Source organism: Roseibium sp. RKSG952 (genome assembly GCF_009711355.1).
This window is the reverse complement of record NZ_SMMF01000958.1, coordinates 91895-173871: the sequence shown is the minus strand read 5'-3', so window position 1 is coordinate 173871 and position 81977 is coordinate 91895. Positions and strand designations below refer to the sequence as shown.

At 55.2% G+C, this 81977-nt stretch carries 65 protein-coding genes and 1 tRNA gene; 38 read left to right on the top strand and 28 right to left on the bottom strand.

The genetic code is table 11. The annotated features are described in order from the left end of the window. Positions 1–28: 28 nt before the first annotated feature. The 4 genes from E1297_RS39870 to E1297_RS39855 all read right to left on the bottom strand — a co-directional run bounded on the left by E1297_RS39870 (position 29) and on the right by E1297_RS39855 (position 4125). A complete protein-coding gene (locus E1297_RS39870; protein ID WP_155148138.1) occupies positions 29–1759 on the bottom strand; it encodes an ATP-binding protein in 1731 nt (576 codons plus the stop codon). 322 nt (positions 1760–2081) lie between these two features. Then, positions 2082–2717, bottom strand: coding sequence for a glutathione S-transferase N-terminal domain-containing protein (locus E1297_RS39865; protein WP_155148136.1), 636 nt, complete (start codon positions 2715–2717; stop codon positions 2082–2084). A 19-nt stretch (positions 2718–2736) separates the two neighbouring features. Beyond that, positions 2737–3198: a cupin domain-containing protein gene (locus E1297_RS39860; protein WP_155148134.1), complete on the bottom strand. Its 462-nt coding sequence runs from the start codon at positions 3196–3198 to the stop codon at positions 2737–2739. A 69-nt stretch (positions 3199–3267) separates the two neighbouring features. After that, entirely contained in the window at positions 3268–4125 is an 858-nt protein-coding gene (locus tag E1297_RS39855) for an MBL fold metallo-hydrolase (protein ID WP_155148132.1), read from the bottom strand. A 96-nt stretch (positions 4126–4221) separates the two neighbouring features. On the opposite strand from E1297_RS39855, the gene E1297_RS39850 reads away from it, so the two are divergent. The 3 genes from E1297_RS39850 to E1297_RS51450 all read left to right on the top strand — a co-directional run bounded on the left by E1297_RS39850 (position 4222) and on the right by E1297_RS51450 (position 6285). Further along, positions 4222–5112, top strand: coding sequence for a LysR family transcriptional regulator (locus E1297_RS39850; RefSeq protein ID WP_155148130.1), 891 nt, complete (start codon positions 4222–4224; stop codon positions 5110–5112). 144 nt (positions 5113–5256) lie between these two features. After that, entirely contained in the window at positions 5257–5715 is a 459-nt protein-coding gene (locus E1297_RS39845; RefSeq protein WP_155148127.1) for a GNAT family N-acetyltransferase, read from the top strand. Between the two features lie 93 nt (positions 5716–5808). Beyond that, a complete protein-coding gene (locus E1297_RS51450; RefSeq protein WP_155148125.1) occupies positions 5809–6285 on the top strand; it encodes a GNAT family N-acetyltransferase in 477 nt (158 codons plus the stop codon). Positions 6286–6511: 226 nt separating this feature from the next. Here the strand turns inward: E1297_RS51450 and E1297_RS39835 are convergent, their stop codons facing one another. Then, positions 6512–7198: a GntR family transcriptional regulator gene (locus E1297_RS39835; RefSeq protein ID WP_155148123.1), complete on the bottom strand. Its 687-nt coding sequence runs from the start codon at positions 7196–7198 to the stop codon at positions 6512–6514. 137 nt (positions 7199–7335) lie between these two features. Between E1297_RS39835 and E1297_RS39830 the strand changes: the two genes are divergently transcribed. From E1297_RS39830 to E1297_RS39820, 3 genes are all read left to right on the top strand, one after another. Beyond that, the gene (locus tag E1297_RS39830) at positions 7336–8493 is read left to right on the top strand and encodes a Xaa-Pro peptidase family protein (protein ID WP_155148121.1); all 1158 of its coding nucleotides are present in this window, start codon (positions 7336–7338) and stop codon (positions 8491–8493) included. Between the two features lie 2 nt (positions 8494–8495). Next, positions 8496–9290: a carbon-nitrogen hydrolase family protein gene (locus E1297_RS39825; protein ID WP_155148119.1), complete on the top strand. Its 795-nt coding sequence runs from the start codon at positions 8496–8498 to the stop codon at positions 9288–9290. A 406-nt stretch (positions 9291–9696) separates the two neighbouring features. Further along, positions 9697–10185, top strand: coding sequence for a nuclear transport factor 2 family protein (locus E1297_RS39820; RefSeq protein WP_155148117.1), 489 nt, complete (start codon positions 9697–9699; stop codon positions 10183–10185). Between the two features lie 488 nt (positions 10186–10673). Here E1297_RS39820 and E1297_RS39815 read toward each other — a convergent pair whose 3' ends face one another. Then, positions 10674–11258 carry a TetR/AcrR family transcriptional regulator gene (locus tag E1297_RS39815; RefSeq protein ID WP_155148115.1) on the bottom strand — a complete coding sequence of 195 codons (585 nt, stop codon included), beginning with the start codon at positions 11256–11258 and terminating at the stop codon, positions 10674–10676. A 99-nt stretch (positions 11259–11357) separates the two neighbouring features. Between E1297_RS39815 and E1297_RS39810 the strand changes: the two genes are divergently transcribed. The 4 genes from E1297_RS39810 to E1297_RS39795 all read left to right on the top strand — a co-directional run bounded on the left by E1297_RS39810 (position 11358) and on the right by E1297_RS39795 (position 15171). Continuing rightward, positions 11358–12197, top strand: coding sequence for an SDR family oxidoreductase (locus E1297_RS39810; protein WP_155148113.1), 840 nt, complete (start codon positions 11358–11360; stop codon positions 12195–12197). Positions 12198–12217: 20 nt separating this feature from the next. Beyond that, positions 12218–13087, top strand: coding sequence for an alpha/beta hydrolase (locus E1297_RS39805; protein WP_155148111.1), 870 nt, complete (start codon positions 12218–12220; stop codon positions 13085–13087). Continuing rightward, the gene (locus E1297_RS39800; RefSeq protein ID WP_155148109.1) at positions 13087–13581 is read left to right on the top strand and encodes an SRPBCC domain-containing protein; all 495 of its coding nucleotides are present in this window, start codon (positions 13087–13089) and stop codon (positions 13579–13581) included. Before E1297_RS39805 ends, E1297_RS39800 begins: the two co-directional genes overlap by 1 nt. A gap of 306 nt (positions 13582–13887) precedes the next feature. Then, positions 13888–15171, top strand: coding sequence for a serine hydrolase (locus E1297_RS39795; protein WP_196223520.1), 1284 nt, complete (start codon positions 13888–13890; stop codon positions 15169–15171). A gap of 865 nt (positions 15172–16036) precedes the next feature. Here the strand turns inward: E1297_RS39795 and E1297_RS39790 are convergent. Together E1297_RS39790 and E1297_RS39785 are read right to left on the bottom strand one after the other, a co-directional pair. Beyond that, entirely contained in the window at positions 16037–17671 is a 1635-nt protein-coding gene (locus E1297_RS39790) for a putative ABC exporter domain-containing protein (protein WP_155148104.1), read from the bottom strand. A gap of 4 nt (positions 17672–17675) precedes the next feature. Beyond that, complete coding sequence (locus E1297_RS39785; protein ID WP_155148101.1) at positions 17676–18416, bottom strand: ABC transporter ATP-binding protein; 741 nt, start codon at positions 18414–18416, stop codon at positions 17676–17678. Positions 18417–19060: 644 nt separating this feature from the next. Here E1297_RS39785 and E1297_RS39780 point away from each other — a divergent pair. From E1297_RS39780 to E1297_RS39770, 3 genes are all read left to right on the top strand, one after another. Next, positions 19061–21559, top strand: coding sequence for an arylsulfatase (locus E1297_RS39780; RefSeq protein ID WP_155148099.1), 2499 nt, complete (start codon positions 19061–19063; stop codon positions 21557–21559). A gap of 29 nt (positions 21560–21588) precedes the next feature. Further along, on the top strand, positions 21589–21918 hold the full coding sequence (locus E1297_RS39775) for a hypothetical protein (RefSeq protein WP_196223519.1): 330 nt from the start codon (positions 21589–21591) through the stop codon (positions 21916–21918). A 124-nt stretch (positions 21919–22042) separates the two neighbouring features. Further along, positions 22043–22543: a hypothetical protein gene (locus E1297_RS39770; RefSeq protein WP_155148097.1), complete on the top strand. Its 501-nt coding sequence runs from the start codon at positions 22043–22045 to the stop codon at positions 22541–22543. 11 nt (positions 22544–22554) lie between these two features. Here the strand turns inward: E1297_RS39770 and E1297_RS39765 are convergent, their stop codons facing one another. Together E1297_RS39765 and E1297_RS39760 are read right to left on the bottom strand one after the other, a co-directional pair. Continuing rightward, the gene (locus tag E1297_RS39765) at positions 22555–25299 is read right to left on the bottom strand and encodes an AsmA-like C-terminal region-containing protein (RefSeq protein WP_155148095.1); all 2745 of its coding nucleotides are present in this window, start codon (positions 25297–25299) and stop codon (positions 22555–22557) included. An 871-nt stretch (positions 25300–26170) separates the two neighbouring features. Next, the gene (locus E1297_RS39760) at positions 26171–28453 is read right to left on the bottom strand and encodes an adenosylcobalamin-dependent ribonucleoside-diphosphate reductase (protein ID WP_155148093.1); all 2283 of its coding nucleotides are present in this window, start codon (positions 28451–28453) and stop codon (positions 26171–26173) included. 129 nt (positions 28454–28582) lie between these two features. Between E1297_RS39760 and E1297_RS39755 the strand changes: the two genes are divergently transcribed. Further along, the gene (locus E1297_RS39755) at positions 28583–29014 is read left to right on the top strand and encodes a DUF1489 domain-containing protein (RefSeq protein WP_170335446.1); all 432 of its coding nucleotides are present in this window, start codon (positions 28583–28585) and stop codon (positions 29012–29014) included. 2 nt (positions 29015–29016) lie between these two features. Here E1297_RS39755 and hisG read toward each other — a convergent pair whose 3' ends face one another. The 3 genes from hisG to hisS are packed head-to-tail and all read right to left on the bottom strand — an operon-like array spanning position 29017 to position 32282. Next, on the bottom strand, positions 29017–29706 hold the full coding sequence (hisG, locus tag E1297_RS39750) for an ATP phosphoribosyltransferase (protein ID WP_155148091.1): 690 nt from the start codon (positions 29704–29706) through the stop codon (positions 29017–29019). Beyond that, a complete protein-coding gene (locus E1297_RS39745; protein WP_155148089.1) occupies positions 29703–30791 on the bottom strand; it encodes an ATP phosphoribosyltransferase regulatory subunit in 1089 nt (362 codons plus the stop codon). Before E1297_RS39745 ends, hisG begins: the two co-directional genes overlap by 4 nt. A 3-nt stretch (positions 30792–30794) precedes the next feature. Then, on the bottom strand, positions 30795–32282 hold the full coding sequence (gene hisS, locus E1297_RS39740) for a histidine--tRNA ligase (RefSeq protein WP_155148087.1): 1488 nt from the start codon (positions 32280–32282) through the stop codon (positions 30795–30797). 148 nt (positions 32283–32430) lie between these two features. Here hisS and E1297_RS39735 point away from each other — a divergent pair, with 148 nt between their 5' ends. Next, positions 32431–32625, top strand: coding sequence for a SlyX family protein (locus E1297_RS39735; RefSeq protein ID WP_155148085.1), 195 nt, complete (start codon positions 32431–32433; stop codon positions 32623–32625). Positions 32626–32629: 4 nt separating this feature from the next. On the opposite strand, the gene E1297_RS39730 is transcribed toward E1297_RS39735, so the two are convergent. The 3 genes from E1297_RS39730 to dnaE all read right to left on the bottom strand — a co-directional run bounded on the left by E1297_RS39730 (position 32630) and on the right by dnaE (position 36813). Further along, a complete protein-coding gene (locus E1297_RS39730; RefSeq protein ID WP_209016279.1) occupies positions 32630–32977 on the bottom strand; it encodes a hypothetical protein in 348 nt (115 codons plus the stop codon). A 26-nt stretch (positions 32978–33003) separates the two neighbouring features. Beyond that, positions 33004–33222, bottom strand: coding sequence for a hypothetical protein (locus E1297_RS39725; protein WP_155148081.1), 219 nt, complete (start codon positions 33220–33222; stop codon positions 33004–33006). Between the two features lie 90 nt (positions 33223–33312). Beyond that, positions 33313–36813 carry a DNA polymerase III subunit alpha gene (gene dnaE / locus E1297_RS39720; RefSeq protein ID WP_155148080.1) on the bottom strand — a complete coding sequence of 1167 codons (3501 nt, stop codon included), beginning with the start codon at positions 36811–36813 and terminating at the stop codon, positions 33313–33315. A 344-nt stretch (positions 36814–37157) separates the two neighbouring features. On the opposite strand from dnaE, the gene xdhA reads away from it, so the two are divergent. From xdhA to E1297_RS39680, 8 genes are all read left to right on the top strand, one after another. Next, positions 37158–38519, top strand: a complete 1362-nt coding sequence (gene xdhA / locus E1297_RS39715; RefSeq protein ID WP_155148077.1) for a xanthine dehydrogenase small subunit — start codon at positions 37158–37160, stop codon at positions 38517–38519. Next, a complete protein-coding gene (gene xdhB, locus E1297_RS39710; protein WP_155148074.1) occupies positions 38516–40918 on the top strand; it encodes a xanthine dehydrogenase molybdopterin binding subunit in 2403 nt (800 codons plus the stop codon). The genes xdhA and xdhB overlap by 4 nt, the downstream gene beginning before the upstream one ends. Then, positions 40918–41853 (top strand): xanthine dehydrogenase accessory protein XdhC, encoded by a 936-nt coding sequence (gene xdhC / locus E1297_RS39705; protein ID WP_155148072.1) that lies wholly within the window; start codon positions 40918–40920, stop codon positions 41851–41853. Before xdhB ends, xdhC begins: the two co-directional genes overlap by 1 nt. Next, the gene (locus tag E1297_RS39700) at positions 41850–43367 is read left to right on the top strand and encodes an ABC transporter ATP-binding protein (protein ID WP_368669821.1); all 1518 of its coding nucleotides are present in this window, start codon (positions 41850–41852) and stop codon (positions 43365–43367) included. The genes xdhC and E1297_RS39700 overlap by 4 nt, the downstream gene beginning before the upstream one ends. A 47-nt stretch (positions 43368–43414) precedes the next feature. Beyond that, on the top strand, positions 43415–44497 hold the full coding sequence (locus tag E1297_RS39695; protein WP_155148070.1) for an ABC transporter permease: 1083 nt from the start codon (positions 43415–43417) through the stop codon (positions 44495–44497). Between the two features lie 3 nt (positions 44498–44500). Beyond that, positions 44501–45421 carry an ABC transporter permease gene (locus E1297_RS39690; protein WP_155148068.1) on the top strand — a complete coding sequence of 307 codons (921 nt, stop codon included), beginning with the start codon at positions 44501–44503 and terminating at the stop codon, positions 45419–45421. A gap of 35 nt (positions 45422–45456) precedes the next feature. Then, the gene (locus tag E1297_RS39685; protein ID WP_155148066.1) at positions 45457–46530 is read left to right on the top strand and encodes a BMP family ABC transporter substrate-binding protein; all 1074 of its coding nucleotides are present in this window, start codon (positions 45457–45459) and stop codon (positions 46528–46530) included. 158 nt (positions 46531–46688) lie between these two features. Then, positions 46689–48059, top strand: a complete 1371-nt coding sequence (locus E1297_RS39680) for an MFS transporter (RefSeq protein ID WP_196223518.1) — start codon at positions 46689–46691, stop codon at positions 48057–48059. Positions 48060–48092: 33 nt separating this feature from the next. Here the strand turns inward: E1297_RS39680 and E1297_RS39675 are convergent, their stop codons facing one another. Further along, a complete protein-coding gene (locus E1297_RS39675) occupies positions 48093–49325 on the bottom strand; it encodes an HlyD family secretion protein (RefSeq protein WP_155148061.1) in 1233 nt (410 codons plus the stop codon). A 3-nt stretch (positions 49326–49328) separates the two neighbouring features. After that, positions 49329–49751 (bottom strand): hypothetical protein, encoded by a 423-nt coding sequence (locus tag E1297_RS39670; RefSeq protein WP_209016278.1) that lies wholly within the window; start codon positions 49749–49751, stop codon positions 49329–49331. Positions 49752–49877: 126 nt separating this feature from the next. Here E1297_RS39670 and E1297_RS39665 point away from each other — a divergent pair, with 126 nt between their 5' ends. From E1297_RS39665 to E1297_RS39650, 4 genes are all read left to right on the top strand, one after another. Next, entirely contained in the window at positions 49878–50816 is a 939-nt protein-coding gene (locus tag E1297_RS39665) for an aldo/keto reductase (RefSeq protein ID WP_155148059.1), read from the top strand. Continuing rightward, the gene (locus E1297_RS39660; protein ID WP_155148057.1) at positions 50813–51880 is read left to right on the top strand and encodes an FAD-binding oxidoreductase; all 1068 of its coding nucleotides are present in this window, start codon (positions 50813–50815) and stop codon (positions 51878–51880) included. Before E1297_RS39665 ends, E1297_RS39660 begins: the two co-directional genes overlap by 4 nt. After that, a complete protein-coding gene (locus E1297_RS39655; RefSeq protein WP_155148056.1) occupies positions 51877–52530 on the top strand; it encodes a DUF938 domain-containing protein in 654 nt (217 codons plus the stop codon). Before E1297_RS39660 ends, E1297_RS39655 begins: the two co-directional genes overlap by 4 nt. A gap of 70 nt (positions 52531–52600) precedes the next feature. Further along, entirely contained in the window at positions 52601–52936 is a 336-nt protein-coding gene (locus tag E1297_RS39650) for a carboxymuconolactone decarboxylase family protein (RefSeq protein ID WP_155148054.1), read from the top strand. Positions 52937–52984: 48 nt separating this feature from the next. Here E1297_RS39650 and E1297_RS39645 read toward each other — a convergent pair whose 3' ends face one another. The 4 genes from E1297_RS39645 to E1297_RS39630 all read right to left on the bottom strand — a co-directional run bounded on the left by E1297_RS39645 (position 52985) and on the right by E1297_RS39630 (position 60076). Beyond that, complete coding sequence (locus tag E1297_RS39645) at positions 52985–55492, bottom strand: FAD-dependent oxidoreductase (protein ID WP_155148052.1); 2508 nt, start codon at positions 55490–55492, stop codon at positions 52985–52987. Positions 55493–55662: 170 nt separating this feature from the next. Continuing rightward, a complete protein-coding gene (locus E1297_RS39640) occupies positions 55663–57060 on the bottom strand; it encodes an FAD-binding oxidoreductase (protein WP_155148050.1) in 1398 nt (465 codons plus the stop codon). A gap of 89 nt (positions 57061–57149) precedes the next feature. Continuing rightward, positions 57150–58943 (bottom strand): gamma-glutamyltransferase, encoded by a 1794-nt coding sequence (gene ggt / locus E1297_RS39635; RefSeq protein ID WP_155148048.1) that lies wholly within the window; start codon positions 58941–58943, stop codon positions 57150–57152. A gap of 146 nt (positions 58944–59089) precedes the next feature. After that, positions 59090–60076 carry a D-glycerate dehydrogenase gene (locus E1297_RS39630; protein ID WP_170335475.1) on the bottom strand — a complete coding sequence of 329 codons (987 nt, stop codon included), beginning with the start codon at positions 60074–60076 and terminating at the stop codon, positions 59090–59092. Between the two features lie 138 nt (positions 60077–60214). Between E1297_RS39630 and E1297_RS39625 the strand changes: the two genes are divergently transcribed. Then, entirely contained in the window at positions 60215–60736 is a 522-nt protein-coding gene (locus E1297_RS39625) for an SH3 domain-containing protein (RefSeq protein WP_209016277.1), read from the top strand. A 34-nt stretch (positions 60737–60770) separates the two neighbouring features. Here E1297_RS39625 and E1297_RS39620 read toward each other — a convergent pair whose 3' ends face one another. Together E1297_RS39620 and E1297_RS39615 are read right to left on the bottom strand one after the other, a co-directional pair. Beyond that, positions 60771–61271: a ferritin gene (locus E1297_RS39620; RefSeq protein ID WP_155148046.1), complete on the bottom strand. Its 501-nt coding sequence runs from the start codon at positions 61269–61271 to the stop codon at positions 60771–60773. Between the two features lie 147 nt (positions 61272–61418). Beyond that, complete coding sequence (locus tag E1297_RS39615) at positions 61419–62327, bottom strand: haloalkane dehalogenase (protein WP_155148043.1); 909 nt, start codon at positions 62325–62327, stop codon at positions 61419–61421. A gap of 86 nt (positions 62328–62413) precedes the next feature. Here E1297_RS39615 and E1297_RS39610 point away from each other — a divergent pair, with 86 nt between their 5' ends. The 4 genes from E1297_RS39610 (at position 62414) to dgt (ending at position 65447) form a co-directional block, all read left to right on the top strand. Next, positions 62414–63403, top strand: a complete 990-nt coding sequence (locus E1297_RS39610) for an NADPH:quinone reductase (protein WP_155148041.1) — start codon at positions 62414–62416, stop codon at positions 63401–63403. A gap of 91 nt (positions 63404–63494) precedes the next feature. Continuing rightward, positions 63495–63569 (top strand) — tRNA-Gln (locus tag E1297_RS39605). 36 nt (positions 63570–63605) lie between these two features. Continuing rightward, positions 63606–63971: a hypothetical protein gene (locus E1297_RS49330; RefSeq protein WP_196223517.1), complete on the top strand. Its 366-nt coding sequence runs from the start codon at positions 63606–63608 to the stop codon at positions 63969–63971. A gap of 126 nt (positions 63972–64097) precedes the next feature. Beyond that, positions 64098–65447 (top strand): dGTP triphosphohydrolase, encoded by a 1350-nt coding sequence (dgt, locus tag E1297_RS39595; RefSeq protein WP_155148038.1) that lies wholly within the window; start codon positions 64098–64100, stop codon positions 65445–65447. A gap of 501 nt (positions 65448–65948) precedes the next feature. Here dgt and E1297_RS51445 read toward each other — a convergent pair. The 3 genes from E1297_RS51445 to E1297_RS39585 form a co-directional block, all read right to left on the bottom strand. Further along, positions 65949–66128: a DUF6527 family protein gene (locus E1297_RS51445; RefSeq protein WP_244328062.1), complete on the bottom strand. Its 180-nt coding sequence runs from the start codon at positions 66126–66128 to the stop codon at positions 65949–65951. Positions 66129–66274: 146 nt separating this feature from the next. Continuing rightward, positions 66275–67666, bottom strand: coding sequence for a ThiF family adenylyltransferase (locus E1297_RS39590; protein WP_155148037.1), 1392 nt, complete (start codon positions 67664–67666; stop codon positions 66275–66277). Then, positions 67663–68805 carry a multiubiquitin domain-containing protein gene (locus E1297_RS39585; RefSeq protein ID WP_155148035.1) on the bottom strand — a complete coding sequence of 381 codons (1143 nt, stop codon included), beginning with the start codon at positions 68803–68805 and terminating at the stop codon, positions 67663–67665. Before E1297_RS39585 ends, E1297_RS39590 begins: the two co-directional genes overlap by 4 nt. Before the next feature lie 155 nt (positions 68806–68960). On the opposite strand from E1297_RS39585, the gene E1297_RS39580 reads away from it, so the two are divergent. From E1297_RS39580 to E1297_RS39550, 6 genes are all read left to right on the top strand, one after another. After that, the gene (locus E1297_RS39580) at positions 68961–69350 is read left to right on the top strand and encodes an MbcA/ParS/Xre antitoxin family protein (RefSeq protein ID WP_209016276.1); all 390 of its coding nucleotides are present in this window, start codon (positions 68961–68963) and stop codon (positions 69348–69350) included. After that, positions 69331–70077 carry an RES family NAD+ phosphorylase gene (locus E1297_RS39575; RefSeq protein WP_196223516.1) on the top strand — a complete coding sequence of 249 codons (747 nt, stop codon included), beginning with the start codon at positions 69331–69333 and terminating at the stop codon, positions 70075–70077. The genes E1297_RS39580 and E1297_RS39575 overlap by 20 nt, the downstream gene beginning before the upstream one ends. A 205-nt stretch (positions 70078–70282) precedes the next feature. Continuing rightward, positions 70283–72901, top strand: coding sequence for a PD-(D/E)XK nuclease family protein (locus E1297_RS39570; protein WP_155148033.1), 2619 nt, complete (start codon positions 70283–70285; stop codon positions 72899–72901). Further along, positions 72898–76044: an exodeoxyribonuclease V subunit beta gene (locus E1297_RS39565; RefSeq protein ID WP_155148031.1), complete on the top strand. Its 3147-nt coding sequence runs from the start codon at positions 72898–72900 to the stop codon at positions 76042–76044. The genes E1297_RS39570 and E1297_RS39565 overlap by 4 nt, the downstream gene beginning before the upstream one ends. 246 nt (positions 76045–76290) lie before the next feature. Further along, positions 76291–78609 carry an AAA family ATPase gene (locus E1297_RS39555; RefSeq protein WP_244328061.1) on the top strand — a complete coding sequence of 773 codons (2319 nt, stop codon included), beginning with the start codon at positions 76291–76293 and terminating at the stop codon, positions 78607–78609. Further along, positions 78606–79910: an McrC family protein gene (locus E1297_RS39550; RefSeq protein WP_155148029.1), complete on the top strand. Its 1305-nt coding sequence runs from the start codon at positions 78606–78608 to the stop codon at positions 79908–79910. Before E1297_RS39555 ends, E1297_RS39550 begins: the two co-directional genes overlap by 4 nt. A 179-nt stretch (positions 79911–80089) precedes the next feature. Here E1297_RS39550 and E1297_RS39545 read toward each other — a convergent pair. After that, positions 80090–81977, bottom strand: a 1888-nt coding sequence (locus tag E1297_RS39545) for a hypothetical protein (RefSeq protein WP_209016275.1), incomplete at its 5' end; no start/stop codon positions are given.

Here is an 81977-nt window from a genome sequence, read left to right as displayed (position 1 = left end):
ACCAGAACTTTGAAAGGTTGCTGCTGGGTCATTCGTTCATTTCTTCAGTCATCGAGGCCATCGGGAAGGTGACACGAAAAACTGTTCCGCCGCCATCACGATTTCGGGCCGTCATCTTGCCATCGTGATCTTTGACAATGCTGGTGGAAATGGCCAGTCCCAAGCCCATGCCTTTCCCGCTCTCTCTTGTGGTTACAAATGGCTCTTGCAACTCAGCCAACGTTGCCTCACCCAACCCGTGACCGTTGTCCTGAATTTCCAACACTGCTTCATCATCAGAAGCTGTGACAGCGATATGGATTTCAGGTGCATCCACTTCGTCCATCGCGTCAATCGCATTGCGCAAAAGATTAGTGATGACCTGTTCGATACGCAGTGCACTGCCCCGGATAAAGACCGGACTGGTCGGCGCATCAACTGAGATTTTCACCTTGCCCTGCTCGATGTTTGGCGCAACCAGAGCCAATACGGCGTTGACCGAAGTGCATAAGTCTACGTCGTCGAACGCCTCGCTCTCTGAGCGCGCGAAGAACCGCAATTGGCGCGTGATCCCTTCCATCCTGTCGACCAAACCTCCAATTTTTTGCGGTAGCTTGGACTCACCGGAAGATGAGATCTCTTCTGCCACCAGGTGATTGCGCATCGCTGCGATCGGCTGGCCCAGTTCATGCGTGACCGACGCGGATAGTTGCCCCAGAGCCGCCAGTCGGCTTGCGCGTTCCAACTCGCTTTGTGTGCGTTTGAGGCTCCGCTCGGCTGTCTTGCGGTCGTCGATTTCGATAGCGAGCCTTTCATTTGCCTCCCGCAGCTTTGCTTCTTCTTCTTCGGACCGCTCCAAGGCCGCGCTTACGCGCCTCGCGCGTTGTATCTGGAGAAAGATAAATGCGAGCCCCGCCAAAAGGACAAAAACTGCTGTTACAAGCCAACTGCGCGCAACGGCCTGATCGTCGCTTGCAAAATAGTGAAGCGACCAGCCATCGGGTAAATCCGTAGCTGCAAGATGCAGGCGCTTCGTTCCCGCAATTCTGGCCTGATCTCCCGGCAACTCAACCCAATCCAACGCATCTAAGTCTTGCCCCGGAAACTGCCTGGCATCTCGAATCCGTTCTTGCTGTGGTTCTGACAATGGCGTCAACGCGCGATATTGCCAATCCGAGTTCGAAGAAAGCAATACGACGCCGTCTTCATTGGCCAAAAGAACCTGTTCGCCCGAGTTTTTCCAACTATCCTGAAGATTAGAGAAATCGATCTTAATCGCTATGACGCCAGTTGAAGCTCCCTGGTCGTCAAGCACAGCGTTGGCGATGAAGTAGCCCGGCAGACCAGTTGTTGCCCCGATGGCATAGAAGCGGCCTTGTTTACCAGAAATGGCAGTTTGAAAATACGGGCGGAAAGCATAGTTCTGGCCAACAAAGCTCCCAGTGTCGCGGTAATTCGATGAGGAAATCGTGATCCCGTCTTCGTCCATCAGGTAGATCGCATCCAGCCCCGCCTGCGCCGCAAAATCCTCGAGGCGTCGGTTTAAAGTTCCGGTGCCGTCCCCTTCGGCTGTTCCAATTACAAAGGAATCCTGAGACAGCACATATGTGAGGTGGGAAAATCGTTCGAGTTCGCTGTTTACCGAGCTTTTGTAGAGAGAGAGCCGGCCCTGAGCTTTCGAAAGCTCCTCCGAAACGAAGTACTGGTAAGAAACCAAATAAAGGCCAATGCTGGCGGCAATGGCTACCAAAACACCTACGATATACGAAGCTGATCGCATTGAATGCCCATGAACTGCGACAGCATAGGATCACAGTAGGTTTTAACCGTCCATCCCAAGAATTCTAATTCGACATTTGGATGTTGAGGCCAAACAAGAATGACCGAGTAGTTTGAGAACGCGATGCCATGAACGAACATACCGAAACAACTATGTGAATTCCGCAAGCAGATTTCGGCCCGAAGCTGTCATTTGCTGCTCGGCTCTCCACCGCATTGCAACTTACCGTAAGCGGACGCTTGTCAGTTTTTCGGTTCCGATGCCACTAAGCTGCCAATCGCAATCCTCACAAGGGACCTCATCGGGTTCTACAAGAGCTATCTTAAGCCGCCACGATGGTGAACGGTGCGACGCCCGCTCGGGCCATTAACACACAAAACGGCACTGAAACCTGTTCGGGAAAATCGATTTCCGCGACCATGGTCAGGCTTCGCAGTTCAGCCAGTGCAGCCAATGTGTCGAAGCTGATATCGTCGGAGGCCAAAAACTGAACGACCCGTGGAAGTGCGGCTTCAACTTCAACAGCAAGCTGCGGAGTTTGCGCAAGTGCGTCGACAAATGTCATGCCGATCCGCTCTGGCATTGCATTTTCGAAGAAGGCCAAGGCCTCAGAAGATGCCAGTTCGGGAACATTCAAGCGCGGCATACGCGGATAGCACAGGGCCTTCAGTGCCGAGGATATCGTCTCGCGCCATTCCTCCAGTTCCGGGCCGGTGCCATACGACCGCAGCAATTGTGTGCCAATTGAGTCGAAATGACGAATGATTTCTGTGCTGTCCTGAATCAGTCTCTCACCATCCACCATAATCGGAACGGTCAATCTGTCGACCCTGCCCTCAAGCTCGGCTGGAGTCTGCCCCGGCGCCACATAGACGAGTTCGGGCGACAGACCCTTCAGGCCAGCCATTATGCGGGCACGCACGCAAAATGGACAGGTTTCAAAGACAAAGAGTTTCATTGAAGTCACTCCGCCACCCTCAAAGGTAGACAACGCCAAAACGTTCCTCTATCAGCTTCAGATCTCGCACGCCGGTTTCATTCTGGCGAGACGTTTCGGCCATGAAGTCCTCGGCCCAATCGCCGGGGAAGATGTAGCTGATCAGCTTGGCGGTCGTATCGCCCACGTTTTTCATGTAGTGGGAGACACCGCGCGGGCATTGGATGCTGGCACCAGGCCCGGCCCTGAAAACCTCATCGCCGATTTTGACCTCAAGGTCACCTTCGATGATGTGAAAGGTCTGGTCTTCCCACTTGTGGTAGTGATTGGGGATGCAACTGCCGGGCGCGATTTCGCCCGCGCCGAAGACATACTCGGACTGGGTGTCCTCTTTGCCAGCCGCGACCGAGGTGTATTCGTTTTCGGCCATGAAATACTTGCGGCCTTCATGCCAGCCGCTGATGACTGTCTTCTTGCCAGTAGTTTCGGTTTTCTTGGGCATGTCATGCTCCGTTTTCGGGTCATTTGGGTGAGGCAGGACCAGGCAGTGAACCTGCCCGGTCTGTTCAGGTCAGTGGCCATGCCAGATCGAATAGGCCATGCGCTCCACATGGGCAGACAGGTTCTGGTCATACATGAACCAGTGGCTGAACTCAGGCAGCTTGACCGTTTCTTTCAATTCCTCGACCGTCTTGCCCGCGGCAAGACCTTCGGACACGGCTTTGAACAGCGCCTCGTTGAAAGCCAAATCCTCGGCCAGCTGCTCGGGTGAGGACGTTGGCATGTGGCCTGATACGACTGTGTCGAAGTCCAGTTCGGTCGTCACGCGACGTAGTGTGTTCAGCGAGCCCACATAGTCGTGCGTGTTCAGGCGGCTGGGAAGGTTCACAAACCCCTGAAGGTGCCAATCGACCGCCATAAGAACCTTGTCTTCTGGCATGTAGATGGCGCTGTTGCACTGACCATCATTTGAGCCGTAGTAGCGCATTTCGACCACCTTGCCGCCAAGCTCGATCCGGTATTCGTCCCCTTCGTAGGTCACGTCTGGTTGCACGACCCGGTTTTCCAGATCACGGCCCAGCAACTCGGCACATCCTGCATGCGTGATGAACTCGGCACCTTCGTCCTTGAATATCTGTCCCCCGCGGGAATGGTCGAAATGGGGATGGGAATAGAGCACCGTAACCACGGGCTGATCCGTTAGCTTTGCAATTTCGGAGCGCATTGCTTCGGCGCGGAATTCTTGGTTGGGATCCACGACGACGACGCCGTCACCGGTGATCACGATCAGACTGGAATAATGCGCCATGTGGAACTGATAGACACCGTCTTTCAGCTCGGTCATGACAGGTTTCATCTCGTCATCAGCGGCGGTCGCGGCGCTCGCAAAAGTGGTTGCGGCCGCAAGGGCTGTGAGAATGCGTTTCATGGCAGAGGCCTCCTATTGTCTTGGAGGCAATATATCCTTGACGAAAGCAGATATAATTAGAGCAATATGCAACAGAGAACTTACCGAAAGTATCGAATGGATAAGCTCAGGAAGATGGCTGTTTTCGCCCGCGTGGTTGAACTGGGCAACTTCGCAGCCGCTGCCGCGGACCAGAACGTTACCCCTGCAATCGTAGGTCGGCATGTGGCCGATCTTGAGGCGATGCTGGGTCTGAGGCTTATCAACCGCACCACACGGTCGATGGAGGTGACCGACGCTGGGCAGCGCTACTATCATGGCTGCAAAACCATGCTGGACCAGATGGAGGAACTGGAACAGGATATAGCGGATCAAAAAGGCGTCGGTCTTTCGGGCATAGTCCGCGTGGCAGCGCCCGAAGGCTTGGGCACTCTGCTGATGGATGCCGTTGAAAGCTTCCAAAAGCTCTATCCGCAAGTGTTGTTCGATCTGGTGTTTGAGAATGATCAGACTGATTTTGTCAGTGGAAATGTCGATCTTGCGATCCGGTTGGCGATCTCGCTTGAAGACAGCTCTCTGATTGTCACCAAACTGACCGATACCCGGCTGAGTTTGTTTGCTGCCCCATCCTATCTTGAAAGATATGGCGTGCCGGTCACCGTTCAGGAGCTCGACAATCATGCCTGTCTGGCGTTCGGCGGCTCGCGCTTTGGCGACAGCTGGCCGCTGTTAACAAAGACCGGCCTGCGCAAATTGCGGCAACCCTGGCGTATGGTGATAAACCAGACCCACATCTACCGAGATGCACTGGTCCGGGGAACCGGGATCGGACTATTGCCGGAGATCATGGCCTTGGACCTGGTTGAGGCCCGGCAACTGTCTCCAGTTTATCTGGATGACAGATTTCCAGACGTCGGCGTTTTTGGCGTTTATCCCGACAAAGCGTTCCAACCACACCGGGTCCGTTTGTTTCTCGAGCATTTGAGGAAGCACTTCAGTGAGCCTTAAAGAGGTTTCCGATTTCTCCCCTTCATTCGCTCTCATCTGCCACAGCTCTTAGTCGGCCCAAAGTGGCCATTTGCGTAAACCGCATCTAAGGTCTGGTTCGAGCCCCAAGGTGACATTGATCGCAACGGACTCTAAGGTCCGTGCATGAGCGACTACTATACACTAAAATCAGCGACAACCGAGCACGCCGAGGGCGTCGGCAGAATCATCCGCGACGCTATTGAACGGGTCAACGCAAAGGACTATCCGCCAGCCGTAATTGATCGCCTTTTGCAAAACTTCGCGACGGAGAAAGTTGCGGCTCTGCTACAGCAGCGGCAGACGTTGGTTGCCCTCGTCGGAGAGGAAATTGTCGGCACTGGAGCCATGCAAGGCGCTGAAGTAAAATCAGTTTTCGTATCGCCCGATTGGCACAGGAAGGGAATTGGTTCTGCTATTGTCGGCGAGCTTGAGAAGATCGCCGTGAGACACGGAATAGAAACCCTGAAGGTTTCTTCTTCATTGTCTGCCACTCAGTTCTACGTGGCCTTGGGATATGTCGAAAAGTCACGAATTTACTTTGGTGCCGAAGAAACCGTGTTGATGACGAAAGCCGTCAGCTAAACTAGGTCTCGATAAATGCTGAAGGTGCACTTTGTCCGCATAGCAGACCTTCATACCGTCTGAACCGACCCGATGACCTACTGAAATCGTCAGATGACTGGTCTGGAGCCCATAGCAACCGCTCGACAATTGGTTCGCGAGCCATATTGTGGGTGGATGTCTAAACTGAATTTGAACTACGATCCTTGCGCAATAGATGCAGCAGCACTCTGTAGAGTCATCCAAGCCGAATATTGGGGGAAAGGTCTTTCGGAAAGCCAGATACTCAAGTCCATTCAGCATTCGTATTGTGTCAGTGGCTGGATAGAGAAAAATCAAATTGGTTTTGCACGTGCAGTATCGGATCGCTCAACATGTGCTCATATCAAGGACTTCGTCGTGTTTCCCGGTTATAGGAAGTGCGGCTTCGGCAAACGCCTGATGACTGGTTTACTCGCGCACCCGTCCCTTTCAGAGGTTGAAAGCTGGTATCTTGGGACTCGAAATGCCCATTCATTTTATGCGCGGTTTGGATTTAAGGCTTCGTCGAATGGTATCCATATGTATCTTCACATCTCAGAGTCAGGATGACTTCGCGATACTGAATGCGTTTCTAACCGTGAAAGACAGCTTTCGTCTTCTGAATCGACCTTGATGCCGTCTGAACCGGCCCATGACCTTCTGAGACCGACAGATGACCGCTCTGAGCCCAATGCACCGGATGCAGCACTCCGAGCATTTGACCGCTATACGCTGTAAGCGACTAAGCCGTCTTTTGTTCGCTGGATAATGACATAGACTATGCAACATGGGCTCTTCACTCTGATTTGGTCGCCAGTAAGTGGGTTTTGATCCGTTGAAAACCGTATCCGATATGGGTTCGCTGGATAAACCCAATGGCAGTGACATCGCCTAGTTCAAGCGCGGCGTTGATCTCATTAAGTTCCGCGACCAGCGCCAGTGCCATTTCCGAGTCTCTTTGTTTGCTGACCAGGTACCAGGTACTGGCTGCCTGACAATAAGTCTGCCACCAAAATGACCTTAACGCACCATTGCCGATCAGGCCGGTGATCAGCACGTGCAGGCGATGATTGATCTCGATGTATTTCCGGAAATCGAATGCATTGCACAACGCTTTCGCCTCCTGCAGCAATGTCTGTCCGATCTCGCAATCAGACTCGGTGATGCTGCGGGGGGACATGGTGCCAATCAGCGGCGCAAGCTCCAGCCGCATGTCATAGACATGACGGATTTGCGCGGCTGACAGTGCGACCACGACCGTGCCCACACCATTACGGGTATCCACCAGTCCCAGATGACTGATCCGGCTGATCGCATCGCGTATCGGAGTTCTGCTGACGCCAAATTCAGCAGCCAATTCAGCCTCTTTCAGTTGTTTGCCTGGGGGGTAGTCTAGAAAACAAATCCGCTGCAAAATTTCGGTCTGGATGGCTTCGGCCGTACTTTTGGTTTCTGTTGCGGTGGCTTTCTGAGAGAGAGGCATGCAGATCTCCTTTACTTAAGATGCATACATCAGTGCAAATTGAGGAGCAATAATTGGTAAAAAATTGGATTTGACTCATTACCTGTGTACAGCTTAAGCGTTTGAGATGTCTCCAGCCCCCAATCCAGGAAGTACACATGCTCAACGAAGCCAAAACCCGCACTTTCACCCTTCAGGCCCAGATGAAGGATTTGGGTATCCAGCGCGCGGTTTTCACGGACGAAAGCTCCATCGCTTATCTCTCGGGATTTTGGGGTTATTTGGGTATCGAATTTGGCCGCCCAACCATGTTGGTCGTACATGCAGATGAGGCGCCCATTGTAATCACGCCTCTGATGGAAAGCGAAATGGTCACTGCGATGACCTGGGTCGAAGATATACGCACATGGGAAGACATGGGGCAACGCACTTGGGGACGGGCCCTTGAGAGTGCCTTGGGCGACAAGCCAGAAGAGATCTGGGTGGAGCGGAACAGCATCCCAGCAATTGTGCGCAATCACTTGGAGGAGACCTATCCGGGGTCGCCGATCAAAGATATCTCACCGGTGCTCGGAGCCATGCGAATGATCAAAACTCCGTTTGAAATTCAGGTGATGAAAGAAGCTGGCCAGATCGCTGGTGCAATGATGAAAGCCGCTCATGGCAGTTTGCAGGAGGGTGCTCTGGAATATGAGAGTGCATTGGCCGTTATCGAGGCTGGATCGCGCAAGGCTGCCACGTTTTTGACGGACAAAGGCTGGGACAGATTTGTCTCGCCGATGATCCACAACCTGCAAATCCTTCAAAGCGGCAGGGACACGTCAATGGTGCACCGCCGTGCCTCGGTCCGCCAATATCAGCGGGCTGATCCGGTTTATTTCTGCTTCTGCAACATGGCACAATTCAAGCAATACAAACTGGGCTTTGACCGGATGTTCCACATTGGCGAAGTGCGCGACGATGCTGCTCGCGTGCAACAAGCCGCCATCGATGCCCAACAGGCAGCAATCGCGGCCATTCGTCCCGGGATAGAAGCACAAGATGTGGCTGCAGCAGCAAACGAGGTTTATGCCGAACGTGGGTATGAAACTGGCTATCGAACCGGGCGGTCGATTGGCGTGGCCTATCTTGAGGCGCCAGAGTTGAAAACCGGTGACACCACCATCCTGCAGCCCGGCATGACCTTTGCGGTGGACGGGGGTATTTCAATTGACGGGGTGACTGCCGGGCGCATCGGCGATTCCGTCGTGGTGACCGAGACGGGATTCGACTACATCACGGAATACCCCCGCACATTGCTGGTCACGGACAGCTAAAGATGAGCCGCTCGTTTCGACTTGCTGTTGGGCAATCGCCAGCAGAATTGGCCACGGTGAAGGATCGTCTGGATTGGTTGTCGGGCGTGATGCCCGCGGTCGCCGCCGAAGATGCCGACCTTTTGGTACTGCCCGAGCTATTTGCCAGTGGCTACAAGATTGGTGAGCAAGTCGCCACGCGCGCCGAACCTGCTGACGGTCCTATTGCCCAAGCCATCGCAGCACTTTCCAAAACCCATGGCGTAGCAATCCACTATGGGTTCCCCGAAGTTGATGGAGAGGTGATCTTCAACGCGGCGCAATGTATCGGGCCGGACGGCGCGCGTTTGGGCGGTCACCGCAAACTAGCCATTCCGCCGGGTTTCGAGGGGGATCATTTCACACCCGGTAGAGGGTGCACGCTTTTCTCATATCGCGGTGTGCGAATAGCAACACTGATTTGTTATGACGCCGAATTCCCGGAAACCGCGCGGCATGTGGCTTCAATGGGGGCTGAGCTTGTCCTTGTGCCTACCGCCCTTGGCGCTCAGTGGGAATGGGTAGCACAACGCATGATCCCGACGCGCGCTTATGAAAACGGCGTCTTTCTTGCGTATGCGAACAGTGCTGGCAGCGAACATGGCATGACCTTTCTGGGTCAAAGCTTTATCGCAACCCCGGACGGCCGGGAACTGGCGCGCGCAAATACGCAGGCCCAGATAATCTATGGCACGTTGCAACTAGACAAAGTATCAGCTGCCCAAGCGCGGCTTCCCTATTTAACTGATCGTAAAGCGCTGAAAGTGGACATCCGATAGGCTGCACCAAATAGCTGCTTTGTTCCGCTCACCAGCCATCTGAAACTTGGTTTTGAACGTCCGGAATGAGCAGTTCGCGACTTGCTGCACTCGCGATAGACCGAAGCGTGATCAAAGGCGGCTTTGGGCTCTTACCACCAATCGAAGCGCACTGCAGAGAGTGGCCGCAGTGTGCCCAAAGAGACAGATTATGCGCATCGCTCGAGTGTCAGCTCTTTTGAGCGCGTTCAAAAACGTATCAAGACCAAAGGGGTTTATGTCTTGGCAATCCGCAAAGCAAATTCGTTACAGTTGCACTAGTGCGTCGAGTACTTCCGACTGGTTGCAATCATCGCCTAGACAAAGATATTGACAAAATAAACGAACCAGAACCCGGTTCACAATATTGGCTGCTTAGGAATACCGCATGACCCTATTCAAGAAGTGGCTCGCCACCGCGATTTTTTCGATCTTTGCACAATCGGTGGGAGCACAAGAAATTTCACAGATCGATCTCGCCTCCCGATATTATTTAGCGCTGTATGCAGGCGATCATGAAACAGTCAGAAGCCTGGCCTCTTCAGATATGACATTTGAGGACCCGTCAGCCCCTGCTGAATTTGGTCTTCCGGCAAAGATAGATGACTTGAACACTTTCTTAGAGTTTATGAAATCCAGCCTGCCTGTTGGAGTTGAGATTGAAATAACAAACAGCTTTGCTTCGAATGATCTGGTCGTTCTCAATGTGGCGACACAAGGCACTGTGCCAGCGTCATATTTTGAGATGGGCGAAGGTTCTGTTTCGTACTCTGTTGCTGGTGTTTCGGTATTGAGCATTGAGAATGGGCTGGTTGTCCGACACACTGACTACTTTGACTATCCTGGATTGACCGAGAGTTTGAAACCGGTGAACTAGAAGACAGTGACTGGCGGAACCAAACCGTTTTCCTCACGCGGGGCGTGCCGGAGCTCTCACGTTTTATCGGCAGCGCAACTAACCGCCTTTTGACACTACCCGTTTCTTCAAAAGCTGACTTCTGCGTAGCTGCAGCGAACGTTCTTTTTGTCCGCTCACCAACCATCTGAAACTTGATTTTGAACGTCTGGAATGAGCGGTTCGCGACTTGCTGCACGAGCGAGAATTTGGGGGTTGCCGAAGGTCAGGTAAGGGCTCTTAGTCGACATTCGCCGCGGCAAGCTTAGACGGGTAGTACGAGCCCCGAGCCGACATTGCCGCTCAGCTTAGGCGCTGCGGGTGCATTCGGCGGCTTTCGGTCGATTGCAGACCATGTTCCTCAGGGTGATGAAACCGAATACTGCGGACTTTGGTCCAGTGGTTCCTAATGTCGGCAAACATCCCAAACCGGTGTTCTCAGCCTTCAAGCATGCGGCAGTTGTTTCGTTTTAGCCTTTTATTCCAAATAGGCAGTGCACCTTAAGAGCCATGAGCAGAGTGTCCAAGTCCTCACGGCTTTTTGCTCCATACTTCAAACCCATTATGACCGTGACGACAAAGTGGGCTTGTTGCGATACCGACAGCCCCCTTTGCTCGAGCGACATTGAGTAGGGTTCCAGTAAGTCTTGGACAAGGGCTTCATGGCGCTTGTGCGAACGCTCGATTTCATCTTTGCCCGCCGCGTTGTGGCCGGTGATCAGATCCTCGGCATCTCCGGCTGTTTGAAGCAATTCAAAGCTCTTGATCACCGTTTCTTCGAAATAGACGTCGAGCTTTTCAGACAAGGTGTTGCACTCCGCCAGGCGCTGCCTGACCAATGCGAGATTCTGGTCGGTGATGGTGCGGATCGACGCGCGGATCATCTCATCCTTGCCGCCGAATAGATCGTACAGTGTTTGGCGTGAAACTCCGGCTTCGGCTGCAATGTCGTTCATGGATGTCTTGCGTGCCCCGAAACGCACGAAGCAGCGGATCGCTGCCGCGATGGATTTTTCTTCAGTCTCTGTGAGAGGTTTAGCGGTCATATCAGTCATGCCAACCAAATAATTCACGCCCTACCACTTGACAAGATGTGTTTAGATGTAAAATACAATTCGACAACAATGATAAACTTGTAAAGCTTGGAGACTGCAATGCCTAGAACCGTTCTGATCACCGGCTGCTCAAGTGGCTTTGGCAGATTAATTGCTCGCACATTCCTTGATGCAGGTTGGAACGTGGTCGCCACCATGCGCAGCCCGGAAATGGAAACTGAACTGAAGTCAAATGATCGTCTGCTTCTAGCCCAGTTAGACGTAACCGATTCAGACAGCATTCAAAGGGCCTTCACCAAAGCCCGTGAGGTATTCGGTCAGGTAGATGTTGTCATCAACAATGCAGGCTACGGCGGTAGCGGCTTGTTCGAACAGTTCAGTCCAGACGACATCCACGCAATGTATGAAACAAACGTCTTTGGCCCGATGAATGTCATGCGAGAGGCACTGCCGGACATGCGGGCGGCTGGAAGTGGCGTCATCGTCAATGTGACCTCGATGGCTGGCCATCTCGGTTTGCCCGGCAATTCGGTCTATTCCTCCAGCAAGCATGCTCTGGTCGGTTTGACCGAAGCCATGGCGCAGGAATACGCGCCCCTTGGAGTCAGGATATTCAACGTCGCACCCGGCGCTTATCCGACGACCGGATTTGATGCAGCGGTAGACAAACGCCTGAACAGCGGAGATGCGCAACTGGTGGCCTTCTCTCACAAACTACGAGCGCAAATTAGTGCCGTAGGCGCGCAGATGGCCAACAAGGGGGGCGCACTTGCCGATCCTCAAGAGGTGGCAGATCACGTGTTTGCTTGCGTAACCGAGGATCGCCCGATCCATAACCCCAGCGGTTCCGATGCAGAAATGCTGACGGAAATGGCGGGCCAGGCAAACCGACAAGGTTTTATCGACCAGCTGTCCGCCATGCTGGTTCCCGCAGCCTGATCAACAAATAGGAGAAGCCGATGTTTGGAACGATGATATCGAACATGATGGTCAAGCCGGGCCAATCACCTTTGTTCGACAACCCCGAAGATCACGGGCTGGAGTACGAAAACGTCGAATTCAAAACCGAGGATGGCGTTACGTTGCGCGGGTGGTTGATAAACGGCGGAAGCGACAAAGTGATCGTGCAAACCCATTTCGGCGTACAATGCAATCGCGGTGGCTGGACTCCCAAGGGGCACGGACCAATCACGCCTTGGAAGCAGGACATCCAATTTCTGCGTCAGGCAAAATACCTGGTGGGTCAGGGGTATTCGGTGCTGATGTATGACATGCGCGGTCATGGCGAAAGCGATCTTGGTCCGATCCCATGGGTCAGTTGGGGTCCGGAGGAGGCAAAGGACGTCATCGCTGCTGTGGACTTTGTAACTGCTCGGTTCCCCGATGCTTCGATAGGGCTTCTGAGCATCTGTATGGGCGCAGCCTCAACGACCTATGCCTATGGTCGCGACAACGGTTTGGCGACCCGTCCGAATATCAAGGCCATCGTTGCGGTACAGCCCTTGCTTTACACCTGTTTTGTGGAGGCCCTTGGTATGCCCGGGTTCATGACGCGAGCAGGCGAAAAAGTCAGTGAAAAGCGGCTTGGCTTCGACATGGGCGCACCCAATTTCATTGACGATGCCCCCAAAATCTCGGTGCCAACATTGGTTGTTCAGAACAGCAATGACCCATGGACGAAGATGGGCATGGTCGAAGATTACTTCCAAGCGCTCGGCGTCGAAAAGGAGCTGAAACTGCTCGACCTCGAGAAAAGCCGTTTTGCGGCTTATGACTATATTGGGGCTCACCCCGACGACGTGATGGGCTGGTTTGACAAGTTTGTGTGATGCTCTGGACCTTGATGAAATGGGGATTGCCCGCGCTTGGATTGGTGGTCGTCGCGGGCCTTCTCACCCAGAAAACCTTTCGTGCTGAAATTGTGATTGCCGCCTCGGCCGATGAAGTGTGGCGCGTTTTGATGGCTACGGACAAGTACCCTGATTGGAATCCGATTTTCGTCGAAGTGACTGGTGTTTACGCCGAGGGTGCGAAGCTTCGAAACAAAGTTCTGGACCCTTCTAACAAATCCCTTGAGATGACCTCGACAGTCGTAACGTTGGCCCCCGAAAGACAGCTTCGTCAAAAAGGTGGCGTTCCCGGTATCCTGACCTTTGATCACCGATGGCAGTTGGAGCCGGTCTCAGGCGGCACGAAAGTTACCCAATACGAGGTCGACCGAGGAATCGGGCTGTGGTTTTGGGACTCCAGCTGGATCGAACCAGCTTACTCGAAGGTTAACGATGCGCTGAAGGCTCGGGCCGAAACTGCTATTGAAGAATGAATGCCGCTCTCGGGACAATGGCGGCTTTATGGAACACATGCACAGTTCGTGCACTGCGCAGCATCGGTCAACTTGGGCTCTCTCCCACCTTTCTCTGCGGCTCGTACCGACTGGCGGTCAGAGCCCTTACCAGACCTTCACCGCACTTTGAGGCTTCGCCCGTGCAGAAAGTTCTGAACCGTGCAAACCGGACGTTCCCGATCGCTTTGCCGATGGAAGGACTGCGGACAAAGCAGACCGCCACATCCGCACAATTTGGTGGTTTTGGGTTCTCGTTATAAATTCGAAGAAATGGGGGAGGGAACGATGAAAACACTATGCTATTTCTGCGCCTTAGCATTTGCCAGTGCGGCGTTTGCGCAAGACAACATTGTCGAAGGACGGCCGATGACCGCGGCCGAGATGGGGATCATGCAAGGGAATCCTCCAACACGTACCATCGATATTTCTGCTTGGGACAAGGGCCCGGACAATCGTTGGGCGTTTCAGCATATCAGCGAGTTCCTGCACGTTGCAAATATCAGCCGTGGTTCAGGACCGACCGCGCCTCTCAATCTCGCGCCGCAAGACCTCTCAGGGCTTCAGTTTGACGACTTGGGCGGTCAACCGATGACAGTCGCGGACATGCTGGTCCGGACGTATACCGATGGCTTCATCGTTCTGCACAACGGCGATATCGTCTTTGAAAAGTACTTCAATGGAATGACTCCAGACACGAGGCACCTTCTGATGTCCGTGTCAAAGTCCGTTACAGGCACTCTGGCTGGGATACTCGTGAATGACGGACGACTGAACCCGACAGCGATGGTCACGGACTATATCCCGGAGATGGATGGCGCGCCAGGTTTTGGTGATGCGACGGTTCGGCAAGTTCTTGATATGACAACCTCTATAGTCTTCAGCGAGGACTACGCCGACCCTGAAGCAGAAGTTGTCGCACACGAGGCCTCAACAGCTTGGCGCGGCGAAAATGCACCCATGGCCGAGGAAGGGGTCTATGCCTTTGCCACTACCATTGAAAAAGACACGTCGCGACCGCACGGTCAGCAGTTTCAATATGCATCGATCAACACTGACGTTCTTGGCTGGTTAATCGAAAGAGCTTCGGGACAGCGGTTTGCGGACTACATGAGCACCGCGATCTGGTCGCAGCTCGGAGCCGACCACGATGGCCAAATCACGGTCGACTACAAGGGCGCCGCCGCCGCAAACGGTGGATTCGTTCTGACTTTGCGCGACCTTGCCAGGTTCTCGCAAATGGTCCTGAACGATGGTTTCTTCAATGATCGACAGATCATACCGTCTGGGTGGATCGATGATATCCGCTTTAACGGGGACAACGCGGCTTGGCAGCCGACAATCTACTCTAAGACTTGGCCCGACGGCTTCTACCGAAATCAGTGGTATGTGACCAAGGACGACCACGGTTCGTTCTTCGCCGTCGGGGTCAACGGTCAGCACATTTGGATTAACCCCACAACCCGGACAGTAATCGTTAAATTCTCATCGCTTCCAGTGAGTGCAGACAAGGAGAATATCGCGTTGGGGTGGGCTGCAATGAACGCGATCTCACGCTCATTCGAGGAGTAGTCGGGAAACCTAGCCATTCCCCTTTTGAAGGCACAGAAAAAGGCACTTCGAACGTCTGCTCCGTGCTCAGGGCAGACATAAGTCGACTTTTTTTTCTGACTTCGAATGTCTGCAACGAGCCCAAAGCCGCCTTTGATCACGCTTCAGTCTTTCGCGAGTGCGGCAAGTTGCAAACCGCTCATTCCGAACGTTCAGAACCAGGTAACAAATAGCAGGCAAACGGACTAAATGAACTTCGCTCACAAGGGGGGCATTTCAACCTTGCTAGCTTCATTAGGCGTTCCTGTGGAAGATTGTCTCGACGAAAAAGTAACCTCCTGGCGACGCCACTCACGTCATCTCCAGGAGGTTAACCAGACAGGTCTGGCAAATGCGCGAGCAACAGAGGTAATACAGACTTGCCACGCATTCGAATACTTGAACTTAAAATGCAACAATTCAAGTATTTTTACGCGCGACAACAATTTTGTTCTCGCGTGCTTGATATTTATGCGGGGACACAAACCTGAAATCCTGCGCCAAAAAGATAAGGCGACTTAGGGTTTCCGAATAGTGAATGTGCCAACTCCTTTTCAGGGTGCTTAACCTATATTGGTCCGCTTACGCTGCTAGCAGGTATTTCCAGTACTACCACTCACGTTGGTCCTCGTTGTCGGCCCATACCTTTGATCATCGGCAGTGCGGTTTTAGATACGCCTATTCGATGGTGTGCCAGGAACGGAACTTAGGTGAACTGCAATTCTTGACAGGGCTAGTTTCAATGAGTCCGCACCATGTTTACAGATAATAGGCCCTAACCCGCCATTCCGACGGCTGGGGCCTCAAGTAGGTTGAAGGCCTCGGCCGGCGGTCACCACTCTTCGCTTTAGTCGACGTTTTCTGCCACTGCGAACCGACGAAACGCATATTGCATCGCGACCAACGCCAAAAGCCCGAACAAGGTCAATGTGATCCAGCTGGCCAACCCCAATATAACCCAAGAGGGTCTTATCGTTGTGAATGTGAATAGCCCGACGGCAGCCGATGCCGCCACAGCCGCAAAGATGGCAATCGACTTCGCAATGAACTCGACAAGTGAACGACCAAGAAATTCGAAGTCTGCTCGTCCCATCGGGAGGAGTTTTGTCGGAAACAAGAGATGTATCGTGTTCTCAACGGTATAGAGAAGCATGGTCAACGGGAATACAAAAGCCGCAAGAACCAGTGCGTCGGGTATGCCGAGTCCATCTTGAAAAACGACGATGCTGAGGATCATTGTCACAGCAACGACACAGGCCAGAACTACCTGAGTCACGAGCTGACCTGCGCAGATGCGCCATGGTGGAATGGGCAAGGTCTTGTAGACTTCCATCCGGCTCAGGTCGCCGCGAAAGTCGCAAACCAGTGTTCGAGGCAGGATGAACACAAAAAAGATGTAGAAAAACAACACGGCCCGCGAGTCCGTGACCGATATACCGGCCGCGGAAAGGACTGGCCCGACGCAGGCTGCCATACCAACAAACACAGCAACAACCCTGAATGAACTGCGGGCAACGTTGAGCGCTTGACGCCAGATAATCGGCCCCAAACCACTTATAATTGGCGCACGACGGATCGATGGTATTTCGGTCCGTTCAGTGGCCCAGAATGATCCTCCTTGCTTTATGCGCTCCCATCGGTCGCTCTGTCGGGCGTTTTCCTTTAAGGCACGATCGGTCGTGCGCGCGTCGAGTTTGATTGCAAGATGCAACAGTGCAGCGTTGATGAGGACCGCGATTGAGGCCCAAAAGAACAGATGCGGAAAAGGCGAAGGCGCTACGAAGAGTTCGGCAAACACGATGTAGGGTGACAGGATAATGGTGCCGATCCACGAGTGGCGAAATTCGAACAGCAGGTCGAATAGGCTGCGCTCGGGCGTTGTCCAAGCGTAGACCACGGTGGCGGTCGCAGCGGCGGAAAGCAGCGCAATTGCGGGCCATCGAAGCCGCGCAAACCTGCTGCCTTCCAGTGCTTGCCCAGCCATGCCGATGACGGCGCTGTTCAACTGAACGAAGACGAGCGTCAGGAGCGAGGCGATAAACGCAGTCAGGGCGGACCCCGTTTGCGCCTGTGCAAAGATGGTGATGAGCGCACAGCTTAATGTGGCACCGGCAACGTAGGCGCCGAATTTGTAGATGATCAGGTCGCGCCGACGGAACGGCCCGGTGAAAAGAAAATTGATCTCTGCCGGTGAAAAATGAAACGTAGGACCGACAGACAGCGCGACTGTCAGCAGGGACATCGCAAGCATTCCGATCGGCATGTAAGTGCTGATCTGCGTGTTTAAAGCTTGCCGATCCAAGGCAGCGTCTGCCAGGAACCCCGTTTCCATAGATGAGCCGTTTGCAACCAGCAACAGCCAAACGATCCCGCAAAAAGCAACAGAAAAGAGCAGGCCGCGCAATGTTGTCAATTGGATCAGACGCAGGCGGATGCCGCCACGCAGGCGCATCAAAAGAAGACGAAAAAGCGCGGAATCCATATTTCTAAACTTCAGCCATTTCTTTGTCTTGGGTGATGCTGAAATACGCCTCTTCTAGGGCCGAGTTACTGTCGGTCTCGCCGACCTCGCTCAACACGTCGCTCATCGTGCCAAACCTACGGCACTCACCAAGGTTCAGCACCATAATATGCGTGCACAAGTTCTCGAACAGACTTAAAAGATGCGAGCTGATGATGATGGCGGCACCGGAACGCGCACGTTCTCGGATCGCCTGCTGGATGCCCCGGATCCCCTGCGGATCGAGCCCCGTCAGGGGCTCATCGAACAAGATCACCTTGGGATCGTGCAAAAAGGCACAGGCGATCGCCACCTTCTGGCGCATACCGCGAGACAAGTTATGGACGAGCGTGTCGCGCTTGTGGGTAAGCTCGAAGGACGCAAGAAGTGCTTCGGCGGTTTCCTCAAATTCTACAAGTTGGTAAGCCGCCGCAGTAAAGGCCAGATGTTCCCAGACCGTCATGGTGTCGAAAAGCCGCGGATCATCAGGAATATAGCCGATGTTTTGTTTGGCTTTGATTGGATCTCGCACAATGTCATGGCCCGCAACCAAGAGGTGCCCCGAGGTCGGAGGGACAATCCCGCACAAGGCACGTAGGGTCGTCGTCTTGCCCGCACCATTCGAACCAACCAGCCCGAGGATTTGGCCGGGTTCAACCGAAAAGCTAAGGTTCTTCACGGCCGTGAAGCCTTTGTATTGTTTGCTGAAGTTCGTGACTCTGATCATGTGCTCGTTGCTCGAGATTCTCTGGTTTGCAGCCAGCTTGGCGGGCTGACATGGGCTCCAACACCACTCAAGTCATCGAAATTTTGGACTAATTCATGTCAATTCTAAGTCCAAAACTGTTTTTCAAGTCATTTACTATACCCATAGCTGAGTGAAACAGTGGAAATAAGTAGTTAGCGCACTGAGATGCGCTAAAGGTTGCATCGATTTTCTACCAAAAGAAGTGGTGAATTCTGACTACTGACCATCCAAAGCTGACAGTTAGTTGTCACACCTGAATACCCGCGAAGTCCTGCGTTTTGGGAGTTCGCAAGTACCCCGATGTTACAGATGCAGCGAAGGTCCGGTTTAGCAGGCCGCGCCGCAGCATAGAGACCATGTGGCGAAGGTCCGCATTGGACCGTACTTGCATCGCACAGCGACCCCTACAGCGAACGTGCTGCACCGCATCTAAGGTCAGCCTCGAGCCCAATGCAGACACACACACAAAAATTTCCTTGCCAGGGAAATCTAATGCTACACATAGAATATTCTTGAATATGAATGTCACTTTGGGAATTGGTCTGGCGCGGCGCTAAAACACGAAACCGATGAAAATAAGGTTTACCGCGATCCCATGTGTCGATGTGGAGGGAGAGTTAGAAATGCCTGCAACCAATAGATTGAAGCTGACTGTAGCAGTCTTGGTCTCATTCGTATCATCTACCGAATTGGCGCTATCCCAATCGCAAGTGGGCTCTCCAGATGGAACCACCACAATTGATGGCAGGCAATTGCCTCCTCAACCTCCGGTTTTTGGCGGAAAAATTGAGGAGCAAACGGCCAATTCCATCCCTTGGTGGCCGCCACGTGTAGTGCCGCCTGAGAACGCGCCAAATATCCTCCTCATCATGTTGGACGATGCTGGGTATGGTATTCCTAGTACTTTCGGCGGCGTCATCCCGACCGATACGATGGATGAATTGGCAAAAGAGGGTTTGAGTTTTACGAACATCTATTCGACCGCACTTTGTTCTCCGACCAGGGCAGCCTTGATGACAGGCCGCAATCATCATTCGGTCGGGTTCGGAGTGATTTCGGAATCTTCGACCGGGTATCCCGGCTACAACAGTATTATTCCAGACAACAAAGCCACTATCGGGAGGATACTATCAGACAATGGCTACGCCACTTCATGGTTTGGAAAAAATCATAACACCCCAGCCTTTGCAGCCAGCCAGGCTGGCCCATTTGACAAATGGCCGACTGGCTTAGGTTTCGAGTACTTTTATGGGTTTGTTGGTGGCGACGCGAACCAATGGCAGCCGAACTTGTATCGAAACACCACCCCGATTTACCCGTTTGATGGTGATCCTGAATGGAACTTGATCACCGGAATGGCCGACGATGCGATTGACCACATTTCACGGTTGCACCAAATCGAGCCAAGTAAGCCTTTCTTTGTCAAATATGTGCCCGGTGCAACGCATGCGCCTCACCACCCGACCAAAGAGTGGGTTGAGAAAATCGAGGCGATGAACCTGTTTGATGGCGGGTACGAAGCACTTAGGCAGACAATTTTCGAGAACCAGAAAAAGTTGGGGCTTGTCCCGCAAGATGCAACGCTGTCGCCTTGGCCTGCAGACAAAATCAAGCCATGGGATCAATTGACGGACGACGAGAAAAAACTCTTCGTTCGACAGGTAGAGGTTTTCGCCGCCTATGCAGCCTATACCGACCATGAGATAGGTCGCGTTATCGACGCAATAGAAGACCTTGGAAAACGTGACAACACACTGATCTTCTACATCAACGGTGACAATGGCACCTCGGCTGAGGGCGGACCGATGGGGACACCGAACGAGGTGGCTTGGTTCAACGGTATCGCAGAGATGCCCGCAAAAACGCAGTTGCAGTGGTACGACGTCTGGGGCACCGAAGAGACTTACAACCACATGTCGGCAGGATGGTCCTGGGCTTTTGATACTCCGTTCGACTACTTCAAACAGAATGCAAACAGGCTTGGCGGCATCCGACAGAACATGGTGGTGTCATGGCCTGACGGAATCGCAGACAAAGGCGGTCAGCGAGATCAGTTCATGCATGTAATCGACGTCGTGCCCACTATCCTCGAAGTCACTGGAATTGATGCGCCGTTGGAAGTCGACGGGATTGTTCAATCTCCAATTGAAGGCACCAGCTTTGCCTATACTTTCGATGAGAAAAACAAGGATGCGCCGAGCCGTCACCGAACTCAGTACTTCGAGATGATGGGACAATGGGCTTTGTATCACGAAGGTTGGTTACTAAGCACCAAAGTAAACCGGATGCCATGGGAAACGCCAAAGACGCCAAACCCTGACCCTTTGAACAATCAAGTGCTCGAGCTTTACGATCTAACCACGGATATGAATCAAAGAAATGACCTAGCGGCGCAACACCCAGAAAAGATCGAAGAACTGAAGGCTATATTTATAGAAGAAGCCAATAAGTATCAGGTCTTCCCGATGGATGCCTCGGTCACGTCCAGAATTTCATTGCCGCGACCAAGCATCGCCGCGGGACGAAACGAGTTCGTTTATGTCCGGCCAATGATTGGGGTTCCTCAGGGAGATTCCCCAAGTATACTCAACAGCTCGTACACCATTACAGCAGAGATAGATGTGCCCGAGGGTGGTGCTGAAGGCATGATTTTGACATCAGGCGGCCGCTTTGCCGGTTACGGCTTTTACCTGCTTGATGGCAAGCCAGTCTTCCTCTGGAATATGTTGAATCTCGACCGGATTAAGTGGGAAGGCAAAGAGGCCTTGGCACCCGGAAAGCACACTCTGGAGTTTGACTTCAAATATGACGGCCTCGGAGCCGGAACCCTCGCATACGGAAGTACTACTGGTCTGGGTCAGGGTGGCACCGGGACGCTGAAAGTTGATGGCGAAGTCGTAGCAACTCAAAAGATGAAGAACACCATCCCCACCACCCTTCAATGGGACGAGGCGTTTGATATAGGTTCTGATACTTTGACAGGCGTGAACGACGACGATTACCAGCCTCCGTTCCCATTGAGCGCAAAGCTGGAAAAGCTAACGATAAAAATCGACCGGCCCCAGCTTAGCCAAGCGGACATTCAAAAGCTCGAAGACGCGATGCAAAGAGCAAGCGACTAGTTGGCTCAAGGGGTTGAAAGGTAGCCCACTTGCTGGATTCGGGCAGTGGAAAATGGGATGTTTTAATTGTCTGTTTCGTCCGCAGTGCGGTTGATCAAGATTTTTTCGCAAGCGTCCGCCCAGAGCCATTTTTGCTTTGGGCCCAGTTGGAAGATTACGCGATCAACTATGAAATCAACGCGTACACTTCTCGTGGATCGAGCTTGCCAAAAATCTTGTCGGATCTTCGTGAGAGCATCGTCGATGTTTTGAATGAAAACGAAACTCAAATAATGACTCCGTCTTACATCGCTGATCCGCGGGAACCCAAAATATCTTCAGCTGATTGGGATAGTGAGCTTGCTCACATATCTGACTAACAACTCGTCAGATTCATCTATGAAACTTCAAAAACGCGATACCGCCGTCGTCGGATTGGATTGATTGACACTGGGCAATGGTTAGAATCAAAGAAGAAATCTTCAGAACTCAGCGAGGCTTCGGATGATCAAGTGGGTACTTTCCGCAACTGTAGTACTTTTGCCTGGGTTTGTTCATGCAGCCGGGATGGAACAGTGGGGTGAGTCCGGCGACTGGGCAATTCTCATCGATCCAGAAAAAGGCAACGGTTGTCTTGCGTGGAGAGCCTTTGAAGACGACATGACAGTAGAAATTGGCGCTGCACCAAACCAGGCTGGAGGCTTTTTTGCAGCCTACAATCCGGCCTGGGTTCAAGTCGAAGATGGTGCGACAGGCATAGTAAGATTTGATTTTGGTGATGCGCAGTTCGAAGGTGAGGCCGTAGGTGTCTACAAGAATGGCGTTCCCGGTGGCTACGCCTTTTTCGACAATCCGGCGTTTGTAACCGAGTTTGGAAAACGCCAAAGCGTCACGATCATTGGCGAAAGCGGAACCGAAGTCGAACTCGATTTAAGCGGATCCGCAAAAGCCATTGAGGCCGTTCTGGAGTGCCAGGCCGAACAGCCAGAACCGCTCAAAAACTAGAACGCGACCGACTACTGCAATTGGTTGATGTCTGGCACGCAAGGTTGCCTGTTTACTGGCATTGCACCAGCGCTCTCCGGAGCCTTGTTCCTAGACCCGCCCACATCCAGCTTGAACTTCGGTGATGAAAGCTGACCAGTCACATCAAATGGCCAAGCACTTCGGGATAGAGGTTTGCCGACACGTCGTGGCTCTGCTCGTATCGCTAAAGTATCGTTCACCCAATCTACCTGTCCGCGGGCCACCAACTGAACCGAAGCCGTCTCAATGACGATAGAGTTTGTGCTTACCCGCCCGGCTTCAATGTTAACAGGGGCCACGACGCAAGTGATGTCAGTGTAACCTTGCCGCAGCTCTTCAGAGAACAGCCAAGGGAAAATACCAAGCCCCGCCAACTCCAGCAAACTGGTGCTGATGTAGCCTTGAGACATCGACAAAGACGCATTGCCACGCATGGAGTTGATGAAGGCCCTGCCAGAAGCGGTACTTCCCGAAACGTTGAATTCACCACTCAAACGCCCGTAGGCATCAATTCCAATCCCTAACTCATCAAGGATCTCACCGAATTCCCACCCTGAGGTCGACCCCGACAATGAAAGCCAATCAGGTGAGTCAATCAGATCCATGACCGCCCGCAGGCTGAAGGTTCCGCCGCCATAAGCCATCTGAAGAGGTCCGACATCCACGGTTCCTTCCTTCGCAGACAATTGGCTTGAAACAGATGTTACGCCTTGCTGGCCTACAATCTCTTTGAATTCGATCTGCACCTCGACGTCAGCTTCTCGCAGCACGCGTTGCACATCAAGAAGATCGGCAGGCTTCCCTTTTTCCTTTGGCAACACCAAGGGCTGGACGTCTGGCTCCTTCGGCAAAACCAATGGCTGAACTTCGGCTTCAGGTTCTTTTGGTGTCTCCCCTACTAGGCTTTTCAATTGGTCCAGCACGGCAGTCAGGTTCTTCAGGTCGTTGAGATCGAGCCTCTCGCTGGTAACGTTGCCGCGAACAACAGAAGCGCCATCCGGAAATTTAGCATCCAAAGCCGCTAGAAGCTGCGAAGAGCCAGCTTCGAATTCGATTGCAGCATTAAAGTCCTCGCCCTGCTTGGAGGTTTTAGCATCAATGCCGAGTGCGCCAATTTCGACAGGTTGCAGGTTGAGCGCGGTCAGAAATTGAGCACCATCGCCCACATCCAGGTTCACGTCGAAATCAAGCCCGGCCAGCCCTTTGAGCTCATTGACCGACAACGCAAGGTCGAGCGCCCAAAGATCGGTTTCATAGCTGGTCGCGTTGAACCGATTTAGTGACACCGGGCCTCCCGCATTGGATATGCTAAAGTCCGCCTTAATGCCGCCAAACTGGTCGACAAAACCTTCGTCGAGATCGGGCAAAATCAATTTGGCAGGCCCATTCAGCATGCCATCGAAGCTCGCGTCCTGAAGCTGAAGTAGGTCGAGTATTTCGCCTTCGGCTTTCAGAACCGGCTCCTCGATTGGGCCAGCTTGCAAGGTAATGCCCAACATCGCGAGGCGGCCATCCGGCATGCGGCGAATGCTCTCGATAGAGGCTGGACCGATTACGTCCAGCCCTTGGTCAAAGGCGTTGGTTTCGAACAGTAGTTTCTCGAATTCGAAAGAGGCGAGGGATCCGACCATATGCATTTCAAAGCCCGTAAACTTGAGCTCTTGAATACTCTTTGCCGCTTGTGGCGGTTGTCCCTCAGGGTGAAGTCGCGCATTGAAAAGCAGATCGACACCCTGAGCTGTATAAAGATCATCAATCGAACCTTCAGCTTCAAGTTTTTGTCCATCTTCAAGGCTTACGGTTGTTGTAAATGTTTCGATTGTTAGGGCGTCCTGAGACACAAGTTCAGCTTGCAACTGGCCATTACCTTCCAGAACTCGTTCCAACCCCATGACATCAAGAAAATCACCGAATTCACCAGTGTCCATCTCCAGAACAGCCCGGTAACCGCCACCTTCGTCTTCCGCGAACGGCTCGCCATCGTAGCGGACAGTCATTTCTCCAAAACTGGCCCGTGTCGTAAACGGCGCGTTATGGGGATAGTCGCCCTCGATTTCGAAACCCTGACCGTTGACGGAGCCTGTCCCCGAGACCTTTGTCCTTTGTCCATCATCTACTTGTTCGAGGGCGAGCGACTGAAGATCAAACACAAACGAAAAGCCTGAAACCTGGTCGTCAACGTTCAACCCGATGGATGTGAAGCTGACGTTCTTGTCGCTGAGAAAGGTAAGAATCCCGCTGCTTTCTTTGCCAGCATCTTCGGACGTCTCGATTTCGGCCTCAGCATCCAGATTATCCTCTGCCAGCGACCCGTTGGTTTGAGGCGTTGGCTTTGATCGGCGTTTTCGCCAGCTTGTTGTTCCATCAGAGGCTGTAAGAAAGTTTGCCTGGAGACCGTCCACCAAAAGGTTGTCAAAGTGCAGACGTCCGTTGGCCAAGGCAGCAACGTCCAGTTCCAGTTCAAGGAGCTTTAATTCTGCAAGAGGTGTATCTGGCAGTGTCTCGCTGGGGATTACAACGCCACCAACATAGATGTGGGTAATGCGACCAAGTGCGACGCTCACATCGTCGTTGACCAAAAGCGGCTGCCCAATTTGTTCCGAAAGAACCTGTTCAACGAGGTTGCGTCGCAAATCTGAGAATAGCGGCGCAGCAAGTAGCAACCAAACAAAAGCGATTGTTGCGAAAGCGAGCAGTGCAACAAGTCCAATTATTCTAAACAGCCAAGTTCTCATGCTTTCCCCTGTCGTCGCGTTCATTGTTTAGTTTAACTGCAAATCGGAAATCTCCAATCTTTCTGGCAACTAAGGATATAGTGATTGCTACGTCGCGTTGGTTGCGCAGGTAGGATTGCATCCTATTTTCTGAGATTTAGCCTTTCCCTCGAGGTCCCCGCGTTCACAACGAAAGTCCATGGGTTTGTGCTGTGCTACCAGAAGTGTCCCCGCTCGCGACTAGATTTTCCGCTCTTTGATCACACAGACGGGCTGGATGCGTTTGGCAATTTCATCAGCTCTTTCGGGACGTTGTTTCCGATCGTGCCGCGAGGACTTTTTATTTCGTTGCTGGCGTTCAGTCGTCCTGACAGATGGAGAAGACTTATAGTCCATAGTGCCTTGGAGGCAGAATACTCCGGCACTAGTATTTGCGAATGCAACGAACGGCAGCTTTGAATCGCCGCAGTGCCGCATCAAAGTCGACTTCATAAACTTGAAAAGGGCCGTCCTCGAAACTTTGCAAAGTCCGCGTTCTGCACAAAGCTGCCATTAGCTTATGCCTGGATCGCAACCGCAGCGAACGGCAGCTGTGTGGCCGCTATCCCATGCCCTGCCCAGCAAGTTACAGGAGCAGCGAAGGTCTGTCTTAGTCCGCAATGCAGACCTTCGGCGTTGGCGGGGCCGATGACCGCTAGCCGCCTCTCTTATCAAAGCCTGATAATTTCTTCAGCGCCGCGCCATCTCACTTGTCTTTCCTTGTTAGATTTGCAAACGACCCCGGAAGAAACCCGAGGCCGTTTACTCATATCAACAGCCAAAATGACCTATTGAAACGTTTAGGTCATGTCGCATGAAACGCCACAACACAACATTCAAATCAGGCTGATGGTCAGCCGCACTTGGAGTGACCACAGCTTCGGCAAGTCATGCACCCTTCAATCATGACCATGTCGTATTGTCCGCAGGATGGGCATGCTTTGCCACGCGGAGCATCCATGTTGACCACCTGCGCCTGCGGATCAGATTTCAGCCCCATCCCCTCTCCTTCGAGAAAGCCGATGGCGACCATGTGCTGTTCGATCACGCCACCAATTGCGGCCAGAATTGATGGGATGTACTTGCCCTGAACCCAGGCACCACCACGCGGGTCAAACACCGCTTTCAGTTCCTCAACCACAAATGACACATCACCACCACGACGGAACACAGCCGAGATCATCCGCGTCAGGGCCAGCGTCCAGGCATAGTGCTCCATGTTCTTCGAGTTGATGAAAACCTCGAATGGTCTGCGACGCCCGCCTATCACGATGTCGTTGATGGTCAGATAGATCGCGTGCTCGCTGTCGGGCCATTTCAGCTTATATGTCGACCCCTCAAGCGATTGTGGTCGATCCAGTGGCTCGGACATGTAGATGACATCGCCACCATCAACTTCATGAGGCGCATCCGCGCTCTCGCCGGGCACTTTGTCCGAACTTTCAGAAACCGTCAGGACAGAACCCGTCACATCATTTGGTCGATAGGTGGTGCAACCCTTGCAGCCCAGATCCCATGCTTGCATGTAAACGTCTTTGAACGCGTCAAAGCTGATATCTTCGGGGCAGTTGATGGTCTTGGAGATCGAACTGTCGATCCATTTCTGTGCAGCGGCCTGCATCTTGACGTGATCAGACGGAGACAGCGTTTGCGCGTTGACGAAGTAGTCCGGCAGTTCAACATTCCCAAACTTGTCGCGCCACATCTGTACCGCGTAATCCACAACCTCTTCTTCGGTACGTGAACCATCTTTCTGCAGAACCTTGCGGGTATAGGCATAGGCAAAGACCGGTTCGATCCCAGACGACACGTTCCCGGCATAGAGTGAGATCGTCCCGGTTGGCGCGATTGATGTTAGCAAGGCGTTGCGAATGCCATGCTTGCGGATCGCATCGCGCACGTCGTCATCCATCTGCAGCATCGTGCCGCTGTCCAGATACTTCTCAGCGTCAAACAGGGGGAAGGCGCCCTTTTCCTTGGCCAAATCAACCGACGCCAGATAAGCGGCGCGGGCGATTGCGTGCAGCCAGCGCTCGGTCTGTTGCGCCGCTTCGTCCGAGCCATAGCGCAGGCCCAGCATCAGCAACGCATCCGCCAGCCCGGTGACACCCAGACCGATCCGGCGCTTGGCCTGAGCCTCGGCTGCTTGCTCCGGCAACGGGAACTTCGATGCATCGACCACGTTGTCCATCATCCGAACGGCGGTTGCGACCAACTCTTGCATAGCCGCCTCATCAAGATGGGCGTCTTTTTCGAACGGATCCGCAACCAGACGTGCCAGATTGACCGAACCCAACAGGCAGGCACCATAGGGCGGCAAAGGTTGCTCACCGCAGGGGTTTGTTGCCGCGATTGTCTCGACATAGCTCAGGTTGTTGGCCTGATTGATGCGATCAATGAAGATTACACCCGGCTCAGCATAATCGTAGGTTGCCTGCATGATCTTGTTCCAAAGATCACGTGCCTGAACGGTGTGATAGACCTTGTCGCCGAAAACCAGCTCCCATGGGCCGTCAGCCTTGACTGCCTCCATGAAAGCATCGGTAACCAGCACCGACATGTTAAACATACGCAAGCGTGCAGGGTCGGATTTGGCGGTAATGAAATGTTCGATATCCGGGTGGTCGCAGCGCATGGTCGCCATCATCGCACCTCTGCGCGAACCAGCCGACATGATCGTGCGGCACATGGCGTCCCAGACATCCATGAACGACAGCGGCCCCGAGGCATCAGCGGCCACGCCATGCACATCCGCGCCACGCGGACGAATGGTTGAGAAATCGTAACCGATTCCGCCGCCCTGCTGCATCGTCAGTGCCGCCTCTTTCAACATGTCGAAGATGCCGCCCATACTGTCCGGAACTGTCCCCATCACGAAGCAGTTGAACAGGGTAACGCGCCGCGCGGTCCCCGCTCCGGCGGTAATGCGCCCTGCAGGAAGATATTTGAAATCTTCCAGAGCCTCGAAAAACTTCTGCTCCCAATGTGCGGGGTCATTTTCGACCTGAGCCAGATCGCGCGCGATGCGACGCCACGAATCCTCGACCGTCTGGTCAATGGGTGTGCCATCCGCCTGTTTAAAGCGGTATTTCATGTCCCAGATCTGCTCGGCGATGGGGGCGGCAAAGCGGCTCATTGGTGATTCCCTGTCTTGAAAGAGGCACCCAGATTAGACCATTTCAACGCCCGACCACAACAGCTTGATGACAATCGCGCATGAGCTACAATATAAAGGTGGGCCTAGGGACGACTCTGTGGGAAAGCTGTGGATAAGTACGTTAACCTCATAAAACTATCGGTCGGATCGGAAAGCGTCGACACCCTGATCGCGTGGCAGGATACCTACCGCCAGCGGTTCGAGGACGGCTTGCCCCGCCATGTCACCCGTATGTGGCCCAAGCGCGAGGCAGAAATTCTGAAGGGCGGGTCGATCTATTGGGTGATCAAAGGCGTCGTGCAATGCCGCCAGCGTATCCTGAGGCTGGATGAGGTTATCGGCGACGATGGCATTCGCCGTTGCGCTATCGTGTTGGAACCCGAGGTGCATCGCACCCAAAACGCGCAGAAACGACCGTTTCAGGGTTGGCGTTATCTAAAGCCCGAAGATACCCCCGCAGACCTGCCCAAAGGCAAGTCGCAGGATGATGCTCTGCCCGAAGATCTAAACCGGGCGCTGGCCGAGATCGGCGTCCTTTAAGATCAGCTCAGCCGATCCATCAACTCAGACAGTACCGCTTTATCAGCCGGTCTATAGCTGGCTTCTCGGCTGCGCCACAGGGTCGCCTGCGACTTCAGGATCAAACCATCAGACAGGATCTTCAGGTGATTGGCCCGCAACGTTTCGCCGGTTGAGGTGATGTCAGCGATAGCCTCGGCGGTTTCATTGACCACCGTACCTTCCGTTGCGCCCTGACTATCCACCAATGTGTAGTCGGCCACCCCCGCATCGGTCAGAAACTCCCGCACCAGCCTGTGGTACTTTGTTGCAATGCGCAGCCGGTGCCCGTGGGTTCTGCGAAATGCAGCCGCAGCGCCATCCAGATCGTCCAGCGTATCGACATCCACCCAACAGGCTGGGGTGGCAATGATCAGGTCAGCCTGACCGAAGCCCAAAAGGGATACTTCTTCGACTTGCTGCTCCCATCGGGGCAATTTCTCATGCACAAGGTCAGTACCCGTTACACCCATGTGGATGCGCCCCGCCGCTAGCTCGCGCGGGATTTCACCAGCGGAAAGCAGGATCAGCGAGACGCCGTCTATCCCTTCAACTTTGCCGGCATACTCGCGGTCAGACCCGCTGCGGGACAGAATAATCCCGCGTTTTTCAAACCATGAGAAGGTTTTTTCCATCAACCGGCCCTTCGAGGGCACACCCAGTTTCAGGCTCATTGCGCCGCCTCCTCGATCTCGAGCATCAGGTCCGGTCTCAGCACACCACCAACCGCAGGTATTTCCGCGCCGTTACCCAGTTGCCGGGTCAGGGCGTCATATCGTCCACCTGTGGCGATAGGAGGCAGATCAGGTCGACCCTCGGCGTAGAAGCCAAAGACAAACCCATCATAGTACTCCATCGACGTACGCCCATAGGCAGCCTCGAAATCCAACTTTTCTACATCGACACCGCGCGCCTGCAGCGAAGCGATCCGCGTCTCCAACCGGTCCAGAGCCGGTGTTATCTGGGGAAGATCGACGGCCACATCGCGCAATTGTTCAAGCGCAAAAGGCATTGTCTCGCGCACGGTTAACAGCGACTCAAGACCCGCAAGTTCGTTGTCGGAAATGGGTGGCGTGTCCCGATCTTCGCGCAACGCTTCAATGCGTGCCTCGATCTCTGATGCACGTCGCTTTCCGATCATCGGGGCCTCGAAAGCCATTGGATTAGCCGCCGACAGCAATTCGCTGCGCAATTCCGGTTCAGGCTTACGTCCAGCAAACCGATCCAGCAGAATGCGGAACCGGCGGGGTCGCCACAAGTGCCGCATCAGAGCGGACTTGCGACGGTCAGTCGTGCGCAGGCCCCGTACCGCAGCGATCAGAATACCGATGTCCCCGGTAGCTGCACGCAAAGGCAAGCCGCGCAATTGCAGAGCAAAGAGAGAAAAGACCTCGGCGTCTGCCCCTGCGGGATCATCGCGGTCAAAGACCTCATACCCGACCTGAATGTACTCGTTGGCCCGGTCCGGATCATGCTCCTGACGGCGAAACACTTCACCGGAATAGGTATATCGTGCCGGCTCGGCCCCTTCTGTCATGTGCATCTGCACAACAGGCAGCGTAAAGTCGGGACGCAGCATCTGTTCGCCCCGCAGAGCGTCTGAGGTCACATACGCCCGGGCACGGATATCCTCGCCGTAGAGATCAAGCAGCGTTTCCGCCGGTTGCAGCAAAGGCGTATCGACAACCTGCGCGCCAGCGGCCTCGAACCGGACGCGCATCATCGCGGCGCGGGCCTGAATCTGAGAACGGTTGGCCATGGATCAGTCCTGACTGTCCAGAATTTCACGCACTTTGGTGACTAGATCACCACGCGACACTTCAAACTGGCTGGGGCGTTCTTTCCATTCCTCCAGCGTGGCGCTTTCGGCAATCTTCGCGCCCAGGATCAGATCCTTGATTTGCACGATGCCATTGGCCTTTTCATCACCGCCTTCGATCACCGCAATCGGAGAGTTCCGCTTGTCCGCATATTTCAGCTGATTGCCAAAATTCTTGGGGTTACCCAAGTAGACCTCGGCCCGGATACCCGCGTTACGCAGCTCGGCCACCATCGCCTGATAATCCGCCATTCGATCGCGATCCATTACGGTAACGACCACCGGACCGGTCGCTTGCGCGGCGATCCTACCCTTCTCACGCAGGGCGGCCAGCAGACGGTCGACGCCGATCGAAATACCCGTCGCGGGAACTTCCTGTCCGGTGAACCGCTTGACTAGATCGTCATAACGTCCACCGCCGGAGACTGATCCGAACTGCCGCTTGCGGCCTTTCTCGTCGAAAATCTCAAAGGTCAATTCGGCTTCGTAGACCGGGCCAGTATAGTAGCCCAAACCGCGCACAACCGAAGGATCGATCTCGATCCGTTCCGATCCGTACCCACCTGCATCAAGCAGTGCGCCGATTTGCTCCAACTCGGCAATTCCGTCCACGCCGATCTTGCTATTACCCACAGCGGCACGCAGATTGGCCAGAGTTCCGGCGGTATCCGCCGCCTTCGAGGTCAAGAAAGCAATCACCGGCTCTGCCTGATCGTCGCTGAGACCAACTCCATCAATAAACGCACCCGATGCGTCCAAACGGCCTTTGGTCAGCAACTCACGCACACCCTGCTCACCCACCTTGTCGAACTTGTCGATGGTGCGCAGGACATTGTCACGAGCGGCAAGGTCATCTCCAAGGCCCATCGCCTCAAGCACACCGTTCAGAACTTTGCGGTTATTGACGCGCACCAGATAATCGCCGCGTGGAATGCCGACGGTCTCCAACGTATCAGATAGCATTGCGCAAATCTCGGCGTCCGCGGCCATCGAAGCCGTACCCACCGTATCCGCATCGCACTGATAGAACTGACGGTAGCGACCTGGCCCGGGCTTTTCGTTGCGCCAGACCGGCCCCATCGCATAGCGGCGATAAGGCGTCGGCAGATCGTTGCGGTGCTGCGCATAGACCCGCGCCAGTGGTGCGGTCAGGTCATAACGCAGGGCCATCCAATCGCCCTTGTCGTTTTCGTCAATTTCCTGCCATGCAAAGACCCCTTCATTCGGGCGATCCACGTCTGGCAGGAACTTGCCCAGCGCTTCGACGGTTTCCACAGCGCTGCTTTCCAGCGCATCAAAACCGTATCGATGATAGACGCCAGCAATGGTCCGCAGCATCTCAGTTCGCTGCGAGACTTCCGAGCCGAAATAGTCGCGGAACCCTTTCGGCGTGATTGCCTTGGGGCGGGGCTGTTTCTTGGGCTTGGCCATTTTGGGGCGTCCTTGGGAGGTTTATGTTCCGCGCGCGGTCTATCCCATGGCCCTGATCGGGGCAAGCCAAGCCTCTGTCGCAGGGCATGGTTTCTCTGGTCATGAGATTGCAGGGCCGCTATGACCGGCCCAGATACAGGAGCCCCGAATGCAGCATCTGGAAGAACAGATCGCCCATCTGACCCGCACGGTCGAAGAGCTGAACACGGTCGTCACCCGCCAACAAGACGAAATCGATCGCCTGACCCGTCGCGTCGAAATGCTGCTGCAGCGCGAGGCTGAACGGGCACAGGAAGGGTCAGGTGGCGTTGTCATCGGAGACGAACGCCCGCCTCACTACTGAGGGTTCAAAACCCCAGCGTCGTTTTCACCGCGTTGTCGACCACTCCACCCAATAGGGCGTTCTTGTCCGCGGCGCATCCATCCGACAGAGCGGCTATGAATGCTTCACGCAGCTGTGCTTTTTCTTCATCCGTGGTCGCATGATCTTCGATATTGACCTGACGATTGTAGAGCGACAAAGCCGTCATCTTCTGAACAACCGCCACCACAAATTCTTCGTCACCATCCGCCTCTTCAGCAATCGAGGCGCACGTATAGTGCATCAGGGGCAATGCATCCTGCACCATCTGATCTGCTGCATCATCGGCCATCGCCACACTGGGACCCGCAAAGATCACGGCGTAAGCGGACATTCTGAGTTTACTTAACCGCATCGCAATCACTTCCAGTTATGTCCGATAATGGCCCCAGCGACACCGCCGATCGCTGCACCTTTGCCATCGCCGACCAGCGCCCCAACACCTGCGCCAATCAGGGCGCCTTCAATTGTATTCTTTTTCTTTTTGTTGTCCGCATATCCTGCGGTCGCAGATGCCAAAATCAGCGAGGTTGCCGCAGCGATAGTGAAAAATCTGAATCCAGTACCAGCAATCGTCATCTGGGTGTCCTCCTATGACGTGACCCAATGAATTACTTATACGTTCAGCCTAACCGTGCGCTAACCCTCTGGCAACAAACCAATGACTGTTCAGATTTCCTCGACCGACATAACGCCGTCCAGGGATTTGATGGCACCTTTGATTTGCGGGTTGATGGGAAAGTTCTGCCCCAGATCCATCTCGACATCTCCGGGCAGACCCGGGTCAAGCAGGCAAAGCTGAATCGGCCCCTTTGAAGTCCCTTTGGCGGCATTGGCTGCATCTTCCAAAACCTTGGCAACCGTGGGCAGGACGCCAGCCTCGTCAACAAAGATACGCAATCCGGTGGCACCCGCTTCGGCCACAACCGAGTCCACTGGCCCTACTGACCGACCCAATAGTTTCAGCTGATCAGCTTCCATCGTCGCTTCGGCGGTCAGCACCACCTGCGCGCCAGTTTCCAGAAACTCGCGGCTTTTCTCCAGCGTCTCCGAAAACAAGGTGACCTCATAGGCCCCGGTGGGATCTGAAAGCTGAGCAAAAGCAAACCGGTTACCGCGTGCGGATTTACGCTCCTGCCTTCCGGCCACAACCCCGGCCATCTTGGCGATCAATGGGCCCGAGCGTGCCTTTTCCATCACCTCGTCCAGCGTCAGAACCTGCTTGCGCTTAAGCGCTGGCATATAGTCGTCCAGCGGGTGGCCCGAGAGATAAAAGCCGATAGCTTTGAATTCTTCGCTCAGACGTTCAGCAGGCAGCCAATCTGGTGATGGAGACAGCCGTGGTTCAGGCAGGTCATCGCCAGCTTCACCGAACAAGGATACCTGGTTCGAGTTCTTCTGATCATGGATTGCTGCCGAGTATTGGACGAGCGGATCAAGGCTTTCGAATACGCGGCGACGGTTTTTATCAAGCTCGTCAAAGGCCCCTGCCCGCGCCAACATCTCCAGCGGGCGTTTCCCGACTTTCTTCAAGTCAACCCGACGAGCGAAGTCGAACAGGTTCACAAAGGGCTTGTCACCGCGCCCTTCGACGACAAGGTTCATTGCCTCGACACCCACGTTCTTGAGAGCACCCAGCGCGTAGACCAGACGCCCATCGACCACATCGAATGTTGCAAGAGAGCGATTCACGCAGGGCGGCACATAGGGCAATTCCAGCCCTTTGCGGACTTCTTCGAAATAAACAGCCAGCTTATCGGTCAGGTGAATATCGCAGTTCATGACACCGGCCATGAACTCGACCGGATGGTTCGCCTTCAGCCAGCCGGTTTGATAGCTGACGACCGCGTAAGCCGCTGCGTGGGATTTGTTAAAGCCGTAGTTGGCAAACTTCTCGAGTAGGTCGAAGACCTCAGACGCCTTCTTGGCATCCACACCGTTTTCACCCGCACCCTTTTCGAATTTCGGGCGCTCGGCATCCATCGCCTCTTTGATCTTTTTACCCATCGCACGGCGCAGAAGGTCAGCGCCGCCGAGGCTATAGCCTGCCATGACCTGCGCGATCTGCATCACCTGTTCCTGGTAAACGATGATGCCTTGGGTTTCCTCAAGGATGTAGTCGATCAGCGGGTGGACGGATTCAATTTTCCGCAGCCCGTTCTTGACCTCGCAATAGGTCGGGATGTTTTCCATCGGGCCCGGACGGTACAGCGCCACGAGGGCCACGATATCCTCGATACAGGTAGGCTTCATGCGCTTGAGCGCATCCATCATACCCGAGGATTCCACCTGGAACACAGCTACTGTCTTGGCCGCCGAATAGAGTTTATACGTCGCCTCATCATCCAGTGGGATGGCGTTGATCTGGTTCTCTGCCCCTTCGGCGGGTTCATAAAGTTCAGTACCATCAGCGGCGATATGCAACGGGCGATCAGATTTGAAGATCAGATCCATCGCGTTCTGGATCACGGTCAGCGTCTTCAGGCCCAGAAAGTCGAACTTCACCAGCCCGGCTTGTTCGACCCACTTCATATTGAACTGGGTCGCAGGCATATCCGACCGCGGGTCCTGATACAGCGGCACCAGTGCATCAAGCGGTCGGTCCCCGATCACCACACCCGCCGCGTGGGTCGAGGCGTTCCGCAGCAAGCCTTCGACCTGCTGGCCGTAGGTCAGCAGCCGGTCCACGACCTCTTCGTTCCGGGCCTCTTCACGCAGGCGTGGTTCGTCCTTCAACGCCTTTTCGATGGAGACAGGTTTAACTCCCTCGACCGGGATCATCTTGGACAGGCGGTCGACCTGCCCGTACGGCATCTGCAAAACCCGCCCGATATCGCGCACGGCGGCCTTTGACAGCAACGCACCAAAGGTGATGATCTGCCCTACCTTGTCGCGCCCGTATTTCTGTTGAACATAGCGGATCACTTCTTCCCGGCGGTCCATGCAGAAGTCGATGTCGAAGTCCGGCATCGAGACACGTTCCGGGTTCAGGAAGCGTTCGAACAGCAACGAATACCGCAGCGGATCAAGGTCGGTGATCGTCAGCGCATAGGCCACCAGCGAGCCCGCACCCGAACCGCGCCCCGGCCCGACCGGGATATCCTCGTCCTTGGCCCATTGGATAAAGTCCGCAACGATCAGGAAGTAACCCGGGAACCCCATGCCTTCGATGATGTCGAGCTCGAAATCCAGCCGTTCCTGATACTCTTGGGGCGTCACCGCATGCGGAATAACGGCCAGACGTTTCTGCAGGCCTTCGTTGGCGATACGCCGCAGCTCGGCCACCTCATCATCTGCGAATTTCGGAAGGATCGGATCACGGCGATAAGCCATGAAGGCGCAGCGTTTGGCGATCTCGACCGTGTTCTCAATCGCTTCGGGCAGGTCGGCGAACAGGGTCACCATTTCTTGCTGCGACTTGAAATAGTGCTGCGCAGTCAGGCGACGGCGTCCTTCCTGCTGATCGACATAAGCGCCCTCGGAGATGCAGATCAGCGCATCATGCGCCTCATACATATCGGTGGTCGGAAAATAGACGTCATTGGTGGCAACCAACGGAAGGTTCTTGGCATAGGCCATCTCGACATGGCCACGCTCGGTCAGTCTTTCCGCTTCGGGCTGACCGTCCTCACCGGGATGTCGCTGTAGTTCTATGTACAAACGATCAGGGAACATCGCCGCCAGACGATCCACCAAAGCCTCAGCCGCCGGGCGCTGACCCTGCTGCAACAGCATGCCAACCGGACCATCCGGCCCACCGGTGAGACAGATCAGGCCATCCGATCGTTCTGAAAGCTCATCAAGTGTCACCTGCGGCAACTGCCCGCCCTTATCCACATAAAGGCAAGAGCTGAGCTTCATCAGGTTCTCATATCCAATCTCGGACTGCGCAAGCAGGACCAGCGGCGCTGGCGCTTTGGGCTTTTCCCCCGGTTGCGCCTGCACATAGGTCAGATCGACCTGACAGCCCATGATCGGTTGCACTCCGGCCCCGCTTGCCGTCACCGAAAACTCCAGCGCCGAGAACATACTGTTGGTGTCAGTTACCGCGACGGCGGGCATGTCCATCTTTTCACACAAGCCGGGCAGCTTTTTCAGCCGCACGGCGCCTTCCAAGAGGGAATATTCTGTGTGAACGCGGAGGTGAATGAATCGAGGAGTACTGCTCATAACCGCCACGCTAACTCAGTCGGACACGGGGCAAAAGCAGGAACCGTCGCTTTGGAATGCCTTAAAAATCAGCGTTGATTATTCGGGTTTTCCAGAAGGTGCTTCGGAGTTCAGCAGCAACCAAAGGCAAAAAGCGCTTTAGTTTCAATCATGTGCTTATTAAACGGACAGCACAATCACGCAACGTCAGTGACCAATGGTGTATCACATAGGTAGTTTTTCTTGCCAGACAACCTGCGCTGTTTCTAACATCTGACGGCAAGCTATTCGCCCGCTACTCTTTCTACGTCGCATCGAAGGAGAGCACCCAAGGGCGCAACCGGGTAAGGCGACGGGTTTCACTCATGAATATCACGTTTCTTCTGAACGGAGAGACTGTGGAGCTGGCGGATGTTGATCCGACGGCGACCTTGCTGGATTGGCTGCGCGAAGATCGCGGCCTGACCGGCACCAAGGAAGGCTGCAACGAAGGCGATTGCGGGGCCTGTACCGTCATGGTCACGGACGAGGGCGGACACAAGGCGCTGAATTCCTGTATCCTGTTCCTGCCTCAGCTACACGGCAAAGCGGTGCGCACCGTCGAAGGTGCCAGCGGACCGGATGGCGAGACGCATCCTGTTCAACAGGCCATGGTTGATCTGCACGGATCGCAATGTGGCTTCTGTACCCCCGGCTTCGTCATGTCGATGGTTGCAAGCCACACCAATGGTGCCAAGGATCACGATACGCAGCTTGCCGGAAACCTGTGCCGGTGCACGGGCTACGCACCGATCATCCGGGCGGCCGAGGCCGCCGAGGCCCAACCGGTCCCGGTTTGGGTTAAAGACAAGCCGGTAGCAACACGGGTGACATCGCCGATGCTGCCTGGATCAACGGATGAACTGGCGGCTGTTTATGCCAAGCATCCGGACGCTACACTGGTTGCCGGCGCAACAGATGTTGGGCTTTGGGTCACAAAGCAACTTCGGGATCTCGACCCAGTGATATTCCTGAACCGTTGCGATGATCTGAAAGAGATCACCATCACGGATGACGAAGTCCGCTTTGGTGCCATGGTCGACATGAACCGTATGGGCGAAGCGCTGACCAACCTGCATCCTTCCTACGCTGAAATGATCCGTCGTTACGCCAGTGTACAGGTACGCCACGCGGCCACGGTCGGTGGCAACATCGCTAACGGGTCGCCCATCGGAGACAACCCGCCCGCCCTGATTGCCTTGGGTGCAACGCTGCATCTGCGAAAGGGTGACGCGCGTCGGTCGATCCCGTTGGAAGAGTTCTTCATCGATTACGGCAAGCAAGACCGCGCGCCGGGCGAATTTGTGGAAGCGGTGAGCTTCCCACGCCAGGAGGATCGCCTTAAAGCCTACAAACTCAGCAAACGGTTCGACCAGGACATCTCGGCCGTTTGCGGGTGTTTCTGCATCACAGTAACGGATGGCATGGTCGCTGATGCGCGTATCGCGTTCGGCGGCATGGCCGGCATTCCAAAGCGCGCCTCAAATGTCGAAGCAGCGCTGAAGGGCAAACCCTGGACAAACGAAACCGTTCAATCCGCAATCCCAGCCTTCGGCAACGACTTCACGCCAATGACAGATATGCGCGCCTCGGCCAACTACCGGTTGGAGACCGCAAAAGCGATGCTCGAGAGGTACTTCCTCGAAGATCAGGGTGAAGTCACAAACGTTTTGGAGGTGTCGGCATGAGCGTGACTAAACCCCTCCCCCATGACGCGGCGCCGCTGCATGTCTCCGGCACTGCGCGCTATGTCGATGACATTCCAACACCAAAAGGCTCGCTGCATCTGGCCTTTGGCTTAAGCCCGATTGCCAAAGGCACGATTACGTCGATGGATCTGTCAGCCGTAAAAGCTGCCGATGGGGTCGTCATGGTCATGACCGCCGACGACCTGCCCTTTGCAAACGACGTCTCTCCGTCGATCCATGACGAGCCGCTGCTGTCAGATGGTTCGATTCACTACATCGGACAGCCCGTTTTCCTTGTGATCGCCACCAGCCATCTGGCCGCGCGCAAGGCTGCCCGGTTGGGTAACATCGAGTATGCCGAAGAAACCCCTATCCTGACGGTCGAGGAGGCGCTGGCCGCAGACAGCCGGTTTGAGGATGGCCCTCGCATCTATGCCAAAGGCGATGCTGATGCAGCTATTGCCGGTTCCGCGCGTGTCATCGAAGGCGCGTTCGAGATTGGCGGGCAGGAACATTTCTATCTGGAAGGACAGGCCGCACTGGCTGTGCCGTATGAGGGCGCGGATATGCTGGTGCATAGCTCGACCCAGCACCCGACCGAGATTCAGCACAAAGTGGCGGATGCACTGGGCGTTCCCATGCATGCCGTACGTGTCGAGACTCGTCGCATGGGCGGTGGTTTTGGCGGTAAGGAAAGTCAGGGCAACGCATTGGCTGTATCCTGTGCTGTGGCCGCCCGTGCCACAGGTAAGGCCTGCAAGATGCGCTATGACCGCGACGATGATATGATCATCACCGGCAAACGCCACGCCTTCCGCATCGCGTACAAGGCCGGGTTCGATGAGAACGGCCATATTCAGGGCGTATCCTTCCACCACTACGCGATCTGCGGTTGGGCGCAGGACCTGTCCCTACCCGTCGCGGACCGTGCAATGCTGCATTCGGACAACGCCTATCTGTTGCCGAATGCACGGATTGAAAGCCACCGGCTGAAAACCAACACCCAATCCGCCACCGCCTATCGTGGCTTTGGCGGCCCGCAGGGTATGGTTGGTATCGAACGCGTTATGGACCACGCGGCCTATGAATTGGGCATAGATCCGGTCGAGCTGCGCCGCCGGAATTACTATGAACCGGCACATACGGTTGCGGACAATGTGCCTACGGAAAAACCTCTGGGCCACCCCGATCCGCATGAGGACCTGACCAGCCGGGGCGCGGTCGAGATGGGAGACACGCCCGTACGCCCTCTGCCCGCAGGCGGCAACACCACGCCTTACGGTATGGAAGTTAGTGACTTCGAGCTGCACGGCATGACTGAAAAGCTGCTGAAAACCAGCGACTACGCATCACGCAAGGCAGCCATCGAGAAATGGAACGCCGAGAACAGAGTGATCAAGAAGGGGATCGCCTTTTCTCCGGTCAAGTTCGGAATTTCCTTCACGCTGACCCATCTGAACCAGGCGGGTGCGCTGGTGCATGTGTATCAAGACGGCTCTGTCCACCTGAACCATGGCGGCACTGAAATGGGTCAGGGCCTGTTCCAGAAGGTTGCGCAGGTTGCGGCCTCGCGCTTTGGCATTCCACTGGAGATGGTTAAGATCACCGCCACCGACACCGCCAAGGTGCCCAACACCTCGGCGACGGCGGCGTCTTCCGGCAGTGACCTGAACGGAATGGCGGTAAAAGCAGCCTGCGACACGATCCGCGACCGCATGGCCGATTATCTGGCCGAACGGCATCAGGCCGACCCATCCGCGGTCACCTTCTCGGATGGACATGTCGCGATCGGAGAGGAACGCTATACCTTCGCCGAAGCTGCCGCGCTGGCCTATCAGGGCCGCATCAGCCTGTCGGCTACGGGATTCTACAAAACGCCCAAGATCGAGTGGGACCGAATCAAGGGCCGTGGCCGTCCGTTCTTTTACTTCGCCTATGGTGCATCTGTTACCGAGGTCGCAGTCGATACGCTGACCGGTGAGAACCGCATCCTGCGCACCGACATCCTGCATGATGCAGGCGCGTCGCTGAACCCTGCGTTGGATGTCGGACAAGTTGAAGGTGGATACGTCCAGGGCGCAGGCTGGCTCACGACTGAGGAATTGGTCTGGGACGATAAAGGAAACCTGCGCACCCATGCGCCGTCGACCTACAAGATCCCGGCCTGCTCAGACCGTCCGGACATCTTCAATGTCGCCTTGTGGGACGGTCAAAACCGCGAGGACACAATCTATCGCTCAAAGGCGGTGGGAGAGCCGCCGTTCATGCTGGGTATCTCTGCCTGGCTGGCACTGTCGAATGCGGTGGCAGCTTGCGGAGACAGTTATCCGTCACTGGATGCACCCGCCACGGCCGAAGAGGTCTGGCACGGTGTCCAAAGGATGAAGGGAGGCATCTGATGGGATTTGATCGAGAGGCTTTGAGGGAGGCGGTCAAAACCCACGGCAAAGTGGTCCGGGTGGTCATCGCCGGGATCAAGGGGTCATCCCCTCGCGAAGTCGGTGCCGCGATGCTTGTTTGGGAGGACGGGCAATCAGGTACCATCGGCGGAGGTACCCTGGAGTTTCAGGCGGCCGAAGCGGCACGGTCCCAGACAGCGCCTGCGCGCCAGACACACCACGCGCTTGGCCCGGATATGGGTCAGTGCTGCGGCGGGGCTGTAACCCTGCTTAGCGAAATCTTTGACCTTGAGGCGGTAGAACAGCTGAATGACACGATCATCGCGCGCTCGGCCTCGGGCGGTGAAATGCCACTGTCGGTCAAACGCTTGCTGGCACAGGCCCGCGGTCAGGGTGTAAAACCCGACCCGCAGCTGATTGACGGATGGATGATCGAGCCGGTTCACGAACCCACGCGCAATCTTTGGATCTGGGGCGCGGGTCATGTCGGCCGGGCTCTGGTCGATGTCCTATCGCCCCTGCCCGATCTGGCAATTACCTGGGTTGATACCGGGCCAGAACGCTTTCCGGATGAGGTGCCGAACGGTGTGACCATTGTTCCGGCGGCCAAACCGGCCGAGCTGGTCCGTCATGCACCGCGCGATGCCGAGCATCTTGTGCTTACTTATTCACACAATTTGGACCTGGAACTGTGCAACAGGCTGCTTTTGCATGATTTCCGCTTTGCTGGCCTGATCGGCTCGGCTACGAAATGGGCGCGATTCCGGTCGCGGCTGGCCGCATTGGGGCATACGCCCGAACGGATTGGCCGGATCACCTGCCCAATCGGGGACCCGTCCCTGGGCAAACACCCGCAGATGATCGCAGTTGGTGTCGCGGCGCAAATCCTGCGCCCTGCCCGGCAGATTGAATTGAAGAAGGACCTGAGCGCGTGACCACTCCACTCCTAAGCTTGCAAGGGCTGACCAAAGCCTATCCCGGCGTCGTGGCCAATGATCAGGTGTCTTTTGACATCGGTGAAGGCGAAGTTCACGCCCTGCTGGGCGAAAACGGTGCCGGCAAATCCACACTGGTGAAGATGATCTACGGGCTGGTGAAACCCGACAGCGGTACAATGTTGTTGCGCGGCCAACCTTTTGCGCCCCCCGAACCGCGCGCGGCGCGGGCCGACGGGATTGCGATGGTATTCCAGCACTTCTCGCTGTTCGACGCGCTGAACGTGGCCGAGAACATTGCCTTGGGGATGGAGAACCCTCCGGCCATGGGCGATCTGGCCGCGCGTATCCGCGAAGTTTCGGAAACTTATGGCCTGCCACTGGATCCTTACCGCACCGTCGGTGACCTGTCTGCAGGTGAGCGCCAGCGGGTCGAGATCATTCGCTGTCTGCTGCAGGATCCCAAGCTGCTGATCATGGACGAACCGACCTCGGTTCTGACACCACAAGAGGTCGAAATCCTGTTTGAGACACTGAATAAACTGCGGTCCGAAGGTACGTCGATCCTCTATATTTCGCACAAGCTTGAGGAAATACGTACGCTTTGCGACCACGCCACGATCCTGCGTCTGGGCAAGAACGTTGGCGAATGTGTTCCGAGTGAAACATCGGCCCGTGACATGGCCGAAATGATGGTGGGTTCGACCCTTCAGACCCCCGAGCGTTCAGGGCGCGAGTTTGGCGACGTTGCACTGGATGTCAGTGGGTTGTCGGTTCCTTCGCCTTCTGAGTTCGGGACCGCGCTGAGAAACGTTCACATGACAGTTCGCAAGGGTGAGGTTCTTGGCATCGGTGGTGTCGCCGGCAACGGACAGGATGAGTTGCTGGGCGTATTGTCGGGTGAGATTCAAACCACTGCCGACGCGATCAAGTTCAACGGGCAGGCGATTGGTAAATTGGGGCCCACGGCCCGCCGCAAGCTTGGTGTTCTGACCGCGCCGGAAGAAAGGCTGGGCCACGCTGCTGCGCCGGACATGAGCCTCACTGAAAATGCCTTATTGACGGGCTCAGTGCGGGAAGGGCTGGAAAGCAAAGGGTTTCTGAAATGGGCCGAAACCCAGAATTTTGCTGAGAAAATCATCGAGGCCTTTGACGTTCGGACACCCGGACCTGAGAATGCGGCGAGGTCGCTGTCGGGTGGAAACCTGCAGAAATTCGTGATTGGTCGAGAGGTGCTGCAAGACCCCGATGTGCTTGTTGTGAACCAGCCGACATGGGGCGTGGACGCCGCCGCTGCTGCCGCAATCCGGCAGGCCATTCTGGATCTGGCCGCAAAAGGTACTGCGGTCATCTGCATCTCTCAGGATCTCGACGAGCTTATGGAGATTTCGGACAGCTTTGCTGCCCTGAACGAAGGCCGGCTGAGCGCTCCGCGGCCCACGACCGGCCTGACGGTAGACGAAATCGGCCTGATGATGGGCGGCGCACATGGCATGGAGGTGGCCCATGTGTAAGCCAGGAAAAACACTCAAAAAGAATTTAAAAACGGGGGGATGAGCAGATGATTGTGTTGGAGAAACGGCCTCAGCCGTCCAAGGCGTGGTCCTATGCGACCCCTTTGGTAGCGGTACTGGCGACGATGGTGTTTGGTGGGCTTTTGTTTGCCATTCTGGGTAAAAACCCATTGCAAGCCATCGGAACCATTTTTTGGGAACCTCTCTTTGGTGAGTTTGCCTTTTATTATCGCCCGCAGCTGTTGGTGAAAGGTGCGCCACTGGTGCTTATCGCCATCGGTCTATCGCTGGGCTTTCGTGCGGGCATCTGGAATATCGGGGCCGAGGGCCAGTACATCATGGGCGCCATCTTTGGCGCGGGTGCCGGTCTGGCATTCTACCCTCTGGATGCTTTCTATATCTTCCCGATTATGGTGATAGCCGGTGCGTTTGGCGGCTGGCTTTGGGCGATGATCCCGGCCTTTCTGAAGGTCCGGTTCGGGACCAACGAAATCCTCGTGTCCCTTATGCTGGTTTATGTGGCCGAGCAGATGCTGGCCTCGGTTTCGCTGGGCCTACTTAAGAACCCCGAAGGGTTCGGCTTTCCCGGTTCGCGCAACCTGCAATCCTATGAAAGCGCTTATAATGCTGAGTTGATCGCCGGGTCGGGAATGCACTGGGGCGTCGTGACCGCTCTGATCGCAGTGATCTTTGCCTATGTCCTGTTGAACCGGCACATGCTGGGCTTTCACATCCGACTGACGGGTGAAGCGCCTCGCGCCGCGAAATTCGCCGGTGTGAACCCTGCCCGGCTGATCCTGTTCTGTTTAGGTCTGTCCGGCGCTCTGGCCGGTCTGGCGGGGATGTTCGAAGTCTCCGGCCCCTCGGGCGTCGTCAGCATCGACTTTAATGTCGGCTATGGCTTTACGGCGATCATCGTGGCCTTTCTGGGCCGCTTGCATCCTGTGGGCATTCTGCTGGCCGGTGGCCTGATGGCCCTGACCTATATCGGTGGCGAGATCGCGCAGTCTCAGCTGGGCCTGCCTGCCGCGGCCATTCAGGTGTTTCAGGGAATGCTGCTGTTCTTCCTGCTGGCATTCGATCTTTTGACAAACTACCGCATTCGTGCGGCCCGTAGCGAGGTGGCGTGACCCATGGACCTAGGTGAAATCAATCCCGTACTCTTGGTCGCTTCGCTGATGGTGGCCGCGACCCCCCTGCTGCTGGCCGCGATCGGAGAATTAGTCGTTGAGAAAGCAGGTGTTCTTAACCTCGGCGTCGAAGGCATGATGATTGTAGGTGCAATCAGCGGCTTTGCGATCTCCGTCGAAACAGGCTCACCCTGGCTGGGTTTTGTTGCTGCAGCCATTGGAGGCGCGGTACTGTCCCTGTTGTTTGTACTGCTGACGCAGGTCGCTCTCGCCAACCAAGTGGCAAGTGGACTTGCGCTGACCTTGTTTGGCCTCGGCTTCAGCGCCCTTCTGGGGCAAAGCTATGTGGGCATCAAACCACCCAGCATGGGTGATATCCACATCCCGCTGATCAGCGATATTCCTGTCATAGGCCCGATCCTGTTCCAGCATGATCCTATCCTCTATGTCGGCATTGCTCTGACAGCGGCAGTCTGGGCCGTACTCAAGTACACACGCGTCGGACTGATCCTGCGCGCGGTTGGTGAAAACCACGATGCGGCGCATGCCTTGGGCTACAAGGTCATCAAGATCCGTATCATGGCGATCCTGTTCGGCGGTGCCTGCGCGGGCCTCGGCGGAGCTTACATCAGCCTGATCCGAGTACCGCAGTGGACCGAGGGCATGACCGCCGGGGTTGGCTGGATCGCGTTAGCGTTGGTGGTGTTCGCCAGCTGGAAACCTTGGCGCGCATTGCTTGGTGCTTATTTGTTTGGCGGAATCACGGTGTTGCAGCTTAATCTGCAGGCAGCAGGCGTTGCCATTCCCGTCGAGTATCTGGCAATGTCGCCCTATATCATCACGATCCTTGTGCTTGTGATCCTTTCGGCCGACAAGAGCAGCGCACCTGCCTCACTGGGCCGGACCTTCCATGCCTCGCACTAGATGGGGCCAACTGAACCAACTTGGGGAGTAACTACATGAAATTCACATCACTTCTGACAAGTGCCGCAATGGCGCTGGGTCTGGCGACAGGCGCCATGGCCGAAGACAAAACCAAAGTCGGTTTCGTTTATGTCGGCCCGGTGGGCGACGGCGGCTGGACCTATGAGCACAACAAAGGCCGTCTGGCGGTCGAAGAGCACTTTGGCGACAAGGTCGAAACCGTATTCGTTGAATCTGTGCCTGAAGGGCCGGATGCGGAACGCGTGATGACCCAGATGGCGCTGGAAGGTGCGGATCTGATCTTCACCACCTCGTTCGGCTATATGGACCCGACCATCAACGTGGCCAAGAAATTCCCGGACGTGAAGTTCGAGCACGCCACTGGCTATAAAACTGCCGATAACGTTTCGGTCTACTCGGCACGCTTCTACGAAGGTCGCGCCGTTCAGGGCCACATCGCGGGTAACATGACGAAGTCGAACATCATCGGTTATATCGGTTCCTATCCGATCCCCGAAGTGATCCGCGGCATCAACTCGGCCTATGTTCACGCCAAGAAGGTAAACCCGGATGTCGAGTTCAAGATTGTCTGGGCCTACACTTGGTTCGACCCGGCGAAAGAGGCTGACGCCGCCACCGTTCTGATCGAACAGGGTGCGGACGTGATCCTGCAGCACACTGACTCGACCGCACCGCAAGCGGCTGCGCAAGAGGCAGGAAACGTTGTCACCTTTGGCCAGGCTTCGGACATGAGCGAATACGCGCCGTTCCCGCGCGTATCTTCGATCATTGACGATTGGGCTCCCTACTACATTGCACGGACCCAGGCTGTAATGGACGGAACATGGGAAAGCGCCAACACATGGGATGGTATCCGGGAAGGCATGGTCGCAATCGGTGAGATCTCGGACGCTGTTCCGGCCGATGTTAAAGAAGAAGCTCTGGCCTTGAAGGCTGCCATGGCAGCGGGTGAATACCACCCCTTCACCGGCCCGCTGAAGAAGCAGGACGGAAGCGACTGGCTGGCCGAAGGCGAGACCGCCGATGACGGTACGCTGGCAGGTATGAACTTCTATGTTGAAGGGCTGGAAGGCGAAATCCCGCAGTAAGCTCTAGCAAATAGCAAATGAGGGGCTGGCCATTTGGCTGGCCCTTTTTCGTTTGGCGAGAATATACGCAGTGCCTGCTATCGTTACGATTTCCTTGACGAATGGCCGTGCAATCGAACTGATGTATGAACCAGTGGTTTCATCAAGACGGTATTATAGTGGCTGACACTCAGGGAAACACGCGTTGGTGGTTACTTGCTGCGATGGGGGCCATTCTGGGCGTGATCCTGTTGGACGAAACAGTGATCAGCGTGGCACTGCCGACAATCCAAAAAGATCTGGGCCTGAGTCGGCTTCAATCTCATTGGACCGTCAACATATATCTTCTGGTTCTGGCTTGCTTTGCCGGGGCTGCCGGGCGGCTCGGCGATATTCTCGGTGCACGCTGGTTGCTGAGCGCCGGTCTTTTGATCTTTGGGCTGGCCTCCGCTGCAGGTGGCTTTTCTGAAAGCGGGCTGGATTTACTGCTGGCGCGTGCAATCCAGGGTCTGGGCGCAGCGCTCATATTTCCGTTGTCCCTGCTGATATTGATACGTTCATTCGAAGAACATGAACGCGGTCTTGCACTAGGTCTGTATGGGGCGATTGGAACCATATTCCTGTCGATGGGTCCGCTGATTGGCGGTGTATTGACAGAGTACATTTCGTGGCGATGGATATTCTGGGTCAACCCACCGATCGTTCTGATCGTGGCCGCGATAGCCTTGGCCTGTTGGAGAGATCCTGCACAGTTGCCAGAGCCGGCATTTGATTGGAAAGGTTTCCTTTTATTGGTCGTTGGTCTGGCCTCTATCGTTTTTGGCATAATGGAAGGCCCGGACCGTGGATGGGCGCAACCCGAAGTCATTATTGCGTTAGTCTCGGGGCTTCTTCTCTTAACTCTTTTCGTACCGATCGAGCGCTCGGCGCCTAACCCGTTGATCGCGGTGTCCCTGTTTACCAACCCAAGTTTTGCATCGGCGAACATGATCGTATTCACTGCCCAATTCGTGAAGATCGTGATGTTTGTGTTCGGCGCTCTCTACTTTCAATCAAAGCTTGGGTTTTCGCCACTCGCCGCAGGTGCGGCACTGTTGCCGGTCGCAATTCCGCAGGTGTTCATCGCACCACTGGCGGGAAAGATTGCGGATCGCTTTGGAGCAAGAACACCCTCACTGATCGGCGTCGGCTGCGGAACTATCGGAGTTGCACTGGTCGCCTTAGGTATGCGGGTCGGGAACAGCCAAATGATCATGGCGGCATTTCTGATCTGGGGATGCTGCGCCCCTTTTCTGTTCGTTCCACCCCGGCGGGCTGTCATGATGTCAGTTCCAGTCGCACTGCATGGTCAGGCCAGTGGGATATCCATGACGTTCCAATTGCTCGGCGGAACAGTCGGGATGGCACTGGCAAGCACAACCTTTGCCATCACCAGCTCATTTCCAATGGTGTTTTGGCTGATCGCCATTTTCGCTGGCTGTGTTTTTGCCTACTCTTACGCTTCGTTGGAGAGGAAGCCTGTTAAAGCTTCCTCTGAAAAACCCGAGTAAGTCATAGCGGGTAAACGAATTAAGCTATTCGCATCAGTGGCCGCTCAGAACCAGCGTGTTGACCGGCATCAGGATCAAACGAAGGCGCAATCCGGCAGCGTGAACCACGCCGATCGTGTCGACCACATGCAGGAATGCCTTTTCCCAGAACCCGAGATTCTCATCCTCAAGCTTTTCATGGTTGTCAGTGTAGACGTTGGCCAGACAATTACTTCCGGGTGGAATGTCGTCTGCCATGCCTTTGTAGAGTGGCTCGAGATAGACCAAAATCGATCCAGGATTTTTGTTGACCTGAACATCCCGCAATTCATCACTGGGTCGAATTTGACCAGACGGGATGACATCCTGCACTTCGACCACCACGACCGGAATGACGGTGAACGGTTTGGTCATACAACCCAATTCACCAATCATACCTGGCTTGATAACTTGCGCAGACAGCTGCGTGAATGCAGCCTGAAACCGGTCGTGGCCGGAGGATGACGGCACAAGAATGCCCGCAGGGCGCAGCAGCGGGCTGACATAGTCCCCAACTTGAAGGCCGAACTGCTCAATCCGTCCGGTTACTCCCGCACTGATCACGGTTTTGTCGAGTTCGGTCAGGGCTGCATCCAGCTTTGCATTGGCGCTGGCCAGTTGTGCGGGGATCAGTTCTTCGATCTGTTGAATGACTGCTGCCCTTCGGGATTGTGCTGCTACCACCTGAGCTTCGCGCTCTTCGACCAGATTTTCGAGACGCTCAATCTCGGCCAATCGTACGGCGCTGGAGCCTTCATCTCGCAAAGTCGTATTGCGTTCTAAATCCTCCAGGGACTGATCCAGCGCTGCGCGTGCACCGGCAATCCCGGCCTCAGCCTCTGCCAGATCAGTCTGAGCAACCTTCAGCGATGCCTGAACCTGCGCGATCTGAGCATGTGCGGCTTCGACCTGTGCTGTCTGAGTGAAATCCTCAATGCGGAATATCGGTTGACCTGCAACAACCTGCTCGTTGTTTTGAACATAGATTTCCGAAACGCGGCCACCCAGTTGCGGCAGAATGGTAACCGTGCGGAAGTATGAGGCAGCGGTTTTGCTGGATGGATGGAAGTAGAACAGCGTGGTGATTACGGTCAGCGCGAGGATCGCGCAGGTCGTCAACCCCCAACGCAGCTCGTACCACATAGTAAACAGCGTGATCTCATGCCCGATTCGTTTGCCCTGCACAAACCGGCGGAACAGATAGTCAGGCAGAACCGTGACCAGCGCGCACATCAGTGTTTCAAGCATATCTTACTGCTCCTGCGGTGCGGCTTGGACGGTTTCAGGATTGATTTCGGACGGCTCCTCTGCAACCGGGGGCTGCGTGTTCTCGGGTGCCAGAGAACGGATGGAATCCGCTATTGCACGCAAAGGCGCGGCAAAATCAGGAAATTGGAACCCGGCCACCAGAATGGCCGCCACCCAAAACAGCCCGTTGTGGGTGAACAAAGCCAACAATGCCAGAATACCCACCAACTGAAACTGTGGGTGGTTGGATTCATGCGCGATTTTTTCCGGGATCGAATGGAGAGTGAAGTAGGCGACACCGATCAACACAATCACGACAATTGTAAAAACAACCATGAACGTAAAAAGAAAATCGCTTCCGTCCGCCTGGGTCACATAGGACGGAATATGTCCTGTGGCCATCGGGTGTAATTCCGCGGTATTCACCCTACCCTCCTGTTTCTGTTTGATACTCTTTGGATGGGTTGATGCATAAATTCAAGCCTGCTTAAAGTTTGGCCAGACACTTTGACAAATCCTCAACGGAATCCCCAATCTCATTAAGGCGCGCGAATGACCTCTATTCTTACTTCTCTTGATGGAACCGCAGTAAGCCGATTTGCCTTTGGCACAATGCAATTTGGCGGCCGTGCCGATGCAGCGCAAAGCAACGCGATGTATGATGCATGTCGCACAGCGGGTATCACCCATTTTGATACAGCACATGTCTATACCGACGGCGTATCCGAGACGCTGTTGGGCAGTATGGTTGCCAATGAAAGAGAGGCGCTGCTGATTGCCACCAAAGCAGGCTACAGCGGTGGTGCAGGCGCTGAGAACATCGAGAAGCAGTTCGATATCTCGCGCAAACGGCTGGATCAGGACATGGTCGACCTGCTTTATCTTCATCGGTTCGATCCTGACACTGATCTATCAGAAACCATGTCTTGCTTTGCCCGACTAAAGCAGGAGGGCAAAATCCGTTACGTTGGCCTGTCAAATTTCGCTGCGTGGCAGGTGATGAAAGCTGTCCGAGTTGCGGCCGAGTTTGATCTGACAATTGATGTGCTGCAGCCCATGTACAATCTGGTCAAGCGCCAGGCAGAGGTTGAAATCCTGCCGATGTGTTCAGATCAAAGTATCGCGGTCGCAGCCTATTCGCCCCTTGGCGGCGGTTTGCTGACCGGAAAATATGCAGCTGGTGGTCAAGGGCGGCTGGCCGAGGATAACCGATATGCGGCCCGATACGGGGCCGACTGGATGTCTGAAACTGCTGAAGCATTGCGCGATCTGGCAAGCGAGGTCGGCCAGGACCCCGCGACCTTGGCTGTTGCATGGGTTGCGGCGAGCCCATTTGAGCCAATGCCAATCATTTCGGCGAGAAATACTGAGCAACTCGCTCCATCTCTGGCCGCATTGAACTGGAAAATGCCCGAGGAACTGTACGATCGGATCACAGCCCTCAGCCTTACTCCACCACCTGCAACCGACCGCTTAGAAGAGCAATCATGATTGATTTCCTAGTTATCGGGGGTGGCATCGCCGGCCTAAGTGCTGGCGCACGCTTGTCAGCGCATGGATCAGTTACGGTGCTCGAGGCGGAAGACGCACTTGGGTACCATGCATCCGGACGCTCGGCTGCATTGTTCGAAGAAGGGTATGGACCGCCATCGGTTGTTGAGCTGAACAAAGCCAGTGCAGAGTTCTTTTTCTCCGGCGACTATCTGACACCACGCGGTCTTATGCTGGTCGGAGGGAAAGATCAAAAGGATCAGTTCTCCGACGATGTGGCCAGTTTGCGCATGCGGGAAATCCCCCTTCAGGATGCCTTGTCGCGTATACCCATCCTGAATATGGAAACCGTAGGTTACGCTGCAATCAGCGAAGGTGCCTTTGACATCGACACTGATCGCGTGCTGCAGGATTTTGCACGTACCATTCGCCACAATGGTGGTAGCGTTCTCACGCGTCAAAAGGTCATCGGCATCCAAAAAGATGAGCTGTGGCATGTAGAGGCTCATCAGAGTTTTGAGGCACGGAACATTGTTAATGCCGCTGGTGCGTGGGTCGACGAAATCGCGAACATGGCAGGCATACCGCCGATTGGAATTATCCCCTGTCGCAGGTCAATGGCCCGTATACCCGCGCCCGGTGGGCTCGATGTCGGCGGTTGGCCAATGATGCTGGGTGTCGGGGAAACATGGTACGCCAAACCAGATGCTGGAAAACTGTTGGTGTCCCCTGCCGAGGCGGAACCCGTCGCGCCACAAGATGCATACGCGGATGACATGGTTCTGGCCGAAGGATTGGCCCGCTACGAAGAGATGGTCACAGAACCCGTTACCCGGGTCGAGGTCAATTGGGCCGGCCTGCGCAGCTTTTCCCCGGACGGGACCTTGGTATTGGGGCCAGATCCTGCTGATCCCTCGTTTATCTGGTCTGCAGGTCAGGGCGGGTATGGATTTCAAACAGCCCCTGCCGCGTCGAAGCTAGTAGCTGATCTGACGATCGGAGCGGAACCGGATCTGCCCGCCCAGACTATTGCCGAGCTGAGCCCAGAAAGGTTGCGCCAATGATCAAACGACAGCTTCCACCCAATGCAAGTGTGGCTAGCGAAGACACAGAGGGTCGGCTTGTCGCCCCAGCAGCAAGCCGCAATACCCAAGCAATTTGCGATTTGCTGCAACTCGTTGCGCCACCTTCTGGCACCGCGTTGGAGCTCGCCAGTGGTACTGGCCAACATGTCGCAAGTTTTGCCAGGTGCTTGCCAGACCTGCGGTGGCAACCCAGCGAAATCGACCCCCAACGCCGGGCCAGCATCGATGCCTATACCGCTGCTTTGCCGAACGTTTCGACCGCAGTGGAGCTGAATGCGACCGCATTGGGGTGGCATAGAGATTTTGGTAAAAAGGACCTGATCATTCTGATCAACCTTCTGCACCTTATCAGTCGGCCCGAGACTGAAGCACTGATCGCTGAAGCCGCTCGGTCCCTTAATGTGGCTGGTCGCTTTGTTCTTTACGGGCCGTTTATGCGCTCTGGCGAGTTGAGCAGCGACGGGGACAAACGGTTTCACGAAGCCCTCACTCAGCAAGACCCGGAAATCGGCTACAAAGATGACAGTGAAATTCTTGAGCTACTGCGAGCCAATGGCCTGAAACTGATCCAAATCACTGAAATGCCTGCCAACAATCTGGCATTCGTTTTTGAAAAGCCGGGCATCTGATCGAGATCAAAGTCAGCTCGGTCACCCTAAAACATATTCCATTTACATTATGTTTTGAAAGGGCCGCAGAATGAACTGGCAGGATAAACTCTCGGACACGCGTAAAGGGCTGCGCAATCTCAATGGCGCCATACCCGACACCGCACGTGCGTTTGGGGCGCTCGGCAAATCAGTCAAAGAAGGCGGAGCACTGGATTACAAAACCAAGGAGTTCATTGCTCTGGGCATGTCGATTGCCGTTCGCTGCGAGCCTTGCATTTCACTTCACACTGAAGCGTTGATCAAAGCGGGGGCTGCACGCGATGAATTCTCGGATGTGCTGGCCATGGCCGTTCAAATGGGAGGTGGCCCGTCGATGATGTACGCTGCTAAGGCGCTGGAATGCTACGATGAATTGACCGCTTAGCAGGCTTTTGAAGAAAAGGCCCCGGACTTTTCCGGGGCCTTTAAATGATCAACCGTCCTTGCGGATGGTTTCGTTTTTCGGATCGTAGGGGCTGTCGCAGGTGACGACCGCATCCCACAGCTTGTCCTGAATTTTGACTTGCAGCTTGGTGCCTTCGACCGCCATTTCGGGCTTCACGTAACCCATGCCAATGGATTTCTCGAACGCCACCGAGTAGCCGCCCGAGGTCAAACGACCCACGCGCTCACCTTCCGGTGTGTACAGCGCTTCGCGGCCCCACGGATCGGCATCGTCCGGACCGTCGATCAGCAGGGTACAGCACTTCACGCGCACGCCGGTCTCTTCCAGCTTAGCCTTGCCGTAGAAATCCTTGGACAGGTCGACAAAGCGCGGCAGGTCGGCTTCCAGCGGGGTCGCGTCGCGGCCCAGTTCGGTGCCGAAGGCGCGATAGGATTTCTCCTGACGCAACCAGTTCTGGGCGCGCGCGCCGACCAGCTTCATACCGTGTTTCTCACCGGCTTTTTCCAGCAGGTCGAACAGGTAGTTCTGCATCTCGATCGGGTGGTGCAGTTCCCAACCCAGCTCACCGGTATAGGCCACACGGATCGCGTTGACCGGGCACATGCCGAGTTCGATCTGGCGCGCCGACAGCCACGGAAAGCGCTTGTTGGACAGAGCGGTTTCCGGATCGGCGTCTTTGATGACCTCTTTCAGGACATCACGGGACTTGGGTCCGGCGATGGCAAAGACGCCCCACTGCGTGGTCACGTCCTGGATCTCGATGTAGCCGAACTCCTCCATCTTGTCCTCAGCCGCCTTACGCAGGTAGTCGGCGTCGTACTCGGTCCAGGCACCGGCCGAGACGATGTAGTAGTTGTTCTCGCCGTTGCGAACGATGGTGTATTCGGTGCGGGTGGTGCCGTGCGAAGTCAGCGCGTAGGTCAGGTTGATGCGACCGACCTTGGGCAGCTTGTTGCAGGTGAACCAATCCAGGAACTGGGTCGCACCGGGGCCTTTGACGACGTGCTTGGTGAAGGCCGACGCATCGATCAGGCCAACGCCTTCGCGGATTGCTTTGGCTTCTTCGACGGCATATTGCCACCAGCCACCACGGCGGAACGAGCGTGCGTCATGGTCGAAGTTCTCGGGCGCATCCAGCGGACCGAAGTAGTTCGGGCGCTCCCAGCCGTTAACCCAACCAAACTGGGCACCACGCGCTTTCTGACGGTCATAGGCCGGTACGGTGCGCAGCGGACGGCACGCCTCACGCTCTTCATCCGGGTGGTGCAGGATGTAGACGTGCTCATAGCATTCTTCGTTCTTGCGCGCCGCGAACTCGGTGGTCATCCAGTTGCTGCTGTAACGTTTGGGGTCCAGAGAGGCCATGTCAATCTCGGCTTCGCCATCAACCATCATTTGGGCCAGATAGTAGCCGGTGCCGCCCGCAGCGGTGATACCGAAGCTGAAGCCCTCGGCCAGCCACATGTTGCGCAGACCGGGTGCGGGGCCAACCAGCGGGTTGCCGTCGGGGGTGTAGCAGATCGGGCCGTTGAAATCGTCTTTCAGACCGGATTCGGCGCAGGAAGGCACACGTTCGGCCATCGCCATGTACTGATCTGCAATCCGGTCCAGATCCAGCGGGAACAGATCGGCGCGAAAGCTGTCCGGCACACCATGTTCGAACTGCGCAGGAGCGCCATGTTCGTAGATACCCAGAATCCAGCCGCCACGTTCCTCGCGCGCGTAAGATTCATTGTCGGCATCCCGGACAACAGGGTGTTCGGGGTTGCCAGCTTCGCGCCATTTGACCAGCTCAGGGTCTTTGTCCATGACGATGAAGGTGTGTTCTACCGGGATCGCGGGCATTTTGATGCCCAGCATTTTGGCGGTGCGCTGTGCGTGGTTGCCCGATGCGGTCACGACATGCTCAGCAGTGATTACCACCTGCTCATCTGAAGGGACAAGGTTGCCGCCCTTCTCGACCATCTTGGTGCAGGTGACTTCCCAGTGGGTGCCGTTCCAATGGAACGCATCGGCCTGCATCTTGCGCACGATATCGACACCGCGCTGACGGGCCCCTTTGGCCATCGCCTGTGTCACGTCGGCAGGGTTAATGTAGCCGTCCTCGGTGTGGTAGATCGCGCCCTTCAGGTCCGATGTCTCGATCAGCGGCCAGCGTTCCTTAATCTGCTCAGGCGTCAGCCATTCATAGGCAACGTCGCAGGTCTCGGCGGTGGACGCATAGAGCATGTATTCGTCCATACGCTCTTGCGTCTGCGCCATCCGCAGGTTGCCAACGACGGCGAAGCCCGCGTTCAGACCAGTTTCTTCCTCGAGCGTCTTGTAGAAATCGACCGAGTATTTGTGAATGTGGGTCGTCGCATAGGACATGTTGAACAACGGCAACAGGCCTGCCGCGTGCCAGGTCGAGCCCGAGGTCAGCTCGTCCCGCTCGATCAGCATCACATCGTCCCAGCCAGCCTTGGCCAGATGATACGCAATCGAGGTTCCGACGGCGCCACCGCCAACGACAAGTGCTTTGACTTGGGTTTTCATTTGCCCGCTCTCCGGATTGAGTCTGTTTGGCAAGGTTTATGCCCAAGGACAGGCTTCAGCGCCATGTCCAGCCGACGCAAAAAAGATCAAAACCGACCTGAGGCTATCTCTATTGCGCCACCTTGCCCGATCGCCGGGCGGCTGCCAAATCTGAGGCGGTGCTGTCGAAGCTACAGAATCTTCCCAGGGTTCATTATATTGTTGGGGTCCAGAGCTGCTTTGATGGCGACCATGTAATCAGTGGCGGCTCCCAGCTCTTTGACCAGGTAGGGGCGTTTGCCCTGACCGATACCATGCTCGCCTGTGCAGGTGCCTTCCATCGAAATGGCCAGATCGTTCAGCCAGCCGACGAACTGATCAGCCTTGGCAACCTCGTCCGCGTTGTCCATGTCGATCAGTAGCAAAGTATGAAAATTGCCATCCCCAACATGCCCGACAATTGGTGCAAGCAAACCAAGCTCTGCTGCCTTATCCTGCGCGGCGGTCACGCATTCTGCCAGTTGCGAGATCGGAACACAGACATCCGTGGAAATTCCGCGGGCGCCCGGGCGCAGTTGTAAGCAGGCCCAGTACATGTCGTGACGCGCCTGCCACAGTTTGTTGCGTTCCTCAGTGGTCGTGGTTGAGGCGAAATCTGTACCGCCAAACTCTTCGGCAATTTGACCAAAGGTTGCAGCTTGTTCAGCGGCGCCCGTCTCAGACCCATGAAACTCGAGCAGTAGCAACGGAGTTTCGGGCAGGTCCAGACCAGAATATGCATTCGCTGCACGGACTGACATTTCGTCAAGCAGTTCAATTCTCGCGACCGGAATACCGTATTGGATCGTCATCATCACCGCCTGACAGGCGGTATCGACGGTTGGGAATGAACAACGGGCCGAACTGATCGCTTCTGGAATGCCCTGCAGACGCAAAGTGAGTTCGGTGATGATACCCAGAGTACCTTCGGCCCCGATCAGAAGCCGGGTCAGGTCATATCCTGCCGATGACTTCTTGGCCCTTTGACCCGTCCGTATGATCTGCCCATCCGGCATGACGGCTTCCAGGCTAAGGATGTTGTCTTTCATCGTTCCATAGCGCACCGCATTGGTGCCTGATGCCCGGGTCGCAGCCATTCCACCCAGCGATGCATTCGCTCCGGGATCAATGGGGAAAAACAAGCCCTGATCACGCAAATGCGTATTCAGATCTTCGCGCGTTACGCCGGGCTGGACGACACAATCAAGATCGCTGGCGTTGACGGCCAGCACCTTGTTCATTTGGCTTAAATCAATCGATACGCCACCCGCGGGCGCATTAACATGCCCCTCCAGCGATGTACCTGTCCCGAATGGAATGACCGGCACCTTGTGCGCGGCACAGGTTTTGACGATTTCAGAGACCTCTTCGGTCGAGTGCGGAAACACCACCGCATCCGGGCTTTGATTTTCGATCCATGTTGTGGTGTGGCCATGCTGCTCCCGGATCGCTGCGCCGGTTTGCAAGCGATCCCCAAACCTTTGCTTCAGAATACCAACGGCCGTTTCAATTCCGGACTCGTTGCGTGGCATAGCAGTGGCTTGCACCATGACATCCTCCCCTACCCGGACTTACGGGCCATTCAGCACATGACTAAAAGGCCCGCATGGTTGGGGCAATACCCACAAATCCGGATGCTTTATTCGCCCAGCGCGATACCTTCGCGCCTATGGTCAGCGGCCCCTTTCAGTCCATCTGAGATCTCAATGGCGTGAAGGCCCGAGGTCAGATCGCGTGCGTTGACCTCGAAACCCAGTTCAGTCAGCACATCTGAATAACCTTCGGCCGCAGTTCCCGCTTCGACATCGTAAGTTCCGAAACGATTTACCAGATGTGGGTGCGACAAGGCCTGCTGGACATTCATATCCCAATCCGCCCAGGCGATGATCGACTTGGCGACATAGCCAATTATGCGGCTGCCACCCGGCGATCCAATGGCCAGTACAGGTGCACCATCCTTCATCACAATGGTCGGGCTCATCGAAGATCTTGGGCGCTTACCCGGCTCCAACCGGTTCGCAATTGGAACACCGTCTCTATGTGTCTTGAACGAAAAATCGGTCAGTTCGTTGTTTAACAGAAAACCGTTGGTCATGAGCCGTGAGCCGAATCCGTTTTCAATCGTCGTCGTCATTGAAAGGACGTTGCCATAGGCATCCACGATCGAGATATGCGAGGTTGATGGCAGCTCCAACGAGATATCATCGGCCCAGTTCGACGCATGGTCGAATTCAGGGTTTCCCGGGGCAACCTCGGATAACGCCGCGTTGTCTTTCAACAATGCGGCCCGCTCTGCCAGATACTCCGAATCCACTAAACCTTCTGTCGGCATGGGAACAAAATCACTGTCAGCCATGTATCGGCCACGGTCGGCAAAGGCGAGACGAGAGGCATCTCCGATCAGGCGCCAAGCCTCGTGACTGTCTGGACCCATCGCGGACAAGTCATAGTTGTTGAGCATCCCAAGTATCTGTCCAACGGTCAGGGCGCCTGACGAAGGGGGGCCCATGCCACAGACATCGAACTCACGGTATTCGGCGCAAACGGGCTCGCGTTCGATAACTTGATAAAGCGCCAAATCGACACCAGAAAGCACTCCGGGATTTCCCGGTGCGTTTCGCACAGTGCTTACGATGTCAGACGCGATGTCTCCACCATAGAAACCAGCACTGCCTTCGGCAGCCAAAATGCGAAGGGTCTCGGCGTAGGCCGGGTTCATCAGGCGCTGCCCCTGCGAGAGGGGTTCGCCGCCGGGCAAGAAATACTCAGCGGTCACCGGAAAACGTGACAGGCGCTCGGCATCGTTCTCGACCAGACTTGCCAAACGTGGTGAAACAAGGAAGCCCTCATCCGCTAGCCGAATGCCATCATCGAACAGCGAAGGCCACGGGCTGCGCCCCCATTGGCGATGCGCCGTTTCCATCAAAGCAGGTGTGCCGGGCGTGCCGACCGAGAGCCCGCCAACCACGGCGTCAAAAAATTTCAGCGGCTCACCTTTTTCGTCCTGAAACAAGGTCGGTGTCGCCGCCAGCGGAGCGGTTTCACGTCCATCCAGCGTCGTCAGCTCGCCACTCGTAGCGTCATACCAGACCAGAAATGCGCCACCCCCAAGACCCGAGGATTGTGGCTCAACCAGCCCCAACACGACCTGTACCGCGATCATTGCATCTGCTGCGGTACCACCTGCGCGCAATACCTTTGCCCCGGCTTCGACAGCCAATGGGTTCGCGGCTGCAACCATCCAGTTCTCGGATGTAACTGGTTCACCAGCTGCCTTTGCCTCGAGCGCTGCAATCACTTCTTCGGTCAGGGCCTGAACTTGTCCTTCGGACGCACCTTCGGGCGCGACGGCATCAGCAGTTTCCTGAGCGATTGCAGGTGCGGAAATTACCGCCGCTGAGAGGAGTAGAAATGAAAGTCGACTGAAACGCATGATTTCCTCCAATTCAATGTTTGCTTTCAACAGTGTATGCCTCGGCAAAGCGTCACAACCATAAGGTGCAATGCGCGCGTGCGAAGGCAAATTTCCGCCACATGAAAAAACCCGGCCTCATCGTCGAACGAGACCGGGCGAAAATTTTAAATCATCGAAGGCACAACCTGATCCGGCGGTCGGTGGCCATCTTCGAAGGTTTTGATGTTGATGATGACCTTCTCACCCATCTCAATCCGCCCTTCCAACGTGGCCGAACCCATATGAGGCAGCAGCACGACATTTGGCAGCTGGCGCAGACGTGGGTTCACATTGGTCCCATGCTCGTAGACGTCCAGCCCTGCTCCGGCGATCTCACCCGCGCGGATCATGCGCGTCAGGGCGTTTTCATCCACCACTTCGCCGCGTGACGTATTCACAATGACAGCCGACGGCTTCATCAGCTTGAGCCTGCGTGCGTTCATCAAATGAAAGGTTGATGGCGTAGATGGGCAATTGACTGAGATCACATCCATTCGTGCGACCATCTGATCAAGACTGTCCCAGTAGGTCGCTTCCAGCTCTTCCTCAACCTCGGGGCGCAATCTGCGACGATTGTGGTAATGCACCTGCATGCCAAAAGCCTTGGCACGGCGAGCCACAGCCTGCCCGATCCTTCCCATGCCCAAAATCCCCAGACGACGACCGCCAATTCTGCCGCCAAGCAGAGCAGTAGGCGCCCATCCTGACCAGTCGCCCTTTTGCATAACGCCAAGACCTTCGGGAATGCGGCGCGTCACGGCCAAGATCAACGCCATTGTCATATCAGCAGTATCGTCGGTCAAAACACCCGGGGTGTTCGAAACCAAAATCCCACGTTGGCGCGCAGTTGCGACATCGATATTGTCCACCCCTGCCCCGTAGTTGGCGATCAGCCGCAGGTTTTCACCCGCCTGCCCCAGCAAGCCACCATCGATCGTATCGGTCACTGTCGGAACCAGCACATCCGCTTCCTGCACGGCAGAGACGAGCTCTTCTCGGGTCATGGGGGTGTCATTATCCCGCAACCGAACATCAAAAAGTTCGCTCAGGCGGGTTTCCACCGCTTCCGGCAACCGTCGCGTAACGACAACACTCAGACGTTCTCTTGGCACCTCAGCCCTCCTACTGCTTTGCAAACAGTCGCGCGCCATGGCATCGTGGCGCAGGAACAGGCGGGGCACAAGAACCCCACGTGCATTGACGCAACCTTTTTTCGAAACACAATAAACAGGCATAAGAGCAGGCCAGCAGTGAGTGCTATTTTTTCGGTGAAACGCCAAGGTTTGGCGGCCCTGACCGCATTTATTGTCGCGTTCGGCACATTTGCCGCCAACGCGGAAGAAAAGCGTGGTCCTGTCACCAATCTGCCTTTGCCACGGTTCGTCTCGATGAAAGCCGCAGAAGGCAACGTGCGTCGGGGGCCGTCACTGACCCACAGAATCGATTGGGTTTTCAAACGGCGCGGAATGCCTCTACAGATCACGGCCGAATATGGGAATTGGCGTAAGGTTCAGGACCGTGATGGCGCAGGGGGGTGGGTTCACTATGCGCTGCTGTCCGGCGTCCGCACCGTTCTGATCGAATCCGACATGCTGCCTGTCTATGCCAGCCCGGATACGAAATCCCAGATCAACGCCCATTTCGAGACCGGAGTTGTGGCACGCCTTGGAACCTGTTCAATCGATTGGTGCCGGGTTTCTGCGGGTGGCTATCGCGGCTGGACGCTAAAGGCCAACCTTTGGGGCGTTGATGCGGCTGAAATCCGCGAATGAGGGCGGCGCCTTTGTGACGCCGCCATTTCCGTCGCTATTCTTCGCTGCCGCGCTTTCCCAATTCCTGATCAAGCAAAAGCAGATTCCAACGATCACCATTGGCCGCCTTCACCCGGTCGAGGATTGACGTGAACAGATCTTCTTCTTCGATTTGCTCGGCAAGGAACCAGTTCAGCATGTTCTGAGTGCTGTATTCCTTGACCTCATGCGCCAGTTCAAACAGCGCGTTGATCTGACCGGTCACGGTTATTTCATTCGCCAGCGCATGTTCCAATGCTTCAACCGGAGACGCGTAGTCGGTTTGTGGCTTGGAAATTCCATCCAGTTCGATGCGTCCGCCCCGCTTTGCGATGAAGTCAAAAATCCGCATTGCGTGCTCGCCCTCTTCAGCAGAATGCCCTCTGAACCATTGGGCGAAACCGGGCAAGTCCTGCGCCTCGAAATAGGCTGCCATTGCGAGGTAAGTGTAAGATGCATGAAGCTCGTTGTTGATTTGAATATTCAGCGCTTCTGCGACTTTCGCATTCATTTTCATCTGCCGCTCCTACATGACAGGTTATCGTCTACTAATCAGCTAGGCGCTCCGAACATTAAACACAACAGCAGGAGAGTATTTTATTGTTAATTTACATAATATTACACCCAAATCAATGCAACTGAAAAGCACTCGCAGCTGGGTCGTTCACCGCGTTCTTCGAATAAAATCGCAGGTGAGTTCAGCCAGCTCCGGACCGACATCTTCCTGAAGAAAATGTCCGGCGTTCGGCAATACAACATGTGGCTGTCCTTCGGCCCCCGGGGACAGTTTTTGAAACACCTGGTCAATTCCAGCCATTATCTTGTCGTCTGCTCCAAATGCCGTCAGGATCGGCGTTTGCAAAGATCGAATGACGCTCCAGGCCTGTCGGTTCGGTTCGGCCGAAGGATCATCCGGCCGATCAGGAACCAACATGGGAAACTGCCGTGCACCGGCTTTGTAGGTATCGTCAGGAAATGGTGCATCATATGCAGCAACCTCTGCATCCGTCAGTTTTGATACTGTGCCACCAAACACGATCCGCCCTGCGCGAAAATCCGGTACATCCTGACTGAACTGGCGCCATGCGGCAAAAGCCTCTCCCAAAGGCTGATCGCCGGTTGGTAATGCTGTGTTCGCAACAACCACACGCGCAAATCGTTCTGGCATCTCAGCCCACAGGCGCAGCCCGATCAGGCCGCCCCAATCCTGACAAACCAGAGTTATGCCCTGCAGATCCAGTTTGCGCAGCACCTCGCCCATCCAGAACACGTGGCGCTCATAGGTATAGTCGCTGCGCTGTGTGGGCTTGTCCGACTTACCGAAACCAACCAAATCCGGGGCAATCACGCGATGGCCATCGCTCACGATATGAGGAATCATGTGGCGATATAGATAGGACCAGCTGGGTTCTCCATGCATGAGCAGAACAGGGGCAGCCTCATCAGACCCTTCATCCAGATAGTGCACCCTCAAACTGCCACCTTCGGTGTCATCAATTTGAATGTAGTTCGGGGTAAAATCGTAATCCGGCAAACCTGCAAAACATTCATCTGGTGTGCGCAACGTTTTCATAATTTTCCCTCCCTGATAGCGCAAAGACTAGCATCCAATTGTTCTGACAGTAGAGTGAACGTCACGACACAAGGGATGAGGAATTCATGAAAGCCGTCACATACACCGCATTTGGCCCGGCAGCAGACGTCCTGAACGTTCAGGAGATTGAGGCTCGTCCTCCGGCCCCCGGTGAAGTGACCGTTGATCTTGCATATTCCGGTGTGAATCCCTCGGATGTCAAAGCCCGTGCTGGTGCGCGACCGGGCGTCACCAAGCCTCCTTTTCCGGTTGTTGTCCCTCATAGCGACGGCTCCGGCATAATCTCAGCGGTTGGTGACGGCGTCGACAACTCTCGCATCGGGCAGCGCGTCTGGATCTGGAATGGTCAGTGGCAACGTGCATTCGGAACCGCAGCCACACAAATCACATTGCCCGCTGAACAGGTGGTCGATCTACCTGACCCGGTCTCGCTACAAACAGGTGCGATACTTGGAATCCCGGGGCTGACTGCCAGTCACACAGTGTTTTCAGGAGGTGAAATCGAAGGACAGACCCTACTAATCCACGGCGGCGCAGGCACCGTCGGCTTTCTCGCCGTCCAACTGGCGAAATGGGGCGGCGCACGAGTCATCTCGACCGCCAGTCCGCGCAATTTCGATCGGGTCAAAGATGCCGGTGCGGATATCGTACTTGACTACAATACGCCGGACCTACCCGAGCAAATCATTGCTGCGAATAACAGTCAGCTGGTCAATCGAATCGTCGATGTCGAATTTGGCCAGAATGTTGAAATCGACACAGCGGTCGTTGCCGAAAACGGGCGGATCAATGCCTTTGGCTCAGCTCAGGAAATGTCCCCTACTCTGCCCTTCTATCCCCTGATGTTCAAATCAGTAACGCTGGAAATGGTACTGGTATACTTGTTGACTTCTGAAGTTCGCGCGGCAGCCGCTCTAAGACTGAACAAAGCACTCGTCGCCAATGCACTGCATTGTCCTATTCAGGGTGTATATTCTTTGGAGGATTGCGCCCTGGCTCATCAGGCGGTCGAAGCTGGAAAACGCTCTGGGGCGATACTGATCGAGACAATCTGAACCGTCATAAAAATAATTTCAGATCGCCACACTTTTTTACAGGAAAGCTCTTGCGCCCCTCAGACAACAATCGTAGATAGCCGCTCACCGATGGGGTGTAGCCAAGTGGTAAGGCAGCGGTTTTTGGTACCGTGTATCGTAGGTTCGAATCCTACCACCCCAGCCACTTTCCACGAATGTGTCGTCCGGTAAGAATCGCAACTTGTCCGGCTTGAATCGCAACTTTTGTCGGGTAGGACGACAACTTTTATCAAATTTGGCGGTTTTGGCGGGTGGCTCACAGCTTAGTTCGCTGGTGTCCTTGCTACCAATAACTGCCGCGGCACATAAGGTCTTTAACTCTGGATTCAGCGCCTCAGGCGAATTGCTGACATCCGCTTCAATCTGCACCAACGAAAGCAATGCGCAGAAGTCGGACTTTGCAAAGTCAAACGAGCTGACCAAATACGACATCCTGCAACCCGGGCATTCGCTGCGGGTGTGTTTGCCCTGGTCTATCGAACTGGAACAACGTGGCCAGGCCAAGCGCCACACGGACCCGATCCACGGACCTACGAATTACAAATGACTGGGACTATGGGCTGTCTACTGCTTTGGGGCGTCAGAGCGGAAAGCGGTCCTTCTTTGCTTTAAGAGCAAAACAACTTCAGGTAATCAAGCTGCGATCTGTTTTATTGAGCGAAGGACTATTGAAATGGAATGGAGCACCTTGCTGTCGAACGAACGACTGCACGATCCAAAGTACTCGGAACAAGTGAACAGATCGATTTTTACACAGGACTACGACCGAATTGTTTTCTCGGAGCCTTTTCGGCGTCTGGCGAATAAAACTCAGGTGCAGCCACTCTACGAGCATGACCATGTTCACCACCGTCTGATCCATTCCATTGAAGTCGGCAGCGTCGGAAGATCACTGGCGATGGCAATCGGGCAATGGCTAGTTGAGCATGAGATCATCGACAAGGGTGAGGAAAACAGTCTGGCCAATATCGTTCAAGCTGCTTGCGCTGCGCATGACATCGGCAACCCTCCGTTCGGGCACTCTGGCGAGAACGCAATTGGCGAATGGTTCTTGGAAAAGTTTACGAATGCCAAAGGAATGTTCGCTGACCTGGACCCGATCTTGCAGGAAGAGTTCTGCGCATTTGAGGGAAATGCTCAGGGGTTCCGTATCATCGCCAGAACGGAAATGTATCGCAACGATGGTGGCATGCGACTATCAAAGGCGGTGCTTGGTGCCTTCATGAAGTATCCCCTCAGCGCAGCGACCAAGGAGGGTCTCTCAGACTTGGCCTACAAGGAAGATGGATACTTCGGCGGAAAAAAATTTGGTGTTTTCAACTCTGAGCTGCCTCTTTTTGAAGAAGTCGCTCAAGCGCTCAATCTGACAAAAGTTGAAGTTGGGTCGAATACTTGGTGGCGGCGTCACCCGTTGGTGTTCGTGGTCGAGGCAGCGGACGACATTTGCTACAACATCGTTGATCTCGAAGACGCTTTTACCACCGGCGAACTCCAGTTTGATGTCGTGCGTCGAGCGCTTTTTGACCTTGCTGACAAGCCCAATCGGGACACCTCGGATATGAGCGAAGCCGAACAGATCGCTTATCTACGCGCAGTAGCCATCGGAAAGGGCATCGAAAATTGCCTTGAGGCTTTCAAGGCAAACTACAGTGCGATTATGGCAGGCACTTTTTCTCAATCGTTGGTCGAGGCGGGGAAGCTGAGTAAGCAGTTTGAGGAAATCAAGGATCTCTCCAAGAAGAGGATCTTCACTGCCCGGCGAAAGACTGAATTGGAAGTTTCTGGCCACCGGATTATCGGCAATGTCTTGTCCGGTATCCTGCCCGTTTACGAGCAGCTTGCCACCAATAATTGGGATCGAAAAAGTTTGGATGATCATTCAAAGCAGGTAGAGAGGGCGCTGCTACTCGATCTCAGAGGAATCTCGAATGTTGAGCAGGCCCTGCATAGCATGGCGGATTTTATTTCGGGCATGACTGATCGGTATGCGCTGCGTATTTCAAGGATGCTTTCGGGCACATAATGGGCGTCTTACAAGCATGCTACTATCAAATTGCTCATGAAAGCCGCCATTCTCAGCCGCTGAGGTGAGTGTTCGCTTTGGGCAGGAACCGTCGCTGACACGAGTTGCAGAGAACCGCAGCTTCAAGCCTAAAGACGAATGCTGCACCTTGAATGAACGCCCGCTAAGCCTCTAGCTCTTCTGTTAACTACTCGACTAGATCATCAGTCTTTGAATGCAGGTTGCGCACGTTGCCACGGAAAACCGAAATCTCGGTCGGCCGTTCCACTTTCTCGCGACAGGGTCGGATCAATTTGCCCCCTGCAATCATGCCTTCGGTTTTCCTGCCCCAGCCAAGGGCAATGCCTTGACCGGCAACAGCGGCCTGCAACACAAGCGGGTATGCGCCCCACCTTCACAGTGGTGGTCGCATCGTCGATCTCCAGAATCTCGGGGCTCCGGTCAAATCGGTAGGTCTCGCCCGGATCGAAGATCAGCGGGATAAGGGAAAGGGTAGTTCCTTCAGCACCAGTGGATATGTCCATTACGGAGCCAAAAATGTGAACCACAACCAGACTTTCGCCAAACTGATGGCCGAAGGGTCGGAGCCTCGTTTTCTTTGGTCTTCAGCGACCAGTTGGGCTTCACCTCTTTCAACAGCATGAGCTCGAGGTCATCCCCGCAACCGCAAGGGCACCGCATAGCTACTGACCAATTATCGCCGTCGTCGCGACAGAGATAAACGTGACGCGATGGGATTGGAGCAGGGGGTGTATCTCCTTCGACGACGATAAGTCGTCTCTTGGGACCATGACGCTGCCAAAGGGATCTGAGCCAAAAACCAAAACTCATGCCGCATCCTTTCGGGCGGGCCGCGCCAGGCCCGGTATTCCGAGTAGTGGCTCGACGAGGCCTTGCGCTAAGCCGTGTGCTGAATCGCACACGAAATCACCTTCCGAAAAGAACTCAACTTCGCCCGCAGCGTGAGAGAAGAGCGTGCGCGCAAAGCCAGTACTACCGTCGAGCCGATAGAGATACTGACGCTCTATCCATTCCAAGACAGCATCGGAGGCAGCCCGCATGTTCAATGCCATGACGGAGGGCGCCTCTTCGTGAATCCCCGAGATGTACCCAGCCTCAATCTCCCGTTTGGCTGCTTCAGGCGCGTTGGCAAATAAGTATTCCGCGCGCAATCCCTCCGCAGTCACCACTCCTCGATCAGTCAGACTTGGCCCATCGGGGCTCACGAAATCGATGCGCCCGCAAACGTCTGCAACGTGAGGATGTCCATCTGCATCCCTACGTGTCGGAATCGTGACACCCATATCGATCAATGGGATCAGACAGTGCCGTGAAATTAGTTCAGCGATGCTCCGGCCGACCATGCTGTCCACACAAGAGAACAGAATATCAGCAGATGATGCTGCGACGACCGCTTTTCGCTCATCAATTGGCGCATCGATGATGGTGACTCTGGTATTGGGTGCATATCGCGCAATAGCCTCGACCATCATCTGTATTTTGGATCGGTTCTCATCAGCATCCGCGATGGAGGAATTGACGATACGGTTGAGGTTCTTGTGTTCGATTGTGTCGAAATCGATCAGAATCAAATGGCCGACACCTTTACGCGCCAACAGTTCGGCGACCAAAGATCCAGTACCGGACACACCAATCACGCATGCGGTCTGACGCGCAAAGGAATCGGTCATCTGCTTTCCAAAGGGCATGATATGGCATGCACTGAGCGTAGTGAGGTTCGTAATGTTCCTCCCAACGCGCCAGACTTGGTTAATCTCCTGATGCCCGCCAATTTCGTCATACACGCGGGCTTTCATCGCTCCGTCTGGCGTCATGATTGCGGACCCATGATAGGGACCATCTGCTTCGATTGCCGCGAATAATCCCGGCATAGTTACGCGGTCGCTCGCATCATCGACACGAGAAAATTTGAGCCCGCCGCCAGGATGGCTGTGGGCCAACACGATGGCGTCGGAATCTTGTTCGGCCTTGTCGATAGCCTCTTCGATACTTGAACCTGGCCAGCTAACAAAATCTCGTTTACGTGTAGCGCACGCCCTATCAGGCACGTTCAAGATATCGGCAACGATCAGTCTTTCACGTTTCGGACCGGTGTACCTGCAGATCAGGATTGCCGCTGATTCCAAGCCATCGCCTGGAAACAGCATGCCCCGTAGTTCCTCGTGCTGACGCTCTGTTAAGGTGAGGCTTCTAGTCATTCGCCCACCTCCTTCAAAAGCGCAGCTTCAACAACAGCAATGTGTGTCATCACACTGTCGGTCGCCGGGTTCCAACGCGTCTGACCGTTCAGATGACGGGACCACTGCTGGAAGGTCTGACCTGCAATGGCTGTCCGCCCCGATGTTTCGCCAATGACACGGCCATTGCTGAGCGTCAGGTGGGGAAAGCAATGAAACATGTCTATCTCAGACCGAGGATAGGTTGGCGGCACATCAATTGCGATGTCGACAAACGAGTGATTATAGCCCTCTGGCAGCACGAAGTTGCTAAGCAGCAGCCAACGGCGACCACGATCGACAAAGGTCTCCCAGTGCAAGCTGCGCTCATTCAGATATGCCTCGTCTTTTTCCAACAGTCCGAATTCACGGCGAGGCGCTGTTTGCACCTCGCCATTGTTGATCTGAGCCGGAGTCAGCCGAAGCTTTTCGATCCCCGGTAGGGTCAAATCGATCGTATCGGTCAGCGCTACCTGGAGTTTCGCTTCACCCTTCCGCTTCAGGATCGCAATCCATCCAGCGCTCGGATCGAAACCGGCCTGCGCCAAGGCATCTTTGACCACAACGACAGGAGATGTCAGCGTCAGCAACACACCCTGTACGTTGAGCTTCCAGGACGGCTGGCGAGAAACAAGCCGTTCGAGACCTTTGCCTGACAGACGGACAGCATCGTCATCAGCGAGTTCCTTATCAGGTGCGTCTGCGCGCTCCAGAAAAAGGGTCTCATTGTCAGGAATCCGGGCGATGAGCCGAATAAGAGCGACGGAAATCGTTGACGCCCCCCAGCTGAACCGGTGTCCGTTCACGATGAAGTTCAAGAGACGATCGGTCTTGAATGCGAAGAAGCGCTCTGGGCCCCGCGCTCGCAGATCGATGATGTCATCCAGTTCGATCACCTCCAGCTTTTTGCGACGAGGGAGGTAGAGCAACACATACTCATCGGCCGGCGATTGGTCAAAGGCATCCAGAATCTGCCGACCAGACGGTTTAGCATCGCTCAGCGAGCGTTTTTCGTCAAAGCCATCTCCGTCCCACAAACGCAAACGGTAGCTCTCAGCTTCAGGAATTTGCGCGTTTGGCTGGGCGCGCACCCAGTCTTCAATGTCGATCATACTCTGCATGGCAGCAGTCCTTTGTTCTTTGCCGTCAAACGACAAGTTTCACTTGCATCTCGGGATTCTTGGACTAATACTCCTCACAAGTCCCGATACGGACTTATCTATATCGAGACTTTTGTGAACACAAGTCCATTTTTGGACTATTGGAGGGAAGATGTATGCCACAGCTTAATCCCGCCGTCGGAAGCGACGCGGGAGCAAAAACGATTCCAGCAATGATGGAAGCCTTTTCGAACCTCGCGGATGACTGGAAGCTATCAACTGAGGAGCAAATTAGGCTGCTGGGATCTCCCGGCCGCTCAACGTTCTTCAAGTGGAAGAAAGAAGGAGGAAATCTACCGAATGACACAATTGAACGAATTTCGCACCTACTTGGAATATATAAGTGCCTGCAAATCCTGCTCCCCGATCCCTTGTCGGCGGACAGTTGGATAAAACGCCCAAACAAGTATTTCGGCGACATAAGTGCCCTAGAACACATGATGGGCGGTAGCGTCGTCGATATCTACAAAGTGAGAGAATACCTAGATGCTCAACGAGGCGGATAAACTACCAATCACGAGGCAAAACGGAAACTACTTCGTTTTGATCCCTTCCCGGTTTCCTCCAGTTGCGCTGTACACCAGAATCTCCTCCGGTCGGCACGAAGAAGTGGCGGAAATTGCTGAGTTATACAATCCGCGCCTTCGAGAGAAGCATCGGGCCATTGGGGCAACGCCTGATGCACAATATGAACGATCGCCAAAGCTACAGAATTGGAACCATGCTCCGTTCACTTATTCTAATCCTGAGGGAAGTTGGTTTTTTGACCAATTTACGAAATGCCTTGAGCTTTCGGCAGACAAGCAAACGGCACTTGCTGTGTCTGTGGCAAAGCGCGAGCTATTTCTGAGTCGCACTTCCGAGCCTCCAATTGGGGTGGATATGCGAATGGTAAGTAGACCCGTGGAAGGCGATTTTTTGGATGCTCGCGGTATTAAGTCAGATATGTCATTCGAGACCCGAAGAGCATTCGGGAGATCCATTTTGGAGCGCAGGAGCGAAGATAGATTTGATGGTGTTCTATTCAACTGCCCCGAACGTCCAACAGGTACGAAAGTAGCTATTTTGACGGGTGACGTTCTGGGCCAAGCGGTTCAGTGTGAGCATTTCCGATACAACTGGGATGGTACAAGGATCACAAATCTATACTGCTTCAACAGCAAAGGCAGTGATGAGGACAATAGCATTGATCCAGACGATCTCCGAGGGGAGAGGTTAGTTTTGGCTGCTTGAAGGAACCTAAATAGGACCCCGAACCTTGAGAGCTGAGCTTGATCCCATACGGTGAACCCAAGCCGACGCTGACTCTCATAGCCCTGCCGACGTGAACTTTTCATTTTAAGGGAGCACTGGATTGAGTCTTTTCAACTTAAGGGTAGAGTAGTTAAGATAGTTAAAAAGCATTTTCTCCAACATAATTTCCAAAAGAGTACCACTGATGCGTATTGATCCGTTGTTGACCGCCAACCCAATTACCGGAGCCGTGCGCTATGTGACGGATGACCTGTTACGCGAAACCTATCTCGCTCCTAAACCCTGTGATTTGGACTTGATTGCCACCCTCGAAGGACGGAACGCACCTTGGAGCGCCAGCTTTGAGGCCGCTCCAGCAGAGACAACGCGCGCCATCGAAGCAGCTCTCACAGCTGTGGTTCGATCTACGCAGAGCCTCAGTCCTACTGAACTCGATGTTTCGGCATTGCCGGAATGTCGTGCGAAAACACACCTCGCTGCCTTGAAAGAACTTTGGAAGGACTTGGGCAGTTTGCCTGAGCCATTGGCGGCATGGGCGCGCGTGATCTGTTCTGAAGCGAAAGATGCACTCGAGCCACTGCCGATCCTTGATCCGTCGCCGTGTCCACACGCTGATGCGGCAGAAGCTGCCCTAGTGGAAGCTCTGACCCGCCAACACGGCGCTGCACCCGAAGCAGATCAGACAAGTTGGAGGCAGCGCCAGCCGCGAGGTGATGGGTCGGCAGTTGGTTGCTACGGTATGGTCCAAGAACACTTGGGTACGGCGACGAACCCAGTCGACCGTGATTCCACGGTGTCCTGTTTCGGGCTGCGTGATCCGAGAGACGAAGCACAATTTGCAGCGGCACTTGCCCAACGCATGCTTGATGACGGCTGCGTTGATGGCCCTGGCGAAATAGGGTTCTTGGTGCCCGATGACCCCGCCTACATGTTGGCAATGCAGGAAGGCTGCGAACGACTCGGTCTGCCGCTTGCGGGTGCGCCGGAGGAAGCGGCCAGGAGAGACCTGACAGGCGAACTTCTTTCGCTCCTGCTGGTCCTGTTGTCCGTGCCTGCACCGCGCACGGCGCTGGCATCCCTTTACATCTCTCCTTTGATGCCATGGGCGCGCGACGTTGGTCATCAAATGGCCCGTGAAGTAATGGATTACGGCTGGTCCAAGACTGCCTCTCAGTTGACTGGATCAGCGAAGGAGCTGCTGGACGCGCTGCATCCATCGCATACCCCGGAGCAATTGTTCGCGCGTCTGGGCGCGATCGATAAATCTCTACCAGATACGGACTTGCAACCGCGCATCGCGCCCTTGCGCGCAGTAACCCGCGAAACGCTCGACTGGGCACTGCTTCACAAGCTGGCGGTTCCACACCAGGTTGACGCCACTGGACATCAACGGTTTGTGGAAGGGGTATCGCTCTTCACAGAGAATACACTTCCGTGGCGGCCCGTTCGCCAGCTACTTGTGCTGGGGATGAACGGCAACCGCTGGCCACGCAGCCCTGGGTCGGATCCTTTCTTCACCGAGGCTGAAGTTGCTCTGATCCGCCAGAATACCGGACTGCAACTTAATGGCCGCCGGAAGAAGCTCGCGCGTGGACTGGAACTCTTCCGCCGTCAACTTTGCGCAGGGACAGAAGGTTTGACACTCCTCGCACCGGCGAAAAATCTGCTCGGAGAACCTTTGTCGCCTTCCACCGGCTTGGCCTTGATCAGCCATATGCTCGGGTTTGAGAAACCAACAGACCTTGTGCAGGACGTTCGAGCTCTACCGCGTGATCAATGGCCCGTGGCATGGCATGTAACGCCCCACCTTTCGCACGGGTTCAGGGCTGAACTCCCGGAAGATGGTATTCTGCGGCTCAACCGTGGTCTTGGGACACCAGACAAACCGGGCATCGATCTTCTCCGCATCCGGCATGATGATGCGGGGCGGATTCTGCCGCAATCGCCCTCGCGTCTTGAATCCCTGCTTGTGAGCCCCTTGGCCTGGTTGCTCGACGAACTCGATGCGAAAGACCGCACCTGGGCACCAGAAACCCTCGATGTCATGACCCTCGGGACAATTATACATCAGGTCCTCGAAGACGCCTTCCCCGAAAACGCGCCAGTCTCGGCGATTGACGCTTTGGAAGCAACACTGCCCGATATTCTGGATGCAGCGATCAAGAAACACGCAAGATGGCTCAGCGGCGCATCTTGGGCTACAGAACGTCAATCCCTCTTGGGCGAGGCACTTGACGTCGCAAGAACTTGGGCCGGATTCTTGAACGAAACTGGCGCGACCATTTTGCACAACGAGATCAATCTTGCCGGGGATCACGGTGGACTGCTCTTGCATGGCAAGGCCGACTGCCTGCTACAGTTGCCGGACGGGCGGATTCTCGTTGTTGATCACAAGAGATCAGGAGCCGGCAATCGCCGCGACCGCATGTCAAAGGGCTGGGACCTACAAGTCGCACTCTATCGCGCTATGCTGCAGCGTCCCAACGAAGAGACCGCGCTGACGCGACTGGTCGACGATGGAGCGCAAATCGTCACCGCCTATCACACAACACGCGACGCGACGGTTTTGTCCGATGACCTTGGAGCGGGCCTTGCCCGTATCGAAGCTGCCTCCCGAGATGTCTCTGAGAATGCAATGTCGCATCTTGCGGATGCCGTCGCAGAGGTTGGTGCTGGTACAGTGCGATTAAACCGAGAGGGAGATGCCAAGCGGTTCGAGAAAGAGCGCGGTATCAAAGCTTACGCACTCGAAGGCAACCCGCTGGTTGCGGCCTTCACTTTGCCCGAGGAGGACCAGGCATGACACATCTCACGCTTGTACCTGCCGGAGCAGGGGCCGGGAAAACCCATCGCATCAAAGAAACGCTTGCCGATTGGGTGGTGGGTGGCGAAATTGCTGCCAGCAGGATTTTGGCAGTGACCTTCACAGAAGCTGCTGCTTCGGAGATGCGCGATCGTATCCGCGGCGCATTGATGGCGCGGGGGCGCATCGGGGATGCGCTTGAAATTGACCGAGCATACATCGGTACTATCCACGCTTTAGGACAGCGGCTTCTGACAGAACATGCCTTCGTCGGCGGGCGCTCCCCCGAGAGCCGTCTTCTGACAGAGCCCGAGCGCGATCTTCTTATCCGCTTGGAGATGGGGCGTTGTGAGGCGTTGAAGCCGTTGATGGCTGACTTGGCTCGATTTGGCTATGCTTGGGATCCGCAGACAGGCATGAGTGCCGAGGAGAAATTCCGCGCGAAACTCCTGCAAACCGTCGACCTGATCCGAGGCTTGGGCGAGAGAGGTGGTTCTCCGGATATTCTGAACTCTGCACTGGCGGAATTGACCGATGGCTATGGCGAATGCGAAGCTGATGGTACAGCTTTGACAGATGCATTGAGACGGGCTGTGCAGTCTCTTCTGGGTGCATTTCCGCACAATCTTGCAAATCAATTCCAAGGCAATGCGTCTGCCGTGAAGGACTTTTCCGGCAACCACAAAGACCTGCGCCGCGCTTTGGGGCCTGGTGTTTTGGAGGGCGACTGGAAGCTATGGCAAAAACTGAGAAATCTTCGTCAGTCGAAGCGGGGCTCACAAACCCCTGATGGCTACGATGAACGTGCAGCTGCCGTGGTCGCCGCTGCAGATTTCTTGCCACGCCATCCGGGGCCGCTGGCGGATGCTCGCGCCCATCTCACTGCAATTGTGACCGGTGCACAGGAGGTTCTCGCCGCCTATCAGGCTGCGAAACGGGAAGCAGGGCTCATCGACTATGCCGACATGATCGTCGAAACCGAAACCTTGCTGCGGAAAGACCCCGCAATCCTGCAATCGGTTCTTGGCGAGATCGATTGTGTGGTGATCGATGAGTTTCAAGACACAAACCCGGTTCAGTTCGCCCTGCTTTGGCGGCTGGCTTGTAGCGCCAAGCATGCACTCATCGTTGGAGACACCAAACAGTCGATCATGGGATTTCAGGGCGCAGACGCCCGGCTGTCAGCAGCACTTCAATCGGCCAATCCGGATGTTATTGCACCGCTTAACCGCAACTGGCGATCCGATCCGCGGATCATGGAACTGGTGAACACGCTGGGGCCAACACTCTTCCCAGATAACTACGATGTGCTTTCGCCAGTGAGGGCTGAAACCGGTGAGACGGCATTCGAAGTTCTGAATTTGCCGCGAAGTGACTTCGTAAATGCGGCTCCCAGCATCGCCAACCGCGTCGCTGATCTTCTGGCTGATGGAACACAAGTGTTCGACAAAGCGCGAGAAGAGCTTCGGGCTGTTCGCCCAGAAGACATCGCCGTCCTCTGTTACACGCATGGTCATGCCAGCAGCGTCGCCGCAGCACTTGAGGCACATGGCATTCCTGTCCGCATTCAGCAGGCGGGCTGGCTGGGCGCACCCGCTATGCGTGCAACGCGCGCGGCGTTGGCCTACGCGTCTGACCCCGGAGATAAATACGCGGCACTCACGTGGCTGACGCTCGGGCCACCTCGAATGGCGGCGGAGGATGCTCTTCGCAACGCCGTGGATGGAATACTGGACACACATCAGTCATTGGAAACCCTACGAGGGTTGAACCAAGCAATCGAAGCGCTTCCTATCGCTGATGCGGTCGCCTTGGTGTTGCAGTCCACCGGGTTACGAGACTGGGCTGCAGGCATTTCCGATGCAACACAGGCCCTGGCGGATTTGGCCCGCCTAGATGGTGAAGCGAAGGAGTTTGACAGGATGTTGCCCGGGCTGCGCGCCGCAGCAGGCTTCCATGGCAACAACATGCAGATTTTTCTGGGTTGGATTTCAGGGCAGACGGATAGAGACTGGGATCGCCACCCGGACCGCGACGCTTGGTCAGGCAGTGGCGTTGAAATTTGTACATGGCATTCAGCAAAGGGTCGGGAATGGCCGATAACACTCGTGGCCGGCCTCGATCAAAGCATTGCTGAGCGACCTGGGACGTTGCGTGCAGAGTTCGAAAGCTTTGATCATCTTGCGAGTGTGCTGGACAACGCTGGACTAGGCTTCCTCCCAGACTTCGCAACCCCGGAGAGCCAGCAAGCCTTTGCTGAGGCGCGGCATCCCGAAGATATGAAAGATGCCGCCCGCAAGCTCTACGTCGCGCTGACGCGAGCTCGGGATAGACTGATCTTGGTTCTCCCAAAGGAACGGAAGACAGCACGCACGCAACCCGAGCGGATGATAGATATTCTACGGGATCAGGCCGGTCTTACAGTCATCGACGGCGAAATCTCTCTCTGCGGACGCGCGTTTGAGGCTCGAATCTTCGACGGCAATGTCGAAAGCCCCGACTCGACAAGAATCGTTGAAAACGTTGGGTATGCTCTCTTCGGCGAGCGACGGATGTTGAGTCTGACTGGTAAGACAGCGTGGCGGCGGAGCCCATCGACTTTTGGTAACCAGATCGACGAACCAGCAAGCCATCTGGCAACGTACAATCTTGGATCACCTATCTCAGACCGCGCACTGGCTGATCCTGCGGCCCGAGGAACTGCATGGCATCTTGCGTTGCGCGTCCTCGCCCAACACCCAGATAAGGCAGATCAGCTGGAAGCCGCTACCGGCCTGTCGAAAGACACTCTTGAGGAGATTGAAACGCAGGCTAGGGCTCTAACTTCTTGGCTCTCCGATCAGGGATTTGATCGTTTATATTTTGAACTTCCTATTCAGAAAGTGGCTGCAGATGGCTCTGAGACCAATGCGATCATCGATTTGCTGGCCGAAGGCCAAAACAGGCTGCTAATCGTCGACCACAAATCCGGGACCTGCTTGGATCCTGAGGCACGTTTCGCAACCTATCTACCTCAGCTTGCAGCATATGCAGAGCTGATCCGCAAGGAGTGGCCGGATAAACAGCTCAAAGGAATAGCGATCAACTGGATGAGCGAAGGAACACTTTCGCTTTCTCGGGTGCCGCAGAAAGCCCTCACGTAAAGACACTCGGTCAGAAAAGAGCAACAATATTCGTAGAGCTGAGTTTGGGAGAAGCCGTTGAACGACAATGAATTCAAGGCCTGGTTAAAACAATCCGGCGCGCAGACCGAGGCAGGACGAAATACAAGAACCCATGCTGTCCGTACAATAGAGCGCAATCTCGGCGCGCTTGGCATGACTTATGACAACCTTGAGGAAGCTTGGAAGGCCGATCAATTCGCGAAGCTCAGGGAACGTCTCAAAGCGATGCGCGACGACGCTCGTTCCGGAGGTGAAGACTATCGAATCCTGATGCCGGTCTCCGAAAAGCCGCAAAACCGCCTATCTAATTGGAGCAGCTGGTTGTCGCAATACGGACGGTTCATTGCAGGCGAAACGCCCGGCGCAGCGAAGGATGCAGATCGAATTCGCCAACACGTGCTGCAAGAGTATATCGAGCCGGCCCGTGAAGAAGGTACATCCCATGTCGACGTGCTCGTTCGTGACGTGAATACTGCACTCGACCTGAACCAGGCATGGCCAAACATATGCCAAGCTATGGCGGGGAAGATTTTCCAGGACCTCGCACAGATCAGCGCTCCGGAGCGGATTGGGGCTGATCAGAGCCCAGCCACGGTGTTTCGCTTTGGGCTGGACGAGTCGGCGGCATCACAAAACGAGCGACCATTCACGTTATTTGACGCCGCTGGGAATCCATTCCAACCAGTGAAGAATTTCAATCGGTCCAACGGAGTTTCAGCCTATCGGATCAAGCCCAAGGGTGCGGGCAACAAAGCGGAAGACGCGATCGAAACTGAAGATATAGTCGACGTCGCGCGGGCAATGCTCGTGGAAGGACTTGCTTCGAGAGTCAAAGCCATCGCCGGCGGCACGATCAACTATTTGACCTACGGTGGAGAAAGGCTCGTTCGATACCAACTTGATCCCGACATAGCGAAGAAAATTGATGTACCTGCCAATGGCAGCGTTCAACAACCGACCAATCAGGTAGAGAATACTGTGGCCATTGCCCAACAGGATAAGCGTCCCACAGCTACCAATCTTATTCTCTATGGTCCGCCAGGCACAGGGAAGACTTTCAGCACAGCTGCTGAGGCAGTCAGGTTGTGTGGGGAGCCGGTGCCAGAAGATCGCGACGATCTGATGGCCGTCTACCAAGGATTGCTCGCCGCGGGACGGATCGACTTCGTCACGTTTCACCAGTCGATGGCTTATGAAGAGTTCGTCGAGGGGCGGCAGCCGATGACCGGTGCGGATGATGGCGAGGACACATCCACAGCCGGCTTCCGGTTGGAAACCGTGCCGGGCATTTTTCGCCGCATCGCTAAACGTGCGGAAACCAGTCATGGGCATTCATCTGGCGAAGATCTGATACGGGTTGAAGGCCGGCAAGTCTTCAAGATGTCGATCGGTGAGGCGAATAACCCGGAAGACGCGCATCTCTTCGAAGAGGCGATCAAGGGCGGCTACACCCTCCTTGGTTTCGGGGATATCGACTGGTCGGACGACAAATTCGAAAGCCGAGACGAGATCATAGAGGCCTGTAAGGCCCAGGGTGACCAAGACGGCAACGTGGATGCCCGATCCGGCGTGGTGCAGATGCCCTTCATCTTTCGGAACTGGGTTCGAGAAGGTGACATCGTCATCGTGTCGAAAGGTAACGGCCTGTTCCGGGCCATCGGGGAGTTTACCGGCGGCTACGAATTCGCCCCCCGTCCCGGTGGCGGATACGCCCATCGTCGTGCAGTCCGTTGGCTCTGGATCGACCGCGAAGGCGTGCCTGTCGGCGAAATCTACTCCCGGCGTTTCTCGATGAAATCAATTTACTTGCTTTATGATGCTGAACTGAACGTGCCGGCCCTTGAACGCTACATGAACAGCCAGCAACACGAGGGGCCAACTGATCCCGAACCCTTCGTCCTGATCATCGACGAGATCAACCGCGCCAATATTTCCAAGGTTTTCGGCGAGCTGATTACGCTTTTGGAATCGGACAAGAGGCTCGGTCAGCCGAACCAGCTGAAGGTGCGCCTTCCCTATTCCGGGGACGAGTTTGGTGTTCCATCGAATCTGCACATCGTTGGCACCATGAACACGGCTGACCGCTCGATCGCCCTGCTCGATACTGCGCTTCGGCGTCGGTTCACATTCCGCGAGATGATGCCAAATGCGACAGTTCTAAAGGAGGCCGCAGCCCGCACCGGGATCGACCTACCTAGCCTTCTGGCAATCATTAATGAACGCATTGAGTATCTGTACGATCGTGACCACCAGATCGGCCAAGCATACTTTACCGGCTGCGACACCCGAGCCGACGTGGACGAAGTGATGCAGCACAAGGTTATCCCGCTGCTGGCTGAATACTTCTTCGAAGACTGGGGCAAAATCGCTGCAGTCCTGGGCGATCTGGAAACTCATGACGGGCCGATAAAGGGTGGCTTCCTCAACAGGACTGTTCTGAAAGCGCCTCCAGGCCTCGACAATGGCGACGCGATGCCGCGTTTCAGATGGGATGTGCGGAGTGCTGAAGACGGCTTCGAGTACGCGAGGTTGCTTGGTTCATGATCCGCCGCACTCTCCGCGAATGGCAGCGCATCGGCTATGGGGACGACGACGCGACCATCCCGCAGGCGGAAGCTGATCGGATTGCCGCTGTTGCGGCACGCTCGACCTTCGCGGGACGCCGTGGAGAAGGTGTACTCGAACACGGCCGCAAAGGCCTGCGGGTCCGCGGCGTGGTCGGCGTAATCGTCGCGCAAGGCTGTCAATTGGAGATCCTTCCGAAGATCGAAGGCCTGGGTGAGCGCGAGGCTTCCGATGATGCTCTGCGTCGCCGCCTGATCCACATGCTGGCGGTTGTCCACGATCTGCGCATCGACGCAGGATCGCTGGCCCAGCTCGGATGGCAGAAGGACACCATACTGGAATTGTTGATCCGGCTTTTTTGCGCCCGCCTGATGGAAGCGGTGCGAATGGGATTGCCGCGCCGTTATTTGGATCATGCGGACGACCTACCTGCCCTCCGCGGCAGGCTCGATGTCACCCGCCAGTTCTCTCGCCATGCGGTCGCGCCGCAGAGGCTGGCCTGCCGATACGATGAACTGTCTTCTGATATACCGCTCAACCAGGTGATGCGCGCCGCCGTGACGCGCTTGCAGCACGTGGCACAGGCGCCCGACAACCAGCGTATCCTGCGCGAGCTTGGCTTTACCTATGCCGGTGTGAGCGAGGTTTCCGTCCCTGCGTTGCGATGGGACCAGATCACTCTGGATAGGACTAATCAGCGGTGGAGTGAGCTTCTTTCGTTCGCCCGACTAATACTCACAGACCGGCATCAGCAAACCACTGCTGGCGCTATTAATGGTCATGCGCTCCTGTTCGAGATGAATGCCTTGTTCGAACAATACGTTGCCAGACTGGTCACCCGCGCCCTCGCAGGCAGCGGATACCGTGTCGCAGCGCAAGGCGGTCATCGAGATTGCCTATTCGAAGGCGGTACAGGTCGGTTTCGGACCAAGCCCGACCTCATCATCCGGCAGGGCGATCGGACCGCGCTCGTCATCGACACGAAATGGAAAAGGATGGCGCCGCGCATTGACGATCCGAAACAGGGTGTAAGTCAGTCCGATGTGTATCAATTGATGGCCTACAGCCAACTCTATCGGTGCCCGAACGTCATGTTGCTCTATCCACACCACGGTGATTTGCCACCCGATCCGATCCGCACTCGATACGCCATTGCAAGCGAAGGCGCGGAAGAATGCCTCCAGGTAGCTACGCTGGACGTCACTGGCTCGTCGCATGCGCATGTCGAAGCTCTGAAGTCCCTGGTTCGAGGGGCGCTTCAGGAACATGAGCTCGGATAGGCGTAGGACGACAACCATCGATGAAGCTCTAAGTGAACTTGAACCAAGCGCCACGCTGGAAGACGGGATGCAACTCAACGAATTGCTGGAAGCACGCAGAATCCAAACTCAAAGCGCGATGATGGCATCATCCATGAGCTTGGAAAGCGGGATCTGGCTTCACTGCTATCTGAGGCTGCTTAGTGCTCGCCTGCACCATCCGAAAAGAGCACCACTGAAATGCGCTGTCCAATTGCGGGTTCGTGGTCGCGTGAAACCTGTTCAGCTTCCTCGATGACCCGGACCATCTTTTCATGAATCTCAGCGGACGCCTGATGATCGCTTTCGAGCTTTTCCAGGATAACCTGAAGCGCGATGTAGCCCTTGGGAAGATCCTCATAGGCGAAGCTGTCACGCACTTCGTGCTTTGCTTGTTCCCAGAAGGGATCAAGCTCTCGGCTCCACGCCTCGCACACCATTTCCACGGCCCGTAGTGAAAGATGGCCAAACCATTCTTGATCATTGAGTTCGACACCGCCCTTGCGTCCCATGAACTCGGCGCAGGCTTTCATGAGGCTCTCAACGCGCGCCGGGCGCAAATCCCACTCGGTCAGCTTGCCAATCTGCTCCGAAATCGTCTCTAGCGCTTCAGAGAGATCTTCCAGTGATATGTGGGCATGTTCCATGCCAAGGCTTCTGGTCCGTTCGTACGCAGTCTCCAGAGATTGGGCGCAGGCCAGCTGGTTGCGTTCCAATATCAGGCCTGGCGCAGAATCCTTGAGAAGCAGCAGGCGAGGCGGAAAGAAGCTGTTGCTCTTGTTTAGCCCCTTTAGGTGCAGTGCCGTGAACTTCTCACGAGCCGATAATAGCGCCAACTCCGCACCCCAGGTGCCCTGGATTTTGGCTTTGTCGATGAGTTTGTAGCGGACGTCGGGGATGGTTTTCTTGGTGCGTTCCAGCACGTCGTGAAAGTTACTGTCGCGAAGACGCCGAGGGGATCGCAGATATTCAACAACACTCTCGAGGATCAGTTCTGCGTCTTCGGTGCTTTCTTCTAAGACGGCGTCGATTAACGCTTCCCCAGCCAAAGTTTTATAGTTCTCTATACGCTGGGCGATTTTTTCGTCAGATGCAAACTGACCTACTGGCACATCAATAAGGTGGTAATTGACGACCCCGAACTCACTATCGATCCTGTCGATTCTACCCAGACCTTGGATGAGCTCTTTCAGGTTCGAGGTCAGGCCAAGCAACACCAGCGTGTCTGACGACTGAAGGTTGATACCTTCAGCCATCTTGTAAGTCAGAAAAACCGATGCAGACCCTTTTGGTTCATTCTTTCCTCCAGGCCGGAAGTAAGACTCCACGGACTTTCCCTGTTTGATACGCATGAAGCTGTCGGGGCCATCTCCAAAGATTGCCTTCACGGCACGATCTTCACCCTTGGTTTGGTTTCCCACGACATAGTTGGTGTGGTGGCCTCTGCGCGACAGTGCTTCTGCAAATATCTCGAGCGTGTCCGTCCGTTCTGCAAGAAAGACAACCCTGTCTTTTTCATTTTGTATTCTCAGGCACGCCTCATACCGCTTTTCATCAAGCTCCTTGAGAACTCTGAGACCCAGTTTTTGGTTTAGAGTGTCGCATTTCTTTGTGGGTTCAGGCGCTTCTATTCCCAATGCCGCGAACATGTCTGACTGGTCGCGGTGGGATACCTTTTTCTTCGATTTCCCACCACGTTCGAAGTCGCGAAGCGATTTTCCAATAGCTCCATGAGACATCTCCCAATGGGCTTGGGCGGCGCTCACACGCAGAATGTTCAAAAGGTTGCGAATGTAGAGTTGGTCTTGCGTGCTTTGTTGTGTGCTGACGTGTCCGAAGCGGCTTTTCTCGACAGCGGTCACCCTACCGCCAGGCGCAAGTTCTTTACAGAGTGCTACAATCTCATCCAGACGCGTTTGCTGAGGCTTTGTCACCTTAAGTTTCTTCGAGCGCCCGTGGTTTTCCAGTCTTGGGTAACTGTGCTTGGTCGGATCTTCGTCCTCGCCAATGCATTGCCTTTGTCTGCGTGTCAAAAACGGCGAAACAAGT

Coding starts and splice junctions, on each gene's coding strand:
- E1297_RS39870 (WP_155148138.1), bottom strand. CDS start 1,759: ATGCGATCAGCTTCGTATATCGTAGGTGTTTTGGTAGCCATTGCCGCC.
- E1297_RS39865 (WP_155148136.1), bottom strand. CDS start 2,717: ATGAAACTCTTTGTCTTTGAAACCTGTCCATTTTGCGTGCGTGCCCGC.
- E1297_RS39860 (WP_155148134.1), bottom strand. CDS start 3,198: ATGCCCAAGAAAACCGAAACTACTGGCAAGAAGACAGTCATCAGCGGC.
- E1297_RS39855 (WP_155148132.1), bottom strand. CDS start 4,125: ATGAAACGCATTCTCACAGCCCTTGCGGCCGCAACCACTTTTGCGAGC.
- E1297_RS39850 (WP_155148130.1), top strand. CDS start 4,222: ATGGATAAGCTCAGGAAGATGGCTGTTTTCGCCCGCGTGGTTGAACTG.
- E1297_RS39845 (WP_155148127.1), top strand. CDS start 5,257: ATGAGCGACTACTATACACTAAAATCAGCGACAACCGAGCACGCCGAG.
- E1297_RS51450 (WP_155148125.1), top strand. CDS start 5,809: ATGACTGGTCTGGAGCCCATAGCAACCGCTCGACAATTGGTTCGCGAG.
- E1297_RS39835 (WP_155148123.1), bottom strand. CDS start 7,198: ATGCCTCTCTCTCAGAAAGCCACCGCAACAGAAACCAAAAGTACGGCC.
- E1297_RS39830 (WP_155148121.1), top strand. CDS start 7,336: ATGCTCAACGAAGCCAAAACCCGCACTTTCACCCTTCAGGCCCAGATG.
- E1297_RS39825 (WP_155148119.1), top strand. CDS start 8,496: ATGAGCCGCTCGTTTCGACTTGCTGTTGGGCAATCGCCAGCAGAATTG.
- E1297_RS39820 (WP_155148117.1), top strand. CDS start 9,697: ATGACCCTATTCAAGAAGTGGCTCGCCACCGCGATTTTTTCGATCTTT.
- E1297_RS39815 (WP_155148115.1), bottom strand. CDS start 11,258: ATGACTGATATGACCGCTAAACCTCTCACAGAGACTGAAGAAAAATCC.
- E1297_RS39810 (WP_155148113.1), top strand. CDS start 11,358: ATGCCTAGAACCGTTCTGATCACCGGCTGCTCAAGTGGCTTTGGCAGA.
- E1297_RS39805 (WP_155148111.1), top strand. CDS start 12,218: ATGTTTGGAACGATGATATCGAACATGATGGTCAAGCCGGGCCAATCA.
- E1297_RS39800 (WP_155148109.1), top strand. CDS start 13,087: ATGCTCTGGACCTTGATGAAATGGGGATTGCCCGCGCTTGGATTGGTG.
- E1297_RS39795 (WP_196223520.1), top strand. CDS start 13,888: ATGAAAACACTATGCTATTTCTGCGCCTTAGCATTTGCCAGTGCGGCG.
- E1297_RS39790 (WP_155148104.1), bottom strand. CDS start 17,671: ATGGATTCCGCGCTTTTTCGTCTTCTTTTGATGCGCCTGCGTGGCGGC.
- E1297_RS39785 (WP_155148101.1), bottom strand. CDS start 18,416: ATGATCAGAGTCACGAACTTCAGCAAACAATACAAAGGCTTCACGGCC.
- E1297_RS39780 (WP_155148099.1), top strand. CDS start 19,061: ATGCCTGCAACCAATAGATTGAAGCTGACTGTAGCAGTCTTGGTCTCA.
- E1297_RS39770 (WP_155148097.1), top strand. CDS start 22,043: ATGATCAAGTGGGTACTTTCCGCAACTGTAGTACTTTTGCCTGGGTTT.
- E1297_RS39765 (WP_155148095.1), bottom strand. CDS start 25,299: ATGAGAACTTGGCTGTTTAGAATAATTGGACTTGTTGCACTGCTCGCT.
- E1297_RS39760 (WP_155148093.1), bottom strand. CDS start 28,453: ATGAGCCGCTTTGCCGCCCCCATCGCCGAGCAGATCTGGGACATGAAA.
- hisG (WP_155148091.1), bottom strand. CDS start 29,706: ATGAGCCTGAAACTGGGTGTGCCCTCGAAGGGCCGGTTGATGGAAAAA.
- E1297_RS39745 (WP_155148089.1), bottom strand. CDS start 30,791: ATGGCCAACCGTTCTCAGATTCAGGCCCGCGCCGCGATGATGCGCGTC.
- hisS (WP_155148087.1), bottom strand. CDS start 32,282: ATGGCCAAGCCCAAGAAACAGCCCCGCCCCAAGGCAATCACGCCGAAA.
- E1297_RS39735 (WP_155148085.1), top strand. CDS start 32,431: ATGCAGCATCTGGAAGAACAGATCGCCCATCTGACCCGCACGGTCGAA.
- E1297_RS39730 (WP_209016279.1), bottom strand. CDS start 32,977: ATGTCCGCTTACGCCGTGATCTTTGCGGGTCCCAGTGTGGCGATGGCC.
- E1297_RS39725 (WP_155148081.1), bottom strand. CDS start 33,222: ATGACGATTGCTGGTACTGGATTCAGATTTTTCACTATCGCTGCGGCA.
- dnaE (WP_155148080.1), bottom strand. CDS start 36,813: ATGAGCAGTACTCCTCGATTCATTCACCTCCGCGTTCACACAGAATAT.
- xdhA (WP_155148077.1), top strand. CDS start 37,158: ATGAATATCACGTTTCTTCTGAACGGAGAGACTGTGGAGCTGGCGGAT.
- xdhB (WP_155148074.1), top strand. CDS start 38,516: ATGAGCGTGACTAAACCCCTCCCCCATGACGCGGCGCCGCTGCATGTC.
- xdhC (WP_155148072.1), top strand. CDS start 40,918: ATGGGATTTGATCGAGAGGCTTTGAGGGAGGCGGTCAAAACCCACGGC.
- E1297_RS39695 (WP_155148070.1), top strand. CDS start 43,415: ATGATTGTGTTGGAGAAACGGCCTCAGCCGTCCAAGGCGTGGTCCTAT.
- E1297_RS39690 (WP_155148068.1), top strand. CDS start 44,501: ATGGACCTAGGTGAAATCAATCCCGTACTCTTGGTCGCTTCGCTGATG.
- E1297_RS39685 (WP_155148066.1), top strand. CDS start 45,457: ATGAAATTCACATCACTTCTGACAAGTGCCGCAATGGCGCTGGGTCTG.
- E1297_RS39675 (WP_155148061.1), bottom strand. CDS start 49,325: ATGCTTGAAACACTGATGTGCGCGCTGGTCACGGTTCTGCCTGACTAT.
- E1297_RS39665 (WP_155148059.1), top strand. CDS start 49,878: ATGACCTCTATTCTTACTTCTCTTGATGGAACCGCAGTAAGCCGATTT.
- E1297_RS39660 (WP_155148057.1), top strand. CDS start 50,813: ATGATTGATTTCCTAGTTATCGGGGGTGGCATCGCCGGCCTAAGTGCT.
- E1297_RS39655 (WP_155148056.1), top strand. CDS start 51,877: ATGATCAAACGACAGCTTCCACCCAATGCAAGTGTGGCTAGCGAAGAC.
- E1297_RS39650 (WP_155148054.1), top strand. CDS start 52,601: ATGAACTGGCAGGATAAACTCTCGGACACGCGTAAAGGGCTGCGCAAT.
- E1297_RS39645 (WP_155148052.1), bottom strand. CDS start 55,492: ATGAAAACCCAAGTCAAAGCACTTGTCGTTGGCGGTGGCGCCGTCGGA.
- E1297_RS39640 (WP_155148050.1), bottom strand. CDS start 57,060: ATGGTGCAAGCCACTGCTATGCCACGCAACGAGTCCGGAATTGAAACG.
- ggt (WP_155148048.1), bottom strand. CDS start 58,943: ATGCGTTTCAGTCGACTTTCATTTCTACTCCTCTCAGCGGCGGTAATT.
- E1297_RS39620 (WP_155148046.1), bottom strand. CDS start 61,271: ATGAAAATGAATGCGAAAGTCGCAGAAGCGCTGAATATTCAAATCAAC.
- E1297_RS39615 (WP_155148043.1), bottom strand. CDS start 62,327: ATGAAAACGTTGCGCACACCAGATGAATGTTTTGCAGGTTTGCCGGAT.
- E1297_RS39610 (WP_155148041.1), top strand. CDS start 62,414: ATGAAAGCCGTCACATACACCGCATTTGGCCCGGCAGCAGACGTCCTG.
- dgt (WP_155148038.1), top strand. CDS start 64,098: ATGGAATGGAGCACCTTGCTGTCGAACGAACGACTGCACGATCCAAAG.
- E1297_RS51445 (WP_244328062.1), bottom strand. CDS start 66,128: ATGCGGTGCCCTTGCGGTTGCGGGGATGACCTCGAGCTCATGCTGTTG.
- E1297_RS39590 (WP_155148037.1), bottom strand. CDS start 67,666: ATGACTAGAAGCCTCACCTTAACAGAGCGTCAGCACGAGGAACTACGG.
- E1297_RS39585 (WP_155148035.1), bottom strand. CDS start 68,805: ATGCAGAGTATGATCGACATTGAAGACTGGGTGCGCGCCCAGCCAAAC.
- E1297_RS39580 (WP_209016276.1), top strand. CDS start 68,961: ATGCCACAGCTTAATCCCGCCGTCGGAAGCGACGCGGGAGCAAAAACG.
- E1297_RS39575 (WP_196223516.1), top strand. CDS start 69,331: ATGCTCAACGAGGCGGATAAACTACCAATCACGAGGCAAAACGGAAAC.
- E1297_RS39570 (WP_155148033.1), top strand. CDS start 70,283: ATGCGTATTGATCCGTTGTTGACCGCCAACCCAATTACCGGAGCCGTG.
- E1297_RS39565 (WP_155148031.1), top strand. CDS start 72,898: ATGACACATCTCACGCTTGTACCTGCCGGAGCAGGGGCCGGGAAAACC.
- E1297_RS39555 (WP_244328061.1), top strand. CDS start 76,291: ATGCGCGACGACGCTCGTTCCGGAGGTGAAGACTATCGAATCCTGATG.
- E1297_RS39550 (WP_155148029.1), top strand. CDS start 78,606: ATGATCCGCCGCACTCTCCGCGAATGGCAGCGCATCGGCTATGGGGAC.